At 65.5% G+C, this 112,288-nt stretch carries 104 protein-coding genes and 5 tRNA genes (2 of these 109 only partly in view); 59 read left to right on the top strand and 50 right to left on the bottom strand.

All coding sequences use genetic code 11. The features are described 5' to 3' along the window. The 3 genes from HNP98_RS10540 to HNP98_RS10530 all read left to right on the top strand — a co-directional run. A protein-coding gene (locus HNP98_RS10540) for an amino acid permease (RefSeq protein ID WP_173810032.1) crosses the window boundary here: on the top strand, positions 1-1,144 show its 3' portion. 590 nt of this gene lie to the left of the window's left edge; 1,144 of the gene's 1,734 nt are visible here — the last part of the coding sequence; the start codon falls outside the window, past its left edge; it ends in the stop codon at positions 1,142-1,144. A gap of 230 nt (positions 1,145-1,374) precedes the next feature. Then, positions 1,375-2,457, top strand: a complete 1,083-nt coding sequence (locus tag HNP98_RS10535; RefSeq protein ID WP_173810031.1) for a sensor histidine kinase — start codon at positions 1,375-1,377, stop codon at positions 2,455-2,457. A 70-nt stretch (positions 2,458-2,527) separates the two neighbouring features. Beyond that, positions 2,528-4,948, top strand: coding sequence for a glycoside hydrolase family 95 protein (locus HNP98_RS10530; protein ID WP_173810030.1), 2,421 nt, complete (start codon positions 2,528-2,530; stop codon positions 4,946-4,948). 22 nt (positions 4,949-4,970) lie between these two features. On the opposite strand, the gene HNP98_RS10525 is transcribed toward HNP98_RS10530, so the two are convergent. Further along, positions 4,971-5,369, bottom strand: a complete 399-nt coding sequence (locus HNP98_RS10525; RefSeq protein WP_173810029.1) for a response regulator — start codon at positions 5,367-5,369, stop codon at positions 4,971-4,973. 13 nt (positions 5,370-5,382) lie between these two features. Next, positions 5,383-6,807 (bottom strand): PAS domain-containing sensor histidine kinase, encoded by a 1,425-nt coding sequence (locus HNP98_RS10520; protein ID WP_173810028.1) that lies wholly within the window; start codon positions 6,805-6,807, stop codon positions 5,383-5,385. Between the two features lie 694 nt (positions 6,808-7,501). Between HNP98_RS10520 and HNP98_RS10515 the strand changes: the two genes are divergently transcribed. Both HNP98_RS10515 and HNP98_RS10510 read left to right on the top strand, forming a co-directional pair. Next, complete coding sequence (locus HNP98_RS10515; RefSeq protein ID WP_173810027.1) at positions 7,502-8,479, top strand: lipid A deacylase LpxR family protein; 978 nt, start codon at positions 7,502-7,504, stop codon at positions 8,477-8,479. A 326-nt stretch (positions 8,480-8,805) separates the two neighbouring features. Then, positions 8,806-9,183, top strand: a complete 378-nt coding sequence (locus HNP98_RS10510) for a hypothetical protein (RefSeq protein ID WP_173810026.1) — start codon at positions 8,806-8,808, stop codon at positions 9,181-9,183. Positions 9,184-9,201: 18 nt separating this feature from the next. Here the strand turns inward: HNP98_RS10510 and HNP98_RS10505 are convergent, their stop codons facing one another. Beyond that, complete coding sequence (locus HNP98_RS10505; protein WP_173810025.1) at positions 9,202-10,188, bottom strand: DMT family transporter; 987 nt, start codon at positions 10,186-10,188, stop codon at positions 9,202-9,204. Between the two features lie 155 nt (positions 10,189-10,343). Here HNP98_RS10505 and hemA point away from each other — a divergent pair, with 155 nt between their 5' ends. Next, on the top strand, positions 10,344-11,621 hold the full coding sequence (hemA, locus tag HNP98_RS10500; RefSeq protein ID WP_173810024.1) for a glutamyl-tRNA reductase: 1,278 nt from the start codon (positions 10,344-10,346) through the stop codon (positions 11,619-11,621). Between the two features lie 92 nt (positions 11,622-11,713). Here hemA and HNP98_RS10495 read toward each other — a convergent pair whose 3' ends face one another. Next, a complete protein-coding gene (locus HNP98_RS10495; protein ID WP_068237743.1) occupies positions 11,714-12,034 on the bottom strand; it encodes an ArsR/SmtB family transcription factor in 321 nt (106 codons plus the stop codon). Between the two features lie 223 nt (positions 12,035-12,257). On the opposite strand from HNP98_RS10495, the gene HNP98_RS10490 reads away from it, so the two are divergent. Beyond that, on the top strand, positions 12,258-13,370 hold the full coding sequence (locus HNP98_RS10490) for a mechanosensitive ion channel family protein (protein WP_173810023.1): 1,113 nt from the start codon (positions 12,258-12,260) through the stop codon (positions 13,368-13,370). 89 nt (positions 13,371-13,459) lie between these two features. On the opposite strand, the gene HNP98_RS10485 is transcribed toward HNP98_RS10490, so the two are convergent. Then, positions 13,460-14,329 (bottom strand): TerB family tellurite resistance protein, encoded by an 870-nt coding sequence (locus HNP98_RS10485; protein WP_173810022.1) that lies wholly within the window; start codon positions 14,327-14,329, stop codon positions 13,460-13,462. A gap of 240 nt (positions 14,330-14,569) precedes the next feature. On the opposite strand from HNP98_RS10485, the gene HNP98_RS10480 reads away from it, so the two are divergent. The 4 genes from HNP98_RS10480 to HNP98_RS10465 all read left to right on the top strand — a co-directional run bounded on the left by HNP98_RS10480 (position 14,570) and on the right by HNP98_RS10465 (position 16,977). Next, positions 14,570-14,644 (top strand) — tRNA-Val (locus HNP98_RS10480). Positions 14,645-14,724: 80 nt separating this feature from the next. Then, positions 14,725-14,799 (top strand) — tRNA-Val (locus HNP98_RS10475). Positions 14,800-14,932: 133 nt separating this feature from the next. Further along, on the top strand, positions 14,933-15,736 hold the full coding sequence (locus HNP98_RS10470; RefSeq protein ID WP_173810021.1) for a DUF4468 domain-containing protein: 804 nt from the start codon (positions 14,933-14,935) through the stop codon (positions 15,734-15,736). A 59-nt stretch (positions 15,737-15,795) separates the two neighbouring features. Beyond that, on the top strand, positions 15,796-16,977 hold the full coding sequence (locus tag HNP98_RS10465; RefSeq protein WP_173810020.1) for a hypothetical protein: 1,182 nt from the start codon (positions 15,796-15,798) through the stop codon (positions 16,975-16,977). A 54-nt stretch (positions 16,978-17,031) separates the two neighbouring features. Here HNP98_RS10465 and coaE read toward each other — a convergent pair whose 3' ends face one another. From coaE to nusB, 7 genes are all read right to left on the bottom strand, one after another. Further along, complete coding sequence (gene coaE, locus HNP98_RS10460; protein ID WP_173810019.1) at positions 17,032-17,649, bottom strand: dephospho-CoA kinase; 618 nt, start codon at positions 17,647-17,649, stop codon at positions 17,032-17,034. Between the two features lie 127 nt (positions 17,650-17,776). Next, a complete protein-coding gene (locus HNP98_RS10455) occupies positions 17,777-18,463 on the bottom strand; it encodes a hypothetical protein (protein ID WP_173810018.1) in 687 nt (228 codons plus the stop codon). Between the two features lie 3 nt (positions 18,464-18,466). Continuing rightward, complete coding sequence (gene yajC, locus HNP98_RS10450) at positions 18,467-18,784, bottom strand: preprotein translocase subunit YajC (RefSeq protein ID WP_173810017.1); 318 nt, start codon at positions 18,782-18,784, stop codon at positions 18,467-18,469. Positions 18,785-18,806: 22 nt separating this feature from the next. Further along, positions 18,807-19,316 carry a DUF1573 domain-containing protein gene (locus tag HNP98_RS10445; protein WP_173810016.1) on the bottom strand — a complete coding sequence of 170 codons (510 nt, stop codon included), beginning with the start codon at positions 19,314-19,316 and terminating at the stop codon, positions 18,807-18,809. A 96-nt stretch (positions 19,317-19,412) separates the two neighbouring features. Beyond that, positions 19,413-20,411 (bottom strand): isocitrate/isopropylmalate dehydrogenase family protein, encoded by a 999-nt coding sequence (locus HNP98_RS10440; RefSeq protein WP_173810015.1) that lies wholly within the window; start codon positions 20,409-20,411, stop codon positions 19,413-19,415. A gap of 120 nt (positions 20,412-20,531) precedes the next feature. Beyond that, positions 20,532-20,840: a YtxH domain-containing protein gene (locus tag HNP98_RS10435; protein WP_173810014.1), complete on the bottom strand. Its 309-nt coding sequence runs from the start codon at positions 20,838-20,840 to the stop codon at positions 20,532-20,534. A gap of 80 nt (positions 20,841-20,920) precedes the next feature. Then, entirely contained in the window at positions 20,921-22,234 is a 1,314-nt protein-coding gene (gene nusB / locus HNP98_RS21885; RefSeq protein ID WP_246275077.1) for a transcription antitermination factor NusB, read from the bottom strand. Positions 22,235-22,473: 239 nt separating this feature from the next. On the opposite strand from nusB, the gene HNP98_RS10425 reads away from it, so the two are divergent. Further along, a complete protein-coding gene (locus tag HNP98_RS10425; protein ID WP_173810013.1) occupies positions 22,474-24,258 on the top strand; it encodes an ABC transporter ATP-binding protein in 1,785 nt (594 codons plus the stop codon). 20 nt (positions 24,259-24,278) lie between these two features. Continuing rightward, positions 24,279-24,671 (top strand): VOC family protein, encoded by a 393-nt coding sequence (locus HNP98_RS10420; RefSeq protein ID WP_173810012.1) that lies wholly within the window; start codon positions 24,279-24,281, stop codon positions 24,669-24,671. Positions 24,672-24,692: 21 nt separating this feature from the next. Here HNP98_RS10420 and HNP98_RS10415 read toward each other — a convergent pair whose 3' ends face one another. After that, positions 24,693-25,181, bottom strand: a complete 489-nt coding sequence (locus HNP98_RS10415; RefSeq protein WP_173810011.1) for a T9SS type A sorting domain-containing protein — start codon at positions 25,179-25,181, stop codon at positions 24,693-24,695. 182 nt (positions 25,182-25,363) lie between these two features. Between HNP98_RS10415 and HNP98_RS10410 the strand changes: the two genes are divergently transcribed. The 3 genes from HNP98_RS10410 to HNP98_RS10400 all read left to right on the top strand — a co-directional run bounded on the left by HNP98_RS10410 (position 25,364) and on the right by HNP98_RS10400 (position 26,298). Further along, positions 25,364-25,437 (top strand) — tRNA-Pro (locus HNP98_RS10410). 109 nt (positions 25,438-25,546) lie between these two features. Beyond that, positions 25,547-25,620 (top strand) — tRNA-Pro (locus HNP98_RS10405). 114 nt (positions 25,621-25,734) lie between these two features. Continuing rightward, the gene (locus tag HNP98_RS10400) at positions 25,735-26,298 is read left to right on the top strand and encodes a hypothetical protein (RefSeq protein ID WP_173810010.1); all 564 of its coding nucleotides are present in this window, start codon (positions 25,735-25,737) and stop codon (positions 26,296-26,298) included. Positions 26,299-26,328: 30 nt separating this feature from the next. On the opposite strand, the gene HNP98_RS10395 is transcribed toward HNP98_RS10400, so the two are convergent. Next, the gene (locus tag HNP98_RS10395) at positions 26,329-26,859 is read right to left on the bottom strand and encodes a GyrI-like domain-containing protein (RefSeq protein WP_173810009.1); all 531 of its coding nucleotides are present in this window, start codon (positions 26,857-26,859) and stop codon (positions 26,329-26,331) included. Positions 26,860-26,892: 33 nt separating this feature from the next. Continuing rightward, the gene (locus HNP98_RS10390; RefSeq protein ID WP_173810008.1) at positions 26,893-27,075 is read right to left on the bottom strand and encodes a hypothetical protein; all 183 of its coding nucleotides are present in this window, start codon (positions 27,073-27,075) and stop codon (positions 26,893-26,895) included. Between the two features lie 210 nt (positions 27,076-27,285). Between HNP98_RS10390 and HNP98_RS10385 the strand changes: the two genes are divergently transcribed. The 7 genes from HNP98_RS10385 (at position 27,286) to HNP98_RS10355 (ending at position 35,309) form a co-directional block, all read left to right on the top strand. Further along, positions 27,286-28,692 carry an FAD-dependent oxidoreductase gene (locus tag HNP98_RS10385; RefSeq protein ID WP_173810007.1) on the top strand — a complete coding sequence of 469 codons (1,407 nt, stop codon included), beginning with the start codon at positions 27,286-27,288 and terminating at the stop codon, positions 28,690-28,692. Positions 28,693-28,818: 126 nt separating this feature from the next. Then, positions 28,819-29,535 carry a LytR/AlgR family response regulator transcription factor gene (locus tag HNP98_RS10380; protein WP_173810006.1) on the top strand — a complete coding sequence of 239 codons (717 nt, stop codon included), beginning with the start codon at positions 28,819-28,821 and terminating at the stop codon, positions 29,533-29,535. 142 nt (positions 29,536-29,677) lie between these two features. Then, positions 29,678-32,566, top strand: coding sequence for a DNA polymerase I (gene polA, locus HNP98_RS10375; RefSeq protein ID WP_173810005.1), 2,889 nt, complete (start codon positions 29,678-29,680; stop codon positions 32,564-32,566). Positions 32,567-32,598: 32 nt separating this feature from the next. After that, positions 32,599-33,027 carry a hypothetical protein gene (locus tag HNP98_RS10370; RefSeq protein ID WP_173810004.1) on the top strand — a complete coding sequence of 143 codons (429 nt, stop codon included), beginning with the start codon at positions 32,599-32,601 and terminating at the stop codon, positions 33,025-33,027. 134 nt (positions 33,028-33,161) lie between these two features. Then, a complete protein-coding gene (locus HNP98_RS10365; RefSeq protein WP_173810003.1) occupies positions 33,162-34,229 on the top strand; it encodes a serine hydrolase domain-containing protein in 1,068 nt (355 codons plus the stop codon). 91 nt (positions 34,230-34,320) lie between these two features. Next, a complete protein-coding gene (locus tag HNP98_RS10360; protein ID WP_173810002.1) occupies positions 34,321-34,743 on the top strand; it encodes a DoxX family protein in 423 nt (140 codons plus the stop codon). A 107-nt stretch (positions 34,744-34,850) separates the two neighbouring features. Beyond that, the gene (locus HNP98_RS10355; protein ID WP_246275076.1) at positions 34,851-35,309 is read left to right on the top strand and encodes a DinB family protein; all 459 of its coding nucleotides are present in this window, start codon (positions 34,851-34,853) and stop codon (positions 35,307-35,309) included. A gap of 88 nt (positions 35,310-35,397) precedes the next feature. Here HNP98_RS10355 and HNP98_RS22215 read toward each other — a convergent pair whose 3' ends face one another. Both HNP98_RS22215 and HNP98_RS10350 read right to left on the bottom strand, forming a co-directional pair. Further along, the gene (locus tag HNP98_RS22215) at positions 35,398-35,520 is read right to left on the bottom strand and encodes a hypothetical protein (RefSeq protein WP_262889106.1); all 123 of its coding nucleotides are present in this window, start codon (positions 35,518-35,520) and stop codon (positions 35,398-35,400) included. 71 nt (positions 35,521-35,591) lie between these two features. Next, entirely contained in the window at positions 35,592-36,869 is a 1,278-nt protein-coding gene (locus tag HNP98_RS10350) for a hypothetical protein (RefSeq protein WP_173810000.1), read from the bottom strand. A gap of 162 nt (positions 36,870-37,031) precedes the next feature. On the opposite strand from HNP98_RS10350, the gene HNP98_RS10345 reads away from it, so the two are divergent. From HNP98_RS10345 to HNP98_RS10335, 3 genes are all read left to right on the top strand, one after another. Next, positions 37,032-38,324 carry a serine hydroxymethyltransferase gene (locus HNP98_RS10345; protein WP_173809999.1) on the top strand — a complete coding sequence of 431 codons (1,293 nt, stop codon included), beginning with the start codon at positions 37,032-37,034 and terminating at the stop codon, positions 38,322-38,324. A gap of 136 nt (positions 38,325-38,460) precedes the next feature. Continuing rightward, positions 38,461-39,348, top strand: coding sequence for a twin-arginine translocase subunit TatC (gene tatC / locus HNP98_RS10340; protein WP_246275075.1), 888 nt, complete (start codon positions 38,461-38,463; stop codon positions 39,346-39,348). 72 nt (positions 39,349-39,420) lie between these two features. Then, positions 39,421-39,756, top strand: a complete 336-nt coding sequence (locus tag HNP98_RS10335) for a hypothetical protein (protein ID WP_173809998.1) — start codon at positions 39,421-39,423, stop codon at positions 39,754-39,756. A 41-nt stretch (positions 39,757-39,797) separates the two neighbouring features. Here the strand turns inward: HNP98_RS10335 and HNP98_RS10330 are convergent, their stop codons facing one another. After that, positions 39,798-40,175 (bottom strand): cupredoxin domain-containing protein, encoded by a 378-nt coding sequence (locus HNP98_RS10330; RefSeq protein ID WP_173809997.1) that lies wholly within the window; start codon positions 40,173-40,175, stop codon positions 39,798-39,800. A gap of 84 nt (positions 40,176-40,259) precedes the next feature. Next, positions 40,260-42,545 (bottom strand): heavy metal translocating P-type ATPase, encoded by a 2,286-nt coding sequence (locus HNP98_RS10325; protein WP_173809996.1) that lies wholly within the window; start codon positions 42,543-42,545, stop codon positions 40,260-40,262. 344 nt (positions 42,546-42,889) lie between these two features. Here HNP98_RS10325 and HNP98_RS10320 point away from each other — a divergent pair, with 344 nt between their 5' ends. Next, entirely contained in the window at positions 42,890-43,096 is a 207-nt protein-coding gene (locus HNP98_RS10320) for a heavy-metal-associated domain-containing protein (RefSeq protein WP_173809995.1), read from the top strand. Positions 43,097-43,280: 184 nt separating this feature from the next. On the opposite strand, the gene HNP98_RS10315 is transcribed toward HNP98_RS10320, so the two are convergent. Beyond that, a tRNA-Phe gene (locus tag HNP98_RS10315) sits at positions 43,281-43,353 on the bottom strand. Positions 43,354-43,519: 166 nt separating this feature from the next. On the opposite strand from HNP98_RS10315, the gene HNP98_RS10310 reads away from it, so the two are divergent. From HNP98_RS10310 to HNP98_RS10285, 6 genes are all read left to right on the top strand, one after another. After that, a complete protein-coding gene (locus HNP98_RS10310; protein ID WP_173809994.1) occupies positions 43,520-44,911 on the top strand; it encodes a (Fe-S)-binding protein in 1,392 nt (463 codons plus the stop codon). A gap of 58 nt (positions 44,912-44,969) precedes the next feature. Then, positions 44,970-45,194, top strand: coding sequence for a hypothetical protein (locus HNP98_RS10305; protein ID WP_173809993.1), 225 nt, complete (start codon positions 44,970-44,972; stop codon positions 45,192-45,194). Between the two features lie 93 nt (positions 45,195-45,287). Next, complete coding sequence (locus HNP98_RS10300; RefSeq protein ID WP_173810065.1) at positions 45,288-46,139, top strand: (Fe-S)-binding protein; 852 nt, start codon at positions 45,288-45,290, stop codon at positions 46,137-46,139. A 161-nt stretch (positions 46,140-46,300) separates the two neighbouring features. Further along, positions 46,301-46,825, top strand: a complete 525-nt coding sequence (locus HNP98_RS10295) for a hypothetical protein (protein WP_173809992.1) — start codon at positions 46,301-46,303, stop codon at positions 46,823-46,825. A gap of 81 nt (positions 46,826-46,906) precedes the next feature. Then, on the top strand, positions 46,907-48,826 hold the full coding sequence (locus tag HNP98_RS10290) for an OmpA family protein (RefSeq protein WP_173809991.1): 1,920 nt from the start codon (positions 46,907-46,909) through the stop codon (positions 48,824-48,826). Positions 48,827-48,980: 154 nt separating this feature from the next. Next, complete coding sequence (locus tag HNP98_RS10285) at positions 48,981-49,826, top strand: DUF4476 domain-containing protein (protein WP_173809990.1); 846 nt, start codon at positions 48,981-48,983, stop codon at positions 49,824-49,826. An 83-nt stretch (positions 49,827-49,909) separates the two neighbouring features. On the opposite strand, the gene HNP98_RS10280 is transcribed toward HNP98_RS10285, so the two are convergent. Next, entirely contained in the window at positions 49,910-50,386 is a 477-nt protein-coding gene (locus tag HNP98_RS10280) for a DUF4293 family protein (RefSeq protein WP_173809989.1), read from the bottom strand. Positions 50,387-50,480: 94 nt separating this feature from the next. Between HNP98_RS10280 and HNP98_RS10275 the strand changes: the two genes are divergently transcribed. Both HNP98_RS10275 and truA read left to right on the top strand, forming a co-directional pair. After that, positions 50,481-51,683 (top strand): thiolase family protein, encoded by a 1,203-nt coding sequence (locus tag HNP98_RS10275; RefSeq protein WP_173809988.1) that lies wholly within the window; start codon positions 50,481-50,483, stop codon positions 51,681-51,683. Between the two features lie 105 nt (positions 51,684-51,788). Beyond that, entirely contained in the window at positions 51,789-52,550 is a 762-nt protein-coding gene (gene truA / locus HNP98_RS10270) for a tRNA pseudouridine(38-40) synthase TruA (protein ID WP_173809987.1), read from the top strand. Between the two features lie 44 nt (positions 52,551-52,594). On the opposite strand, the gene HNP98_RS10265 is transcribed toward truA, so the two are convergent. Beyond that, positions 52,595-53,689, bottom strand: coding sequence for a DUF5700 domain-containing putative Zn-dependent protease (locus HNP98_RS10265; RefSeq protein WP_173809986.1), 1,095 nt, complete (start codon positions 53,687-53,689; stop codon positions 52,595-52,597). Positions 53,690-53,824: 135 nt separating this feature from the next. Between HNP98_RS10265 and HNP98_RS10260 the strand changes: the two genes are divergently transcribed. Continuing rightward, a complete protein-coding gene (locus HNP98_RS10260; RefSeq protein WP_173809985.1) occupies positions 53,825-55,609 on the top strand; it encodes an ABC transporter ATP-binding protein in 1,785 nt (594 codons plus the stop codon). Positions 55,610-55,665: 56 nt separating this feature from the next. Here HNP98_RS10260 and HNP98_RS10255 read toward each other — a convergent pair whose 3' ends face one another. Both HNP98_RS10255 and kynU read right to left on the bottom strand, forming a co-directional pair. After that, complete coding sequence (locus tag HNP98_RS10255) at positions 55,666-56,340, bottom strand: hypothetical protein (protein ID WP_173809984.1); 675 nt, start codon at positions 56,338-56,340, stop codon at positions 55,666-55,668. A gap of 67 nt (positions 56,341-56,407) precedes the next feature. Then, positions 56,408-57,691: a kynureninase gene (kynU, locus tag HNP98_RS10250; protein WP_173809983.1), complete on the bottom strand. Its 1,284-nt coding sequence runs from the start codon at positions 57,689-57,691 to the stop codon at positions 56,408-56,410. Positions 57,692-58,420: 729 nt separating this feature from the next. Here kynU and HNP98_RS10245 point away from each other — a divergent pair. From HNP98_RS10245 to HNP98_RS10225, 5 genes are all read left to right on the top strand, one after another. Further along, positions 58,421-59,761, top strand: coding sequence for an OmpA family protein (locus HNP98_RS10245; protein ID WP_173809982.1), 1,341 nt, complete (start codon positions 58,421-58,423; stop codon positions 59,759-59,761). A 152-nt stretch (positions 59,762-59,913) separates the two neighbouring features. Further along, positions 59,914-60,933 carry a beta-carotene 15,15'-dioxygenase, Brp/Blh family gene (locus tag HNP98_RS10240; RefSeq protein ID WP_173809981.1) on the top strand — a complete coding sequence of 340 codons (1,020 nt, stop codon included), beginning with the start codon at positions 59,914-59,916 and terminating at the stop codon, positions 60,931-60,933. 221 nt (positions 60,934-61,154) lie between these two features. Then, positions 61,155-61,928: a bacteriorhodopsin gene (locus tag HNP98_RS10235; protein ID WP_173809980.1), complete on the top strand. Its 774-nt coding sequence runs from the start codon at positions 61,155-61,157 to the stop codon at positions 61,926-61,928. Positions 61,929-62,029: 101 nt separating this feature from the next. Continuing rightward, complete coding sequence (locus tag HNP98_RS10230) at positions 62,030-62,629, top strand: hypothetical protein (protein ID WP_173809979.1); 600 nt, start codon at positions 62,030-62,032, stop codon at positions 62,627-62,629. Between the two features lie 23 nt (positions 62,630-62,652). Further along, positions 62,653-63,033 carry a hypothetical protein gene (locus tag HNP98_RS10225; protein WP_173809978.1) on the top strand — a complete coding sequence of 127 codons (381 nt, stop codon included), beginning with the start codon at positions 62,653-62,655 and terminating at the stop codon, positions 63,031-63,033. Between the two features lie 35 nt (positions 63,034-63,068). On the opposite strand, the gene HNP98_RS10220 is transcribed toward HNP98_RS10225, so the two are convergent. Then, positions 63,069-63,596 carry a 3-hydroxyanthranilate 3,4-dioxygenase gene (locus HNP98_RS10220; protein ID WP_173809977.1) on the bottom strand — a complete coding sequence of 176 codons (528 nt, stop codon included), beginning with the start codon at positions 63,594-63,596 and terminating at the stop codon, positions 63,069-63,071. A gap of 95 nt (positions 63,597-63,691) precedes the next feature. Between HNP98_RS10220 and HNP98_RS10215 the strand changes: the two genes are divergently transcribed. Continuing rightward, positions 63,692-65,476, top strand: a complete 1,785-nt coding sequence (locus HNP98_RS10215; RefSeq protein ID WP_173809976.1) for a hypothetical protein — start codon at positions 63,692-63,694, stop codon at positions 65,474-65,476. 123 nt (positions 65,477-65,599) lie between these two features. Here the strand turns inward: HNP98_RS10215 and HNP98_RS10210 are convergent, their stop codons facing one another. The 5 genes from HNP98_RS10210 to HNP98_RS10190 all read right to left on the bottom strand — a co-directional run bounded on the left by HNP98_RS10210 (position 65,600) and on the right by HNP98_RS10190 (position 72,267). Next, positions 65,600-67,537 (bottom strand): hypothetical protein, encoded by a 1,938-nt coding sequence (locus tag HNP98_RS10210; protein ID WP_173809975.1) that lies wholly within the window; start codon positions 67,535-67,537, stop codon positions 65,600-65,602. A gap of 133 nt (positions 67,538-67,670) precedes the next feature. Further along, positions 67,671-68,213 carry a hypothetical protein gene (locus HNP98_RS10205; RefSeq protein WP_173809974.1) on the bottom strand — a complete coding sequence of 181 codons (543 nt, stop codon included), beginning with the start codon at positions 68,211-68,213 and terminating at the stop codon, positions 67,671-67,673. 84 nt (positions 68,214-68,297) lie between these two features. Continuing rightward, positions 68,298-69,926: a glycosyltransferase family 39 protein gene (locus HNP98_RS10200; protein WP_173809973.1), complete on the bottom strand. Its 1,629-nt coding sequence runs from the start codon at positions 69,924-69,926 to the stop codon at positions 68,298-68,300. 96 nt (positions 69,927-70,022) lie between these two features. Next, positions 70,023-71,306: a family 16 glycosylhydrolase gene (locus HNP98_RS10195; RefSeq protein ID WP_317171093.1), complete on the bottom strand. Its 1,284-nt coding sequence runs from the start codon at positions 71,304-71,306 to the stop codon at positions 70,023-70,025. A gap of 28 nt (positions 71,307-71,334) precedes the next feature. Next, positions 71,335-72,267: a glycosyltransferase family 2 protein gene (locus HNP98_RS10190; RefSeq protein ID WP_173809971.1), complete on the bottom strand. Its 933-nt coding sequence runs from the start codon at positions 72,265-72,267 to the stop codon at positions 71,335-71,337. A gap of 210 nt (positions 72,268-72,477) precedes the next feature. Between HNP98_RS10190 and HNP98_RS10185 the strand changes: the two genes are divergently transcribed. The 3 genes from HNP98_RS10185 to HNP98_RS10175 are packed head-to-tail and all read left to right on the top strand — an operon-like array spanning position 72,478 to position 75,863. Then, positions 72,478-74,007 carry an ArnT family glycosyltransferase gene (locus HNP98_RS10185; RefSeq protein WP_173809970.1) on the top strand — a complete coding sequence of 510 codons (1,530 nt, stop codon included), beginning with the start codon at positions 72,478-72,480 and terminating at the stop codon, positions 74,005-74,007. A gap of 46 nt (positions 74,008-74,053) precedes the next feature. Then, on the top strand, positions 74,054-74,827 hold the full coding sequence (locus HNP98_RS10180; protein WP_173809969.1) for a class I SAM-dependent methyltransferase: 774 nt from the start codon (positions 74,054-74,056) through the stop codon (positions 74,825-74,827). 52 nt (positions 74,828-74,879) lie between these two features. Beyond that, the gene (locus HNP98_RS10175; protein WP_173809968.1) at positions 74,880-75,863 is read left to right on the top strand and encodes a glycosyltransferase family 2 protein; all 984 of its coding nucleotides are present in this window, start codon (positions 74,880-74,882) and stop codon (positions 75,861-75,863) included. A gap of 78 nt (positions 75,864-75,941) precedes the next feature. Here the strand turns inward: HNP98_RS10175 and HNP98_RS10170 are convergent, their stop codons facing one another. After that, entirely contained in the window at positions 75,942-77,594 is a 1,653-nt protein-coding gene (locus HNP98_RS10170) for a glycosyltransferase family 39 protein (RefSeq protein ID WP_173809967.1), read from the bottom strand. A gap of 43 nt (positions 77,595-77,637) precedes the next feature. Beyond that, positions 77,638-78,363: a glycosyltransferase family 2 protein gene (locus HNP98_RS10165; protein ID WP_173809966.1), complete on the bottom strand. Its 726-nt coding sequence runs from the start codon at positions 78,361-78,363 to the stop codon at positions 77,638-77,640. A gap of 326 nt (positions 78,364-78,689) precedes the next feature. On the opposite strand from HNP98_RS10165, the gene HNP98_RS10160 reads away from it, so the two are divergent. Both HNP98_RS10160 and HNP98_RS10155 read left to right on the top strand, forming a co-directional pair. Then, positions 78,690-79,418, top strand: a complete 729-nt coding sequence (locus HNP98_RS10160) for a class I SAM-dependent methyltransferase (RefSeq protein WP_173809965.1) — start codon at positions 78,690-78,692, stop codon at positions 79,416-79,418. Between the two features lie 159 nt (positions 79,419-79,577). Continuing rightward, positions 79,578-81,143 carry a DUF2079 domain-containing protein gene (locus tag HNP98_RS10155; protein WP_173809964.1) on the top strand — a complete coding sequence of 522 codons (1,566 nt, stop codon included), beginning with the start codon at positions 79,578-79,580 and terminating at the stop codon, positions 81,141-81,143. A gap of 17 nt (positions 81,144-81,160) precedes the next feature. On the opposite strand, the gene HNP98_RS10150 is transcribed toward HNP98_RS10155, so the two are convergent. After that, positions 81,161-81,760: a Uma2 family endonuclease gene (locus HNP98_RS10150; RefSeq protein ID WP_173809963.1), complete on the bottom strand. Its 600-nt coding sequence runs from the start codon at positions 81,758-81,760 to the stop codon at positions 81,161-81,163. Between the two features lie 105 nt (positions 81,761-81,865). On the opposite strand from HNP98_RS10150, the gene HNP98_RS10145 reads away from it, so the two are divergent. The 7 genes from HNP98_RS10145 (at position 81,866) to HNP98_RS10115 (ending at position 90,434) form a co-directional block, all read left to right on the top strand. Then, positions 81,866-82,495: an acyltransferase gene (locus HNP98_RS10145; protein WP_173809962.1), complete on the top strand. Its 630-nt coding sequence runs from the start codon at positions 81,866-81,868 to the stop codon at positions 82,493-82,495. 36 nt (positions 82,496-82,531) lie between these two features. Continuing rightward, positions 82,532-83,827, top strand: coding sequence for a nucleotide sugar dehydrogenase (locus tag HNP98_RS10140; RefSeq protein ID WP_173809961.1), 1,296 nt, complete (start codon positions 82,532-82,534; stop codon positions 83,825-83,827). Between the two features lie 100 nt (positions 83,828-83,927). Further along, the gene (galE, locus tag HNP98_RS10135; RefSeq protein ID WP_173809960.1) at positions 83,928-84,959 is read left to right on the top strand and encodes a UDP-glucose 4-epimerase GalE; all 1,032 of its coding nucleotides are present in this window, start codon (positions 83,928-83,930) and stop codon (positions 84,957-84,959) included. A 72-nt stretch (positions 84,960-85,031) separates the two neighbouring features. After that, a complete protein-coding gene (gene rfbB, locus HNP98_RS10130; RefSeq protein WP_173809959.1) occupies positions 85,032-86,084 on the top strand; it encodes a dTDP-glucose 4,6-dehydratase in 1,053 nt (350 codons plus the stop codon). Positions 86,085-86,193: 109 nt separating this feature from the next. Beyond that, positions 86,194-87,201 (top strand): SDR family oxidoreductase, encoded by a 1,008-nt coding sequence (locus HNP98_RS10125; protein WP_173809958.1) that lies wholly within the window; start codon positions 86,194-86,196, stop codon positions 87,199-87,201. 109 nt (positions 87,202-87,310) lie between these two features. Then, positions 87,311-88,192 (top strand): glucose-1-phosphate thymidylyltransferase RfbA, encoded by an 882-nt coding sequence (gene rfbA, locus HNP98_RS10120; protein WP_173809957.1) that lies wholly within the window; start codon positions 87,311-87,313, stop codon positions 88,190-88,192. Between the two features lie 169 nt (positions 88,193-88,361). Continuing rightward, positions 88,362-90,434: an OmpA family protein gene (locus tag HNP98_RS10115; RefSeq protein ID WP_173809956.1), complete on the top strand. Its 2,073-nt coding sequence runs from the start codon at positions 88,362-88,364 to the stop codon at positions 90,432-90,434. A 180-nt stretch (positions 90,435-90,614) separates the two neighbouring features. On the opposite strand, the gene HNP98_RS10110 is transcribed toward HNP98_RS10115, so the two are convergent. Together HNP98_RS10110 and HNP98_RS10105 are read right to left on the bottom strand one after the other, a co-directional pair. Continuing rightward, entirely contained in the window at positions 90,615-90,956 is a 342-nt protein-coding gene (locus tag HNP98_RS10110; protein ID WP_173809955.1) for a hypothetical protein, read from the bottom strand. Positions 90,957-91,074: 118 nt separating this feature from the next. Next, positions 91,075-91,257, bottom strand: coding sequence for a FeoB-associated Cys-rich membrane protein (locus HNP98_RS10105; RefSeq protein ID WP_173809954.1), 183 nt, complete (start codon positions 91,255-91,257; stop codon positions 91,075-91,077). Between the two features lie 241 nt (positions 91,258-91,498). On the opposite strand from HNP98_RS10105, the gene HNP98_RS10100 reads away from it, so the two are divergent. Continuing rightward, entirely contained in the window at positions 91,499-92,626 is a 1,128-nt protein-coding gene (locus tag HNP98_RS10100) for a TlpA family protein disulfide reductase (protein WP_173809953.1), read from the top strand. Between the two features lie 137 nt (positions 92,627-92,763). Here HNP98_RS10100 and HNP98_RS10095 read toward each other — a convergent pair whose 3' ends face one another. From HNP98_RS10095 to HNP98_RS10080, 4 genes are all read right to left on the bottom strand, one after another. After that, a complete protein-coding gene (locus HNP98_RS10095) occupies positions 92,764-93,564 on the bottom strand; it encodes an inositol monophosphatase family protein (RefSeq protein WP_173809952.1) in 801 nt (266 codons plus the stop codon). 89 nt (positions 93,565-93,653) lie between these two features. Then, positions 93,654-95,384 carry an apolipoprotein N-acyltransferase gene (lnt, locus tag HNP98_RS10090; RefSeq protein ID WP_246275074.1) on the bottom strand — a complete coding sequence of 577 codons (1,731 nt, stop codon included), beginning with the start codon at positions 95,382-95,384 and terminating at the stop codon, positions 93,654-93,656. Further along, positions 95,371-96,165, bottom strand: coding sequence for a 16S rRNA (cytidine(1402)-2'-O)-methyltransferase (gene rsmI / locus HNP98_RS10085; RefSeq protein ID WP_173809950.1), 795 nt, complete (start codon positions 96,163-96,165; stop codon positions 95,371-95,373). The genes lnt and rsmI overlap by 14 nt, the downstream gene beginning before the upstream one ends. 137 nt (positions 96,166-96,302) lie before the next feature. Then, a complete protein-coding gene (locus tag HNP98_RS10080) occupies positions 96,303-96,581 on the bottom strand; it encodes a 4a-hydroxytetrahydrobiopterin dehydratase (RefSeq protein ID WP_380266377.1) in 279 nt (92 codons plus the stop codon). 65 nt (positions 96,582-96,646) lie between these two features. On the opposite strand from HNP98_RS10080, the gene HNP98_RS10075 reads away from it, so the two are divergent. Continuing rightward, positions 96,647-97,165 (top strand): hypothetical protein, encoded by a 519-nt coding sequence (locus tag HNP98_RS10075; protein ID WP_173809948.1) that lies wholly within the window; start codon positions 96,647-96,649, stop codon positions 97,163-97,165. Positions 97,166-97,209: 44 nt separating this feature from the next. Beyond that, positions 97,210-97,416 (top strand): hypothetical protein, encoded by a 207-nt coding sequence (locus tag HNP98_RS10070; RefSeq protein ID WP_173809947.1) that lies wholly within the window; start codon positions 97,210-97,212, stop codon positions 97,414-97,416. Positions 97,417-97,511: 95 nt separating this feature from the next. Here HNP98_RS10070 and crtD read toward each other — a convergent pair whose 3' ends face one another. The 3 genes from crtD to HNP98_RS10055 form a co-directional block, all read right to left on the bottom strand. After that, positions 97,512-98,999, bottom strand: a complete 1,488-nt coding sequence (crtD, locus tag HNP98_RS10065) for a 1-hydroxycarotenoid 3,4-desaturase CrtD (protein WP_246275073.1) — start codon at positions 98,997-98,999, stop codon at positions 97,512-97,514. Between the two features lie 150 nt (positions 99,000-99,149). Beyond that, the gene (gene tnpA, locus HNP98_RS10060) at positions 99,150-99,623 is read right to left on the bottom strand and encodes an IS200/IS605 family transposase (RefSeq protein WP_173809945.1); all 474 of its coding nucleotides are present in this window, start codon (positions 99,621-99,623) and stop codon (positions 99,150-99,152) included. Between the two features lie 156 nt (positions 99,624-99,779). Next, complete coding sequence (locus tag HNP98_RS10055) at positions 99,780-100,979, bottom strand: class I SAM-dependent rRNA methyltransferase (protein ID WP_173809944.1); 1,200 nt, start codon at positions 100,977-100,979, stop codon at positions 99,780-99,782. 83 nt (positions 100,980-101,062) lie between these two features. Between HNP98_RS10055 and HNP98_RS10050 the strand changes: the two genes are divergently transcribed. Next, the gene (locus HNP98_RS10050) at positions 101,063-101,539 is read left to right on the top strand and encodes a GNAT family N-acetyltransferase (RefSeq protein ID WP_173809943.1); all 477 of its coding nucleotides are present in this window, start codon (positions 101,063-101,065) and stop codon (positions 101,537-101,539) included. A 1-nt stretch (position 101,540) separates the two neighbouring features. On the opposite strand, the gene HNP98_RS10045 is transcribed toward HNP98_RS10050, so the two are convergent. The 7 genes from HNP98_RS10045 to HNP98_RS10015 all read right to left on the bottom strand — a co-directional run bounded on the left by HNP98_RS10045 (position 101,541) and on the right by HNP98_RS10015 (position 110,513). Further along, complete coding sequence (locus tag HNP98_RS10045; protein WP_173809942.1) at positions 101,541-101,981, bottom strand: SRPBCC family protein; 441 nt, start codon at positions 101,979-101,981, stop codon at positions 101,541-101,543. A 112-nt stretch (positions 101,982-102,093) separates the two neighbouring features. Then, positions 102,094-103,218, bottom strand: a complete 1,125-nt coding sequence (locus HNP98_RS10040; RefSeq protein WP_173809941.1) for a putative sensor domain DACNV-containing protein — start codon at positions 103,216-103,218, stop codon at positions 102,094-102,096. Positions 103,219-103,293: 75 nt separating this feature from the next. Next, entirely contained in the window at positions 103,294-107,307 is a 4,014-nt protein-coding gene (locus HNP98_RS22450) for an SNF2-related protein (RefSeq protein ID WP_173809940.1), read from the bottom strand. Positions 107,308-107,426: 119 nt separating this feature from the next. After that, complete coding sequence (locus HNP98_RS10030; protein WP_173809939.1) at positions 107,427-108,656, bottom strand: ABC transporter permease; 1,230 nt, start codon at positions 108,654-108,656, stop codon at positions 107,427-107,429. 9 nt (positions 108,657-108,665) lie between these two features. Next, entirely contained in the window at positions 108,666-109,097 is a 432-nt protein-coding gene (locus tag HNP98_RS10025; protein ID WP_173809938.1) for a hypothetical protein, read from the bottom strand. Positions 109,098-109,176: 79 nt separating this feature from the next. Next, on the bottom strand, positions 109,177-109,986 hold the full coding sequence (locus tag HNP98_RS10020; protein WP_173809937.1) for a class I SAM-dependent methyltransferase: 810 nt from the start codon (positions 109,984-109,986) through the stop codon (positions 109,177-109,179). 101 nt (positions 109,987-110,087) lie between these two features. Further along, the gene (locus HNP98_RS10015; protein WP_173809936.1) at positions 110,088-110,513 is read right to left on the bottom strand and encodes a ribosome-binding factor A; all 426 of its coding nucleotides are present in this window, start codon (positions 110,511-110,513) and stop codon (positions 110,088-110,090) included. Positions 110,514-110,689: 176 nt separating this feature from the next. On the opposite strand from HNP98_RS10015, the gene HNP98_RS10010 reads away from it, so the two are divergent. Next, the gene (locus tag HNP98_RS10010) at positions 110,690-112,123 is read left to right on the top strand and encodes a hypothetical protein (RefSeq protein WP_173809935.1); all 1,434 of its coding nucleotides are present in this window, start codon (positions 110,690-110,692) and stop codon (positions 112,121-112,123) included. A gap of 104 nt (positions 112,124-112,227) precedes the next feature. Here the strand turns inward: HNP98_RS10010 and HNP98_RS10005 are convergent, their stop codons facing one another. Then, positions 112,228-112,288: the 3' portion of a YpdA family putative bacillithiol disulfide reductase gene (locus HNP98_RS10005; protein ID WP_173809934.1), read on the bottom strand. 908 nt of this gene lie beyond the right edge of the window; only the last 61 of its 969 coding nucleotides appear in the window; its start codon lies beyond the right edge, outside the window; it ends in the stop codon at positions 112,228-112,230.

The following is a 112,288-nucleotide window of genomic DNA, read 5'->3' as shown; positions in this document are numbered from 1 at the left end:
GCTCTTCGGCGACTGGCACTTCGTGGCCGACCTGCCGGCCTTCGGCATCACGGTGCTCATCACCTGCCTCGTGTACGTGGGCATCAAGGAGAGCAAAAATGCTTCTAACATCCTGGTGGCGCTGAAGCTGGTGGTGGTGGCCGTGGTCATTGCCGTGGGGGCCTTCTATATCCAGCCGGTCAACTGGCACCCGTTTGCGCCCCACGGGGTGGGCGGCGTGCTCAAGGGCGTGTCGGCGGTGTTCTTCGCCTACATCGGCTTCGACGCCATTTCGACGACGGCCGAGGAGTGCAACAACCCGCAGCGCGACCTGCCCAAGGCCATGATGTACGCCCTCATCATCTGCACGGTGCTGTACGTGGTCATCACGCTGGTGCTCACCGGCATGGTGTCGTACAAGGAGCTGGGCGTGGGCGACCCGCTCTCGTTCGTGTTTGCCCGGGTGGGGCTGCCGCGCCTTTCGGGCCTGGTGGCGGTGAGCGCCGTGTTCGCCATGGCCTCGGTGCTGCTGGTGTTCCAGCTGGGGCAGCCGCGCATCTGGCTCACGATGGCCCGCGACGGCCTGCTGCCCCAGGTGTTCACCCGCATCCACCCGCGCTTCCACACGCCCTCGTTCGCCACCATCGTCACGGGCATTTTCGTGGGCGTGCCGGCCCTGGTGCTCAACATGGATTTGGTGGTGGACCTCACCAGCATCGGCACCCTGTTTGCCTTCGCGCTGGTCTGCGGCGGCATCCTCATCATCGACCCCTACGGCCGCTCCGAGGCCCGCTTCACGGTGCCGTACATCAACGGCAAGTGGCTGGTGATAACCGTCTTGGTCATCGGCGGGGCCCTGCTCTGGCGCTACAACCAGGCCGAGGTGCGCGCCTTCGCCCACCTGGCCAGCTTCGGCGACGGCTACGAGGGCTTCCGCCACCAGATTCCCATGCTCGTGTTCCTGCTGTTTTGCGGGGGCCTGGCGGTGGTGTCGTTCCAGAAAAGCCTCTCGCTGCTGCCCACCCTGGGCCTGCTCATCAACCTGTACCTGATGACGCAGCTCGGCATCAGCAACTGGGCGCTGTTCTTCGTGTGGCTGCTGATTGGGCTGGTGGTGTACTTCGGCTACGGCTACAAGCACTCGCGGCTGGGGCGGGCGGCGTAGCCCGCCTTGGGCGCAGCTAGCGGAGCGGGAAGTGGCGCGCGGGCGCTATTCGCCGACATTTTGGCCTTTAATTTGGGCCGCTTGGCAGGCGTTGCCGTCCGCCTTGCCGTGGCCGGGGCCCCTGTGTTTTTGGGGAAGTGGGTGCGCTTGGCTAACTTCGACTGGCAATCTTTACCGATTGGGAACCGCCGCAATGGACTTTCACCGTGCTTCCGGCCCCCGCACGCACCATGATAGACCAGACCGAAATACTGCACCACCTGGCCGAAGGCAACCCGCTCCTGTTTTTTGCCTACAGCGTCAGCGAAGCTAAGGTGCTGTACGTTAACGAGACGTATGAGCAGCTGTTTGCCCCGGCCCGCCGCGCTACCATCGACGCCGATTTGCCCGGCCTGCTGCACCGCATCCCGGGGGACGACCGCGCGTACGCCCTGGCCTGCCTGAAGCAGCTGGCGACGGGCGCCATGCACGACGACTTGTTGCTGCGGATGCAGCCCAGCCCGGACGCCTCCTCGCAATGGTTGCGCGTGCTGGCCCGCCGCACGGTGGCCAGCGACGGCCAGGTGCTGCTCTGCGGCACGGTGCAAGACGTGACGGTGGAGCAGGAGTACACGCGCAACGCCGATAAATTCATGGCCAAGAAGAACACCACGCTGGAAATTCTTTCCCACGACCTGGCCGGGCCCTTCAACATGATGGAGCAAATGGCCGGGTACTTCCAGGAGAAGACGGAGGCCCTGCGCGACCCGCAGCTCGAAAAGCTGGTGCGGGTGATGCGCGACACCTGCCGCGACAGCGTGAACCTTATCCGCGACTTTGTGGACGTCGAGTTTGCCGAATCGGCCAGCGTGCAACTCAAGCGCCGCCGCGTGAACCTGACCACCAGCCTGCGCCAGGTGATGGACACCTACCAGCAGGCCGAGCACCTGGTGGCCAAGCACTTCAGCTTCAGCAGCCCGCCCGACGTGTACGTGGAGCTGGACAACAACAAGTTTTTGCAGGTCGTCAACAACCTGGTGTCGAACGCCATCAAGTTCACCCGCGAGGACGGCCACATTGCCGTGGCCCTGGAGCAGCACCCCCGGCACGTGCTGGTGACCGTGGCCGACGACGGCGTGGGCATTCCCGAAAAGCTCCAGCCCGCGCTGTTCGACCGCTTCACCGAAGCCCGCCGGCCGGGCCTGCGCGGCGAGAAAACCACCGGCCTGGGCATGTCGATTATCCGCGCCCTGGTGCAGCTCCACCAGGGCACCATCCGGTTCGAGAGCCAGGAAAACGTCGGCACCACCTTCTACATCCAGCTGCCGCTGTAAAGCCCGTGCCACGCGTCGTTACTTAGGGCCTCCAATGGGTTTTGGGCCGACCTCACGCACCGCTGTTCTTATGCGCCAAGCGCAACAATTGCTCTTGGCCACCAGCCTTTTACTGGGGCCCCGGCCGGCGGCCCGCGCCCAGCAGCCCCCGAAGCTGTGGTACGCCGCCCCCGCCGCCACCTGGACGGAGGCCCTGCCGGTGGGCAACGGCCGGCTCGGGGCGATGGTGTTCGGGCGGCCGGGCGAGGAGCTGCTCTCGCTGAACGAGAGTAGCTTGTGGTCGGGCGGGCCGGCCAACCTCGACCCCAACCCCGCGGCGGCCAGCTACCTGCCGCAGGTGCGGGCGGCGCTTGCCAAAGAGGACTACCTAAAGGCCGAGGCGCTGTGCCACCAGATGCAGGGCCTGTACACGGAGGCCTACATGCCGCTCGGCGACGTGGCAATCAAGCAGGCCTTCGCCGGGGCCCCCACCGACTACTACCGCGACCTGGACCTAACCGATGCCACGGCCACCACCCGGTTCACGGCCGGCGGGGTGCAGTACAGCCGCGAAATCCTGGCCTCGGCCCCCGACCAGGTGATTGTGGTGCAGTTTAAAAGCAGCCGCAAGGGCGGGCTCACCTTCGACGTTTCGGCCACCAGCCAGCTGCACTTCGCCGTGGCCCCCGGCGGGGCCGGCGAGCTGGTGCTGCGCGGCCAGGCCCCCGCGCACACCGACCCCAGCTACGTGAGCTACAACGCCCAGCCGGTGGTGTACGCGGCCCCCGGCGGGTGCCGGGGCATGCGCTTCGAGCTGCGCCTGAAGGCCAAAAACCGGGGCGGCACCGTGGCCGCCGACGCCGCCGGCCTGCACGTGCGCCGCGCCACCGAAGTGCTGCTCTACCTCTCGGCCGCCACCAGCTTCAACGGGTACGACAAGTGCCCCGACCGCGACGGTAAAGACGAGGACCGGCTGGCGGCCAGTTACCTGACCCCGGCGTTTGCCCGGTCGTTCAGAGCCCTGCGCCAGCGCCATGTGCAGGACTACCAGCACTACTTCAACCGCGTGGGCCTGGACCTGGGCCCCGACCCGGCGGGGGCCCCGCTGCCCACCCTAGAGCGCCTGAAGCACTACGCCGACGGGGCCCCCGACCCGGCCCTGGAGGCCATGTACTACCAGTACGGGCGCTATTTATTGATTTCCTGCTCGCGGCCGGGCGGGCAGGCGGCCAACCTCCAGGGCATCTGGAACAACAGCGTGCGGCCCCCGTGGAGCAGCAACTACACCACCAACATCAACGCGGAGATGAACTACTGGCCGGCCGAAACCGCCAACCTCTCCGAACTGCACGAGCCGCTGCTGGCCCTCATCCAGGCGCTGGCCGTGACCGGCCGCGCCACGGCCCACAACTTCTACGGGGCCCGGGGCTGGGCCGTGCACCACAACTCCGACCTCTGGGCCACGAGCAACCCGGTGGGCGACCTCGGCAAAGGAGCCCCCACCTGGGCCAACTGGAACATGGGGGCCCCCTGGCTGAGCCAGCACTTGTGGGAGCACTACCGCTTCACGAACGACGCCAACTACCTGCGCACCACGGCCTACCCGCTGATGAAGGACGCCGCCGTGTTCTGCCTCGATTACCTGGTGCCCGACAAAGACGGCCTGCTGGTGACCATGCCCTCGTCGTCGCCCGAAAACGTGTTCATCACCGAAAAGGGCGAAAAAGGCAGCATCTCGGTGGCCTCCACGATGGACATGTCCATCATCCGCGACTTGTTCACGAACACCATCGAGGCGTCTGAGGTGCTGGGCGTGGACGCCGATTTCCGGCAGCTGCTGGTGGCCAAGCAGGCCCAGCTGTTCCCGTTCCACATCGGCAAAAAAGGCAACCTCCAGGAGTGGTACAAGGACTGGGACGACGCCGAGCCCCACCACCGGCACGTATCGCACCTGTTCGGGCTCTACCCGGGCCGGCAGATTTCGCCGCTCGGCACGCCCGCGCTGGCCGCCGCCGCCCGCCGCACCCTCGAGCTGCGCGGCGACGACGGCACCGGCTGGAGCCTGGCCTGGAAAATCAGCTTCTGGGCCCGCCTGCGCGACGGCGACCACGCCCACCAGCTGCTGCGCAACCTGCTGCACCTCACCGGCCTGCAAGCCACGCAGTACAACACCGGCGGCGGCACCTACCCCAACCTGTTCTGCGCCCACCCGCCGTTCCAGATCGACGGCAACTTCGGCGGCACCGCCGGCATCGGCGAGCTGCTGCTCCAAAGCCAGGACGGGGCCCTCGACCTGCTGCCCGCCCTGCCCGCCGCCTGGCCCACCGGCCGCGTGGCCGGCCTGCGGGCCCGCGGGGGCTTCGAGGTGGACCTGGCCTGGCAGAACGGCAAGCTGCTGGCCGCCACCATCCGCAGCACCACCGGCACCGCCGCCAAGGTGCGCTACGGCGGCAAAACCATTGCCGTGCGGCTCCGGCCCGGCCAGGCCCGGCAGCTGGGCCCCGGCCTGTAGCCCGCCGGGGCCCCGCGGCCCGTCATGAGCCGCTGGTGGCCATCACCTGGGCCCGTATGGCCTGGATTTGCCCGCTGTCCAACGGCTTGTGGATGAGGCCCTCGACCAGGGGAAACTCTTGGGTGCGGTCCGAATCGGTGTGGGCCAGCGAAGAGGTGAGGATGTAGATGTGGCAGCGCCCGGCCAACTGGTCCTGCTGTGGTTGCAGGGCTTCCAAAAAGTCCCAGCCGCTCATCACGGGCATGTTCAGGTCGAGGAAGATGACCCGGGGCAGCTCCTCGGGCCGCGCCCGTTGCAGGAAGGCGAGGGCCTCGGTGGCCGAGTGGTAAGAAATAATGTTTTCAGCAAAGCCTTCGCGTTTCAGCAGGCGCTCGGTGAGAAACACGCCGATGGAGTCGTCGTCGATGAGCAAGGTATCCATAGCCATTGCGAGGTTAGGGGAAGTACAGAACGAATTGGGTGCCCTCGTTGAGGGCGCTTTGCACCTCGACGCGGCCGCCCATGGCCTCCACGTGGGCCTTCACCAGGTACAGGCCCATGCCGCGGCCGGCCGGGCCGCTGTGGAACCGCTTGTAGAGCCGGAACACGTCGGCCCCGGCCTTTTCCAGGTCGAAGCCCGAGCCGTTGTCGGCGAAGGCCACCCGCACCCCCCCGTCGGGCCGGGCGGTGGCCGCGATGCCCACGCGCAGGGCCCGTGCGGGGGCGCGGTACTTCACGGCGTTCGAGAGCAGGTTGAAGAAGATGCTGTGCAGGTAGGCCCGGTGGCCCAGCACGTGCAGGCCGGCCGGCACGTCGAGCACCACGTCGCCGCCGCACTGCGCCAGGGGCTCGGCCAGGCTCAGGCAGGCCTGCTCCACCGCGGCGGCCAGCAGCACGGGCTCGGCCGCGGCCACGCCCTGCTTGTCGCGGATGGAAAGGATCGTGTTCATGTCGCGCAGCACGGCGTCGAGCTGCTGGGTGCTGGCCTGCAAGTGTTTCAGGGTCAATTCATAATCTGCCGAATGCTTGTCGAGCGAGCCGAGCAGGTCGGCCAGGCCCAGGGCGTTGGCGAGCGGGGCCCGCAGGTTGTGCGACACGATGTAGGTGAACTGCTGCAAGTCGCTGTGCTGCCGGTACAACTCCTGCTGCGACTGCACCTTCTCCGTGACGTCGGCGAAATACACCGACAGCCCTTCCTGCGAGGGAAACGCCTTCACGTCCAGCCACCGCTGCCCTTTGGCAAAAAAGGCCTCGAAATGCACGGCCTGGTCCGTTTCAAACGCGTGTTGGTACTGCCTGTGGAACGCCCCGTGCTTTTCTTCGGGAAAAACCTCCCACATGTCCCGCCCGATGACGTGCTCCCGCTGCACGTTCAGCAGGCGCTCCATTTCGCTGTTGACGTAGGTGAAGCGCCACTCCCGGTCCATGAGGAAAAAGGCGTCCGTGATGCTCTCGAAAATGGTGTTGAGCTTGTGGGCTTGGTCGCGAATGGTTTGGTGCGAGGCAAACTGTTCCGTCACGTCGCTGGCCACCACGTGCACGCCGGCCACGGTGCCCTGCACCATCAGCGGTATCTTGGTAACGCTCAGCATCGTGGGGGCCTCGCCGGCAAACGGCACGGCCACGTCGAACTGCACCATGTGGCCCCGGCACGCCTCGCGCAGCTTCTCGTTGAATAGGGCGTGCAGCGCCGGGGGCAGGAAGTCGGTGAGGGGGCGGCCCAGCACGTCGGCCCGGTCCTCGCCCATGAAAGCGAGAAACGCCGGGTTGGCGTCCAGAATGAGCCCGGCCGCGTCCTGGAACAGCACCAGGTCGGGGTTATGGTCGAACAGCGAACGAAACCGTTGCTCGCTTTCTACTACGGGTAGCACGTTGTTCATGGGGCAGAGTACCGGCGCGGTGGAGCCCCGCGTTTCATGGTAACGGAATATTACCAGTCATTACGTAAACAACCAAAAATAAGGTGGTCCGTATTTCGCAAAAATAAATTATTTATCAGGCATCAAGCATTTTATTTCTTGTGCAAATAGCTGTATGTCAATTAGTATTGCTACGTACAGAAAATGATAATTCGTGGTATTCGGAATGGCCAAGCGACGAGGCTATAACGAGGGCTCCAGGCCGAACAATTACCATACTTGGCATAGATAAATACAATTTATTCTTATGATTTTACCAGCCGACAAATCCTTTTTAACGCCTTTCGTTGGCGTGGCCCCGTTCCGGCCCCCGCGGCCCACGTTTTTCGGCCGCGGGGGCCGGGACGGGGCCACGCGGACCGGCCCCAATCCTGGAGCCGGAAGAAACCGGCTCCAGGGTGCGTGGCTTTGCCGGTTGGCCCGGCCACAGGGCCCCGGTGCGGCACCTGCGCGCGGCCCCCTGTTTGCCGCCCGAAGCCGAACCCGGGCACGCCGGGCAGGCCAGCGGCCGGGTTGCCCCGGCCGCTGGCCTGCCTGACCGGCAACGCTCGCGCCGCTTACCGGCCCGGTTTCAAGTGTGGCCCCACGCGCCCGAATAGCGCCGGGCCTGGGCGGCCATCCGGGGGCCGGCCGGCTTCGTAAGGCTCTGCTACCCATGCGCCCACCCTACCTCCTGCTCCCGGTGTTGCTGAGTTTCGGTAGCCGCGCCGCGCCGGTGCCGGCCGATACCCTGCGCCCCGTTAGCCCCGACCGGCTGCTGAGCTACACCTACGCCAACGACCTGTTTTTCCGCACCGACTACTACTTCACGCAGGGCATGACCTTGGCGCTGGTGCACCCGGCGCTGGCCCGCCTGCCCACCCGGCACCTGCTGCCCGGGGGCCCCCGGGGCAGCACCCAGTACCACGGCCTCGGGCTGCGCTACGACGGCTTCACGCCCCTGAGCATCGCGGACCCGGCCGTGCGCGTCGGGGACCGGCCGTACGCGGCGTACCTCTACGCTTCCTTCTTTCGCGTCGGCAACCGGTCCGCCCGCTACCAGCGGCTCACCACGGCCCTGGACGTCGGCTTCATCGGCCCGGCCGCCGGGGGCAAGCAGGTGCAAACCGCCCTTCACCGCCTCACCGGCGGCGAGGAGCCGCGCGGCTGGGACCACCAAATCCGCAACGCGCCCGTGCTGGGCTACTGCGCAGCGTACGAAAAGCAGCTGCTGGCCGTCCCCGGCCGCGCCGAGCTGCTGGGCACGGCCGAAGCCTCGGTGGGCACGCTCTACACCTACGCCGGCACTGGCGTCCGGCTCCGCGTCGGCCAGCTCAACCCGTATTTTGCCAACCTGGGCGGAGCCGCGCCCGGCCCGCACGCGGGCTTGCACCGCTGGCAATGCTACGGCCAGGCCGCGCTGAACGGCCGACTCGTGGGCTACGACGCCACGCTGCAAGGCGGTCTTTTCAACCGCAGCCCCTACACGCTGGCGGCCGCCGACGTGCGCCGGGCGGTGTTGCGCGGCACCTGGGGCCTGGCGCTGGCGCACGACGGCTTCAGCTTCGCCGCCGCCGCCACCTGGGTATCGCCGGAGTTTGCGGGCGGCCGCACCCACCGCTGGGGCCAGCTGGGGCTCACCCAGTCTTTTTAATGTTTGCGGGCCCCGGCCGCTGGCCCCGTGCGGGCCTCCAAAGCGTGCACGGAGCCAGCGGAAGCGACGGATCAAGCAATGCCGGTTTTCTGCGCAGCCAGCATGTCACGGCGTATATCTTTGCTTTTAAACCCATGAATACTATCGTATCAACGGTCAATTTTTTACGTTTTATTTCCTTTCAAATGTTAACACAACTACGCATTTGGCTCATTATTATAATTTTAGGGACGTATTCGTTGGCGGGACGAGGGCAAACAGTGCCTACTGGTTCTTCGCCTTCACCGGTAGCCGCCGGTCCCGTTGCCCCCGATCCTGCCGCGTTGTTGCCTCCGGCGCAAGTACCGGGCAACTACAAAACGTACCTGTACCAGCGCTACGCTGCCAGCAAGGAAGCCACCGCCACCATTCACTTGTTTGCCCGCAAGCAGACCGGCGGGGCTTTGTGGCTGGCCACGGGTGCCGCGGCCATTGCGTTTGTCGCCAGCCAAACGGGCACCACCACCAACGGCTCGGGCACGACCACGGTGAACGTTTCCCTCCTGGGGTACGGCATTTTGTTGGGGCTGTTCGGCGGGGTTGGGGTCGGTAAGCTGGCCCGTTTCACCAATGGAAAGCTGTACCAGGCCTTGCTAATGTACGACCAGCAAAAGGTGCTCCCGAACTACATCACGTCCCGGTTAAAATACCGCGACGTCCACTAGGTCCTTTTCACCGCGCTGTCACCGCGCCCGGTGAATGATGAGCACGCCGGCCAGGATAACGACCATGCCCAGCAGGTGCCACAGGTTAAAGGCTTCGCCGTCGAGGGCCCCCCAGGCCAGGGCCACGATGGGAATGAGGTAGGTGCTGGACGAGGCAAACAGCGCCGTAGACTGCTGGATAAGCTTGTTGAACAGTACCATGGCCACGGCCGTGCTCAGGGTGGCCAGCAGCGCGACGTAGCCAAACGCTGCCCACGCCCCCGGCACCGCCGCCAGCTTGTGCAGGAAGGCCGTGCCCAGCAGCAGGTAGGCCAGCGCCGGGCCCCCAATCAGCAGCAGCAGCACCGCCGTCACGGCCATCGGCTTCATGCCGCCTAGTTTATATTTTATCACGTTTACGCTCAAGCCGTAGCCCAGCGTGGCGGCCACGATGTAGCCGCCGTACCAAGCGTTGCCGGCAGCGACGAGCGCGGCGTCGCCGCTGCCGCCGAGCCGCAGCATCACCACCGTGCCCGCCAGGCCCAGCCCGATGCCCAGCACCCGCGGGCCCGTGAGGCGCTGCCCGAACAGTAGGGCCCCCAACAGCAGCGTGAACATCACCGTGAGGGCGTTGAGCACCCCGGCCAGCCCCGAGGCCAGCCGGGTTTCGGCGTAGGCAAACAAGAAGGCCGGAATCAGGGTGCCCACTACTCCGCTCAGCGCCAGCCACTTGAAGCGGCTGCGCTCGACCCCGCCCACGTGGCGCAGGGCAAACGGTAGCAGCAGCAGCGCCGCCACGCTCACGCGGCAGGCCCCCAGCTCCAGCGCCGAAAACACCACTAGCCCCTTCTTCATCAGGATGAACGACGTGCCCCAGATACCGGCCAGCACCAGCAGCAGGGCCCAGGCGGCGGCTAGCGGGGGGGCTGGGGCGGGCGGGGCGGGGGCCGCTGCGGGGGCAGCGGACCCCGCAGCGGAGGCAAGCAGGTCCGGGTTGGCCGGCAGGGGCAGGGTGGGCGAGGGCATGCCGCAAAAGTACAACTTCCGTTCAACCAGAATTTAGCGCGGTTCGTCCCGTAAATATTCTCATTGCCGGGTCCGAACCCCTTACGCGGTTTGGCTGTTTCAATCTTTGACAATCCAGCCCTAATTTTGTGAACCGGTTCAACCCCGGCTTCTTTATGTCTCACCCGTTCAAGGCCGTCAGTCTCTCCTTCAAAAAAGCACCCCTCGCCATCCGCGAGCTGCTGGCCTTGGACGAGGCCGCGTGCCGCCGCTTTCTGAACACGCTGCGCCACGAGTTGGGCTTGGCCGACCTGCTCGTGCTCAGCACCTGCAACCGCACCGAGGTGTATTACGCGGCCGACGACGACCGCAGCCGCGACATCATCCTCGCCCTGGGGGCCCTCAAGGGCCGCCCCGACGTGGGCAGCTTCCTGCCGTACTTCGATCTGCTGACTTCGGCCGACGACGCCGTGCAGCACTTGTTTGAAGTAGCCATGGGCCTCGACGCCCAGGTAGTGGGCGACCTGCAAATCAGCAACCAAGTGAAAATGGCTTACCAGTGGGCCGCCGACGCCGACGCTGCGGGGCCTTTCCTGCACCGGCTGCTGCACACCATCTTCTTCACCAACAAGCGCGTTCAAACCGAAACCAGCTTCCGCGATGGCGCCGCTTCGATGAGTTACGCCACCGTGGAGCTGGCCGAAGAGCTGACAGCCGACGTGGCCAGCCCCCGCGTGCTGGTGGTGGGCCTGGGCGAGATTGGGGCCGATGTGTGCCGCCACTTAGCCAACAGCAAAGCCTTCGCCAGCGTTACGCTCTGCAACCGTACCCGCTCCAAGGCCGATGCCCTGGCCAGCGAGTGCCCCGGGCTGCACGTCGTGGATTTTGAGGCCATCGTGCCCGCCCTGCGCGAGGCCGACGTCATCATCTCGTCCATCAACTGCGCCGAGCCCTTCTTCACCCCCGAGCTGGTGCGCCACCTCGACGTGTTGAGCTACAAGTTTTTCCTCGACCTGAGCGTGCCCCGCAGCATTGCCCCCGACGTGGAGCTGGTGCCCGGCGTGCTGGTGTACAACGTCGACGCCATCCAGAGCAAGGCCTCGGCGGCCCTGGAGATGCGCCTAGCGGCCGTGCCCAAGGTGCGGGCCATCATCGCCGAGAGCCTCGTCGGCCTGCACGACTGGGCCAAGGAAATGATGGTGTCGCCCATTATTCAGAAAGTGAAAGCCACCCTCGAGCAGCTGCGCCTCGAAGAGCTGGACCGCTTCCAGAAAAAAGCTACCCCCGCCGAAACCAAGCTGCTTGACGAGGTGACCCGCTCGCTGATGCAGCGAGTGCTCAAGCAGCAGGTGCTGCACCTCAAGGCCGCTTGCAAACGCGACGAAACCGAGGCCGGCCAGCTCGTGGACTTGCTCAGCGACCTGTTTGATTTGGAGCGCCAGCCGACGGCGTAAAACCGGTATACAAAAAAGTAGTTGTAAAATATAAAAACGCAAAAAGGCCGCCCAACCGGGCGGCCTTTTTGCGTGGGAAAGGATCGAACCTTCTAAACTTTGCCGGAGTAATCCTCCAGGGTGTCGATGACTTTGAGCAGCTGCGGCACAGCCAGCGAATAATAAATCTTAGTGCCAACCTTGGTCGACTTCAACACGCCCCGATCCTTGAGGGTGATGAGGTGTTGCGAGGCAATGGCCTGCGGTAAATCAAGGGCTTGATATATGTCAGTGACAGACAACTGGTTGTCTTTGCCTTTGCCCTTGCCGAGCAGGTCGACAATGGCGAGACGTTTCGGATGAGAGAGAACTTTGAGCATTGCAGCCGCACGGTCCAACTGTTGCGCCTCAACGCGCGAAAGGAGTGGTTTCATGAAGAATTAATAAAGAGGAATTTCCCTGAATGATTTCCCAAAATCTAGAATACAGCTTATACAATATCTTTCCCCAATTGGTTCGAGTAAGGGAGGGTATAAAATTCGGGCCTGGTAATATTCCAACGTAAAATTGGAGCCATACTGGACTGAAAATTGAAGACGACGGGCCCATCGCGCCGGCATCAACACTGCTTGCTTGGTGGGCTCGCCAACAAATAATATGAATGAACCTCCCTTTCTGCACCGCGAACTGCTGGGCAACGAACTGCTCGACTACGTATGGGCCCTGCTGGTGTTAGCCGTCGGCGCGGGCCTTAACCGCGTGCTTTCGCGCTTGGTTAGCAGCGGATTTTTTCGGCTTACCAAGCGCTACACGGCCGGCGTGAGCGAAAAGGAGCTGCACGACTTGCTCATCCGACCCCTGGGCGCGCTGCTGCTGCTCATCACGGTGTTCGTGGCCTTCAACCTGCTGCGTTACCCGCTGCCGCTGGTGCCCAAGCCGGGCACCGAGCCCTGGCCCAAGACGGCGCTGCTAGACCTTTTTCATTTGGGCGTGATTGGTGCCGTGGTGTGGGTCATTCTGCGCCTCATCGATTTCGCGCTGCTGGTGGTGCAGCGCCGCGCGGCCCTCAACGCCGCGGCCGCGGCCGACCGCCTCGACAGCCAGTTTCTGCCCTTCGCCAAAGATTTGCTGAAGGTGTTCGTGGTCGTCATTGGCCTGCTGGTGGTGATGGGCAAAGTATTCGGGGTGGACGTGACGGCCCTTATCGGGGGCCTGGGCATCGGGGGGCTGGCCATCGCCTTCGCCGCTAAGGAAAGCCTCGAAAACCTGCTGGCCTCGTTCACGATTTTCCTCGACCAGCCCTTCGGTGTGGGCGACCTCGTGACGGCCGGGGCCGTAAGCGGCACGGTGGAAAAAATTGGGTTCCGCAGCACCCGCCTGCGCACGGCCGAGAAAAGCTACCTCACCGTGCCCAACAAAAGCATGATCGATAAGCCCCTCGATAACCTAAGCCTGCGCACGGCCCGGCGCGTGGGTTTCACGCTCACCTTCGACCAGCGCACCACCAGCGCCCAGCTCCACGCCATCATCGCCGGGGCGGTGGCCGCCATGCAAGCGCACCCACTCGTGACGCAGGACGTGCAGATGAAATTCAACGCCCTCACCACCAACGGCAGAGAAGTAACGGTGCAGTACTTCGTTGAAACCAGCAGCTACGACGAGTACCTTGACACCAAGGAGGCCCTGAATTACAGCATCGTGGAAGTGGTGGAGAAAGAAGGCGGCCTGCTGGCCAACAATACCCCCGCTGCGGCCGTGGCCAGCGCCTAAGGCCCTCGGGCCTGCCCCGGTCAGCACCCAAAAAAAGCGGCTCCAGATGGAGCCGCTTTTTTTGGGTGCTGTAGTTTCGTTGCTGGCCGCTAGCGGTTGCCACCGAAGATGCCGCCCAGCAGGCTGCCCATGCCGCCGCTGAGCAGGCCGCCCAGGCCGCTGCCGCCCGCGCTGGCCGGCTGCGAGTTGGGCTGGCCGCCCAGTCCCCCCAGCACGGACATAATCGAGCCCAGGCCCCCGCTGCCGATGGCCGAGCCTTGGCTGTTGCCCTGGCCGCCGCCCATCACGCTGCCCAGCAGGCCCCCGAGCATGCCGCCCATACCGCCTTGGGTGGCACCGCCGAGCAGGCCGCCCATGCTACCGCCCAACAGCCCGCCCAAGCCGCCGCTCGAACTATTCGATTGGTTGTTACCGCCGCCGCTTATGCGCGAGAGCACCATGGGGGCCACCACGCCTAATAAGCCGCCCATCAGGGCTCCTTTGGGGATGCCCGCGCCGGAGAGCGTGTCGCCGATGCGGTCGAAGAAGCCTTCTTTGGCCGGGTCCTGGGGGTCGTGGGGCACGTTGGCGGCTTGGTCCACCACCTTTTCCAAGGTTTGTTTCTGGTCGGTGTTGATGCCCAGGTAGGCGGCCATTTTGCCCACCATCGCCTCTTCGTCGTTGGAGTAGGCCCCGTCGGCGCGGGAGAAGCTGATGAGGTCGGTGATGAGGGAAAAGCGCAGGTCGCTGTTCTTCAACACGTCCAGGTTTTGCTGGATGGTTTGGTTATTAGAGTCTTGGGCGGCGGCCAGCACCTGTTGCGTGCTGTCGTCCGACAGCCCCGCTTGCTGGGCCAGGCCCTGCAAAAACTGGGTTTCGTTGCCCGACGCCTGTCGGTCAGCGGTGGCCAAGCTAGCGACGGCGCTGAGGTAAGCCGTTTTTTCGGCTTCTGAATAGTTCTTTAAGAGTTGCGCGTCCATGGTGGGGAAGAAGGGTGAGAAAGGGCACAGTTGCCGGGTGTTTAACGGAAGTCAGGCCATTACGTTCCAGCCGTTCCGCGGAGCGTTTAATCTGAAAAAACAAAAATTTATTCGACTGAAAATAAATGGCTTGCCTCGTGATTGGGGAAAGATTCAACCGAAAAACGTCTTTCGCCGCTCCTTCCAGTTGGCCCAACCGAAAAAAATCCTCCATCTTTGCAATCCCAAACGAAAATCCCCGGGAGATTAGCTCAGCTGGTTCAGAGCATCTGCCTTACAAGCAGAGGGTCACTGGTTCGAACCCAGTATCTCCCACATTGATAACTAGTCAGTTAGCACATAAATAAAGCAGTAGTTTTGATTTTGGGTTGAACGTTGGTTTGACTCGATACCCCGGGAGGTTAGCTCAGTTGGTTTAGAGCGCTTGCTTCACACGCCAGAGGTCGAAGGTTCGAATCCTTTACTTCCCACATTGATTGATAGCCACTTAGAATTTATTCTGAGTGGCTGTTTTTTTTCTCCGTCCGCTGATTGGTTACGGTCGGTTAGGTCCGTTAAGCGCGTGCTATTTTGCGGCGTATTCGCGCTTGGTGCTTGGGATTAATGAAAGCTTTTTCGCTATTTCTTTCGCTGCTGTTGCCCGTGGCCGCTACTGCCCAAAAGCTGGTGGCCACCACGCCGCCCATTGCCTGCCACGTGGGGCTGGTGAAAGCGCCGCTGTACCGCAGCGCCGCCGACACGGCGGGCCGGCCCGCCGTGCTAGTGCCCAGCCAGGAAGAGGTGGTGGTGGTGGGTAAATTCTCGCCCCGGTGGGTAGTGGCTAAGCGGGAGGGGTTTCTGTACCTGGTCCCGGTACGGGCGCTGAGCGACTACGACCCCGACGACGCTGCGCCGCTGCCCCTCGACCCCCAAACCCAGCGCATCGCTTACGAAGGGGTGGTGCCCGTGCCAGGCGTGAGCCAAGCCGATCTGTACGCCCGCGCCCGCGCCTGGGTCGCGCGGGCGTACCCCCTGAAAGACGACGTAGTGCAACTGCAAGACCAAGCGCAAATAACCGTGAAAAGCGCCCGCATCGCTCGGGTGCGCACCCCCTACGCGGGCGTGTTGCGCAGTAGCTACGCCGGCGTGGTGCGGCACACCCTCACCATCTACGTGAAAGACGGCCGCTACAAATACGTCCTCACTGACTTGGCCCACGATGCCGCTGGGGTACCCAACATGCGGTCGGGTGGCCCACTGGAGCAGGATAAAGCCAGTCTGTACGGCTACGTAGGCATCGGGAGTACCAAGCCCTGGCGCGACCTTAAAGTAGAAGCCACGCGCGAGGCCCGGCACTTGGTAGCGGACCTGCAAGAAGCCATGACGTTGATGCCCGCCAAGGCCAGCAAGGTCCCCAGCGATTTTTAGCCGCCCGCTTTTGGGGCCGGGAAGTGCCGCGGGGCCCGTGCCCTTGTACTTTTGCGCCGATGAGCTACACCCTGCACGAAGTTGACTCGCTGGCCTGGCACGGGCTGTTCCTGGCCGTGCCGCAGCGACTGCATGGCCACCGCCCGCAGTACATCGGCCCGCTCGACAACGAAATCGAGGCCGTGTTCGACCCCCTGAAAAACCCCAACCTGGCCACCGGCGAAGCCGTGCGCTGGGTGCTGCTCGACGCCGAGGGCATCGCCGTGGGCCGGGTGGCCGCCTTCCTCAACCGCGAGGCGGTGGACGTGAAAAACCCCGACCTGCCCACCGGCGGCCTCGGCTTCTTCGAGGCCCCCAACGACCCGGTGGCGGCCGGCCTGCTCTTCGACGCGGGCCGCGCCTGGCTGGCGGCGCGGGGCATGCAGGCCATGGACGGCCCCATCAACTTCGGCGAGCGGGACCGGTTCTGGGGCGTGCTGATTGACGGTTTTGAATGGGAGCCTAACTACGGCATGTTCTGGCACCCGCCGTACTACCAAGCCTTGTTCGAGGGCTACGGGTTTGAAGTGTATTTCAAGCAGTTCACCTGCGCCCGGCCGGTCCTTACGGAGCTGCATCCCAGCTTTGCCAAGCGCCTGGCCGGGTTTGAAGCCGACCCGCGCTACCGCTTCGCCCACGGCCGCAAGGCCGCGCCTGAAAAGCTGGCCCAGGATTTCCACCACGTGTACAACCTGGCCTGGGGCCGCCACGCGGGCGTGAAGCCCATGAGCCTCGACCAGGCCCGCGACCTGGTGCGCGAAATGACGCCCGTGCTCGACGAGCGCCTGCTGGCCTTTGCCTACCACGACGACGAGCCGGTGGCCTTTTTCCTGAGCCTGCCCGAGCTGAACCAGATTTTCAAGCACGTGGGCCGCCGCCTCGACCTGCTGGGCAAGCTGCGCTTCGTGTGGCAGCAGTGGCGCTACGGCCGCCGCCGCGACAAGAAAATGCTCGGCATCATCTACGGGGTGGTACCGGCCCACCAGGGCACGGGCCTCGATTCGGCCCTGATTCTGGACGCCCAAAAACGGTTCATCTCGGGCGGCTACACCGACATTGAAATGAACTGGATTGGCGACTTCAACCCGCGGATGCTGGTCACCACGCGCTCCATTGGGGCCAAAATCCGTAAAACCCACGCCACCTACCGCTTCCTGTTCGACCGCACCCGGCCCTTCGAGCGCTCCCCGATTATTCGGTAAAGGGTAATAATTGGAAGCGGCGAGCGGAGGCGGGAAAGCAGTTTTTTCGCTGGTTCAGCCTTCGCTTTCTATTAGCGACAACCGCCTGATTTTCGCGTCCAGCGCCAGCACCTGGGGCAGCACCAGCTGCACGTCATCGTTGTGCACCACGTAATTGGCCCGCTGCTGGCGCTCTTCTTCGCCCAGCTGCTTGCCGATGATGGCCTGCACATCCGCTGCGGTGCGGTGGGGGTCGCGGCGCAGCACGCGGGCCTCGCGCACGGCCAGCGGCGCGGCCACGGTGACGACGTAATCGAGGGTTTGGTACGCACCCGACTCAAAAAGCAGGGCCGCCTCTTTGAGGATATAGGGGGCCCCGGCGGCTTGCCGGGCGGCTGCCCAGCGGGCAAAATCCTTGCCCACCCGCGGGTGCACCAGCGCGTTGAGCTGCGCCAGCCGCGCCGGGTCGCCAAACACGGTGCGGGCCAGCCCGGGCCGGTTGAGCTGGCCGGCCGGCGTGTAGGCTTCGGGCCCGAAGGCGGCCAGCAGCTGCCCGCGCAGCAGCGCGTCGTGCTCCATCACCCAGCGGGCCCGCTGGTCGGAGTCGTACACGGGGATGCCCAGCAGGCCAAACACGCGGCTCACCACGCTTTTGCCCGACCCGATGCCGCCGGTGATGCCGATGCGTAACATGCTGATGATCTGGGAGAAGTGGAAATAATTAAGCAGGCATAAGTAAACGCATATTACGCATACTGTAAGCCATCGAAAATCAGGACGAAAGCTATCAGCTAATAGCTATCAGCTAACAGCTCATTGCTTAACGGGCCCGCAGCTCGGCCTGCACCTGGGCCGCGGCGGGCCGCACCAGCGCCGGGGCCCGCACGGCCAGCCGCGCCGCGCCGGGGCCCGTGCCGGCGGGCAGCGCCACCGGGTAGGGGCTGGGCAGGCGGGCCACCACGCTGGCGGGCCCCCGGAACGAAAGAGCGGCCGGCTCGAAGTGCGCCGTGAAGGCCGGGGCCCGGCCCGAGTCGGGCGCGGCCAGGGCCAGCGGCAGCCGGCGCGTGGCGTAGCGGTCAAAGGTCAGGCGCAGGGTATCGCTGGCCCACTCGTCCACTTGCAGGCCTTCGAGGGCCGTTTGCAGGCTGCGCTGCCAGGTGCTGGCGGCCAGGTAGCGGGTGCCGGGGCGGGGCACCGGCCGCAGCTCGGCCGGGTGCAGGCCCATGCCCAGGTTGGCCCGCAGCAAGCGCCAGCCCTGGCCAGTAACGACCACCGGCACGGCCGCCGGCAGCGGCCGCAGCGACACGTAGTGCGCCGTGTCGTAGCGCCAGACGAGCGGGCAGCTGAGGCGGGTGCTGTACGTTTTGTTCAGCGCGTTCATTTGCCAGAACACGACCGCCGCCAGCAGGCACACGGCCGCCGCCTGGTAAAAGCCGGGCTCCTGGCCGGTGAACGGCTCCACGAGCCAGCGGCCCAGCCGGCCGGCCCGCGCCCACGGGGTTGGCATGGGCTAGGCGATGGTTTCGGCCGGGGCCTTGGTGCCCACCTCACGGGCAATGGCCGAGCGGTCGAAGCGCAGCTTCACGCCGCGGTCCACCTCCACTACTACCGTCTCCTCGGTCAGCTCAATCACCAGCCCGTGCAGGCCGCCGATGGTGACCACGCGCGCGCCCTTGGCGAGGGCCTGCCGGAACTTCTTGGTGTCGGCGGAGCGCTTTTGCTGGGGCCGAATCATGAAAAAGTATACCACCGCCGCGATGGCGACCGGAAACAGAAACTGGGTGTAGTCGGCCGCCGGGGCTTGCAGCAACAAGGTGAGGTTCAGCATGGAATCAAACGTAATGGCGGGTTTAGTTGGCGGCAGTAGTGCCGGTTAGCACGTTGCCTTTGATGGTGATGGTGGTGATGCTGGGCTGGGTATTGGCCCGCACGTTCACCTGCTTGCTGATGAGGCCCTGCTTGCCGTGGCTGTCGAACTGCACTTCCAGCGTGCCCTTGGCCCCGGGGGCAATGGGGTCTTTGGTCCAGTTGGGGGTGGTGCAGCCGCACGAAGCGGTGGCGTCGGCGATGAGCAGCGGCGACTTGCCGGTGTTGGTGAAGTTGAAGGTGTGGTGCACCTTGCTGTCGGCCGCAATGTCCTTAAAATCAAACTCCTGCTCAGCGAAGCTCATCACCGGGGCGTCGGGGTTCGGCGTTTCGTTTTCCTTCACCACGTTGGGGTTGTCCACGGCGGGGTTGGCGGTGGCATCGGCGGCCTGGTTGGCGGCGGCGTTCATGCCTTGGGTGCCCACGTCGGCGGTTTTGTCGCGGTTGCAGGCGGCCAGCAGCAGGGCCGCGGCCAGAAGGGAGGTTACTTTCATGTTAATTGGTTTTTAGCTGTCAGTCGGTGGTTGTCAGTTGTCCGGCCTGGTAACCTAACAACTGACAACCACCAACCGACAACCAACAGTGTGACCCTACAGCTTGTCGATGATGTGCTGGGTGAATTCGCTGGTGGTGGCGCGGCCGCCCAGGTCGCCGGTGCACTGCTCCTGGTGCAGCAGCGTGTCGTCCAGGGCCTTGTCGAGGCGGTCGGCGACGACGTGCTCGCCCAGGTGGTGCAGCATCATGATGGCCGAGCGCAGCAGGGCCGTGGGGTTGGCCTTGCCCTGCCCGGCAATGTCGGGGGCCGAGCCGTGCACGGCCTCAAAAATGGCCATGTTGTCGCCGATGTTGGCCCCGGCCACCACGCCCAGGCCGCCCACCAGGCCGGCGCACAGGTCGGAGAGCAGGTCGCCGAACAGGTTGGTGGTCACAATCACGTCGAACTGCTCGGGCTTGCTCACCAGCTGCATGCACATGTTGTCGATGATTTTGTCTTCGAACACGATGTGCGGAAACTCCAGCGACGCCTCTTTGCAGGCGTTGATCATAATGGTGCCGGCCATCTTAATGATGTTGGCCTTGTGGGCCAGCGTCACTTTTTTGCGGCCGTGGCGGTTGGCGTAGGCAAAGGCGGCGCGGCAAATTTTGCGGCTGCCCTCCACCGTCACCCGGGCAATGGAATCGGCGATGCCCAGGCGCTCGTCGAACACCTCCAGGCCCGAGTACAGGCCCTCGGTGTTCTCGCGAAACAGCACCAGGTCGATGCCTTCGTAGCGGGTGTGGATGCCGGGCGTGGTTTTGCTGGGCCGCACGTTCTGGTAGAGGTCGTACTTCTGGCGCAGCGTCACGTTGATGCTGCGGAAGCCCTTGCCCACCGGCGTGGTAATGGGCCCCTTGAGGGCTACCTTATTCTTCTCCAGCGACTTGAGCAGCGCCACCGGAATCAGCTCGCCCGACTGGTCGAACGTGGTTTGGCCGGCGTTCTGCTCTTCCCATTGCACGGGCACCTGCGCGGCGGCGAAAATATCAGTAACAGCTTTGGTGATTTCCGGCCCGATGCCGTCGCCGGGAATGAGGGTTACTAGGTGCATTTTTTCAATGAGTGAATGGGTGAATGGGTGAATGAGTGAATGAGTGGCTGGGGCCCAGGGGATTTCTCTGCACCGGGTTCCGTCCACTCATTCACTCATTCACCCATTCACCCATTGAAATTAAGCGCCCTTGCGGGAGTTGATTTGGTTGATGAGCTGGTCCACGTCGCCGAGCAGCTGCTCGGCTTTGTCGCGGGCGTCGGAGATGACGCGCTGGCCCTCGGTTTTGGCCGACGACGCGCCCGCCTCGCGGCTCGTGACGAGGCCTTCGGCGAGGTCGGCGAGCATGGCGCGGGACTTTTCGAGCTGGTAGCTCAGCCAGGAGCGGGTTTCGCGGCCCGTTTCGGGCGCGTAGAGCAGGCCAAAGAGGGCCCCGGTGAGGGCCCCGCCCGTGAAACACAGAATGCCGGTGGTGGTTTTGCCAGCCATGATGCGGGAGAGGAAGGGTGGAAAATGCGCGGTTTTACGAAATATACGGCCTTCAAGATGCCCGGGGCCCGACGGCGCAACTACTGGTTGTCGAGCAGGCCGCGGCCCGATTTGCGAATCTCGCCGCTGGCGGCCAGGTCCTGGGCCAGCTTGTCGAGCACGCCGTTCACGAACTGCTTGCTTTTGGGGGTGCTGTACACCTTGCTGATTTCGATGTACTCGTTGATGGTCACCTTCACCGGAATGCCGCGGAAAAGCTGCATTTCGCACAGGGCCATCTTGAGGATGATTTTGTCGAGCAGGGCCACGCGCTCCACGTCCCAGTTCTGCACCGACCCGGCGATAAGGGCCTCCGCCTTGGCGTCGTCAGCCAGCGTCTGCTGGTACAGGGTTTCGGCAAATTCGCGGTCGTCGGCCCAGTTGGCGCTCAGGTTCATCAGCTCCTGCTGGTCGGTGGCCGCGTAGGGCAGCATCTTCAGGGTTTTGAGCACCAGGTTGCGCACGATGGGCCGGTTTTCTTCCCAATTCAAGTCGTCGCTCTCCAGCTGGCGGGGCAACTCCACACCCCTGAACACAAACTCCTTGTACAGAAAGCGCAGAAATTCCAGGTCGGCCTCGTACTCGGCTTCTTCGCCGCTGGCGGCGAGGGTAGAAGCCGGGGCCTCGTCGGTGGCAGCCTCATCGCCGCCGTCCGCGTCGGTTTCGGCGGGGCTATCGGTTTCTGCGTCGGCGGTGGCCAGGGTGGCGGCGGCCAGGGGCTGGCCCTTCAGGTAGGCCAGCACCGTGGGGTGGCCGCTCATCTCGTCGCGCCAGGCCCGGCGCAGGGCCTCCAGCTCTTCGGTGCCCAGCCATTGCAGCTTGCGCCGGATGGTGAGGCTCTGCAGCTGCTCGTTGGCCATGAGCTTGGCGATGGCGGTGCTGCCCGCCAGGCGGCTGGTGTCCAGGGCGTTTTCGCGGGGGCCCAGGCGGCGGCGGGCCTCGCGGTCGTTGTCTTCTTCCAGCACTTGCAGCAGCGAGGCGGGCAGGTTCAGCAGGTGCAGGTACTGGTCGTGGATGCTTTCGGCCCCGGCCAGCAGCTGCCCGCCGAAGAACTTGGCGTCTTTCTTCACCTGGTCCTGGTAGTAGCGGATGGCGTCGTTCAGGGCCTCGTCCACGGCCTTATCGTCGGTTTTCTCGGGGGCCTCGTGGGTGCGGTGCCACTCGCGGAAGCGGGCCTCGCCCAGCTTGCGCTGGCCTTCGAGCTGGCGGCGGTCGGGGGCCACTTCGGCGTTCAGGTCGGGCTCGAAGGCTTCGGCGATGCGGTCCTGGGCCAGCCCCAAATCGGCCCCGGCCGCCTGGTGGTAGGCGTACAGGGATTGCATGACTTTGATGCGAAGGAGGCGGCGGTTCAGCATTGGATAAAAAGGAATCGGAATTGGCGGTTTGGCGGGCGGCAACGCCGGGGCGGGGCCCGGCGTTGCCGCCCGGGCGTAACTTTGCGGCGGGGCACGGGTTCTGGCTGGGGCCCCCGGATCCGGCGGAACCATGTGCCCGCCGGCCCGTTTCCAGAGGGCATCAACGGCGGGCATCGTTCCGCGTTGCGGCCACAAAAGTACCCCGTTTTTTCCGATCCCGCCCTTTTTTTCGCTTGCCCGTGCGTGCCCTCACCGCCGTCAACCCCTTCATTTACCGTTACAAATGGCACTTCCTGGGGGGGCTGCTGTTCGTGGCCCTGAGCACGCTGCTCACCATCTGGCCGGCCCAGCTCGTGCGCTACGCCTTCGATTTGGTCAGCGAGGGCATCGACTTGTACCGCCTCTTTGCCGGCACCCAGTCCCAGCAGGCGGTGTACTCGCTGTTCGGGCGCAACGTGCTGTTCTACGGGGTGCTCATCATCGTGCTGGCGCTGCTGCGGGGAATCTTTTTGTTCTTCATGCGCCAGACGCTCATCGTGATGTCGCGCCTCGTCGAAAACGACCAGAAGAACCAGATTTACCTGCACTACCAGTCGCTGCCGCTCAGCTTCTACCGCCGCCACAGCACCGGCGACCTCATGTCGCGCATCAGCGAAGACGTGGGCCGCGTGCGCATGTACCTGGGCCCCGGCATCATGTACTTTTTGCAGCTCGTGCTGCTGTTCGTGCTCATCGTGCCGCTCATGCTGCTCGTCAACGTCAAGCTCACGCTCTACACGCTGGCCCCGCTGCCGCTGCTCTCGGTCAGCATCTTTTACGTCAACAACTTAATCGAGCGCAAGTCCGACCAGATTCAACGCTCGCTGGCCGCCATGACCACCTTCACCCAGGAAGCCTTTTCGGGCATTCGGGTGCTGAAATCGTTTTCCCGGCAGGCCGATTCGCACGCCCAGTTCACCAAGGCCAGCAACGAGTACAAGGAGAAGTCGCTGGATTTGAACTTCGTCAACTCGCTGTTTTTCCCGCTGATTCTGTTCCTGATTGGCCTGAGCACGCTCATCACCGTGTGGGTGGGGGGGCAGGAGGTCATCCGCGGCACCATCACCACGGGCACCATCGCCGAGTTCCTGATTTACGTGAACCTGCTCACCTGGCCGGTCACGGCCCTGGGCTGGACGTCGTCGCTGGTGCAGCGGGCCGAGGCTTCGCAGGCCCGCATCAACGAGTTCCTGGACCAGAAAACCGACATTGTGTCGCGCCAAAACCTGGAGCACGAAATGCAGGGCGACATCGTGTTCGACAATGTGTCGTTTACCTACCCCGACACCGGCATCCGGGCCCTGCACGGCGTCAGCTTCCGCATCCGCCCGGGCCAGACGCTGGCCGTCATCGGCAACACCGGCTCGGGCAAGAGCACCATCGCCGCGCTGCTCTGCCGGCTGTACGATGCCACGGCTGGCCACATCGAGATTGACGGCCTCGACGTGCGCGACTACGCCCTGGACAACCTGCGCGAGCAAATCGGCTACGTGCCGCAGGACGTGTTCCTGTTCTCGGACAGCATCCGCCACAACATCAACTTCGGCCTCGACCACCCGTCGGAGGAAAAGATGCTGCAAGCCGCCCGCGACGCGGCTGTGTACGACAACATCATGGGCTTCCCCGAGGGCTTCGACACGAAAGTGGGCGAGCGGGGCATCACCCTGAGCGGCGGCCAGAAGCAGCGCGTGAGCATGGCCCGGGCCCTGGTGAAGGAGCCCAAAATCCTGATCCTGGACGACTCGCTCTCCGCCGTCGATACCAAGACGGAGAACACCATCCTGGGGGCCCTCCAGCGCATCATGGCCGACCGCACCAGCCTCATCATCTCGCACCGCGTGAGCTCGGTGAAGCTGGCCGACGACATCCTGGTGCTCGACGACGGCGTGATTGTGCAGCACGGCACCCACGAGGCCCTCATGGCCGAGCCCGAGGGCCTGTACCGGGCCCTGTACGAGCGGCAGCTACAAGCCGAAGAAGCTTAAATAATTATAGCCACCCGTTTATGAACCAGCGCCTGGCGCACGTCACGGTGCTCGTCCGCGACTACGACGAAGCCATTGCCTTCTACACCGAAGTGCTGGGCTTCACGCTCGCGGCCGACCAGGCCCTGGGCGAAGGCAAGCGCTGGGTGGTGGTGGCCCCGCCGGGCCCGGCGGGGTGCGGCCTGCTGCTGGCCGAAGCCCATACTGACGACGAAAAGCGGGCCGTGGGCCGGCAGGGCGCCGGCCGCGTCTGGCTGTTCCTGCACACCGACGATTTCTGGCGCGACCACGCCGCGCTGCAAGCCCGGGGCCTGCGCTTCCTCGAAACGCCGCGCACGGAGCCCTACGGCCACGTGGCCGTGTTCGAGGACCTGTACGGCAACCGCTGGGACCTGCTGGAGCCGCGCGGCTAGGGGCCGCCCGGCCCGCCGGCGCTAGTCGAGGTGGACGCGGCGCATGCCCGAGCGCAGGCCGGCCGTGCAGTGCACCACGTAGTAGCCGGCGGGCAGCTGGCTCACGTTCAGGTCAATGGCCTTGTTGCTGGCCATGACGTTGCGCGTGAGCACCGGGCGGCCCGTGGCGTCGTTCACTTCGATGGTGGTGGGGCCCGGCACGTCGGTGCGCACCGCGAGCTGCTTGGTGGTGGGGTTGATTTCCGCCTTGATTTTGAGGGCCGTGGGGTCGGCGGCCGGCGTGGCGGGGGCCAGCGCCACGTGGGCGGGGGCCTCGTCGTCGGCCGCAGCGTTGGCGGGGGCCGCCGCGGCTTTGGGCACGGCCGCGCCCGGGGCGGCGGGTTTGGGGGCGGCGGTTTTTAGGGGGGCTTTGGCCGCGGGCTTGGCCGCCGGGGCCTTGCTTTGGGCCCGAGTAGTGGCCGGCGCGAGCGCCAGCAGGCCACCGCAGAGGATAAAAAATAGAATTTTCATAACGTTCAAAAGAATAAAAAGTACCGCTAACGACGGCAGAGATAAAAGTACATAACCCCCCGCCAATCACGCGAATGCGGGGCGCGGCGGCCCCTGTGGCGGCGGGTCCCGGCAAAAAATAATTGGCCGCTGTTTGCACCGGGCGCAGCAAAAGCGTTACCTTTGTCGCTCCAATTACCCATCGGGGTGTAGCGTAGCCTGGTATCGCGCCAGCATGGGGTGCTGGAGGTCGTAGGTTCGAATCCTGCCACTCCGACTGCAAGGGCAGCCGCTCTTGAAAGCCTCCGAACTTCGCGTTCGGAGGCTTTTTTCGGCCGCGGGAATTGGAAATAGCAACGGGTGCCCGCCCCATCGGGCCCCGGTTTCGGGGTGTAGCGCAGCCCGGTAGCGCGCGTCGTTCGGGACGACGAGGCCGTAGGTTCGAATCCTGCCACCCCGACCCGCAAAAAGGCCCTTCCAATTGTTTGGAAGGGCCTTTTTTTGTGTTTGTCAATGACAATTTACGGGGAGAGGATGCGTTCGCCAGAATATTCCATATTTCCTTTTCACGTTTATGAAAAAAGTACTTTTGCTGGCGCTGCTGGCGCTGCTGGCCCTGGCGGCCGGCGCGGCCCACGCCCAAACCCCGCTCACCAAAGGCCGGGGCCTGCTGACGGGCACCATCGGCTACCACCACGAAAGCCACGGCAGCCAGGGGTCAGGTAACTTGTTTGAGCTCTCGCCCACGGTGGGCAAGTTCGTGGCCGACAACCTGGTGGTAGGCGTTAGCGCCAGCCTCCGCCTCGACGGCGGCAACTCGGATTATTTCGGCGGCAATTCGTTCGCCGTGGGGCCATTTGCCCGCTACTACCGCTTTGTGGGCGGCGACAAATTCGCCTTATTCGGCCAGGGCAGCGTGGGCTACGCCCGCACAAATCCGGGGGTCTTCGACGGCGTTAACCAAGGCTACCTGAGCGTGACGCCGGGGCTGGCCTTCTTTCCCGTCCCGCGCTTCGGGGTGGAAGCCTCCCTGCGGGGCCTCTCGTACGCCACCGATTTTAACAACGTTTCCACCTTCGACCTGGGCTTCAGCCTGAGCAATTTCCAGCTGGGCGCGGCCTATTACTTCGGCAAGTAGTGCGCTGGGGCCCCGGGCCGGAAACCGGTACTACTTCACGCCCACCCACACTTCGGCGGTTTCGCCGGGGCCGAAGCGTTCGAGGTAGAAGTCGCGCGGGGCCAGCTTTTGGTCTTTCACCACGGCCTGGGCGGCGGGGTAGAGCTTGTTGGGCGAGAGCAGGAAGCTGACGCCGGCGGTGCGGGCGGCCACCACGCGCTGGCCGGCGGGCACCAGGCGGTAGCGCAGGCCGGCGGGCAGCGGCCGCAGCGTGTCGGCCACCGCCAGGCCGATGAAGGCCCGCACCGTGTCGTGGTCGGTTTCGGGGTTGTTGTAGTAGAGGTTGGCCAGGGCAGTCCCGGGCAGGCGGCCTTCGTCGAGCACCTGCTTGGCCCGGCGGAACAGGGGCCCGAAGCCGTCGCCCTGCGCGGAGCCGGCGTAGGCCTGCCCGGCCAGAAACACCGGCGCGCCGGTGGTTTCGAGGGCGGCGGTGGCCGGCCGGAACCCGCCCAGCCAGGCGTAGGCCCCCACGGCCAGGGCACTCAGCAGCACGGCGGCCAGAAAAATGTAGCGGGTCGTCATAAGGCGCAAAGGTAACGGCGGGCCCGGGGAGGGCTAGTACACCAGGTCGGGGTGGCCGCCGAGCCGCGGGTCGGGCTCTTCGCCAATCTGGAAGCCGCAGAACACGAGCGTGCGCGGGGCCGGCCGGGGTGGGGCCCAGCCGGGGGCGCCGGCGGCCGAAGGGAGGTGCGGGGCGGGGGCGTTGAAGTAAGCTAGGGCTTCGGGGAATTCTCTCATGGCGCGGAAGGGAGGACGGCTTTGCTGATAATATTCTGCCTAAATATTCGAGCGCGGGCCCGCCGCGGATTTTCAGCCCGCCCTGGTTTCGGTGAACGGCGCGTTTCGCGTGCCAAACGGCCCCAAAGGGCAGGGCCGGCAAACCGGGCTGGCCGGAGGCTGTTGCTGGGTGGGCGTAGCTTCGCGGCCCCTTTACTTCCTCCTTTGCTTATGTCGCTGCCCACTTCTTCTGCCGCCGGCACGGCCCCGGCGGGCCCCACCGGGGCCGTGCCACCGCTCACCGTGGCGGGGGCGGGGCTGGTGGGCTCGCTGCTGGCGCTGTACCTGGCCCGGCGCGGCCACCCGGTGCAACTGCTCGACCGCCGCCCCGACCTGCGCCGCAGCGGCCGCAGCGAAGGCCGCTCCATCAACCTGGCCCTGTCGGACCGCGGCTGGCGGGCCCTGGAGGGCGTGGGCATCGCCGACGACGTGCGGCGGGTCAGCATCCCGCTCTACCGGCGGGTGATGCACGACCGCCAGGGCCAGCTCACGGGCCAGCCCTACGGGGCCGCCGGGCAGGCCATCTACTCCGTCAACCGCGACCAGCTCAACCGCACCCTGCTCGACTTGCTGGAGGCCCGGCCCGGCGTGCAGCTGCGCTTCGGCCAGCAGCTCCAGCGCCTCGACTTGGCCGGCCGCGCCCTGCACCTGCGCGACGTGGCCACCGGCCGCGAGTACACCGAGCCGTACAGCCAGCTGTTTGGGGCCGACGGGGCATTTTCGGCCGTGCGCGGGGCCCTGCAACGCACCGACCGCTACAACTACTCGCAAACCTACCTGGAGTACGGCTACAAGGAGCTGACCTTGGAAGCGGGCCCCGGCGGCACCTGGGCCCTGGAGAAAAACGCCCTTCACATCTGGCCCCGCGGCCAGTACCTGATGATTGCGCTGCCCAACCTCGACGGCTCGTTCAACGCCACCCTGTTTTTTCCCTACGAGGGCCCCGCGAGTTTCGCCGCCCTGCCCGACGCGGCGGCCGTAACGGCCTTTTTCGCCGACGTATTCGCCGACGCCGTCCCGCTAATGCCGCGCCTGGCCGAGGAGTTTTTCACCAACCCCACCAGCTCGCTCGTCACGGTGCGTTGCTACCCGTGGCACGCGGCCGACGTGCTGCTGCTCGGCGACGCGGCCCACGCCATCGTGCCCTTTTACGGGCAGGGCATGAACGTGGGCTTCGAGGACTGCACCGTGCTCGACGGCCTGCTGAACGCGCACGGCGACGCCGCCTGGCCCGCCGTGATGGCCGAATTTGAGCAGCAGCGCAAGCCCAACGCCGACGCCATGGCCGACTTAGCGCTGTACAACTTCGTTGAGATGCGCGACCGGGTGGGCGACCCGCGCTTTTTGCTGCAAAAGCGCATCGAGAACAAGATTGCGGCGCTCTACCCCGACCGATGGGTGCCGCTCTACACGCGGGTCACGTTTTCGCACCTGCCCTACGCCGAGGCCTGGGCCGCCGGCCAGCGCCAGGACGCCGTGATGGCCCGCCTCATGCCCTACATCCAAGCCGAAGCCGATTTCGACGGCCCCGCCGTGCAGGCGCAGCTGCTCCAAGAACTGGCCGCCACCGGTGTGTAGCACAGAAAAAAAAGCTGCGCAAGAACATCGGGGCCAATGGTGGGTTTTGCGCTGTGAACGGCTACCTTAGCCCTGCCAACGGCGCCTCGGGTGCCGTAGTTTTCCCGCAGTGCCACGCCTCCATTTATGCTGACTTGCGCCATCATCGACGACGACGAAATTAACCGGCTCACGCTGGAACATTACGTGGGCCTCACGCCCGACTTGGAACTGAAAGCTTCGCTGGCCGACGGCATCGCCGGCCTGGCCTACTTGCGCGAGGGGCACGCCGTCGATTTGCTGTTTCTCGACATTGAGATGCCCCACCTCAACGGCTTGGAGCTGCTGCGGCTGCTGCAAAACCCGCCGGACGTCATCATTACCACCGCCCGCCAAGACTTTGCCGTCGATGCCTTCGAGTTGCGGGTGACCGACTACCTGGTGAAGCCCTTCGAGTACGGCCGTTTCAGCCAGGCCGTGGAGCGGGTGCGCCAGCGCCCCCGGCCCCACGCTGCCGGGGCCCCCGACGTGCCCGCCGCCCCCGCCAACGCCGACGTGTTCGTGAAGGTGAACAGCCGCATGGTGCGCATCAACTTCGACGAGGTGCTTTACGTCGAAGCCCTGTCCGATTACGTCAACATCGTCACGGCCCAGCAGAAATACATCGTGTACACCACCCTGAAAGCCCTGGAAGCCAGGCTGGCCGTGTTTCCCAACTTCGTGCGCGTGCACCGCAGCTATTTACTCAACACCCAGCACATCGAATCCATCGAGGACAACACCGCCAACCTGAAGGGCGGCTACTACGTGCCCATCGGCAAGTCGTACCAGGAAAGCTTTTTCAAGGGGCTGTCGAAGATGTAGTTAACAAGCGTTACGGTTGGAGGCCCCGAAAGCAGCAGGTTTTGCCGCTTCCGGGGCCATTGCTTTTCAGCCGGTACCCCTGTTCTCCGCCGGGCCGGGGCCGCTCAACGGACGGCCCGGCCCGGCCGTACTTTCGCCTGCCATGACCGATACCACCACTGCCGCCCCTGGGAAGCTTTTCCTGCTCGACGCCTTTGCTCTGATTTACCGCTCGCACTTCGCGTTCAGCAAAAACCCGCGCATTAACTCCAAGGGCATGAACACGGGGGCCGTGCTGGGCTTCACCAACACGCTGGTGGAAGTGCTGCAAAAAGAGCGGCCCACCCACATCGGCGTGTGCTTCGACGGGCCCAAGAAAACCTTCCGCCACGAGGCCTTTCCGGCCTACAAGGCGCAGCGCCAGGCCATGCCCGAAGACATCGGCATCGCCATCCCGTACATCAAGCAAATCATCGAGGCCTTCCACATCCCCATCCTGCTGATGGAGGGCTACGAGGCCGACGACGTGATTGGCACCCTGGCCCAACGCGCCGAGGCCCAGGGCTTTGAGGTGTTCATGATGACGCCCGACAAGGACTACTGCCAGCTCGTGACGGAGCGCATCAAAATCTACAAGCCGGCCTTCATGGGCAACGCGGCCGAAATCCTGGACGTGGCCCACGTGCTGGCCCGCTTCGAGATTGAGCGCGTGGAGCAGGTCATCGACATCCTGGGCTTGCAGGGCGACGCCTCCGACAACATCCCCGGCATCCCCGGCATCGGCGAGAAGACGGCCAAAACGCTCATTCAGAAGTACGGCTCGGTCGAAAACCTGCTGGCCCACGTGGACGAGCTGAAGGGCAAGCAGCAGGAAAACGTGCGCAACTTCGCTGAGCAGGGCCTGCTGAGCAAGGAGCTGGCCACCATTCACGTGAACGTGCCGCTGGAGTTTGAGCCCGACAAGCTGGTGCTCGATGCCCCCGACGAGGCCCGCCTGCGCGAGCTGTTCGACGAGCTGGAATTCCGGCAGCTGGCCGCCCGCGTGCTGGGCGAGGGGCCCCCGCGCACCCCGGCCAGCGTGGCCAAGCCCGGCACCACCGGGGCCCGGCGGCCCAAGCCGGCGGCCGGCGGCCAGGCCTCGCTCTTCGGCAACCCCGGCGACGAGGCCGTGGCCATCGGGGCCGAGGAGGGCGAAACGGGCCACGATGGGGCCCCGGCCGGGGCCCGCCGCCGCCTCGAAGACGTGCCCTACCAGTACCACCTGATGGACACGCCCGCGCGCCGCCAGTCGCTGCTGCACTTCCTGCTGCGCCAAACGGAAGTCAGTTTCGATACCGAAACCACGGGCCTCGACACGATGACGGCGCGGCTGGTGGGCCTGAGCTTCTGCTACCGGCCGGGCGAGGCCTACTACGTGCCCGTGCCGGCCGACGACCTGCCCGCCGCCCAGGCCATCGTGGACGAGTTCGGCCCGTTTTTCAGCAGCCCCGACATCCTCAAAATCGGCCAGAACATCAAGTACGACCTCAGCATTCTGCGGCACTACCGCGTGGAAGTAGCGGGGCCCCTGTTCGATACCATGCTGGCGCACTACCTCATCGAGCCCGACATGCGCCACAACATGGACGTGCTGGCCGAAACCTACCTGCACTACGCCCCGGTGCCCATCACCGACCTCATCGGGCCCAAGGGCAAGAAGCAAATCACGATGGCCGACATCGCCCCGGCCCAGGTGAAAGACTACGCCTGCGAAGACGCCGACGTGACCCTGCAGCTCAAGCACGTGTTCGAGCCGATGCTCAAAGAGCTGGGCCTGTTGGAGTTGCTGAACACCGTGGAGAACCCGCTGGTGCCGGTGCTGAGCAGCATCGAGTACGAGGGCGTGCGCATCGACTCGGTGGCGATGGGCGAGTACTCGGCCGAGCTGCAAGGCTACGTGCAGGAGCTGGAAGCGCAGATTTTCACGGAAGCCGGCCAGGAATTCAACATCGGCTCGCCCAAGCAGCTCGGCGAGGTGCTGTTTGATAAAATGGACATCGGCCGGGGCAAAATCAAGAAAACCAAGACCGGCCAGTACGCCACCGGCGAGGAAATCCTGAGCCAGCTCGCGGCCGACAACCCCATCGCCGCCCTCATCCTGGAGTACCGCCAGCTCAGCAAGCTGCGCAGCACCTACGTGGAGGCCCTGCCCCAGCTGGTGAGCGTGGTGGACGGCCGCGTGCACACCAACTTCAACCAGGCCGTGACGGCCACCGGCCGCCTGAGCAGCACCAACCCCAACCTGCAAAACATCCCCATTCGCACCGAAAAGGGCCGCGAAATCCGCAAAGCCTTCGTGCCGCGCGACGACCAGCACGTGCTGCTGGCGGCCGACTACTCGCAGGTGGAGCTGCGCATCATGGCCGACTTCTCGGGCGACGCCACGATGATCGAGGCCTTCCGCCAGGGCATCGACGTGCACAGCAGCACGGCCAGCAAGGTGTTCCGCGTCCCGCTGAGCGAAGTAGACGGCGAGATGCGCCGCAAGGCCAAAACCGTCAACTTCGGCATTATTTACGGCATTTCCGCTTTTGGCCTCGCCCAGCGCATCGGCATCAGCCGCAAGGAAGCCACCGACATCATCGACACCTACTTCCAGGAGTTCCCGTCGGTGAAGCAGTTCATGGACGAGAGCATCAACCGGGCCCGCGAGCTGGAATACGCCGAAACCCTGCTCAAACGCCGCCGCTACCTGCGCGACATCAACTCGCGTAACGCCACGCTGCGCGGCTACACCGAGCGCAACGCCATCAACGCCCCCATCCAGGGCACGGCGGCCGACATCATCAAGCTGGCCATGATCAACATCTACCACTGGCTGCGCGAAGAGAAACTAAAAACGCGCATGATCCTACAGGTGCACGACGAACTCGTGTTCGACGCCGTGCAGGAAGAAGTGGCCTACATCACCCCCAAAATCAAAGAGCTGATGACCCAGGCCCTGCTGCTGCCCCGCGGCGTACCCTTGGAAGTGGAGGTGGGCTCGGGGCGGAACTGGCTGCAGGCGCATTAGGGAAATTTACTTTTGCGTAGTGCTAGCTCTCTATGAAAAACGGTTGTGTAAAATTTGAGGGTACAAGCGAATATGATGGTAGCTGCTCGTTTACAGTAACGATTGTCACGCACGACACAAGCGCTTCAGCTGATTTTTGGGACTATACGGATGCGTTCCAAGACTTCGGGCGGGCATTGGTGGACTTTCCCATCAACTCGGAACAGAAGGTAATTTTTCAATCAGGCAAAGACGACGGGACTTCTTATCCATTTTTCCTGCTGGAAGCCTATTGCATAAGCCCTTTAGGGGATTCTGCTTTACGCGTAGTTGTTGACAACAAGGAGCCGTTGCCCCGTAAGAGGAGAGTCGAATTCTCGATTTTGGCCGAAGCCGCTTCACTTAATGAGTTAGGTAGAAAATTGGTTAGCTGGCAGATAGCTGAAGAAAATACTATTGACTGGGAAGCCCAAACTAGTTAATTAAACCCGCCCTCCACGCTGCTTACTTGCTCTATATGCACCCCGGCTTCAACTGGCTGCAAGCGCACTAGGCTGGTCTGCGATTTCCACCGAGATCTGAACCGCTTCTTGATTAACCAGGGAGCGGCCTTTGCATGATGAAGAACATAATATTGCTGCTGTTTTACACCTTGCTGGGCCAAGGGGCCCTGGCGCAACACGCAGCCGAGCTAACGGCCCTGCTTCAGCGCCACGGCGTGCCCGGGATGCAGCTGGTGTACACCAAGGGCAAAACTGTGGAGGCTTACAACCTGGGGGTGCGCGAGGCGGGTGCCAACCAGCCCGTTACGGCCGCTACCACATTCGAAGCGGCGTCGTTGGGCAAGGAGATGCTGGCTTATGTGGCCCTGCGCCTGCACGACCGCAACCTGCTCGACCTTGACAAGCCGCTGTTGCAATACCACGACTACCCCCGGCTCCACGGCCAGCCCCGCGCGGCCCGCATCACCGCTCGCATGGTGCTGTCGCACACGGCCGGCCTGCCCAACTGGGCCGAGAATCCGACGGGGCCCGGCTGGAAAACATCGGCTCTGGTACTGGAATATGCCCCCGACAGCTGCTGGAACTACTCGGGGGAGGGCTACGCATTTCTGCAAAAAACGCTGGAATATCTTACTGGTAAGTCGTTTGAAACGCTGGCCACAGAGGAGATATTTAAGCCTTTGGGTCTGAAAAGCAGCAGCTTTGTGTGGCACGAATCCTTTGCCGCCACGGCCAGCGCCGGCCACGACGGCACGGGCAAACCCGCCCCCATTGACCACTTCCCGGATGCCAACGCCGGGTTTAGCCTGTACGCCACGGCGGCCGACTACAACCGCTTTTTGCAGGCGTTCCGTACGGGCAAGGGCTTGCGGCCGGCCACGGCCCGGCTGCTGCGCACACCGGCCACGGCCGCCAACCGCTGCGGCCAGCCCGCCGTGGCGGCCGACCCTTACATTGCCTGGGCTTGCGGGGTGGGGCTGGCCACTACCAGCCAGGGCCCCGCCCAGTGGCAATGGGGCGACAACGGCAACTTCAAAGGCTTCTTTATGACGCTGCCGGACAAGAAGGAAAGCGTATTGATTTTTACCAACAGCGCCAATGGGGCCCAATTGGTAGAAGAGGTAATGCAGCTATTCTTTGGCCCCGGCCAGTACTGGGCCACGCAGTGGCTGGCTGACTAAACCATTGGTTAGCAATGGTATGATTTGCCTACTAAGCCAAAGATTGCCGTGCGCCGTATAGCCGGGCTTTCAACGAATCCGCTCAAAAGCCATGCCCCAGCAACCCCACACGACCACCCTCCAAAACGTAGCCCGCGGGCTCATGGGCACCTTTATGGTGGTGGCTGGCACGGGGCATCTCACCTTCGTCCGGCAGGACTTCCAGGCGCAGGTGCCCGATTTTGTGCCGCTGGACAAGGATACCGTGGTGCTGCAATCGGGGGTGGTGGAAATTGGGCTGGGGCTGGCGCTGCTGCTGCTGAAGGGAAAAAACCGGGTGCGCATGGGCCTGGGGCTGGCCGCGTTCTACGCGGCGGTGTTTCCCGGCAACGTGCACCAGTACACCCAGCACCTTTCCGCCTTCGGCCTCGACACCGATGCCAAGCGGCTGGGGCGGCTGTTTTTCCAGCCCGTGCTGATGGGCGTGGCCTTGTGGTCCACCGGGGCCCTGAAGGTGCTGCTAAAGAAAAAATAGGGCACGATTCATTCAACACGCCCAACGTAAACAACCGCCTGATCGGAGTCGGCAAACGCATGATACCAAGCAGTATACCCCCAATGGACCGGCCTAACCAAAAAGGCTTGTTGGCCGAATTAACCAGTCTGCTTACGAAAGGCAACGCCCACGTAACCTTCGAGGAAGCGTGCGCTGGCCTGAAGCCGGCACAGTGGAACCAACGCGTGCCGGAGGTGCCCTACACCATCTGGCAGCTGGTCGAGCACGTGCGCGTCGCGCAGTGGGACATCGTGGAGTTCTGCCTCGAACCCAAACATGAATCGCCCCAATGGCCGGACGGCTACTGGCCTGCCCAAGAGGCCACCGCCGACGAAGACCAGTGGCAGGAAACGCTGGACCGTATTCGGCAGGACCGGCAGCGGTTTCTTCACTTGCTGCACGCCCCCGGCACCAATTTGCTGGCCCCCTTGCCGCACGGCACCGGCCAAACCATTTTGCGCGAGGCGTTCCTCGTTGCCGACCACGCGGCTTACCATACCGGCGAAATCATTTTGGTGCGCCGCCTGCTGCACGCCTGGAAATAAACGGTAGCGCTAATCACGCCCGGCTTGCTGAAAGCCAAAGAGCCCGGAACGTCAGACGCTCCGGGCTCTTTGGCTTTTATAAGGAACCCTACTTCTTCTGGGTTTTCACTTTTTTGCCCGAAGGCTTGTCTTCGATGACTTCTTCGTTCGCCTTTTCCTTGTTTTTGGTGGCGGGGTCGGTGTGCTTCGGGGTGCTGGTGGTGGTGGCCATGGGGGGTTGAAAAATGACGGGGTGGAAGATGGCCTTGTGTACGGGCCCCGGGCGCCGGCGTTGGCCCAGTGCTACGGCGGCGGCAGCAACGCGCCCGAGGCCAGGGCCCGCCGGGCACTGATTTGGTAGGGGTTGAGCGAGTCGGTGGCCACCTGGCGCAACGCCTCGAAGGCCGGGCCGGGCTGCTGGGCCTGCCAGTAGGCCATGCCGAGGTGGTACAGGGCCCGCCGGGCCAGCGGGTTGGCGGGCAGCTGGGCCAGGCGGCGCAGGGGCTCCTGGGCGGCCTGGCCGTTGCCCGAGCGCAGCAAAATCACGCCCCGGTAGAAGTTCAGCGTGTCGAGGCCCACCTCGGCGGGCGAGAGGCGGCCCAGCGTGTGCAGCGCCGCCGGGTAGTGGCCGTCGCGGTACTGGGCAATGGCCTCGGCCAGCAGCGGGCGGGCCCGGAGGGCCGGCACGGGCAGCAGCCTCGGGACGGGCTGGTAGTAGGCTTTCCAGCTGGTGGGGGAGGGGGCCGCCGGCCGGCCGGCCCACCACCCGAGGCCCAGGGCCAGGGCCAGGGCCAGCACCACCCCGCCCGACCAGCGCCGCAGCCGCCGCCGCTCGCGGAAGCTGCGGCGCTTGGCCAGCACCAGGGCCGACGTGCGCTGGTCGAGGCGGCGGTCGAGCACGCGCAGGCGCAGGCGCAGGGCGTCGTGGCCGGCGGCCCAGCGCAGGTCGGCGGCAAACTGCTCGTAGGCGGCGTGGGCGGCGGCCAGGGGCTCGTCGGTGGTCAGGCGCTGCTCAAAAGCCGCCTGGGCGGGCTCGTCCAGCTCGCCGTCGGCGAAGCGTTCCAGCTCGTCGAGGTGGGCGCGGAAGTCGTGGGGCGGCTCGGTCAGCTCCACCAGCTTGCGCAGGCAGCCCCCTTTTTGGCGGCGGGCCACGGCGGGGTTGGCAAAGCCCAGCTTGCCGCTCATCCGCCCGAAGTTGTAGCCGTGGAAGTAGAAGTACGCCAGCAGCCGCTGGCAGTCGGCCCCCAGTTGGTGGAAGTCGGCCAGCCGCAGCTGGCGGCGGCTGGCCTCAGCGGCGGGCAGCGGGGCGGTGGCGGCCGGGGCCGCCAGGCGCTGCTCGGCCAGGCGGTTCACGTAGGCCGGCACGTCGGGGGGCAGGCGGGTGAGGCGGCCGTCGGCTACTTGGTCGTAGAAATCGAGGAGGGCGTTTTGCAGCAGCGCGTGCGCCGCCGGGGCCGCCAGCTGGTGCTGGCCCAGGGCCCAGCGCCCAAACACGTCGCGGCGCTGCTTATAAAAATCAACGAGAAATTTCTGGTTGCCAACGCGCAGGTGCGTCAGCGTTTCGGCAAGGGGCGTCGGCATCGGAAATAGCACTCAAATGAGATAAATAACGATTAATTTTATATTTAGCGAGATAAACTAGTACTATTCGTCCAAGATAGAGGTAATTGGCCAATGGCCGGGCCGGGCCTCGCCCCGCCGGGGCCCGTGGGCGGGGCGGGGTGCCCATCGTACCTTTGCGCCATGCAAACCACCGCCCCCGCTCGCCTCTACGACGCCGCCGTGTTCGGCCTCATCGACCAGGAAAAAGCCCGCCAGACCCACGGCCTGGAGCTGATTGCCTCCGAAAATTACGCGTCGGACCAGGTGATGGCCGCCCAGGGCTCGGTGCTCACCAACAAGTACGCCGAGGGCCTGCCCGGCAAGCGCTACTACGGGGGCTGCGAAATCGTTGACCAAGTGGAACAGCTGGCCATCGACCGCGTGAAGGAGCTGTTCGGCGTGGCCTGGGCCAACGTGCAGCCCCACTCCGGGGCCCAGGCCAACGCCGCCGTGATGCTGGCCTGCCTGCAACCGGGCGACAAAATCCTGGGCTTCGACCTGGCCCACGGCGGCCACCTCACCCACGGCTCGCCCGTCAACTTTTCGGGCAAGCTCTACCAGCCCAGTTTCTACGGCGTGGAACAGGAAACCGGGCGCATCGACTGGCCGAAGGTGAAGGAAATTGCCCGCCGCGAGCGGCCCAAAATGATTATCTGCGGGGCCTCGGCCTACTCGCGCGACTGGGACTACCAAGCCCTGCGCGAAGCCGCCGACGAGGTGGGGGCCCTGCTGCTGGCCGACATCTCGCACCCCGCCGGCCTCATCGCCAAAGGCTTGCTGAACAGCCCGTTCCAGCACTGCCACATCGTGACGACCACGACCCACAAAACGCTGCGGGGCCCCCGCGGCGGCCTCATCCTGCTGGGCCAGGACTTCGACAACCCCTTCGGCCTGAAAACGCCCAAGGGCGACATCCGGCCCATGTCGGCCCTGCTCGACTCGGGCGTGTTTCCCGGCACGCAGGGCGGGCCCCTCGAGCACGTGATTGCCGCCAAGGCCGTGGCCTTCGGCGAAGCCCTGAGCGACGATTTTACCGATTATGCGAAGCAGGTGGCGGCCAATGCCCAGGCGCTGGCGGCCGGCTTCACGGGGCTGGGCTACGACATTATTTCGGGCGGCACCGACAACCACTTGATGCTGATTGACCTGCGCTCGAAGGGCCTCACCGGCAAGCTGGCCGAGAACACCCTCGTCAAGGCCGACATTACCATCAACAAAAACATGGTGCCGTTCGACGACAAGTCGCCGTTCGTGACCAGCGGCATGCGCGTCGGCTCGGCCGCCATCACCACCCGGGGCCTGGGCACGGCCGACATGGGCCGCGTGGTGGAGCTGATTGACGAGGCCCTGACCCACCACGCCGACGACACCCGCCTGGGCCAGGTGCGCCGGCAGGTGAATGCCTGGCTCCAGGACTACCCGCTTTTTGCTTAGCCGGGGCCCGGGCGAATAAGGCGTTGCGTGCGTGGCGAAAGGGGGTGGGTTAAAAAAACCGGCCCGTCCCAACCGCGCCGTTTCACCGTATCTACCGCCCGTTGTTCCCCCATTCGCTCATTCACTCACTTCTTCCTTGAATCCACGACCCACGCTGGGCGACCAGCACGAAATGTCCTTCCTCGACCACCTGGAGGCGCTGCGCTGGCACGTCATCCGGGCGGCGATTTCGGTGGTGGTCTTCGCCACCATTGCGTTTTTCTGCAAGCGCTTCCTGTTCCACACCCTGATTCTGGGTCCCTCGCGGGCCGACTTCTGGACGTACCAGATGTTTTGCCGGGTGGGCAAGCTCTTCGGCAGCACCGAGCCCTGCGCCGACCACGTGAACTTCATCATCCAGAACCGGGAGATGAGCGGGCAGCTCTCGATGCACATCAGCACGTCGGTGATCGTGGGTTGCATCCTGGCCTTCCCGTACCTGTTCTGGGAGCTGTGGCGCTTCATCAAGCCCGGCCTGTACCCGCACGAGCGCAGCAACTCGCGCGGGGCGGTGTTTTTCGTGTCGGTGCTGTTCGTGCTGGGCGTGCTGTTCGGCTACTACTTCGCCGCGCCCATGAGCATCAACTTCCTGGCCGGCTACGTGGTGGACGCCAGCATCGAAAACCAAATCGACTTGCAGAGCTACCTGAGCACGCTCACCACCATGACGCTTTCGTGCGGGCTGGTGTTTGAGTTGCCGATGATTGTGTTCTTCCTGGCCAAGGCCGGGGTCGTGACGCCCGAAATCATGCAGGTGTACCGCAAGCACGCCATCGTGGTCATCCTCATCATCGCGGCCATCATCACCCCGCCCGACCTCACGGCCCAAATCATCGTTTCCATCCCCATCTTGCTGCTTTACGAGCTGAGCATCCACATCGCCCGCGTGGTGCGCCGCGGCGACGCTGCCCGCCTCAACGAGAAGCTGGCCCGCGAACGGGCCGCGGAAGCCGCCCAAACGGCCATCGGTCCGCCTGTCAACTAAGTAGCTACTAATCAATCCGGTGCGGGCCCCGGCTCCCTGGGAGCCGGGGCCCGTTCGCTTTTCGGCAGTGCCATGAAAAATGTGCTCGTTGCTTTCCTAGGAGCCGCCGCGCTGGCGGGCTGCCAGCACCGGCCTGCGGCCACCGTTTCGACGCCACCGGGGCCGCCCGTGGCCCCGGCTGCCGGTGCGGCCGCGACCGAAGCCGGGGCCCGGGCGGCCATCGGCCGCTACCTGCAAGGCCAGCCCAACGCGGCCTTGTACGTCCTCGACTCGGCCCGCACCGCCGACCTCGGGGCCTATTGGCAAGTGCTGGTGCCCCGCACCGACTGGGCCCGGCGGATGCCCAACCGCGCCGCCTTCGAAGTGGACAAGCAAACGGGGGCCGTAAAGAATTTATTGGTCAAATAAGCTGAACAACAGGGCCCGCGGGTGCAAACGCATCGGTGCCGTTATTTGACTACCAGCGCCCCGCGCAGCATTCCCATGCCGCAGGTGAACTCGAACCGGCCGGCTACCTGGGGCAGTAGTTCCACCGGCGTGGTCTGGAACGCGGGCAGGTCGCGGCGGATGCTGAAATCGGGCATCAGCAGCTCTTCGGAGCAGCTGTTTTCCTCGTCGCGGTAGAAGTTGAGCGTCACCGGTTTGCCGCGCTCCACCTCAATTACGCTGGGCGAATAGCCGCCCTTCACGTTGATGCTGACTTCCTGCACCCCGCCCGACGAGGAAACGGCGCTGGCCGTTTGGCGGGCCGAAAAGAAGAAGTACCACAGCACAAACGCCGCCAGGCCCAGCCCGGCAACGGTGACGATGACGGCGGCAGTGTCCATTTTTTGACTTGGAAATGATGAATTAAAACGGGCCAGTGACGGCATAGCGTCGGCGCTGGCCCCCGCATTCCTGGTTCATCGCCGTTAACCTTTAACGGAAAAACCCCGCAGCCGCAGCGAATTGGTGAGCACCGAGACCGAGCTGAGGGCCATGGCGGCCGCCGCCAGCATGGGTGAAAGCAGCCAGCCGAAGAACGGGTACAGCAGCCCGGCCGCGATGGGAATGCCCGACGCGTTGTAGACGAAGGCGAAAAACAAGTTCTGCTTGATGGTGCGCATTGTCTGGCGCGACAGCTCAATGGCCGTCACCACGCCGCTCAAGTCGGAGTGCATGAGCGTGATGCCGGCCGCTTCCATCGCTACGTCGGTGCCCGCGCCGATGGCCAGGCCGAGGTCGGCCTGGGCCAGCGCGGGTGCGTCGTTGATGCCGTCGCCCACCATCGCCACAACTTTGCCCTCGGCCTGCAACTCCTTCACTTTAGCGGCTTTGCCGCCGGGCAGTACCTCGGCGAAGTAGCGCGTGATGCCTACTTGCCCGGCCACCTGGGCGGCCGTTTGGGGGTTGTCGCCGGTCATCATCACCACCTCGATGCCCTGGGCCTGCAGGCGCTGGATGGCCGCGGCGGAGGTGTCGCGCACGGTGTCGGCCACGCCGATGAGGCCCACGGCTTGGCCCGCCACGGCCACGTAGAGCACGGTTTTGGCCTGGGCCAGCAGCTGCGCGGCCCGGGCCGCCAGCGCCGGCGCGGGGGCCACGCCCTCGTCCGCCAGCAGGCGGGTGTTGCCCACGAGCACGGCCTGCCCGGCCACGGTGGCCGCCGCGCCCTTGCCTGCAATGGCCCGGAAGCCAGTGGCGGCCAGCGGCGCGGCGCGGTCGGGCCGCTGGGCGTCGGCGTAGCGCACCACGGCCGCCGCCAATGGGTGCTCGCTCTGCCGCTCCACGGCGGCCACCAGCTGCCACAATTGGCCGGCGTCTTGGCCGGGCGCTACGAAATCGGTAACGGCCGGCTCGCCGCGGGTAATGGTGCCGGTTTTGTCCAGCAGCACGGTGGTCACCTGGTACGCTTTTTCCAGGGCCTCGGCGTTGCGAATCAGCACCCCGTTTTCGGCCCCCTTGCCGGTGCTGACCATGATGGCCGTGGGCGTGGCCAGCCCCAGCGCGCACGGGCAGGCAATGATGAGCACGGCCACGAAGCTGACCAGCGCCAGCGGCAGGCGGGTGGCCACCGGGGCCAGGTCGAACCACAGCACGAAGGTCAAAATGGCGATGACTACCACCGTGGGCACGAACACGGCGCTCACCTTGTCGGCCAGCCGCTGGATGGGGGCGCGGCTGCCCTGGGCGTCTTCCACCAACTGCACGATCTGCGCGAGCAGGGTGTCGGCCCCCACCTTCGTCACTTTGAAGCGGAAGGCGCCCGTGGTGTTGAGCGTGGCCCCGAATACCGGGTCGCCCGCTTGCTTTTCCACGGGCAGGCTCTCGCCGGTGAGCATGGATTCGTTCAGGGCCGACTGCCCGTCGGTGATGACGCCGTCGGTGGCCACTTTCTCGCCGGGGCGCACCACTACAAGGTCGTGCAGCTGCACTTGCTCCAGCGGTACGTCCACTTCCTGGCCGCCGGGGCGCACCACGCGGGCCGTTTTGGCTTGCAGGCCCAGCAATGATTTCATGGCCGCCGAGGTCTGGGTTTTGGCCCGCAGCTCCAGCACTTTGCCCAGCAGAATCAGGGCGATGATGGTGGCCGTAGTGTCGTAGTAAACGTCGGGTCGAATGCCGCGACTCGTGAAGAAGCCCGGCACCAGCGTGGCGGCCAAGCTGTAAAGAAAGGCTGCCCCGGTGCCCACCGCCACGAGCGTGTCCATGTTGGCTGCCCGGTGCTGAAAGCCGTTCCAGGCGGACACGTAGAACTCGCGCCCGCTGTACAGCAGCACGGGCAGCGTGAGCAGCAGCAGCCCGTAGTTCAGCCACTGCGTGTTGACCCGCTGCATCAGCGCGGGCCAGAGCATGAGCATACTCAGCGCCATGACGATGACGGCCAGCCCCACGGCTACCCCGAAGCGCCGCTTGAGTTTCTGGTACGCGAGGGCCTTTTGCTGGTCGAGGGCCGCGCCGCGCTCCGCCGCGCTGATGCTCGGGGCGTGCTCGGCCACGCCGTAGCCGGCGTTTTCCACGGCCGCTTTCAGGGTGGCCGGGCTGGCCTGGCCGGCCCGGTACTGCACCGTGGCCTTCTCGGTGGCAAAGTTGACCAACGCGCTGGCCACGCCGGGGGCGCGGCTGAGCGACTTTTCGACGGCCGACGCGCACGCGGCGCAGCTCATACCTTCGATGTCGAGGGTGGCAGTTTCGGTGGCTTCGGTGGCGGGAGACATAGGAAAAAGGGCCTGGAAAGCCTGTAAAGGCACTTTGTGCTTTAGGGCAAAGCAGCTAACAAAGAAACGGCCGCCCGGGCCCCGGGTTGGTACGTAATCCCGCCGCAGACATGCATAATTTCGCCGGTGTCCCAACGGCCCACGCCGCGCTTATTACCCGGGTTATTGCTGGGGCTGAAGAGCCGGCCCGGAGTGGGCACGCTGGCTCTGCCATGCCGTATGGAAAGCTAAAATCATGCAAGCCCCCGGCCTAATTCTGTACCCCCGCGCGGGCACCTGCCGCTAGCTTTGTCTGTTGTACCCTTGCCGCCCGACGTGCGCGGCTTCTCCATTTTCATCTCGCCATGCAAACCCTGAAATTCAAAACCAACATCAACTGCGGCGGCTGCCTCAAGGCCGTTACGCCCGCCCTCAACGGCGCAGCTGCCATCCAAACCTGGCAGGTCGATACGGCCAACCCCGACAAGATTCTAACTGTAAACACCGACCTCAGTCCTGCGCAGGTACAGGCCCTGGTAGAGGGCGCGGGTTTCCAAGCCCAGGCGGCGTAGCCGGTGGTACGGAGACGACCCGGAGCGCCGCGAGGAAGACGGCAATAGCCGTGAAAAGCAGTGGTTTTTACTGCGGGGCTACGGGCTTCTTTCCGTTATTCGCAGCAGCCATGTGGACCAGTCCGATATCCTGTCCAACGTAAAAGCAAAAACCCCGTTTCCAAGCTGGAAACGGGGTTTTTCGTGGCAACAGTTGGAATCGAACCAACGACACCAGCATTTTCAGTGCTGTGCTCTACCAACTGAGCTATGTTGCCGTTTCCCCGCCACAGCCTGCTTTGGGGACCGCAAAGGTAAGAAAGCAAAACCAGGGCGCAAGATTTTCAATAAAAAAATTGTCTACTGGCTACGGATACGTTGCTTTTTAGTCGGCATGCCGACTAAATTGCGGCCCCAACCGGCTCCCGGGTTTATCTTTACGCTATGCTGCAATCCATCCTTTTCGCGCTGCTGCTAATCGCCGCGTTCGGCCTTTTTGCCTGGCAGGTCCGGAAAATTCGCGCCAACGTGCTCGTCGGACGGGCCCGGGACATGGGCGGCCACCCGGCCGAGCGCCTGCGCAAAACCCTGCTCGTGGCCTTCGGGCAGCAGAAAATGTTCAAGCGCCTCACGCCGGCCCTGCTGCACCTAGTGGTGTACGTGGGCTTCCTGGTCATCAACGTCGAGGTGCTGGAGATTGTGGTGGACGGCCTGTTCGGTACCCACCGCTTCCTGAGCTTCCTGGGCCCCGTGTACAGCGCCCTGATGGCCACCAATGAGGTACTGGCCGCGCTGGTCATCGTGGCGGTGGCGGCGTTCTGGTGGCGGCGCAATAGCCACCCGCCGCTCAAGCGCTTCACCGGGCCCGAGCTGCGGCTGTGGCCCAAGCTCGACGCCAACATCATCCTCTACGTCGAGGTGGTGCTGATGGCGGCGCTGTTCTTCATGAACTCGGCCGACATTCGCCTGCACCAGGTGGAAGGCAAAACCCTGCCCGGGGCCTTTCCCGTCAGCCAGTTCCTGAGCGGCCTGCTGCCCGCCAGCGCGGGCACGCTGGCCGTGCTGGAGCGGGCCGGCTGGTGGATTCACATCACCGGCATTTTCTTGTTTCTCAACTACCTACCCAGCTCGAAGCACTTCCACATCATCATGGCGTTCCCGAACGTGTGGTACTCGCGCCTGGTGCCGCAGGGACAGTTCTCGAACGTGGAGAGCATCACCCACGAGGTGAAGGCCATGATGGACCCGGGCTACGCGGTGCCCGCCGCGCCGGTGGGCCCCGACGGCGCGGCCCTGGCCCCCACGCCCTTCGGGGCCCGGGACGTGGACGACCTGCCCTGGACCAGCCTGATGAGCGCCTACTCCTGCACCGAGTGCGGCCGCTGCACTTCGGTGTGCCCAGCCAACCTGACGGGCAAGCTGCTCTCGCCCCGCAAAATCATCATGGACACCCGCGACCGGGTGGAGGAGAAGTATAACTCGCCGCTGATTTTCCGGCCCAACGTGTACGGGGCCGAGGCTAGGCACGAACCCGTGACGGACCTGGCCACCGCCACGCTGCTGCGCGGCAAGGTGACGCCCGAGGAGCTGTGGGCCTGCACCACCTGCAACGCCTGCGTAGAAAGCTGCCCCGTGAACATCAACCCGCTGGAGAGCATCATCGAGATGCGCCGTTTTTTGGTGCTCGAGGAGTCGGCCGCTCCCAACTCGCTCAACGTCATGTTTTCCAACATCGAGAACAACGGGGCCCCGTGGGCTTTCTCGCCCTCCGACCGGTTCAACTGGGCCGACGATTTGTACGTAAAAGGACCCCTGCCGGAAACCGCCGCGGTGTAGCCGCCGCCCGCGGCCCGTCCGGCAGCAAAAAAATCCCACCCTTTTTCTGTCCTGCGCCATGTCAAAGTCCCCCAAGTCTTCGCAAACGGTTGCTTCGGCCGATACGAACGCCGGCTTTTCCCATTCGACGGCCACGCGCACCAGTCCGCCGGTGGCCACGCTCCGGCAGTACCTCGACGGGCCCGCCGAAGCCTTTGAGTTGGCCCGCCGCCAGGCCCGGGCCGCCCGCCCCGCCCCCGGCGGGGCCCCCGATGCCGGAGCCCGGCAGCTGTTTGCCCACTGATTTTTTCCTGACCCGGGCCCCGGCCCGTCCGCCTTTCCTGCCTCTATGCTGCCCGAAACTGCCCCGGCCCCGCGCCAGATTACCGTTCCCGTCATGGCCGATTTGGCGGCCCGCAACGAGTCGCCCGAAATCCTGTTTTGGGTGGGCTGCGCCGGGGCTTTCGACGACCGCTACAAGCGCGTGACGCGGGCCTTCGTGCGCATTCTCGACCACGTGGGCACCAGTTACGCGGTGCTGGGCCTGGAAGAATCGTGCACCGGCGACCCCGCCAAGCGGGCCGGCAACGAGTTCCTGTTCCAGATGCAGGCCGTGCAGAACATCACGACGCTGAACGGCTACGGCATCAAGAAAATCGTGACTGCCTGCCCGCACTGCTTCAACACCATCAAGAACGAATACCCCGCGCTGGGCGGCGACTACGAGGTGATTCACCACAGCACCTACTTGCAGCAGCTCATCAACGAGGGCAAGGTGGGCGTAACAGGCGGTGAAAGCTTCAAAGGCCGCCGCATCACCTTCCACGACTCGTGCTACCTGGGCCGGGCCAACAACATTTACGAGGCCCCGCGCGACGTGCTGGCCGCCCTCGACGCCGACCTGGTGGAGATGAAGCGCAGCCGCGCCAACGGCCTGTGCTGCGGGGCCGGCGGGGCCCAGATGTGGAAGGAAGCCGAGCCCGGCAAAAAGGAAATCAACATCGAACGCGCCGAGGAGGCCCTGGCCACGCTGAGCGGCGCGGCGGCCGCGCTGGCCAACCTGGGCGGCGTCGAAACCGAAACCGCCGCCCCGGGGCCCCACGACTTGCAGGGCAGCATCATCGCCGTGTCGTGCCCGTTTTGCATGACCATGATGAGCGACGGCGTGAAGAACAAGGAGCAGGAAGGCAAGGTGCAGGTGTTCGACCTGGCCGAATTGGTGGCCTCCGCTGAAGGCATCAACGCCTAGAATCGCAGCTTTTGCAGATTTTTAGGAATTGCGCGGATTTTTTCAGACGATTTTTGTTTTCTCCTTCGCCAGATGGCAATGTTTGAGGAAACAAAGCTGTTAGGTTGAGACAGGCTAAAAATCTGTAAAATCTTCCTGAAAATCTGCAAAATCTGCGATTTATGAACGTCACTTTCGACGCCTTGCCGCCTACTGCGCGGGTTTGGATATACCAGGCCAGCCGGGCCCTGACCGACGCCGAGCTGGTGGCCGTGGGGCCCCACCTGGCCCGCTTCGCGGCCGGGTGGACCAGCCACGGCGCCGCCCTGCGGGCGGCGGCCGAGTTTCGGCACCAGCAGTTTTTAGTGGTGGGGCTGGACGAGGCCGTGGCCGGGGCCAGCGGCTGCTCGATCGATGCGTCGGTGCGCTTCGTGGGGGAGTTGGAAAAAGCGTTGGGGCTGAGTCTGCTCGACAAGTCGCGCCTGGCGTTTGCCAGGCCCGGCGGCCTGCTGCTGCTGGAGCGCCGCGACCTGAAGCCGGCCGTGGCCGCGGGCACGCTGGGGCCCGCCACGCCGTACTTCGACAACACCGTGGCCACCAAAGCCGAGCTAGCCGCCCGGTGGCCCGCCCCGGCCGGCCGCACCTGGCTGGCCCGCTACTTCGCCCCGGTGGCCGAAGGGCTCGCCCCGGGCCCCGCGCTGGCGTAAACCCTGCGGAAACGTAGTATTATTGCTGGCCCGAAACGACGCCCAGACGCGCCGCTGCGGGCCGCCTCCTCCTTCCTTGCCATGAGAAATTTCTTGTTCGTTTGCGCGGCGGCCGGCTCGGCCGCGCTGTTGGGTGGCTGCGCGATAACCGGCGGCGGCAGTGCCGACAAACGCTTCGCCCGCGGCGAGTACGAAACGGCCATTCCGCTCTACAAAGCCCAGGTGGCCAAGGGAAAAGAGGCCCCCGCGGCCAACTACCGCATCGGCGAGTCGTACCGCCTCTCCGACCGCGCGGAGCAGGCCGAGCCGTTTTACAAGGCGGCCCTCGACGGCAAGGTGCGGGCCCCCGACGCGGGCTTCCACTACGCGGAGGCCCTGCGGGCCAACGGCAAGTTCGACGAGGCCGCCGCGCAGTTCAGCGCCTACGCCACCAGCGGCACCAACCGCCCGCTGGCGGCCCGCGCCGAAACCGATGCCAAAAACGCGCTGGCCAGCAAAGCCTTGGTGGGCCTGGCCAGCGGCTACGACGTGCGCCCGCTCGATTCGTTGAACTCGGCCGCGTCGGACTTTGGGGCCACGGTGAAGCCCGACACCAAGGAATTCGTGTTTGCTTCGGGGCGCGGCGGAAAAAAATACCTCGGCAACGGCGAAAATTTCACCGATTTGTACGCCGTTAAGTTCAGCGATGCGGCGGCGATGACCGGCGGCACGGTGGCCCCGCTGGCGGGCCCCTTCAACTCGCCCAACCGCTTGGAGGCCAGCGCCACCTACACGCCCGACGGCCGCACCGTGGTGTTTGCCCGCTCGAACGACGGCAGCAAAAAAGGCTACCTGAGCGTGGATCTGTGGATTTCGTACTACAAAACCGGGGAGTGGAGCGAGCCCGTGCTGGCCAACATCAACGACCGCACGGCCGACGACTTCGCGCCGGTGTTTGCCCCGGATGGGGTGACGCTGTACTTCGCCTCGGGCCGCCGCAGCGGGCTGGGCGGCAATGACCTGTTCAAGGCCACGCTGGGGCCTAACGGGCGCTTCTCGCCGGCCGAAAACCTGGGCGATGCCATCAACACGGCCGGCAACGACAACTTTCCCGGCGTGGCCCCCGACGGCACGCTGTACTTCTCGTCGGACGGCCGGCCGGGCTACGGCAAGCTCGACATCTTCATGGTCAAGGGCGGCCAGGCCGTGAACCTGGGCCCCGACGTGAACGGCCCCGCCGACGACTTCGCCCCCTTTCCGATGAGCGCCGAAACGGGCGTGTTCAGTTCGAACCGCGCCGGCGGCAAGGGCTCCGACGACCTGTACGCCTACAAGAAGAAGGCCCTGAAAACGGTTAATTTCTTTGTGGACGGCACCGTGCTGGAACGCGACGCCAAGCTAAACACCCTCACGCCGGTAGCCAGCGGCACGGTGACCATGACGGGCCCCGACGGCCGCAAAACTGCCCTGGTCACGGGCCCCGACGGCAAGTTCACGGCCCCGCTCGACTCGGCGTCGCGCTACGATTTCTTTGCCGACCGGCCCGGGGACTTCTCGACCCGTGCCACGCTGAGCACCGTGGGCCGCAAACCCGCTCAAAGCCAGCTCACGCAGCCGCAAAACGACATTCGCCTGCCGGTGACCCTCACGCTGAACAAAATCGTCGTGAACAAGGCCATCGAGGTGAAAGACATCTTCTACGACTACGACAAGTTCAACATCCGGCCCGATGCCGCCGTGCGCCTCGACACGCTGGTGCAGACGCTGGCCGACAACCCCAAAATCAATATCGAGCTGAGCTCGCACACCGACCAGCGCGGCAAAGACGCCTACAACCTCAAGCTCTCGCAGCGGCGGGCCGAGGCTGCCGTGGACTACATCGTGAGCAAGGGCATCGACCGGGCCCGCATCACGGCCCGCGGCTACGGCGAAACCCGCCCAATTATCGTCAACCCCAAGTCGGAAGCCGACTACCAGCGCAACCGCCGCACCGAGTTCAAGGTGACGCGGATTGACAAGTAGGTCAGCCGCTTTACCGGGTTTAAGCAGCGCCCCGGCCCGCAAGGCCGGGGCTTTTTGTGCGGGGGCCGGCCGGTGCCCGCGGCCTTGGCACGGCGTTTGGATTTGGGTGAAGCACGGCCCGGAAGTTTTCCCCGTCCGCATTTCTTTTCCTGCTATGAAGCCGCTACCTGCCTTTGTTGCCGCCGCTGGCCTGCTGGCCGCGGCCGCCCTGCCCGGCCGGGCCCAGCCCGTGGGCCCGCCCACGGCCGTCAATTTTGCCTCCGAGCGCGGGGTGCCGTTTGGCCTGGTGCTGGACGGGCAGCTGCTGGCGGCCCCGGTGGTGCGCCAAATGCACCTCGACTACCTCGCGCCGGGCCAGCACCAGGCCGAGTTCAGCTTGCCCACGCCGGCCGGCCTCCAGCGTTTCCAGGCGAGCGTGTGGCTGGAGCCCGGCCTGGAAACCAGCTTCCTGCTGGTGCAGCGCCCCGGGCGGCCCTTCCAGCTGCGGCAGGTGAGCCGCGGCCCGGTGCTGCCCCACGACTACGCCGCCTGGGTGCCGGGGCCCGAAGACTACGACCAGGGCCAGGAGCCGGGCCAGGGCAGCTACGGCGGCAATTACCCGCCCGCAGGCCCCGCGTACCCGGCCCCGGTTCCGGCCCCCACGTACCCGGCCCCCGGCAACGGCTACCCGACCCCGGCCTACCCGGGGCCTGCGGGTACCTACTTGCAGCCGATGAGCCCGCGCGACGTGGCCGAGCTGGCCCAGACCCTGAGCCGGTGCCAGTTCGACGACCAGCGGCTCGACATTGCCCACCAGGCGCTGGAGCACAGCAGCTTGCGGGCGGTGGAGCTGGCGGCCCTGGTGCGCACCCTGTCGTTCGATAAATCGCAGAAAGAGTTGGCCAAGTTTGGCTACGCCCACGTGGCCGACCCGCAAAACTTCTATCGGGTGTACGACGCCTTCACTTTCCCGCTGAGCGCCCGGGAAGTGCAGCGGGAGCTGGGGCTGCCGGCCCGTTAGGGCCAGCAGGACCTATGGAAAAGGCCGGACAATTTCTCGTCAGAGAAATTGTCCGGCCTTCTTCGTGCCGCAGAAATAATGCTTTAGCGCAGGCGGTCCTGGCTGCGCACGAGCCGTTCGTCGCTGCGGATGTAGCGGCTGGCCAGTAGGTTGAGCATCAGGGCCAGCGTGGGCAGATAGAAACCCGTGAGGAAGTGGCCTTCCATTTTCACGTTCAGCAGCTGGTCGGCGCGGCTCGAATAGAGAAATGCGGCCCCGATGGTGGCCACCACGAGCAGTAGGTTGAGCGAGCACAGCAGCAGCTGCACCGAGCGGCGGCGGAACTGGAAGATGGCGTAGAGCGCCGTGGCCGCCGCCGTGAGCGCCAGCGTGCCGATGGGCCAGGCCGACGCCACCGTGGTGCCGGCCGCGGGCCCCGCGCCGTGAAACAAGCGGAAGGCGGTGAGGGTGAGGTTGGCCTGCGACACGGGGTCGGTTTTGGCCCAGAGGGGCAGCACCGCCACGGCCAGCATGGCCAGGGCCAGCAGCAGCAAAAACACGCTTTGGATTCTTTGTATCATCTTTGTCGTTGAGATTATAGACCCGGCCCGTGCGGGGCGGGGCCACAAATTTAGCCAGCACGGGGCGCTTGGCGCCCTCCTATCCTTCTTTCTGATGCCAACTGCTTATATCGTGGACGCGGTGCGGACCCCGATTGGAAAATTTGGCGGCGCGCTGAGCAGCGTCCGCCCCGACGACCTGGCCGCGCTCGTGCTGAGCGCCCTGCTGCGCCGCAACCCCTCGCTCGACAAGAGCGCCGTGGAAGACGTCATCATGGGGGCCGCCAACCAGGCCGGCGAAGACAACCGCAACGTGGCCCGCATGGCGGCCCTGCTGGCGGGCTTGCCTGCCTCGGTGCCCGGTATTACCGTGAACCGTTTGTGCGCCAGTGGCTTGCAGAGCATCATGGATGCTTCGCGGGCCATCAAGGCCGGCGAGGGCGACGTGTACCTGGCCGGCGGCTCGGAGAGCATGACCCGGGCCCCGTTCGTGATGGCGAAGTCGGAAACGGCCTACGCCCGCGATTTCACGGCCCACGACACCACGCTGGGCTCGCGCTTCACCAACCCGAAGCTGAACAAGATGCACTACCCCTACAACATGGGGCAGACGGCCGAGAACATCGCCAAGCGCTTCAATATCAGCCGCGAAGACCAGGACGCGTTTGCGTTTGAGAGCCAGCGCAAGTACCACCGGGCGGCCGAAAAAGGGCGGTTTCGCCGGGAAATCATCCCCGTGTTTTTGCCGCAGCCCACCGGCGACACCGCTCTCTTCGACACCGACGAGCAGCCGCGCGTGTCCACCCTCGACCGGTTGGCGGCCCTCAAGCCCGTCTTCCAGCCCGACGGCGGCACCGTGACGGCCGGCAACTCGACCGGCATCAACGACGGCGCCGCGGCCGTGCTGATGGTGAACGAAGACGCGCTAAAGCGCTACAACCTCAAGCCGATGGCGCGGGTGGTGGCCTCGGCCGCAGCCGGCGTCGACCCCGCGGTGATGGGCCTGGGGCCCATTCCGGCCACCCAGAAAGTGCTGGCCCGCGCCGGCCTCACCCTGGCCGACATGGACCTGATTGAGCTGAGCGAAGCCTTCGCCGTGCAGAGCCTGGCCTGCATCCGCGAGCTGGGCCTCGACACCGAGAAGATGAACGTGAACGGCGGCACCATTGCCCTGGGCCACCCGCTGGGCTCGTCGGGCACGCGCATGTCCGTCACGCTGCTGCACGAAATGCAGCGCCGCGAAGGCGTGCGCTACGGCCTGGCCGCCATGTGCATCGGCGTGGGCCAAGGCGCGGCCGTGATTTACGAAAAGATCTGAGTCATTTAACAATTAACAATTATCAGTTAACACGCCTAGCTTGCTGATGACTGGCATGGGGCCCCAAGTGTGTTAAATGGTAATTGATAAATGCTAAATGAAGACATGAAATATTTCCTCCACCTGGCCTACGACGGTACGGCCTACTCGGGCTGGCAGGTGCAGCCCAACGCGCCCACCGTGCAGGCGGCCCTCAACGACGCGCTGAGCAAGGTGCTGCGCCAGCGCATCAGCACGCTGGGCAGCGGGCGCACCGATGCGGGGGTGCACGCCAGCCACCAGGTGGCGCATTTCGAGGCCGAGCTGCCGGCCGGCATGGACGAGGCCCTGCTGCTGTACCGCCTGCGCCGCACCCTGCCGGCCGACATCGCGCCGCTGCGCCTGCACCCGGTGCCACCCGCCGCCAACGCCCGCTTCGACGCCGAGGCCCGCACCTACGAGTATTTTATTATCACTCAGCCCAATCCGTTCCGGCGCGACCAGGCCGTGTTCCTCGACCGGGCCCCCGACGTGGCGGCCATGAACGCCGCCGCCGCCCATTTGGTGGGGCAGTTCGACTTCACCACGTTCTCCAAGGTGAAGGGGGCCGAGACGCACTACGTCTGCCGCTGCACCGAGGCGGGCTGGCACCCGGCCCCGGGCGGCTGGGTGTTCCGCATCCGGGCCAACCGCTTCGTGCGCGGCATGGTGCGGCTGGTGGTGGGCACGCTGCTGGAAGTGGGCCGGGGCAAGCACACGCCGGCCCAGTTTCAGCAGCTGCTGTGGGCCCAGCAGCGGCTGGCGGCGGGCACCTCGGCCCCGCCCCAGGGGCTGTTTCTGAGCCGGGTGGAGTACGGGCCGGGGCTGATACCGGAGGAAACAAAGTAGGGCCCCAGCACAGTTAGATAGCTCTTCACAAGCTCCTTAATTTCTTAAGGATTCGATAAAGCAGCCACCGGAGCGGGCCGAGGCTTGGCGTATTTGCGCGCCAGTTGCTTGAAGTAACTCACTGAAGCACTGGAAAAGCGCTGCGCCTGCGCTTTATTCTTTTTGGCAGCTTTCTGGTAGAGCAGGACGAAGGCCAGCGGGTCGCCGGCATGGTCAATCATCTGTTTTGCGTAGCCGTTTTTTACGATGACCGATGACATGTAAAAGCCGGGGAGGTGGCCGTTGGTACCATTGGTCAGGCGGCGGTATTGCTTTGGGCTGCTCGGGGCCCCACCCCGCGTTTGGATTTGAATGAGGGAGTCCATTTTTTGAATAACGGCGGGGGCCGGAGCCAGCAGCCAGTCGCGGGTATCGAGCGAATCGCTGGTCATCATCTCGCACCGCTTATCAACCTGGTCTGCAAGCCCTTCTTCTTCAATATTTTGCAGCATTCTCACCACACCCTCATCGGCAGGATCTAACGTGCCAAAATCCTTGAAAGGGTGCAACTGGTGGTGCATTTCGTGTCCTTCCAAAATACCGGGCTTGATTTTGGTGTATTTGGTTGACGCGTGCAGACTGTAGAAAAGACCCTCCCGTTGCGAAGTGGCATCGTTGCCCAGCGCGACGTAGTATAAATGCAAATCGGCTACTTTGGTATGGTTGCGGGCGGGCAGCCAAGCGTAGGCACTGGCGTACATCAAGTCCAGGTAAGCGGCGCTTTTGGCAGTTTGGGCGATGTAAGCCCGGTATTCCTGTTCGCGCTGTTTGTAGTCGTTGGCCAAGATGTAGTACCACGCCCCGGCCTTGATTTGGGCTTGCAGCAGCGAGTCGTAGCGGGGCGTGTAGGCCACCTCCACGGCTTTGCGGTAGCGGGCCAGGTTCTCGGCATCGTACACCGAGCGCACATACACTTTGTTGCCCGGCAGCTCCAGGAAATCGTGCCACACCTGGTCGGTTAGCGGCTCGTTGCGGCGCAGCGCGTCCGTGATTTCCCAGTAGCGGGTCACGGCCTCGACGTTGACGGTTTGGGCCCGGGCGGGCGCCGCGGCCAGGAGTAGGGCGGCGAACAGGCACCAGCGGGGTAAAAGTGGCGTCATCGGAACGGAAGGAAAGGTTGGGCCCTTAAAGATGGCGTGGCCGCCCGGCTTTTAAAAGCATTTTCCCAACCACTCCGGGCCCCGGCCGGTTACCCACGGCCCCGCTCCGGGCGTTCCTGCCGACCTTTGTAGCCTATGCAACCCCAACCCGCTGCTTCCCCCACCACCGGCCAGGTGTTCGACTGGCAGGTGCTGCGCCGCCTGCTCAGCTACGTGCGGCCCTACCGCGGCGTGTTCATCGGCCTGATTGTGCTCACCGTGGCCACGGCCGCGCTGGGCACGCTGCGGCCCTTCCTCATCCAGCGGATGGTGGACGTGAGCATCGAACAGGGCGACCGCACCGGCCTAAACCACATGTTTTTGTGGCTGCTGGGCCTGCTGGTGGCCCACGCCGGCGTCAGCTACTTGCAGACCTATTACGGCGGCTGGCTGGGCCAGTACATCGTGCGCGACATCCGCACCGACCTCTACCGCCACCTGCTGGGCCTGAAGCTGAGCTTCTTTGACCGCACGCCCATCGGCGTGCTCGTGACGCGCAACATCTCGGACGTGGAAACCCTGTCCGACGTGTTCAGCGAAGGGCTGGCGGCGATGGTGGGCGACATCCTGCAAATCCTGTTCATCATGGCCTTCATGTTCTACATCGACTGGCGCCTGACCTTGGTGAGCTTGTCGGTGATTCCGCCGCTGCTCTTTTCCACCTACGTGTTTAAAGAGAAGGTGAAAGTGTCGTTTCAGGACGTGCGCAACGCCGTGGCCAAGCTCAACTCGTTCGTGCAGGAGCACCTGACGGGCATGAGTGTGGTGCAGATTTTCGGCAACGAGCAGCGCGAATTCAAGAAGTTTGAAAAGATAAACCGCGAGCACACCGACGCCAACATCCGCTCGGTGCTGTACTACTCGGTGTACTACCCGGTGGCCGAGGTGCTGGGGGCCATCGGCGTGGGCCTGCTGGTCTGGTACGCGGCCCAGGGCCAGATTGAAGGCACGATTTCCAAGGGAGCCCTCATTGCGTTCATCATGTACAACGCGCTGTTCTTCCGGCCCATCCGCCAGATTGCCGACCGCTTCAACACCCTCCAGCTGGGCCTGGTGAGCACCGAGCGCCTGCTGAAGCTGCTCGACAGCGACGACCTAATTGCCACCACCGGTACCTACGTGCCCGATGCCCCGCTGGTGGGCGACGTGCGCTTCGACCACGTGAAATTTGCCTACAACCCGCCCGAGTGGGTGCTGAAAGACATCAGCTTCCACGCCCGGCCGGGGCAGACCATTGCCTTCGTGGGGGCCACCGGGGCGGGCAAAACCAGCATCATCAACCTGCTGAGCCGGTTCTACGACATCCAGGAAGGCCGCATTCTGGTGGACGGGCGCGACCTGCGCGACTACGACCTGAGCGTGCTGCGCCGCCAGATTGGCGTGGTGCTGCAAGACGTGTTCCTGTTCGCGGGCAGCATCCGCGACAACATCACGCTGGGCAACGGCGAGATAGGCGACGCGCAGATTTGGGAGGCGGCCGACCTCGTGGGGGCCCGCCGCTTCATCGAGCGCCTGCCCGGGGCCCTCGACTACCCGGTGATGGAGCGCGGCGCGACCCTATCGGTGGGGCAGCGGCAGCTCATCAGCTTTGTGCGGGCCCTGGTGTACCAGCCCCAGGTGATTGTGCTGGACGAGGCCACCTCGTCGGTCGACTCCGAAACGGAGGAGATGATTCAGCACGCCATCGAGAAGCTGATGCAGGGGCGCACCTCGCTCGTCATCGCCCACCGCCTGAGCACCATCCAGAAAGCCGACCAAATCATCGTGCTCGACAAGGGCGAAATCAAAGAAGTGGGCACCCACGAAGAGCTGCTGCGCCTCGAAAACGGCTACTACGCCCAGCTCTACCGCATGCAGTACGTGGTGGGCGAGGCCAGCTAGCAGCGGGCAGTCAGGCAGAAGGCGCTCCTGCCGGAATGCCCACGGCTGGCCCTTGGTTACTTTTTGGCGGGCGCGGTGGGGGGCACCAAGCCACTTTTGACGAGCATGGGCGCGATGAGGGGGCGCAGCGCGAACGACAAGGCCAGGCACAGCACCAGCGGCAGCAGCCAGCTGCGGCTGCGGTATTCCTGAGTGCCCACGTAGCGCGGCCAAAACCAGGCGAGGTACACCACGGTGCCCGCCACGTCGAACAAGAATGGCAGAAAGGCCAGCACCAGCAGGTTGTTGCTGAACTGCGTCAGGGCCCAGGCCAGGGCCAGCCCGCGGGCCACGGACAGGGCCAGCACGAAGGCCACCAAGCGGGCCAGGGCCCCCGTGCGGCGCAGGCGGTGCAGGTTGAGGCCCAGCAAAATGCCGCCCGCCAGCATCGAAAACAGCATCGAAAACAGCACAATCGTGCCCTGCGAATACAGTTCGAGGCCGTCGGCCGCGGCGGGGTCGCCGGGCCGGGGGGCGGCCGCGGCCGCCTTGGCTTCGGCGGCCTGCTGCTGGGCCACGGCCACTTCCAGGGCCGGGCGCAGGGCGGCTTCTTCGGGGGCGGGCAGGCCGCGGCGGCTCAGCTCGGCCAGGGCGGCCAGCACGGCATCGTCGCGGTACTCGGCGTAGCGGCCCACGTATTGGCGCAGTTCGGCCGCGCTTTTGGCCTGCATTTTAGCCGCGTAGTCTTCCATCGGGAGGTTAATGATGACTGAAGTACGGGGAACGCGGCTAAAAAGTGCCGGCTGGGCCCCGGGGCCTTCAAGTGGCGGCGAAAAACTCGTGCAGCGCCGCTCCGGCGCGGCGCACGTCCTCGAATGAATTATAAAGCGGCACGGGCGCGAGGCGAATCACGTTGGGCTCGCGCCAGTCGGCCACCACGCCGCGGGCCGCCAGGTGCTCGAACAACGCGCGCCCGCGCCGGTGCACCAGCAGCGAAAGCTGACAGCCGCGCTGGGCCGGGTCGGCGGGGGTGATGATTTCGAGCTGGTCGGGCGGCAGGGCCAGGCCCCGGATGAGGCTTTCGAGGTAGGCGGTGAGGGGTTCGCTCTTGCGGCGCAGGGCGGCCATGCCCCCCGCGCGGGCCACCAGGTCGAGGCTGGCCCGCAGCGGGGCCAGCAGCAGCACCGGCGAATTCGACAGCAGCCAGCCCTCGGCCCCGGGCGCGGGACGGAAGCCTTTTTTCATTTGAAACCGCTCGCTGGACTCCTGCCCCCACCAGCCGGCCAGGCGCGGCAGGTCGGGGCGCTGGGCAAACCGCTCGTGCACGTAGGCCCCCGCGATGCCGCCGGGCCCCGAGTTGAGGTACTTGTAGGTGCACCAGCAGGCGAAGTCCACGTCCCAGTCGTGCAGGTGCAGGGGCACGTTGCCGGCGGCGTGGGCCAGGTCGAAGCCCACGGTGGCCCCCGCCGCGTGCCCGGCCGCCGTGATGGCGGCCATGTCGAACACCTGCCCGGTGTAGTAGTTGAGCCCGCCGAGCAGCACGGTGGCCAGCGAGTCGCCCAGTTCCGCAATTTTAGCTGTGATGTCCGCCGTGCGCAGGGTGTGCTCGCCGGGGCGGGGCGCCAGCTCCACGATGGCATCGGCGGGGTCGAGGCCGTGCAGGCGGGCCTGGGTTTCGAGGGCGTACTGGTCCGACGGGAACGCGCCGCCTTCCATCAGCACCTTGTAACGGGTGGCGGTGGGCCGGTAGAAGGAAACCAGCAGCAAGTGCAGGTTCACGCTCAGGCCGTTCATCACCACCACTTCGTGCGGCCGGGCCCCCACCACGGCCGCACTGGCTTCGGCCAGGGGGCCGTGGGCGTGCATCCAGGGCGCGGTGCCGTGGAAGTGGCCCTCCACGGCCATTTCGGCCCAGTTGGTCAGCTCGGCGTCGAGGGCGGCGCGAGTGGCCTTGGGCTGGAGGCCCAGCGAGTTGCCGCAGAAGTAGGCCACCGGCCGGCCATCGGAACCATTGGGAAACAGAAATTCCTGACGAAAAGCCGCCAGCGGGTCGGCGTCGTCGAGGGCGGCGGCGTGGGTGGGGTCGAGCAGGGCAGAAAGCATTCCCCAAAGGTACGGCCGGTGCCGCGGCCCGCGGCGGTGGCTGGCCCCTTAACCAATCCAAGCGCGGCAGCGCAAAAAGGCCTGAGAGAGCCAAGTAAGCCGCGGCCAAAATATGGCCGCGGCTTACTTATGGAAATCCGCGCTTTCCGCTCGCTACATCCTGTGCCAATGGCGTGGCCAACACCGCGGGGCAGGTAAACCCATGAGCATCGGCAGCTGCCTAAGCCGTTTGCATACGGATAGTACAATAAAAATATTTTTCAGCAAACGCATTGATATTGTATTAATCTAATAAAAATAATGATATCTTTTAATTTTTTAAAAACGAATAGCTACGCAGCAAATAGGGCAGCGGTTTGCGGGGTAATAAAAATATTGGCAAATATTTTTTTTTAACTTCTAGATGACTATTTTTGACAGCTTTAATGAGGGTTTGAACGGGTGGCATGACGTTTCGCAGAATGCGCTACTGTTTATTGTTCGTCCACGGTTCAGTCTTATAATTCCCTTTAATAATTTGTGTTTTTATAATCTATCGGTTTGCCATGGGGTCTGTTTGTCCTCAGTGATTGGCTCTGATTAGTACAATTCATCGAGTATTCTCACCGAAACAGCTCTTCAGCTGGTCAAGTTGTGGCCTGTGGCATCGGAGCGCTGCCAGACGCCGCGCAGCCGGTAACGAAGATCCTTTAATAAATCCGCTTTTACTTCCCATTCCCGGTACCCACTATGGCCTCCACTTCTACGTTAGCTTTTCATGTGGCGGGGTTGCAGGCGCAACTGGCCGCTTCGGTTGGCCTGCCCGAAGCAACAGCGGCGGCGTTGTCGCAGCAAGCCCTGCCGCTGTTGGTGCACAGCCTGGGCACCGCTGAAGGCTTGGGTAGCCCGGAAAACTTGCGGGCCATGTGCCAGCAGCTTTACCAAACGCAGGCGCACACCGACTTGGCCGAGCTGACCCGCCCCGACGGCGGCTGGCCCGAACACCGCCGCCACCTGGCGCAAACGCTGCTCGGGGCCGGTCGTTTCCATGCCCTGGCCGGGTCGCACGCCCCCGCCACCCCCGGCCAGGCCAGCGACTGGATGGGCTGCCTCGCCCTGGTGGCCCTGGCCACCGCCGGGCAGCAGGCCGCCGAACACCACCTGGACGCCAACGGGCTGCAAAACTGGTTGCGGGCCCAGGCGGCCCCGGGCCCAGTGGCCGCGCCGGTGGTAGCGGCCGCGCCAGCGGCGGTGGCCGGACCGGCGGCCGCCCGGTCCGAGACCGGCACGGCTCCGTGGTGGCCGCTGGCGGTGCTGGCCGTGGTGGGCATCGGGGCCAGCAGCTACTTCTGGCAGAAGCAAACGATGGAAGCCGCCCGGCCCCTGATAGCGGCCGTGCAGAAAGCCGTGGCCTCGGTCGCCGCGCCCGCCGCGGAGGCCCCCGCCCCGGAAAAACCCGCGCCGGCCGCCAAACCGGCGGCCGAAGTCCGCACGGCGAAGCCGGCCGCTTTGCGCGGTTCGGACAACAAACTCGCCGCCGTGCTGGCGCTGCGCCGGAAGGAGGGGGCGCTGGTGGCCATCCCGCACCGCAGCGCCGTGCTGCCCGTGGCAAGCGGCGGGCAGCCGGCCCCGAGCTTAAGCGTGACGATGCCCCGGGGCGAGGGCGCGCGCGACGTCCAACCGGCCGCCCCGGCCCAATCAAACGCCAATTCCGCCGAAGCCGTGCTTTCGCAGCGCCTCGCCAACCCGGAAGGAGCCAGCCGCAAACCCATCGACCTCGACCGCCTCAGCTTCGCCCCCGGGCAGGCCACCATGGGCCCCGAGGGGGCCCAGCAGCTGGGCAACATCGCCAGCTTGCTGAAAACGCACCCCCGCTACCGGCTCATCGTGTTCGGCAACGCCGAAACGTCCGAGCCCCATTCCATCGCGCTGGCCCTCGACCGGGCCAACCTCGTGATTGCCGAGTTGGTGAAGCAGGGCGTGCCCAGCACTGCCCTCCAGGCGCAAGGCCACCTGCGCCCGGCCGCCGACAAGGCGGACGACCCGGCCGCCACGCGCCGCCCGGCCCTGTACATCAGCTCGATGGAATAGGGCCCCGCAGCTGGGTGCGTTGCGCAATAATTATCGGAGATGTGTTGCCTATCATGACGCAGGGCTTCTAGTTTTATACTGATTATCAGTACTTTATTATTTAATTATTGTACGTGCCTGCCGGGTTGTTAGCCGTCGGCTTCATTGCTGCTATGCGTCCTGTTTATCTACTGGTTTTGGTGTGCACCGCAGTGGGCGGGTTGTTTCCAGCTTCGGCGGCGCTGCTGCTGGGGCCGCCGCTGGCCGTGGGGCTGGTGGGGCTGGGCATCGCCCACGGGGCCTGCGACCACCTGCTGCTGCCCGCGGCCCCGCCCGCCCGGGCGGCGGCCTGGGGCCCGTGGTGGCAGCGCGGGCTGCTGCTGGGCTACGTGGCCCTGGCCGGCGCGGTGCTGGCGGCCTGGTACTGGCTGCCCACGGCCGCCCTCCTGGGCTTTTTTGCCCTTTCGGCCTGGCACTGGGGCTCGGCCGATGCCGCAACGCTGCGGCCCGCGCCGGCGCGCGCCGGGCGCTGGTGGCTGCTGCACGGCGCGGCGCGCGGCCTGGTGCTGTTTGCCGTGCCGGCCTTGGCCTGGCCCGTCGAAACCCGCGCCCTCTGCAACGATTTGCTGGCCCTGACCCGCGGGCAGGCCGTGCCGGCCCCCCTGTTCGGGCAAGTGGCGGCGGGGCTGGGCGGGCTGGCGGGGCTGGCGCTGGCCGCGCTCTGGGCCGGCTACGGGGCCCTGGGCCAGTGGCGGGCCCTGCGCACCGACGTGGGCGAAACGGCGCTGCTGGCGCTGCTGCTGCTGGTGCTGCGCCCGGCCTTGGCCAGCGGCGTGTACTTCGTGGGCTGGCACAGCCTGCGCCACGTGCTGCGCCTGGTGCCGCTGCTGCCGGGTCCCCCGCCGGGCGGCCGCCTGCTGGCCCGCCTGCGCGGCTTCTGGAAGCTGGCGCTGCCCCTGTTGTCGGTAAGCGTGGCCGGCCTGCTGGGCGTGGCCTGGTGGCTGGGCCCCGCCCTGCTGGCGCACTCGGGCACGCTGGTGGCCCTGCTGCTGCTGGCGGCCTCCGTGGTGACGCTGCCCCACACGGTGCTCGTGACGGGCGTGCTCGACCGCTGCCGCTGGGCCCCCCGGCCAGCCCCTGAAGCGCGGGTATTAACGGCCTTGCCTGGATTTAAAATGTTGTCTAACAGGTAGCTGATAGACTTGCTCCTAAATAAAAAGCTGTGCAAAAAAGACCGTCATGCAGAGCGCAGCGAAGCCTCTTTTTAGCGCCAGTAAGCAGGGTTAGTGACGCCAAAAAGAGGCTTCGCTGCGCTCTACATGACGGTCTAGGTCTTTTCTAATTCAGGAACAAGTCTAATTCATATTTCTCCTTTTTCATTAACCGCCAGCTCACCCCCTAATTGCCCTATTTTATGTTTGCTACCCTACTGCTGCAAGTGGCCGCCAAGGCCGATTTCACCATCCCTAAAAACGACGTGGTCGGCTTCACGTTCTTCGTGAGTACGTTCGCCCTGCTGGCGGCGGGGGCCTTCTTTTTGCTGGAGCGCAACAGCTTGCCGCCGCAATGGCGCACCTCGCTCACGGTGGCCGGCATCATTTGCATCATCGCCGGCGTGAACTACTACTTCATGCGCGGCCTGTACATCCAGACGCACGAGTCGCCCACCCAATTCCGCTACATCGACTGGGTGCTGACCGTGCCCATGCTCTGCGCCCAGTTTTATTTGCTGCTGAGCCCGGCCGGGGCCAAAACCGGCTCGCTGTGGGTGCTGGCCACCGGGGCCGTGTGGATGATTGCCTTCGGTTACCTGGGCGAAATTTCGGGCCCCGCGCACAGCATCATCTGGGGCAGCATTTCCACGCTGGGCTACCTGGCCGTGGTGTACGAGGTGTGGTTCGGCCGCCTGGGCAAGCTCGTGGACCAATCGGAGAGCATCGACGTGGTGAACGCCTTTAACTACCTGGGCTACTTCATCATCATCGGCTGGGCCATTTACCCGCTGGGCTACATGATGGCCCCGGGCAACCTGCTCAGCGGCCTGCACATCGACATGAACCTGGTGTACAACGTCGGCGACGTTATCAACAAGATTGGCTTCGGCTTCATCGTGTACACCATGGCCCGCTCGGCCGGGGCCCGCAGCAAGGCCACCGCGGCCGAGCCGGCCCGGGTGGCGGCCTACTAAGGCCCCGGCCTTTTTCAACCGTTGCACCGCCCCGGCGGGCGGCGGGTGCCGCACCAGCTGGGGCGGTCTTTTGCCTTTCAACGCTAGCCTCATCCTTTACTATGTTCAATCCTTTCCGGCCCAAGACCGTGCGGCCGGCCTCGAGCCCGGCCCCGGCCCCGGAGGGATGGGCCCCGGGGGAGCCGCCGCCGGCCGCCGTGCCTCATCTGCCGCCCCCGGCCGCTTTGCCCCCGCCCCCGGCCGCGCCGCCCCTGCCGCCGCCGGTGCCCCCCGCGCTGCCCGTGGCGGCCCCGGCCCCGCCGGCGGCCTCCCCGGGCGGTGCCTTGTTGTTGGTCGCGTCGGCCACCACGGCCCTCGAGCAGCTCGTGGCCGAACTGCCGGGCCTGTTTTTCGCGGGCCTAACGCAGGTGGAGACCGGCACTGCCATCCAAGGGCGCACCCCCGGCGACGTGCTGCCCGCCGCCCCCGTGGCCCGCTACCACGCCGACGTGGTCCGGCTGGAGCGCCAGGCCCTGAAAGCCGCCCAGGGGGCCCCGCCCGAGGTGTTGCGCGAAGTGCTGATTACGATGTCGGACCAACTGCACCTGCTGCGCCTCGTGCGCAACGGCGAGCTGCTGCTTTCCATCGTGTTGAACCCGAGCCTGGCCAGCTTGTCCCTGGCCCGCATCGCGCTGCAAGCCGCCGCCAATACCATCGATTAACTATCTGCTCAACAGCTATTATTATGGCCTATTCCGATTCGACGCCGCCCGGCCGGGTTGTGCAGGGCATCCTCGCCGACCTGCCCGGCCTCATCGCCGTGGCGGTGGTGGACGCCGGCACGGGCTTGAACCTGGCCAGCCATTCCAATTCCGAGCAGTTCAACCCCGACCTGGCGGCGGCCTACAACACCCAGGTGGTGAAGCAGAACCTAGAAGCCATGCGCACCCTGCGCCTCAGCAGCGGCACGCTGGACGACATCCTCATCACGGTTTCGGACCAGTACCACCTCATCAAGCTGCTCAACGGCGGCGAGATGTTCGTTTACCTGGCCGTCAACTCCCTGGATACCAACCTGGCCATTGCCCGCGAAGTGGTGCGGCAGCACGCGGCCAGCCTCAATTAAGGGTCCGGCCCAAAATAAGTGACGCGAAGGCCGCCCTACTGCACCGGGGCGGGCGCGGCCAGGTAGGTGCCGCACACCGAGCAGGTGCGCAGGGCGTCGTTGGCCCAGAAGCGGTTCATGAGGGGCGGCAGCTGGGCCACGATGTCGGTGATTTCGGCGTACTCCTCATAGAGCAGGTGGCCGCAGTTCTCGCAGTACCACTGGAAGCCGTCGAGCTCGCCGGCCTGGCGGTAGCGCTCCAGCACCAGGCCCACGGTGCCGGCCGGGCGGCGCGGCGAGTGCGGCACGCCGGGCGGCAGCAGGAACATTTCGCCGGGCCCGATTTCGATGTCCACGGGGCGGCCGTCTTCGATGATTTTCACGGTCATGGTGCCCTCCTGCTGGAAGAACAGCTCCTCGCCGGCGTCCACGTGGTAGTCTTTGCGGACGTTGGGGCCGCCCACCACCATCACGATGAAGTCCTGGTTGTCCTTAAAGATCTGCTGGTTGCCCACGGGCGGCTTGAGCAGGTGGCGGTGGTCGGCAATCCACTGCTGAAAGTTGAACGGGCGAGCGACGGGCATGGGGCGGGGGCGAAGGGGTGGCAGGGCAAAGCTACCTACCGCCGCCGGCCTACTTTTGTTGGGGCCCCGCGGGCCCCGGCCTTTCCCCGCCCCCCATGCCCACCGCTTCTCCTGCGCCCGCCAATGCCCTGGGCGGCCGCGGCCTGCTGCTGGCCGGGCTGGCCTACGCGGCGCTGTTTGCCTGGTACTCGTGGCCGCTGGGCCGGGCCTGGGGCAGCGCCTTCGTGGGCACCCCGCACGGCGACGCCAACCAGTACCTGTGGAACGCCTGGAACTTCCAACGGCAGGCGGCGGCCGGGCACAACCCGTTTTTCACGCCCCTGCTGCTCTACCCCGCCGGCACCGGCCTCTGGCTGCACACCTACACGCCGGTGCTGGGCGTGCTCAACGTGCTGCTGCGCCAGGAGTACCGGGCCGTGAACGGCGGGCTGCTGCTGAGCTTCGTGCTGAGCGGGGCGGGGGCGGCGCGGCTGGCGGGGCGCTGGGTGCGGCAGCCGCTGCTGTGCGGGCTCGTGGGCTTCGCGTTTGCGTTTTCGCCCTACAAGCTGGCGCACTGGCCCGAGCACTACCACCTGCTGCTCACGGCCACCGTGCCGTTCTACCTCCTGGCGTACCTCGATGGGCTGGCGTTTGCGCCGGGGCGGTGGCGGCCGCGGGTGCGCAGCGGGCGGCAAGTGGCGTGGGCCCTGTTTTTGCTGCTAATTACTTTGTTCAGTGATTATTACGCGCTGGCGGGGCTGGTGTATTTCTCGGTGGGCTACGCGGCCTGGTGGGCGCTGCGGCTGGGCGAAGTGCGCTGGCGGCGCTGGCAGCCGTGGGCGGTGGTGGTGGCCATTTTGGTGGTCGGGCACTTCGTTTCGCGGGGCCTGGCCCTGGCCGGGCTCGACGACAACGCCGGCCTGTGGTGGGGCGGCGACCTGGCCGGCTACCTCGTGCCGCCGCTGGGCAACCGCTGGCTGGCCACGCCCGCCAGCGCGGCGCTCTGGCGCAGCCCCCGCTTCCACAGCCCCGGCTCGGTCGAGAACGTGACCTTTCTGGGCTACCTGCTGCCGCTGCTGGCCCTGGCGCTGGCCCTGGCGGCGGGCCGGGCGCGGCGGGCCGGGGCCCCCGTGCCCGCCGCGCCCGCCGAAACCCGCCCCTTCTGGGCCCTGGCGCTGCTGTTTGCGCTGCTCACCATGCCCGAGCTGCGCTGGCTGGGCCACGACTGGCTGCGCCTGCCCACCAGCCTGGTGCACTTCGTGCCCTTCCTCAACAACATCCGCTGCCCCACGCGGCACGTGCTGCTGCTCTCGCTGCTGCTGCCGCTGGCCACGGCCATCGGCCTCGACGGCTGGCTGCGCGGCGCGGCGGCCGGCCGGGGCTGGGCCGTGGCGGCCGCGCTGGCCGCCGGGGTCTTCTTCGAATTCCAGCCCACGGCCTACCCGCTCATCCGCCAATCCGACGTGCCGGCGGCCTACGCCGTGGCCGCGGCCCAGCCGGGGCCGGTGGTGTTCCCCATTCCCGTGGGCCTGCTCGACGGCTACCACCAGGTGGGCCGCTTCGACCCGGCCGAGCTGCTCTACCAAACCCGGCACGGCAAGGCGCTGCCGGGGGGCTATATCTCGCGGGTGCCGGCCGCCACCTTCGCCGCCTTTGCCCACGCGCCCGTGCTGGCCCGGCTGCTGCTGGCCCAGCGCCGCCCCGATTCGCTGGCCTTGTTGCCGCCGCCCACCCCGGCCCAGGTGCGGGCCTTCTGGCGGCAGTACCCGGCGGCGGTGTTCGTGGTGCCCCCCGCGTATCGCGGGCGGCCGGTGCACGAGGTGGTGCGCAGCCTGCTGCCCCCGGGTGCCTACCGCGAAGACGTAGTGCGGGGCTACGCCGTGCTGCGGCCCAAGCAGTAGGGCCGTGGAGGCCTTGCGGCAACCCGTTCCGTCTTTATTCCCGCTTTTCTACCCCGTACCATGCCCCGGTGGACGGCAGCATGCACGGCACGGGCCGGGCCGCAGCCCGGGCCGCCGGGGCGGTTAACGTGCGTCGCGCAAAAGCGTAACGCTCAGGTTATCAATGTAAAGCGGCTGGCTGGACGCGCCGTTCATAACGTAGGCCTTCACCTCGTCTTCGGGCCGGGCCTCGTGGGGAACGTGGCTGGCAAAGCCCACCTCGTCCCACACGCCGGCGCTGCCGCCCCAGATGGTAGAAACGTCGCCCACTTTGTTGGTGATGCGCACGCTTTGCCAGCGGTAGGGGGCTTCGTTGGGGTGGTGGTATTCGATAACAATCAGCGGCATGGCGTTGATGTTGTATTCTTTGCGCGGAAAAAATGCCTGCACGCGCACCTGCGTCCAGTCGCCGGGGCGCAGGTTGGCCGGGCCCAGCTGCCCTTGGTAGCCGGGGCTGTAGGGGTGCGCCTTGTCAACCAGGCACGCGGGCGGCAGCTGGGCGTAGTCGGCGGTGAGGGGGGCCCCGGCGTTGGCGGCCGGCTCAAAGGTGTTGAAGTACACCTGCTCGGGCTGGTAGCGGCGCGGGTCGGGGCTGGCCTCGTTCGCGTCGAACTTGGCCAGGTCGTCCTTGGTGAGCCGCGTTTTGCCGAAAATCGCGCCGTAGTAGCGCCACGTCATGTACTCCGTCACGAAAATGCCCTGCCGCATCTGCCAGGCCTGGAAAACGTTGAGCACCAGGCACGCGGCCACGGCCAGCCCCGTGGCCGCCCGCACCCGCGGGCCGCGCCGCCACAGGGCGTGCAGCGCCACGCCCAGGGGCAGCAGCAGCAGCGGGTAAGCCTGCACCAGGGCCCGCGAGCCGAAGCTGTCTTCGTACCACCAGCACCACCAGCTGTACGCCACCAGCAGGTGCAGGGGCAAGTAGGTGGCCAGCAGCCAGAACCAGCCGCGCTGCCGCCGCCACAGCAGCCCGATGCCCGCCACGGCCAGCGCCATCACGGGCGTGTACGTCAGCCAGCCGTTGTTGAAGCTGAACAGGCCGCCGAGCAGGTGCGGGTGCCGAAAGTCGAACTTCTCGCCGGGGTACGAGTCGTACAGCCAGTGCCCCGACATCCGGTGCCAGTACAGCAGCTGCGGGGCGTTGACGGCCACCGCCACAGCCCCGGCCAGCGCCACTTGGGCCCCGTGCCGCCCCGCCAGCCGCAGGCGGGCCCGCAAGTCGGCCGCGGTGGCCACGCCCAGCAGCAAGGGCGCCAGCAGAATGATAGCCTCGGATGGCCGGATGAGCACCGCCAGTCCCACCGTCAGCCCCAGGCCCAGGGCCAGGTACCAGCGCGGCCGCCCCAGCCACCGCGTGAGCAGCAGCAGCGTGGCCGTGTGCAGCACAAACAACGCGTTGTGGGCATAGAGCCCCCTAAAAACGCTATACACCAAGTAGTTGGTGGCAAAGTACACCACCACGAGCAGCACCGCGCTCAGGCGGTCGCTGAAGTAGTGCAGGAGCAGCCGCCGCAGCAGCCCCAGGCCCAGCAGGGCGTAGGCCAGCCCCGCCAGGTAGAGCGCCAGCTGGTAGGGCGGCGAGTAGCCATCGGCCGGATAGGTGCTGAAGTGCCGGGTGTAGAAGTGCGCCGCCTGGAAAAATGGCCACCACAGCACCGCCTGCCCCATGGTGTACTTGATGACGTAGCGGTCGGGCCCGGTGCGGGCCCGCGACGCCTCATAGATGCCGAGGGGGTGGGCCGGGTTGCCGCGGTTCGTCAGACCGGTGCGGTCGAGCAGGGGCGGCACGAACTTCAGCTCCCCCAGGTCGTGGTACACGGTGGTAGCCGGCAGGTAGAGGTAGTACCCGAACACGTCCCACCGGGTGATTTGCAGATTGGGCCAGGTGGCGGTGGCGGCGGCCATGCCCAGTAGCACGGCCGCCACCAGGGCCAGCGCTGCCCCCGACCACGGGGCCCGGCGGGGCCGGGCCCCGTGGTCGGGCAGCAGGGGGTAGAACGGAGCAACTGCGGGGGCTGGCATAGCTAAGGCATGGGGTGGCCCGGCCAGGCGCGTGTGGTTCTGCCCGGCCAATCAGGCGGTGAGAAAGGCGCTCGGTACGGCTGCCCAACTCGAGGGGGCCGCTTTTGATAACAGGGCCAGCGCCCGGCCTGGCCTAATCGGCCTGCAAAATCTGGAGGTCGTCCAGGTACACGGGCTGCGTGCTGCCGCCCCGCCACAAATACACCAGCATCTTGCTGGTGTACGCCGCCGTTTCGGGAATCTCGACGGTGTGCTCCACCTCCGCCCATTGGTTGAGCGCCGACTTGGCCTTAACTTCCTTGAGCAGGTCGAAGCCGTCCCATAGGACGCTTTTAGCCACGCCCGGGGTTTGCACGTCCGTCACCAGCACCGCAGAGGCTTTCTCGTTGGGCAGAAACACCCAGCAGTGCAACTTGATTTTGCGCAGGCGGCTGGCGCTCATCTTGCCCAGCAGGTTGTTGTAGCCCAGGCTGTATTCCACGGCCGGGTCGATTTTGACCGAAAAAACCCCGGAGTGGGCCTTTTCCTTCGTGAGCGACGGGTTGGTGGCCCCGCTCATCCAGCCGTCCATCGACTCAAAATCGTTGGTGGCCAGCTGGCCGGCAGTAGTGCTGGCCGTTTGGCCGCCACACGCGCCCAAAGCCAGGGCCAGCCAGGGGTAAAACAATTTTTTCATGAGTGAAGCAAAGAGGCGTAAAACAGGAAATAATGGGGTAAAGCCGGACCAGTTGCCCGTGCAAAGTTGGCTTGTTTCGGCGGGTCACCACCGCACCCGGAAAATGGAAAGTACCCGCTGGCCCCCGGCCCGCAGGGCGGCAACCTCTTGCGGGTACTCGGTGTAAGGGTAGGGGTGCCAGCGGTAGGTGGTCAGGTAATAGTCAGCCTGCTGGCCGTCCGTCACCACTTCCAGGCGGTCCTGGTCGTAGTCGGACAGCATCCGGCGGTTGCTTTCCAGCACGGTGGGCATTTGCGCCGCTACTTTGACGTGGGCGCGGTCGTCGTGCCGGGCAATCCATTCCAGCCCCTGGCGGTAGCTGAGCACCCAGTAGTCTAACTCGTAGCGCTCTTCGAGGTGGCGGCCGGGCAGCAAGTTGAAATACGTGTTTTGCAGGGGGTGCATAGTCACCATCTGGACGGCCGTGGTCAGCAGCGACGCCCCCAGCACCCCATAGCACAGCGGCTGCCACGCGCGCTGCCAGCGGGGCGCGGCCGGCCGCCACCGAGCCACCGCCACCAGACCGCGCAGTGCCACGAGCAGCAGCGACGGGTACACGAAGTAGAGCTGCCGCCAGCCGTCGTAAATAACGGAGTGCAGCAGCACGACGGCCGCCACGGGTGCCACGGTGAGCCCCAGAAACAACAGATCCTGCCACTCGTCGCCAGCGTATAACTGCCACCGCCGGTACCCAAGTCGACGCAATATGGCGGCGGCCCCCACCGCCCAGCCCACCAAATACAGCACCGGCGTGGTGATGGCAATCCAGACAGGCGCGTAGTGCCAGGGCAGCGCAACGGCTGGTATCAAGCGGCCCGCGTACAAGACATCGGAGTTCCACCGGAACTTGGCCATGTTAGCAAAGGCCTGTGCGAAATTCACCCAAGGGGCGGCCCATAGGTAGGGCCACAGGGCCACCACTAACCCCGCCAGCAGCGGCAGGTAGGCCGCCGCCGGGGCGGCCACGCGCTGGCCCCGATAGGCCCCGCGGCCGGCTTGCAGTCCTAGTAGGGCCAGCGTGGCCAGGGGCAGCACCACCCCCATGATGCGCACGTCGATGGTGAGGGCGCAGGCCAAGGCATGCCACCCCATGCGCCGCCACGTGGGCCGCGCCACAAAGGCTACGGCCGTGTTGGTGGCCACGGCAAACAGGCCCATGAACACAGCGTCTTTGTCGTTGTAGAACGAATCGGCAAACAGGCGGGGGCTCAGCACCAGCAGCAGGGCGGCCAGCAAGCCCAGGCGCCAGTCGCTGAAACGCCGCCGGGCCAGGCGGTACACCGCGCCCACACCGGCCAGGCACACCAGAAAAGTGCAAAGGTGCCGGAGCTGAAAGATGTCGCGCCAGCTGGTGAGGCCCAACGCTTGTTCCAGCCACGTCACGGGCAGCTCGAACACGACGCCGTAGTCGCGGTCGTAATACTGCGGCAGCGGCAACCCGGCGTAGGCAGCAAACTCGCCGTGGGTTCGGATGAACTCTGGAAAATAGCGGTCCCCTAGGTACTTCAGCGACACCATGCCGTTCATGCGGCTCTGGCCTTCGTCAACCGAGACGCCGTAGTCGCGCACCAGCCACAGCCCGAGCAGCAGCAGCCCGGTAAAAAATGCTCCAACCACCAGCCGTTGCGTCTTAGTAGCGGGCGCGAAACTAGCGCGGATGCGGTCGGTCGTCACGGTAAAAAAAGCGTTAAAGGAGGGCCAATTGCGTTCGACCCGGCGGCCAGTTCGGCGCACAAGTACGGCAAAAACCGGGAGTCCCGGCGGCCGGAGCTAAGGTGCGGCCCCGGCGGGCGGCTCCAGCCAGGCCGCCGCAGGCCGCGAATCGGCCGGTTGGTCCAGCACGTACGCGGCCTGGTACCGCACCGCGGCCCCGAGCCCGAGGCGCACCCAATAGGCTCCCGGGGCCAGCCCCGCCAGGGGCGGGCGCCAGGGCCCGGGGGTGGCCGGGCCCGTGCGCAGGGCCCGGCCCTGAAGCGTAAGCACGGCCCAGTGCAGCGCGGCCGTGTCGGCGATGCTCACGGCGATGGGCGTGGCCCCGGGGCCAGCCAGCCAGGGGCCCTGCCACGCCGCCCCCGTGGGCAGCGGCAACGTGCTGGCGCAGGCGGGGTTGAAGTTGTCGCGCAGCGCCAGGTGCACCTGGCCACCGGGGGCCCGCCACAGCGCCCAGGCCTGCACGCCGGGCGGGTTGCTCCGCTCGGGGGCCACGGCGCGGGGAAACGCGAACAGGCCGGCCGTGGGCCCCGCCGCAAAGCCGAACGGGGCCGCCGGCAGCTGGCGGGGGCGGTAGATGCGGATGTAGTCGATGGCCAGCGTGTCGGCCGGGGCCCGCATCCAGGCCCACACGGCCAGGTTGGCGATGACGGCCATGCCGCAGCCCAGGGGCCGGAACCGGGTTTCGCGCCGGACGGGCACCCCATCGAAGTAAAACGTGAGCTGGCCCGGCAGCCACTCCAGCGCGTAGCGGTGGTACTGGCCCGCAAAACGGGTGGCGCGGGGCCAGTAGTAGAAGCACTGGCACTCGGGCTCCTCCACCGGGCCCGGCCGCCAGTAGTCGTGGGCGTGCAGGTGCACGTTGTTGCTGACGCCGCCGGGGTCGCCCTCGAATATGTCCACTTCGTCGGGGGTGCCGAACAGCCAGAAGGCCGGAAAAGCGCCCGCGGCGGCGGGTAGCCGGCACCGCATCTCGAACAGCCCGTAGCTGAGGCCCTCGCCGGGCGGGCACGGGGCGGGCCGCAGCGCGTCGGGGAGCGGGTGGCGGCCGTAGAGCATGCCCGACGCGTAGCGCAGTTGCTGCCCGCGGCCGTAGGGGCGCGGGGCAGCCAGCCGGTGCGCGGTCAGCAGTAGGAAGCCCCCGCGCACGTTCACTTCCTGGCCCTCGTAGTATTCGGTTTCGTAGCCGCCCAGGTTGCGCCCCCACGGGTAAGCCAAGCGCCACCGCGCCGCCACCGCCGCGCTGTCGCCGGCGGTGTTAAACTCGTCGGCCTGTTCCAGCCGCCAATTGGCGTAGCGCAACGAATCCTGCGCCTGAGCTGGCAGCAGCCGCAGGCCTAGCACTAACGCCAAGTATCTCGCAATTAAGCGGTTAGTCATTAAAATACTCCTGAATAAAGTACAGGGGTCGGTTTTGGTTTTCGCGGTAGCCGCGGAACACGTACTCGCCTAGAATACCCAGAAATAGCAGCTGGATGGAGCCCATGAAGTAAATGCTCAGCTCGAGCGACGACCACCCGGGCGGGGCTACCCCCAGGCCCTTGCTGGCCAGCACGTACACACCCGCTGCTAGGAACAGCACCATGCCGGACATGCCGGCGTAGAGGCAGATTTTGATGGGCAGGTTGGAAAAAGAGAACAGGGCGTCGAGGGCCAGGGCTAGCAGGCGGCCGTAGCCCATCTTGGGCACCGTGCCATCGGGGCGGGCCTGGCGGGCGTAGGGCACGGCCGCTTGCCGGAACCCGATGAACGAGCGCAGCCCCGGCAAATACCGATTTTTTTCGTGCAACGACAGGAATGCCGTCAGGGCCCGGCGGTTGAGCATCGAAAAATTGCCCACGTTGTCGGCTTCTTGCAACCGCGAAAAGTTACGAAAAATGCGGTGGAAGCCTCGGATGAGCACCTGCCGGCCCCAACCCTCGGCGCGGTCGGTACGGTGGCCGTAGGCCACGTCGTGGGCGTCGTAGCACAGCAACTCCCACATGCGGGGCAGCAGCTCGGGCGGGTCTTGCAGGTCGCCGTCCATCATGGCCACGTACCGGCCCCGGGCGGCGTGCAGGCCGGCGGTGTAGGCGGCCTGGTGGCCGAAGTTGCGCGAGAGGGCCAGCACCTTCAGGCGCGGCTCGGCGGCGCGGGCGGCCAGCAGCCGGGGTAGGGTGCCGTCGCGGCTGCCGTCGTCCACGCAAATTATTTCAAAGTCGGGGCCGATGGCGGCCAGCGCTGCCACACAACGCCCCACGAGCTGGTCAATCAATGCCTCTTCGTTGTACACCGGAATAACGAGCGAAAGGAGCGGGTCTGCCATGCGGCGAAGATAAGCCGTGTCCCCCACCGCGCGGGGGGTGCGCCACAGGCCAGGGGCGTATGCCCAGGCGGGGCAGAGCACTTACTTTTGGTCGGGTATCCGGTCCGCCGCCTTGCTTCGGTCCCGCTCAGCAAAGAGTCTTTCTCACGTCATCAGCGCGGGGCCGCGGTGGGCCGTATTGCGTCATTGTTTCTTTCCATGCTTTATTCCATGCCTTTATCCTCTACGCTGCGTGGCCCGCTGGCTGGCGGGCGGCAGTGGCTGCGGATGCCCGCCAACCAGCTCTTGCTGCTGCTACTGGGGCTGGCGGCTTTTCCGCTGCTCTTCGAGTTGGGCCGCTCGCCGGTGCAGCTCTGGGACGAGTCCCGCCTGGCCATGAACGCCATGGAGATGTCGCGCGGGGGCAACTGGTTGGTTACTACGTTCCAGGGCCAGCCCGACCATTGGAACACCAAGCCGCCGCTCCTGATTTGGCTCCAGGTCATTGCTTTTAAAACGCTGGGCTACAGCAACTGGGCGCTGCGGCTGCCCTCGGCCCTGGCGGCCCTGGGCACGGTGCTGCTGCTGTACCGCTTCGCGGCCGGCACGCTCCGCCGGCCGCTGGCGGGCTTTTTCGGCGGCCTGGTGCTGGTGACGGCGGCGGGCTACGTGCGCCTGCACGGGGCCCGCACCGGCGACTACGACGCCCTGCTGGCATTCTGGGAGGTAGTGGCTTGGCTGGCGTTTTTTCAGTACCTCGAAACCGCCCGGCTGCGCCACCTCTACTGGTTGGGGGCGGCCTTTACGGCCGCGGTGCTCACCAAGGGTGTGGCCGGGCTATTGGGCGGGCCGGCCCTGCTGGTGTACGCCGCGGCCCGGGGCAAGCTGCCCTGGCTGCTGCGCCAGCCGCGCCTGTACGTGGTGGCGGCTGTCGGCCTGGCCATCGTGGCTGCCTACTACCTGGCCCACGAGGCCCTGGACCCCGGCTACCTGGCCGCTGTGCGGGCAAACGAGCTGGGCGGCCGCTACAACCAAGTGCTGGACGGCCACACGGGGCCGTGGACGTATTATTTCGACCGGCTGTACACGATTGACTTTGCGGGCTGGATCTGGTGGCTGGTGCCCGCCGGGCTGGTATGGCTTCAGCCCGATCGCCTGGTACGCAGGGCTGGCAGCTTGCTGCTGCTGTTCGCGCTGGGCTGGATGCTGCTGTGCAGCGCGTCAGCCACCAAGCTGGAATGGTACGCCCTGCCAGCGTACCCGGCGCTGGCGCTGCTTATCGGGTTAGGGCTCGATTTTTTGTACCACGACGTGCTGGCGGCCAATCTGCCCCGTGTGCCCCGCGCATGGGCGTGGCCGCTGCGGGTAGGACTAGTAGCGGGGCTGTTCTTTTTTCCGTTCCGCGCCATCATGCGGCAGCTGGTGGACGAACGCTACAGCGACTACGGCACGGGCTCCGACGCCCACCTGGCCCGCTACGCCCAGCAAGTAGCCCAAGAGCAGCCGCTGCTCGATGGGTTCACGCTCCTCAACCAGGGGGGCTACAACCCGGTGCTGCTCTACTACCAGGCCGTGCTGCAACTGGCCGCTCACAAAACCGTTGCCATCCGCTACCAGGGCGAAGCCCGGGCGCTCCAGCCCGGCACCGTGGTGCTGGTGTGCGACCCCGCCTACCGTGCCCGCCTCGACTCGTCGTTTCAATTGGTGCTCGTGCACCAGGCCGCCCCCTGCGAAGCCGTGCTGTTGACCGCCCGCAAGTAGCGCCACCGGCTCCGCCGCCGGGGCCCGCGCCCTTACTTTTACCCCCATGGACCTCACTTACGAAGCCAAGTACCACCAAGTAGAAGAGCAGCACTGGTGGTTTGCCGGCCGCCGCGACGCCGTGTACGACCTCGTGCAGGGCCTGGGCCTGGGCCCGGAAGCGGCCATCCTGGAGGTGGGCTGCTCGGGCGGACCTCTGTTGCAACGGCTGCGGGCGGCCGGCTACGCTGATGTAAGCGGCATCGACGTGAGCGGCCCGGCCATCGCGCTGGCCCAGGCCCGGGGCGTGCCCAACGTGGCCGTGATGGACGGGGCTGCCTTGGCGTTTGCCGACGAGCGCTTCGACTTAGTGGTTGCCTCCGACGTGCTCGAGCACATCGCCGATGAGGCCCGGGCGCTGCGCGAATGGACGCGGGTGCTGCGCCCCGGCGGGCGGCTGCTGGTATTCGTGCCCGCCCACGCCTACCTGTGGAGCGCCCACGACGTGGTGAACCACCACTTCCGGCGCTACTCCCGCTCTGGGCTGGTGGGAGCTTTGGAGCGGGCCGGCCTGCGGGTGCGGCGCAGCTCGTTCTGGAACGCCGCGCTGTACTTCCCCACGGCGGCCCTGCGCCTGGCCAAGCGACTGATGCACAATCCGTTGGATGCTGCCTACCAGCCCGGGGCCACCGGCGACCTCCACCACTTCCCCGGCCCCGCCAACCGCCTGCTGCTGGCTTGGCTGCAAGGCGAAAACCGCCTGCTGCGCCACTTCGACCTGCCGCTGGGCGTGAGCGTGTTCGCCCTGGCCGAAAAGCCCGGCCCGGCCCCCGGGCGGTAGCACTGGTGCCGCCGCCCCGACTTTACTTGCCCATTCCTACTTTTTTGCCCGCGTGGAGCTGTCCGTCGTCATTCCCATCTACAACGAGGAAGCCAACATCGGCGAGCTGTACCAGCGCCTAATGGGCGTACTGGAAGCCATGCCCCTGCCGGGCGGCTTCGAGCTGATTTTTGTGAACGACGGCTCGCGCGACCAGTCGCTACCGCTGCTGCTGAACCTGGCCGGGCGCGATGAGCGGGTGCGCTACATCGACTTCAGCCGCAATTTTGGCCACCAGATTGCTGTTTCGGCGGGCCTCGACCGAGCCCGGGGCGCGGCCGTGGTCATCATCGACGCCGACTTGCAGGACCCGCCCGAACTCATTCCATCGCTCTGCCAGAAGCTGCGCGAGGGCTACGAGGTGGTGTACGCCAAGCGCCGCTCGCGGCAGGGCGAGAGCTTCGGTAAGCGCCTCACGGCCCGCCTGTTCTACCGCATCCTGGCCAACATCACGCACATTTCCATTCCGGTCGATACCGGCGACTTTCGCATCATTTCGCGCAAGGTGGTAGAGGGCCTGCGCCTGATGCCGGAGCAAAATAAGTTTTTGCGGGGCCAGATTTCGTGGATTGGCTACCGCCAAACCTTTGTGGAGTACGACCGGGCCGAGCGGGCCGGCGGGGCCACCGGCTACACCTACCGCAAGATGGTGCGCCTGGCCCTGGACGGCATCACGGCCTTCTCCGACGCGCCGCTGAAGGCGGCCACGCTCAGCGGCTTCGTGGTGTCGGGGGTGGCGTTTCTGGTGGTGCTCTACACGCTGTACGCCCGCTTCGTGACCCGCGACTACCAGCCGGGTTGGGCCTCGCTCATGGTCAGCATCCTGTTTCTGGGCGGCGTGCAACTGATTGCGGTGGGCATCATCGGCGAGTACATTGCCCGGCTTTCGGCCAACGTGCGTCAGCGCCCGCTTTACCTCATTTCGGCCACCAACACCGCCCCGCCCGCCCCCGGCCGCCCGGAACCGCCTGGGGTGCAGGGCTCCGCCCCTTGGTAACCTTGCAATGGTAAATGGGCCGCCAGTCGTTACTCAGTCAATGAGTTATAAGCTGATTAATGCCTGATAACGAATAACTTAATGCCGGCCGTCGGTGATGACCTGGGGGCCATAGCAGCTCCAGCAGATTTCGGCCGCGGACCGGGGCGGGGAGGGCGGCAGCGGGAAGGTGGCCGCCGCGAAGCGGGCCGCCCGCCGGGCGTCGGTCAGGTCGTAGCACTGGGCGTAGGCCAGGGGGTAGCCCACGGCTTCGTCGGGCATGTGCCAGGGCACCGCGATGCGGGGGCCCCGGTGCCCGATGCTGTCGAGGTAAGTGGTCAGGTCGTGGGCCTCGGCCGGGTCGAAGTGCACCAGCACCACCCACACCCGGCGGCCGCGGAAGGCGTCCACTTCTTGCAGGTAGCGGCGCTCGGCCCCGGGCAGGTGGCGGTAGCAGTGGCCCAGGCGGTAGGGGGCCAGGCCGTAGCGCGGCCCGTACCAGCGCAGGTACTGGCCGGCCCCGTAGTAGGCGTACACGGCGTCGGCGGGGCGGCGGGCCCGCGCCAGTTTCGCCAGCAGCGGCTTGGCGTCTTCCATGCAGTAGGGCGGCAGGTTGTGCCGCGTGGTGCTGTAGGCCACGGGCGCGGCCCCCAGGGCCAGCACCGCCGCGCCCAGCGGCCGGCTCCGGGCCCGGGCCCAGCGCACGGCCTCCTGCAACGCCGCGAACACCAGCAGCACCAGGACGGGCACCAGGAAATCCATCAGGCGCGCGCGCAGCGGGAACTGCTGGAGCGCCGAAGCCGCCGCGGCTACCGCCCAGGGGGCCAGCAGCAGCAGGGCCGCCTCGCGCCGCCGCCGCCACAGCAGCCCCGCCCCCAGCACGCCGGCGGCCACCCACGCGCTGGCGGGGTGCGGCCAGCCCAGGCCGTTGGCCCAGCGCTCCGCCAGCTCGCCCCACAGCACCGCTGGCAGGCGGGCGCTGAGCGGCAGCAGGCCCTCGCGCCAGAAGTAGTGCATGAAGGCCCGCGTGACGGGCCGCAGCAGGAACTGGGCCAGCGCCAGGCTGGCCCCGCTGCCCGCGGCCCAGGCCCCCACCACCGCCAGCGTGGCCCACAGGCGGGGCCGGCCGGGGTCGCGCAGGGCCAGCAGCGCCAGCGCCGCGCCGCAGCCGGCCAGCACCAGCACCGACGCCTGCGAATAGAACGGCAGCACCAGCCCGGCCAGCGCCGCCCCCACCCACCAGCGCCCCGGGGGCCGCGCCGCGCCGCGCAGGCCCAGGGCCAGCCGCAGCACCAGCAGCGCCCCGGCCACGTCGCCGGCGTACTGCTTGGCCTGGCCGCTGTAGTACACGAAGGTGAAGCCCACGGCCACCGTGAGCACGGCCAGCGGCACCAGCCGCTCGTCGAGCACGCGCCGGGCCACGGCCCACAGCAGCCCCAGCGCCGCCAGCGAGGCCAGCAGCGAGGGCAGGCGCAGCGACTGCTCGGAGGGCCCCAGCGCCACCAGGCAGGCTTTTTCTGCCAGTAGAAACAGCGGCGGGGCCACCTGGGCCTCGGCCAGCGGCGTGCCCAGCAGCGGGCCCAGCGGGCGCGTGGCCACGTTGTGCAGCACGGCCAGCTCGTCCATAAAAAACGTGGTGCCCAGCGCCCACTGCCACAGCCGCAGCCCCGCGCCCACCAGTACCGCGCCCAGCGCCAGCCACCACCACACTGTGCGGCGGGCGGGGGCTTCTCCCGTGCCGAAATTTTCCATAAGAGCTGCCGCTGTGCTGCCGTGTGCCTGCCGGAGCCGGTGGCTACGCCCCAAGCAGCCCGTATTTGAGGATGCAGTAGATGGCGCGGAAGCCGTCGCGCCAACCGATTTTTTTGCCCTCGGCGTAGGTGCGGCCGTAGTAGCTGATGCCCACTTCGTACACGCGGATGTCGCGCAGGCGGCCCACCTTGGCCGTCACCTCGGGCTCGAAACCGAAACGTTTTTCCTCCAGCTTCATGCCCTGGATGATGTCGCGCCGGAAGAGTTTGTAGCACGTCTCCATGTCGGTCAGGTTCAAGTCCGTCGTGGCGTTGGAAAGGAAAGTGAGCAGCTTGTTGCCGATGCTGTGCCAGAAAAACAGGATGCGGTGCGGGTTGCCGCCCAAAAAGCGTGAGCCGAACACCACGTCGGCAAAGCCCTTCAGGATGGGCTTCATCAGCAGGTTGTATTCCTCCGGGTCGTACTCCAGGTCGGCGTCCTGGATGATGACGTAGTCGCCGGTGGCCTCGCGGATGCCCGTGTGCAGGGCCGCGCCCTTGCCCTGGTTCACGGCGTGCTCCAGCAGGCGCAGGCCCAGGGCGGGGTACTGGGCGGCGTAGGCCCGGATGGTGGCCGCCGAGGCGTCGGTCGAGCAGTCGTTGACGAGGATGATTTCCTTGGCAATGCCGTTGGTCAGCTCCAGCTCGCGCAGCAGGTCCAGAATCTGGTGAATCGTCCGGGCCTCGTTGTACACCGGGATGACGATGGAGAGTGTGTCGAATTTAACCAAGAGGAGGGAGCGGTTAAGACGTGGTGAACGAAAGAGAACAGACCTGCCTTGCGGCTGCTACTCAAGGTATTGGGGTTTCCCAAGGCCCCGGCTTTTCGGCGGGGCGCAGCGGCCGGCTGGGGCGGTGTTGGAACGCCAATATTACGTAAGTAATGGATTTATAAGGCCCTATCACATTTCTTTACGCCAAGAACGTGCCGCCGGTTTGTTTTTTTGGTGCCACCGGCCGGGCGGCCGCACCGGCCCAGGCCCAGCTTTATTTTGCGGCCGGTAGGGCCCCGGTTGCCTGCCGCCGGGCGTCCTTTGCGTCGTTTACGCTCCGCTTTATGCCTCCACCTTCCCCCGCCGACGCGGCCCACTACCTCGGCGACGAGCTGGTACTGGCCGAGCACGCCACCCACTGGAAGGCCTACTACGGGGCCCTGCTGCGGCCCTACCTGCGCGGGCGGGTGCTGGAAGTGGGGGCCGGCATCGGGGGCACCACCCGGGCCCTGTGCGACGGCCGCCCCGCCGACTGGCTGTGCCTGGAGCCCGACGCCGCCCTGGCCGCGCAGCTCCGCGCCCGGCGGGCCGCGGGGGGCCTGCCGCCCGCCGTGCGCCTGCGCGTGGGCACGCTCGCCGCCCTGCCCGCCGCCGAGGGCCTGTTCGACGCCGTGCTCTACGTCAACGTCGTCGAGCACATCGAAGACGATGCCGCCGAGCTGGCCCGCGCCTACGCCCGCCTGGCCCCGGGCGGGCACTTGCTCGTGCTGGTGCCGGCCCACCAGTGGCTGTTCAGCCGGTTCGACGCCGCCATTGGCCACTTCCGGCGCTACTCGCGGGCCCGGCTGCGGCGGGCGCTGCCCACCGGCGGGCGCGTGCGCCGGCTCGTGTACCTCGACAGCCTGGGCCTGCTGGCGGCGGCCGCCAGCAAGCTGCTGCGCCAAACCTACCCCACGCTGGCCCAGGTCCGGCTCTGGGACCGGGGCCTGGTGCCCGTATCGCGCCGGCTCGACCGGCTCCTCGGCTACGGCGTGGGCAAGTCGGTGCTGGCCGTGGTGGAAAACCCGGGGTAGGGAGTGTTAGCTTTTTTTATCATAATTTACTGTTAATCAGTTTATTAATAAAAATTTGACGGATGGCTATAATTAACGAGCTAGGACGTTTGAGGCATAGTGTACAAAAAAGGCCGTCATTCCGTGACGAGCAACTTATAGGTAAATAACCAGCTTTTGATGGCCCCCGCCCACGAAAATTCTGCCTACGAAAGTTCTTATAGCCGACCGCTGGGCAACGCGCCGGCCGGCCGGCGGCGGGGGCCGGCACTGCCGCTGGCCCTGGCTGGAGTGGTGTACGCACTGGTTTCGCTCGTCAACCAGTACAACTTTCGCACGGCGGCCCTCGACCTGGGCCTGGCCGCGCAGGTGGTGGGCGACTGGGCGCACGGGCGCGTGGCCTATGCCGCCCTGCTGCTTGATTCGCCACCGACCAATTTTTTGTCCGTTCACTTCAGCCTAACGCCCGTCCTGGCCGTGCCGCTCTACTGGCTAGTGGGCGGCGCGTGGGCCCTGCTGCTAATGCAGTTGGGGGCTGTGCTGCTGGGGGCCCTGGGCGTGTGGCGCTACGCCCGGGCCCGGGGGGCCACCGGCGGCGAGGCCCGCTGGGCCCTGGCTTTCTTCTGCTGCCAGTGGGGCATTTTTTCGGCCCTGGGCTTCGACTACCACGACAACGTGGTGGGGGCCATGGCCGTGCCGTGGCTGGCGCTGTGGGCGGGGCAGGGGCGCTGGGGATGGGCGGCCGCGGCGGCCCTGTTCTTGTTGGTAAGCAAGGAAAACATGGCCCTCTGGCTGGTATTCGTGCTGCTGGGCCTGGCCTGGCAGCACCGGCACCGGCGGGGCGCGGTGGCGGGCCTGGGGCTGGCCGCCGCGGGTGCCCTAGGCTACTTCCTGCTGGTAACGCACTGGGTGATGCCGGCGCTGGACGTGGCCCAGCGGCCGTTTTCGCAGGTGGTGCGCTACCGGCAGTGGGGCGCGTCGGTGCCCGGCATGGCCTGGAACCTGCTCTGCCACCCGCAGCTGCTGGCGCAGGCACTGTTCTGCAACACCGACCCCTCGGGGGCCTACGACTACGTGAAGCTGGAGCTGTGGGGGGCGCTGCTCTGCTCGGGGGCCCTGGCGCTGCGGCGGCAGCCGTGGTACGCGCTGATGCTGGTGCCCATCGTGGGCCAAAAGCTGTTGGCCAACGACCCGGCCCTGTGGGGCATCAACCAGCAGTATTCCATCGAGTTTGCGCCCGTACTGGCGCTGGCGCTGGTGGATGCGGTGCGGCGGCGGCCGGCCGGGTCGGCGCGGCGGCGCGGCTGGCGGTGGGCCCTGGCCGGGGCGGCGGGGTTCACGCTCGTCACGCTGTACGCGCGGCAGAGCAAGTGGTACGACCGCGCCACCACCAACTTCCTCACTGGCCGCCACTACCGCTGCCCCTACGACCGGGCCGCCCTGCGGGCGGCCCTGGCCCGGCTGCCGGCCCGGGGCCCGCTGAGCGTGCAATCCAACCTGGTGCCGCAGCTGCCCGCCCCCCGGCGGCTCTATCTGTTCCCGGTGCTGCGCGACGCCGCGGGGGTGGTGCTACTGCGCCACCCCGACGAAGCCGCCGGCTGGCCCCTGCGCCCCGAAGAAAGCCAAAAAGCCCTGGCCCAACTGCGGGCCCGCCCCGATTTCCGGGTGGCCTACGAAGACGCCCAGCTCGTGGTGTTTGCCCGCCGGGGCCCCGTGCCCGACCCGGCGGAGGTGTTGCATTTTTAATTTTTTTGCCCGGGGCCTTAGCCGGCCGCGGCCAGCGCCACATCGGCGTAGGCGTCGGCCAGGGCCAGCCGGCAGCCAATGGGCCCCAGGTCGAGCACGGCGGCGAGGTCGCGGGTTTCGGTCAGCACCCAGCGGCCCAGCTCGTCGAGGGTGTACAGCTCGGCGTGTACCCGTTCCGAATCCAGCAGCAGGTACTGGCGCAGGCTGGGGATTTGGCGGTAATACATAAATTTTTCGCCCCGGTCGTTGTTGGCCGTCGACGGCGAAAGCACCTCCACCAGCAGCGTGGGGTTGAGGAGGGTGTCGGGCTTTTTGTCCTCGTTGAACACTGGCGGGCCGCACACCACCGTCAGGTCGGGGTACACGTAGGCGCTGCCGCTCAAGATTTGCAGGCGCTGGTCGCTGCCCACCGGCGTACATGAAGAGTTGCGCAACTGGGTTCCAATCGCAATGGTCAGATTGGCGCAAATGCGGTTGTGGGCGAAGCTGGCCCCCGCCATCGCCCGGATTTCTCCCTCGAAATACTCGTGCTTAAGCTCAGCCTGCCGCTCCAGGCGCAGGTAATCGGCGGGCGAAACGTATTCGGCGGCAGCGGCGGAGAAAGCGGGGAAGCCCATGAGAAGCAACGGGTGCGATTGGTCCAAAAATACGACCTGGGGCCCCACCGCCAACCAACCCCGCCCGCGCCCTTACCTTTGCGCCCTGCAAACCCACCGGCCCGGATGCCCCACGCTGCCCCTGCTTTCTACGCCCACCCCACGGCCGTGCTCGACGAGGGCTGCCAGATTGGGCGCGGCAGCCGCGTGTGGCATTTCTGCCACGTAAGCGCCGGGGCCGACGTCGGCGAAGACTGCAACCTGGGCCAGAACGTGTTCGTGGCCGACGGCGTGCGGCTGGGCCGCAACGTGAAAGTGCAGAACAACGTGAGCCTCTACGGCGGCGTGGTGTGCGAAGACGACGTGTTTCTGGGGCCCTCGGTGGTGTTCACGAACGTGAAGAACCCGCGGGCCGCCGTGCCCCGCCAGGGCCCCGGCCACTACCAAACCACGCACCTGGAGCAGGGCGTGACCGTGGGGGCCAACGCCACCATCGTGTGCGGCGTGCGCCTGGGCCGCTACGCCTTCGTGGGGGCGGGCAGCGTCGTCACGCGCGACGTGCCGGCCCACGCCTTGGTGTACGGCACCCCCGCCCGCCCCCAGGGCTGGATGAGCACCGCCGGCCACCGCCTGCGCTTCGACAAAAAGCGCCGCGCCACCTGCCCCGAAACCGGCGAAGCTTACGAGCTGAGCCCCGACGAAAAAACGGTGCACCCCGTGCCGGCCACGGCCGAAAAACCGCCTGCTTCGCGCTAGTTATCCCCTTTATTTTAGCCACTTACCATTCCCGACGTGTACGACCAACTATTGCGCAAAGAGGCCACGCTGGCCGTCATCGGCCTCGGCTACGTGGGGCTGCCCATCGCCCTCGAATTTGCCAAGCAGCTCAAGGTCATTGGCTTCGACATCAACGCCGGGCGCATCGCGCAGATGCAGCAGGGCATCGACCCCAGCGGCGAGCTGGACAAGGCGGCCTTCGACGGCTGCGACATCGCCTTCACCGACTCGCTGGACGTGCTGCGGCAGGCGCGGTTCTTCATCGTGGCCGTGCCCACGCCCATCGACGAGCACGCCCAGCCCGACCTGAAGCCGCTGCTCGGGGCCTCCACCTCGATGGGCAAGGTGCTAAAGCGCGGCGACTACGTGGTGTTCGAGAGCACCGTGTACCCGGGCTGCACCGAGGAAGACTGCATCCCGGTGATGGAGAAGCTCTCGGGCCTGAAATTCCCGCACGACTTCAAAGTGGGGTACTCGCCCGAGCGCATCAACCCCGGCGACAAGGAGCACACCCTCACCAGCATCGTGAAGGTGGTGGCGGGCTGCGACGCGGAAAGCCTCGGCGTGGTGGCGCAGGTGTACGAGCTGGTGGTGAAGGCCGGCGTGTACCGGGCCAGCAGCATCCGGGTGGCCGAGGCCGCCAAAATCATCGAAAACACCCAGCGCGACGTCAACATCGCGCTGATGAACGAGCTGTCGATGATTTTCGACCGCATGAGCATCAACACCTACGAGGTGCTGGAGGCGGCCGCCACGAAGTGGAACTTCCTCAAGTTCAGCCCCGGCCTGGTGGGCGGCCACTGCATCGGCGTCGACCCGTACTACCTCACCTACAAGGCCAAAGAGCTGGGCTACGACGCCAAAGTGATTTTGAGCGGCCGCACCACCAACGACAACATGGGGGCCTACATCGCCCGCAAAACGGTGCAGATGATGATCAAGAAAGGCAAGGACGTGGCCAAGAGCCGGGTGCTGGTGATGGGCGCGACTTTCAAGGAAAACGTGGAGGACATCCGCAACTCCAAGGTGGCCGACGTGATTCAGGAGCTGAAAAATTTCTCGGTGAACGTGGACATCGTGGACCCCCACGCCGACTCCGACGAGCTGCTGCACGAGTACGGCTTCCGCCTGACGGCCACCGACGACCTGCGCACCGATTACGACGCCGTGATTGTGGCCGTGGGCCACAAGGCCTACGCCGCCAAAGACGAGGCTTACTTCAAGTCCATCACGGCCGACAACGCCGTACTAGTAGACATCAAGGGCCTGTACCGCAACCAGATGCAGGAGTTGCACTACTGGAGCTTGTAAGTTTTGAGCTGTTAGCCGTTAGCCGTTAGCTATTATAGTATAGTAGCTGACCGCCTGACAGAAAGCTAACGGCTAGTCGCTAATAGCTAACAGCTTAAAAATGAAGAAGATTCTCGTTACCGGCGGTGCCGGCTACATCGGCTCCCACACGGTGGTAGAACTGGCCCAGGCGGGCTACGAGCCGGTCATCATCGACAATTTTAGCAACTCGAAGGAGTCGGTGCTGGCGGGCCTGCACGCCATTTTGGGGCGCGACGTGCCGTGCTACGCCATCGACTGCGGCGACGCCGAGGCGCTGCGCGAAGTGTTCCGGGCGGAGGGCAATGTTGCGGGCGTTATTCACTTCGCGGCCTTTAAGGCGGTGGGCGAGTCGGTGCAGAAGCCGCTGGCCTACTTCCACAACAACGTGGGCTCGCTGCTGACGCTGCTGCAAGTGATGCCCGAGTTCGGGGTGGAGAACCTGGTGTTCTCGTCGTCGTGCACCGTGTACGGCAACCCCGACGCGCTGCCCGTGACGGAGGCCACGCCCACCAAGCCGGCCACCTCGCCCTACGGCCGCACCAAGCAGATGTGCGAAGACGTGGTGCACGACGTGGCGGGGGCCACGAGCAATAAGCTGCGCACCATTCTGCTGCGCTACTTCAACCCGATTGGGGCCCACGCTTCGGCCAAAATCGGCGAGCTGCCCTTGGGCACGCCCAACAACCTGGTGCCGTTCATCACGCAAACGGCGGCGGGCATCCGCGAGCAGCTGACGATTTTCGGCAACGACTACGCCACGCCCGACGGCACCAACGTGCGCGACTACATCCACGTGGTGGACCTGGCCAAGGCCCACATCGTGGCCGTGCAGCGCCTGCTCGACCGCAAAGCCGCCGACGCCGTGGAAACCTTTAACATCGGCACCGGCCACGGCAACACGGTGCTGGAAGTAGTGAAGACGTTTGAGCAAGCCAGCGGCCAAAAGCTGAACTATAGCATCGGCCCGCGCCGCCCCGGCGACGTGCCCGCCATCTACGCCGACGCTACCAAGGCTGCCACCGTGCTCGGTTTTAAAACCGAAACCTCGCTCTTCGACTCGCTGGCCAGCGCCTGGAAATGGCAGGTTGCTTTGCAAGCCGTTAGCCATTAGCTGTTAGCTTTTTGCCGAATTAGTCGAACATAAAGCTAATAGCTAGCAGCTATTAGCGAAAAGCTTAAACCTATGAAACTCATCATCACCGGCGGGGCCGGTTTCATCGGGTCGCACGTGGTGCGGCTGTTCGTTACGAAGTACCCCGATTATCAGATTATTAACCTGGATGCGCTGACCTACGCGGGCAACCTGGAAAACCTGCGCGACATTGAGAATGCGCCCAACTACCGCTTCGTGAAGGGCGACATTTCCGACCAGGCGTTCATCGACGAGCTGTTTGCCAAGGAAGAGCCCGACGCCGTGATTCACCTCGCCGCCGAGAGCCACGTCGACCGCAGCATCACCGACCCCATGGCGTTTGTGAAAACCAACGTCATCGGCACCGTGAATTTGCTGAACGCGGCGCGCCACCTGTGGCAGCCGGGCGGCTACGCCGGCCACACCTTCTACCACGTGAGCACCGACGAAGTATACGGCTCGCTGGACTTCGGCCCGGAGATGTTCACGGAGGAGACTTCCTACGACCCCCGCTCGCCGTATTCGGCCTCGAAGGCCAGCTCCGACCACTTCGTGCGCGCCTGGCACCACACCTATGGCCTGCCCGTCAAGCTCAGCAACTGCTCGAACAACTACGGCCCCAACCACTTCCCCGAGAAGCTGATTCCGCTGGCCATCCACCGCCTGCGCACCGGCCAGCCGGTGCCCGTGTACGGCAAGGGCGAAAACGTGCGCGACTGGCTCTTCGTGAAGGACCACGCCACGGCCATCGACGCCGTGTTTCACAGGGGCAAGCTGGGCGATACCTACAACATCGGCGGCGTGAACGAGTGGCAGAACCTGAAGCTCATCGAGCTGCTCTGCGACGTGGTGGACCAGAAAACCGGCCAGGGCCCCGGCACCTCGCGCCAGCTCATCAAGTTTGTCACGGACCGCGCGGGCCACGACATGCGCTATGCCATCGACTCCAGCAAGATTATGAACGAGCTGGGCTGGAAGCCGTCCGTCACCTTCGAGCAGGGCCTGGCCCAAACCGTGGACTGGTACCTCGCTAACGAGGAATGGCTGAACAGCGTGACCAGCGGCGCTTACCAAGACTACAACGTCCGCCAATACGGTGCTTAATTATGAATTATAAATTATGAGTTATGAATTGGCAAAATCAGACCTAATGTCTTGTGAAAAGCCAGTTCTAATTCATAATTCATAATTCAAAACTCATAATTCAAACCAAGTGTACGATACCCCCTTCCACGACCGGCCGCTGTCGGGCACCACGTTTCTGGTTACCGGCGGCGCGGGCTTCATCGGCTCCAATTTGGTAGAATACCTGCTGAAGTACGGGGCCAAAAAGGTGCGGACCCTGGACAACTACTCCAACGGCTTCCGCAAAAACCTGGCGCTGTTTGCGGGCAACGGGGCCCTGGAAATCGTGGACGGCGACATCCGCAACGCCGAGACGTGCGCGGCGGCCTGCGCGGGCATCGACGTGGTGCTGCACCAGGCGGCCCTGGGCTCGGTACCGCGCTCCATCAAAGACCCGGTGCTGACCAACGACGTGAACGTGGGCGGCTTCGTGCAAATGCTGACCGCCGCCAAGGACGCGGGCGTGCAGCGCTTCGTGTACGCGGCCTCCAGCAGCACCTACGGCGACCACCCCGGCCTGCCCAAGGTGGAAGACCGCATCGGCAAGCCGCTCTCGCCCTACGCCGTCACGAAGTACGCCAACGAGCTGTACGCCGACGTGTTTGCCCGCACCTACGGGCTGGAAATCATCGGCTTGCGGTACTTCAACATCTTCGGGCCCCGGCAAGACCCGGGCGGGGCTTACGCGGCCGTCATTCCGCTGTTCATCGACGCCATTCTGGAAAACCAGGCCCCTACGCTGAACGGCGACGGCGGTCAAACCCGCGACTTCACCTTCGTGGAGAACTGCGTGCAGGCCAACATTCGCGCCGCCCTCACCACCAACCCCGGGGCCCTGAACCAAGTGTACAACATCGCCGTGGGCGACCGTACCTCGCTGGTGCAGCTATACGACATCCTCCGCGAGGAAGCCGGCTCGGACCTGGCCCCGCAGTTCGGCCCCGACCGCGCCGGCGACATCCGCGACTCGCTGGCCGACATCGGCAAGGCCGGCAACCTGCTCGGCTACGCGCCCCAGATTCGCATCCGCGAGGGCTTGCAGCAGACGCTGGACTGGTTCAAGGCCAACCAGGCATTTATTCAGAAAAGAAATTAATGGCTAAGTATTGAGTTGTTATTTGTTGATTATCAAACTGTTAATTTCATTGACAATAAACAATGCTCCGATAATCAACAATTTAACAATCAACAATTAAACAATTCAAATGAAAGGCATTATCCTCGCCGGCGGCTCCGGCACCCGGTTGCACCCCCTCACCCTGGCCGTTAGCAAGCAGCTGATGCCGGTGTACGACAAGCCCATGATTTACTACCCGCTGAGCATCCTGCTGATGGCCGGCATCCGGGAAGTGCTGATTATCACCACGCCCCACGACCAGGCGCAGTTCCAGAAACTGCTCGGCGACGGCAAAAGCCTGGGCTGCGATTTCCAATACGTGGTGCAGGCGGTGCCCAACGGGCTGGCGCAGGCCTTCGTGCTGGGCGCGGATTTCATCGGCCAGGACAGTGTGGCGCTGGTGCTGGGCGACAACATTTTCTACGGCGCGGGCCTGGAGGAGCTGCTGAAATCGAACAGCCACCCCGACGGCGGCGTGGTGTACGCCTACCACGTGCACGACCCCGAGCGCTACGGCGTGGTGGAGTTCGACGCCGACAAAAAGGCCCTCAGCATCGAGGAGAAGCCGGCCCAGCCCAAGAGTAACTACGCCGTGCCGGGCCTGTACTTCTACGACAACAGCGTGGTGGAAATCGCCAAGAACCTGGAAATGAGCCCCCGCGGCGAGTACGAGATTACCGACGTGAACAAGGAATACCTGCGCCGCGGCAAGCTGAAGGTCGGCATCCTGAGCCGGGGCACGGCCTGGCTCGACACGGGCACCTTCGAGAGCCTGATGCAGGCCGGCGAGTACGTGCGCGTGATTGAGCAGCGCCAGGGCCTGAAGGTGGGCGCCATCGAGGAAGTGGCGTACCGCCAGGGCTTCATCACGGCCGACGAGCTGCGGGCCCTGGCCCTGCCGCTGCGCAAGAGCGGCTACGGCGACTACCTGATGAACCTGCCCGAGCAGCTGGTGCTGGGCGCGCAGTAAGCTTGCCCGGGTTGGCGGGGCCCCGCCAACCCAAGCGGAAGGGGCCCCGTACCTGTACCGCAGGACGCGGCTTTTGGCTAAATTAGCACGGCTAAAATGGCCCTTACTCGTTCAGCACGCGGCATTTGCGTGTTTCTATCTCCGCAGCGGCATTATCCGCTGACCAGCTATGAAGATTCCTTTTTTACTCTTTGCTCTGACGGCGGCGGCGGCGGCGGCCCCGGCAGCGCAGGCCCAGCACGCGGTGTGGGCCAGCAAGCTGGTGGCCGTGTCGTCGCAAAAATCGGAGGGCAAGGCAGCCTATTCGCCCGACCAGGTGCTGGGGGCCCCCAACGCGCTGCCGCTGGGCCAAATCAACGACAAGGCCTGGATTCCGAAGCGCGAGGGCCGCGACGAGTTCATTGAAGTGCGCTTCGCCCGCTCGGTGCTGGCCCAGCAGGTTACGGTGGTGGAAAACTTCAACCCCGGGGCCGTGACGCGCATCGAGCTGGTGGACACCAAAGGTGAGCACCACGACGTGTACACCAACGACAACCCCGGGCCCCTGCCCGACTCGTACCGCACGCTGGAAGTGAAGGTGGCCCCGGCCAAGCCCGCCTACCGCACCGTGGGGGCCGTGGTGCACCTGAACACGGCCAAGGTGGAGGGCGTGAACCAGGTCGACGCCATCGGCGTGGCCGACGTGACGCAGAGCATGGTGAAGAAGGACTTCAAGGCCCCCGACGCGGGCGCGGCCGGCGTGGCCCGCTTCGACTCGTCGCTCGTGAACCTGGGACCCACCGTGAACAGCCAGTACGTGGACACCCACCCCGTGATTTCGCCCGACGGCCGCACCCTGTACTTCGCCCGTCAGAACCACCCCGGCAACGTGGGGGGCCGCAACGACCCGCAGGATGTGTGGTACTCGACCTTGCAAAGCGCCAGTGCCAAAACCTGGGGCGCGGCCAAAAACCTGGGGGGCCCCGTGAACACCGCCAACGACCCCAACGGCTTGGCCTCGGTATCGGCCAATGGCCAGCGCCTGCTGCTGCTGGGCCACTACACCCCCGAGGGCCTGGTGCCCAAGGGCCCCAGCGTGTCGAGCCACGGCGCCGGTGGCTGGTCGGCCCCGGTCGACGTGGTCATCGAGGACTTTTACAACAACGACGACGAGCACGCCGACTACTTCCTCGCCACTTCGGGCAAGGCCCTGCTGCTGGCCGTGGAGCGCACCGACGGCCTGGGCGAGCAGGATTTGTACGTGAGCTTTCCGAAGCCCAGCCCCCCCGGCCAACCCGTGACGTGGACGCGCCCGCGCAACCTGGGGCCCAACGTGAACACCAAAAAGGCCGATTTCGCCCCCTTCCTGGCCCCGGATGAGAAGACGCTGTATTTTGCCAGCGAAGGCCGCGGCGGCTACGGCAAGTCGGACATATTTTACTCCAAGCGCCTCGACGACAGCTGGACGAACTGGAGCCCGCCCCGCAACCTGGGCAGCGCCGTGAACTCGCCCGACTTCGACGCCTACTACACCGTATCGGCAGCCGGCGACGACGCCTACCTGGTCTCGACCCGCAACGGCATCAAGGACTCGAAGGACATCTTCCGCATTGCCCTGGCCCCCGCCTTCAAGCCCGAAGCCGTGACGCTGGTGCGCGGCCAGGTGCTGGACGCCGCCACCAAAAAGCCCATCAAGGCCATCATCCACTACGAAAATCTGCTGACGGGCGAGGAAATCGGCACCGCCGAAACCGACCCCACCGACGGCTCCTACACCATTGTGCTGCCCGGCGGTGTACAGTACGGCTACCGCGCCGAGGCCGCCAACTACATCGCCGAAAACGCCAACCTCGACGTGACGGCCCGCGACAAGTACTCGGAGCAAACCCAGGACCTGTTCATGGTGCCCTTCGTGGTGGGCCAGACGGTGAAGCTCAACAACATCTTCTTCCAGCAGAGCAAGTACTACCTGCGCACCAGCTCCTATCCCGAGCTGTCGCGCCTCATCCGCATCATGCGCGACTACCCGACGGTGGAAATCAAGCTCGGGGGCCACACCGACAACCAGGGCGACCCGGCCCTGAACCTCAAGCTGAGCCTCGACCGCGTGAACGAAGTGCGCAAATACCTCATCAGCAAAGGCATCACGCCAGCCCGCATCACCACCGAGGGCTACGGCGGCACCAAGCCCGTGGCCAGCAACGACCAAGAAGACACCCGCGCCCTCAACCGCCGCGTGGAGTTCACGATTACTAAGAAGTAAGCGGGGTTTTTGGTCTAAACCCTACCAAAACGGTCATGCTCATTTGGCGTCCGCGCAGCCGAAGCATCTCTCCCGCTGAGTGACCCAATCAATTAGATTACCCAGCGGGGGAGATGCTTCGGCTGCGCGGACGCCAGATGGGCATGACCGTTTTTTAATGGTCGCACACGCAAAATAGCGCTACTTATCCTTCTTGGTCAGGTTTTTACCTAAATCTTCCACTTGCTTGAGGAAGTCATCGGTGTCGGTGTCGGCGTACACGCCGTAGGCCGAGGCGATGGTGCCCTTCACGCCGTCGTTGGCTTCGATGGCGTAGAGGATGGACGTGTCGTCGGGGTTGCTTTCGCCCTCGAAGCGGTAGAAATCCACGATGGTCACTTCTCCGGGCGTGTAGCTTTTGCTAGTGCTCGTGTCCATGGTGTGCAGGCGGCCATCGGTCACGGTGAAGTCCTGGGTGAAGCCGTCCTTGTTCAGCTTGTTCTCGACGTTGACGAGCGAGCGTTCTTCTTCTTTGTCTTGCATGGCGAGGGGCGGTAATTGGTGGGAAAATAAAGCCCCGCCGCGGGGCAGTAGCTCGGCAGCTATACGGGCCGCTGGCAGCCGCAGGTTACCACGTTGCTAAAATTACCTCAGGTCGGCCTCAGCGCCCGGTGCGGGCCGCGATGGTGCGCTCCAAGCGGTCCACGTCGATGCCACCGCAGGCCCCGCAGCCCTTGGCGCAGCCCACTTGCTCTTTCGAGAAGAAGGCCCGCCACGCCCGGCGGCCCAGAAAAAATAGGACCCCCAACACGATGGCAGCCACAAGGATATATTGAACTAGCATAGCTGTTTAGAAACGCCGGGGGCCTAGCAAAAGTTTGCGCTGGGGCCCCGGGTTACGTTTGGGGCGGGTGCTGTAAGTGGAGGTGCTGGTTAGAAGCCGAATAAATTTACATATTGCGAACGACCGTTTACAACACGTAAAAAGCTCTTTGTAACTCATCTTAAGACTAGTTAACCCACACAACAAGCTCTAAACTACCCCACTTTAGCGCGTATACTTACCGCTAATCAGGTTCCTTCACATGAAATATAATTTACTCTTCGCTCTTTTGGTACTAGGCGCTGGGCAGCACATTTTCGCGCAAACAGGAGCTGATAGGCTCCACACCTATCGTACAACTATTGCTGCACTCAACGCCGCTGACTACGAGGTACAACGAATTGATACCATCGGTACGAGCACTGTTTGGACCCGTACTGGCCAAGTAGTGCTCCAACGAAACCCAAAAAGTAAGTTGCTGGGTGTGAGCTTTATCGGGCATCGTCCAGATTTGGGTGCCTCCTATTACTACAATGGTAATGTGGGATTCGACCTAGACGACAAGGCCAAAACCTTCCGCGTCATTAAAGACCCTTATGACCAAACAATCTTAGGGAGTCCGACGGGGCAATTGCTAGTCGAGGAACTCTTAGCCATTGACTCTACCTACCAAAGCGTTACCTACAGCCCGAGCCCGCAGGGTGGGGTGCTGCACTTACGCTATCCCGACCAACCAGCTGTTGATGTCTTGAACCGTTCTACCGACTTGTTCTTGGATGGCACAACCGGTCTGGTCCGCGCCGTGCGAACGTCAATGGTGCGCGGAGGCCGCCCTTGGATTACGCGCAAGTTGCTCTCAAAAGTTCAGCTTAACGCGGCCGCTCGAACGCAAGAGCTACAAACCCCTGCTTTCCTAGCCGAATACAGTCCAGTCGTGCCGGCTCCCGCGCCCGTGGCAGCCCCTTCGCTACTCGGGCGGCCGGCTCCACCCTTTCAGCTACTGAGTTCTACCAAGACCCCGATTAAGTTGCAGACCTACCGAGGCAAAGTAGTGGTACTGGACTTTTGGGAAACGTCCTGTGCCCCCTGCATCGCGTCCATGCCCAAATTGCAGCAGCTACAGAATACCTATCCGGGCCAGGTGGTAGTCATTGGCGTCTTGTTAGACCAGTCCAAGGGGGCCACTGCCCGGGCAGAAGGCATTTTGCATCGCCAGCAGGCAACGTATCTCCATGTGGTGGGGACCCCCGCGGAGGAGACAGCGTACCACGTCACCAGTTTTCCCCACTATGTAGTGGTTGGCAAGGATGGGAAAGTGATACTGGATAAAGAGGGAGGTAGTCAGATGGAAGCGATAGCCGCAGCAGTTAAAAGCGCGGTAGCCAACTAGCTATTTCTAAATAGTTCTAATATTTATGCTTAGAATTAGTTATGTATAACCTGCACTTATTACAAGAGTGGGGACATAACTCGGATTATGTTAAAGGACTAAAACCAGAACCAACCAAGACACTCCCGGGCCCCAATCTACCCCCAAAACTCCCGAATCACTTCCTGCATCTCCTCGTGCAGCAGGCCGTTGCTGGCCACCACTTCGCGGCCGAACAGCGGGTCGCCGTCCTCCAGGAACTGGGTGACGCGGCCGCCGGCTTCGGTGACCAGCAGCAGGCCCGCGGCCACGTCGTAGGAGTTGATGTTGAACTCGAAGTAGCCGTCGAAGCGGCCGGCGGCCACGTAGGCCAGGTCGGCGGCGGCCGAGCCCAGGCGGCGCAGGCCGTGGGTGCGCTGCATGAAGCTGCCCAGCACCTTCAGGTAGGCGTCGAGCTGGGCAAATTTGGAGTAAGGGAAGCCGGTGGCGATGAGCGAGTTGGCCAGCTTGGGGGCCCCGGTTACGCGGATGGGCTGCTCGTTACAGCAGGCCCCGTGGCCCTTGGCGGCGCGGAAGCTCTCGTCGCGGTTGGCCTCGTGCACCACGCCCGCCACCAGGTCGGGGCCGTGCAGCAGGGCCACGCTCACCGAAAATACCGGCAGCCCGTGGATGAAGTTGGTGGTGCCGTCGAGCGGGTCGATAATCCAGGTGAACTCCTGGCGCTCCGCGGCGGGCCCGGCGGTGCCTTCCTCGGTGATGAAGCCGGCGGCGGGCAGGATTTCGCGCAGGCCGGCCACCAGGCGGCGCTCCGCTTCCTGGTCCACATAGCTCACCATGTCGTGCAGGCCTTTGTTTTCAATCTTGCTGGGGTCGAAGGTTTTGGCTTCGTGCAGAATAAACTGGGCAGTCTTGCGGCACAGGGCCGCTACTTGGTGCGAGAGGGCGAGGTAATCGGTCATTCTTGCTAGTTAGAAAGTTGAGGCGTCGAAAGTGGTTCTAAAACGCCATGCTGAGCCCGTCGAAGCAGCTCCCCCGCGCAAGTAATTGATTACTGCTGCGGGAGAGATGCTTCGACAGGCTCAGCATGACGGGCTACTTGGTTTGCTACCCGGGGCCCCGCGAAGGCGCGGGCAATTACCCAGCCGAGTAGCAGCAGGGCCAGGGCCTGGCAGCCGCGGCCGATGTACTCGCCCACGCGGGTATAAAAGGTCAGCTTGTCGTTCAGGTGCACCGTGGCGCGGCTGGCGGTGGGCACCCAGGTGGGGGCCAGCTGCGTAAGGGTGCCCTTTTGGTTGACGAAGCCGGTGAAGCCCGTATTGGCGGCGCGGGCCAGGTCGCGGCGGGTTTCGATGGCGCGCAGGGCCCCCAGGCGCAGCAGCTGCCGGTAGCCGGGCGAGTCGTGCCACCAGGCGTCGTTCGTGACCAAGCTCAGCAGGTTGGCCCCGCCGCGCACGTATTGGGCCGTGAAGTCGCCGTAGATGGACTCGTAGCACACGAGGGGCCGCACCACCAGCGCGGGGGCCCCGGGCACGCGGAACAGCGTGGTTTCGGGCACCGTGCCGTAGCTGCCCACGTAGCCGCCCAGGTCGATGTGGCTGATGAGGGACGTGAGAAAGGTGGGGATTTTTTCGACGCCCGGCACCAGCCGCTCCTTGTGGTAGAACTGCACCGGCGCGGCCGGGCCGGCGAAGTACGCGGCCGTGTTGCACACGTCGTAGTAGCCCAGCTCGTCGCGGAAGAGGGCCGTTTCGGTGGCGGCTTCCTTGCTGGGGTAGGTCACGATGCTGGTCATGCCCGTGACGAGGGCCACGCCCGGGTGCTGCCCCAGCCAGGCCCGGATGCGCTGGATGCGGGGGTAATTGTTGATAACCCGTTCCTGGTAATGGTCGGCCAGGCTGGTTTCGGGCCAGAGCACGAGCCGGGTTTGGGGCGTGAGTTGCCGGGTGCTGAGTGCCAGCAGCCGCGTCAGCTGCTCGTCGTAGGAAACGAAGTCAGGAGTCCCAGCAAACTTCTCGGTGTAGGGGTTCACGTTGGGCTGCACCACCACCACCTCGGCCCCGGGGCCCTGCTCCTGGTAGGTAGCACCAATGGCGAAGGAGAGGATAAGCGGCAGTATTATCGCCAAAAAAGGCGCTATGAATCTCGTCCCAAAGGGCCGCATACCTACCAAATCAGCCGGCCCGGCCACCACTGCCGTGGCCGTTTCGTTGGCAAGTACCAACGTCTTTTTGTCAACCAACGCAAAGAAAACCAGCAAATTCACCGCCCACACCCACACCGAGCCGCCCAGGAAGCCGGTGTATTCGTACCACTGAACCCACTGCGGCACGGCGGCAAAGCCGTTGCCCAGCGTGAGCCAGGGCCAGGTGAGGTCCCAGCGCAGGTGCAGCTGCTCGAAGGCAATCCAGTAGATGGGCAGCGCGAGGTAGCCGATGCGGGGCCCCAGGCGCTTCTTGGTTTGGCGGAAGGCCATGAGCGGCAGGCACATGAGCAGCGCGTTCAGGACCACGGCAGCGATGCCGGCGGCCAGGTCGGCGTAGCTCACCCACCACACGGTGAAGGCGTTCCAGAGCACCAGCAATAAGTAGGTGCCGGCAAACACGCGGCCCTTGCGGGCCCCCTGCTGCGTGAAGCGGTGCTCCAGGAGCAGGTAGGGCACCCAGCCCACGAACAGGCCCAGGGGCCAGAGCTTACCGCTGGTGGACCAGCCGGTCCAGAGCAGGGCGGCCCCCAGCAGGGCCAGCGCGGCGGGGTGCCGCCAAGGGCTAATCTTCGCCAAACTCGTCGTCGGCATCGCGGTGGTTGGTTGGCGCATCGTCTTCGTCTTCAGCTTCTTCGTGGTCGTAGCGACCGGCGCGGCCTTCGCGGGCGGGCGGGGCGGGGTTGCCGGCCACCACCAGCACAATTTCGCCCTTGATGGCGGCCCGGGCCCCGAACTCGGTGGCCAGGCTGGCCAGCGTGCCGGTCACGGTTTCTTCAAATAGCTTGGTCAGCTCCCGGCTCACGGAGGCCGGGCGCTGGGGCCCGAACACCTCGGCCAGCTGGCCGAGAGTTTTCACCAGCCGGTGCGGCGACTCATAAAAAATCATCGTCCGGGGCTCGGGGGCCAGCTCGCGCAGGCGGGTCTGGCGGCCTTTTTTGACGGGCAAAAACCCTTCAAACGTGAACCGCTCGGCCCCGAAGCCCGATTTGAGCAGGGCCGGCACCAGGGCCGTGGGGCCCGGCAGGCACTCCACGGCCAAGCCCCGCGCCAGGCACTCGCGCACCAGCAGGAAGCCGGGGTCGGAGATGCCGGGCGTGCCGGCGTCGCTCACCAGGGCCATTTTTTCGCCTTTCTCCAGCCGTTCCAGCAGGCGGGGTACTTGCTGGTGCTCGTTGTGGAGGTGGTAGCTGAGCAGCGGTTTTTTCAGGCCCAGGTGCTGGAGCAGGCGGCCGCTCACGCGGGTGTCTTCGGCCAGCACCAGGTCGGCCTCGCCCAGCACCCGGATGGCCCGCAGGGTGATGTCCTCCAGGTTGCCGATGGGCGTGGGCACGAGGGTGAGGGCGGGGGGAGCGGGCATGGGGCAAAGGTAGCCGGGGCAGGGGTCAGTTAGCCGTGAATAGCTGGTGGAGATTACCTGTTGAATGCCGCGCTAATGGTTTTTGGCCAATTCCTACACGGCTTCAATAGCAATTGCTACTCCCTGCCAACTGCTCACTAAAAATACCGGGCGGCCACGGCGTCGATGGCGGCGGCCAGCCGGTGGTCGCGGGCCGTCACGGTGTTGCCCCGGTCGTGGGTGCGCAGGCGGAATTCGACCGCGCCGTACTCGTTGCTGAACCAGGGGTGGTGGTCGAGCCGCTCGGCTTCGGCGGCTACTTCGGTGAGGAAGGCAAAGGCGGTTTTGAAATCGGCGAAGCGGAAGCCGCGCCGCAGGCTGTTGTCGGTTTCGGTCCACATGGGGCAGGGGGAAAGGCCGGGGCGGTAGCGGTGCACAACCTAAAGGGCCAAACCAAAGTACACCTTTCCTTAGCCTTTCAATCACTTCACCCGCCGCTCCGATGCCCGTCGATCCCAATAACCGCCCCATCCGCGTCATCAACGACGACACCACCGACGAAGAGATGCGCGCTGGCCACTACATCCCCAACGCCGACCCGCCCAAGAACGACGACGCCCGCGGCGGCTTCGGCAACCGCGAGGGCAAGCAGGGCTACGGCTCCGACACGGCCGGCGGCGAAACCGCCCTGGGCGTGAACGAAAACGCCGACGCCATGAGCCCGCCCGCCGACAACATGCGCTCGGACGACGAGGGCCGCGACGCCCGCGCCAACCAGGATTTGCCGGCCCTCGAAACCTACGACGACGACCCCGACTTGGTGGCCGTGCACAACCCCGGCGGCCCCGTGGACGAGCTGGACGCCGACGACCGCCGCAAGGGCCCCGACGAGATGGAAAACCCCGCCTCGCGCGTGGGCATGGGCGAAATGGAGCCCAAGCCCATCAAGCCCATCACCGGCACCGATACCAACGCCGAGTTGACCGACTTCAACGCCTCCGATACGGCCATTGACCAGTAGGGCCTTGGCCCATCAATTCTTTCCCCACCTAACTTACTTCTGCCATGCCTACCCACCACAACAACCAGAAGGACAGCGAGAACTCCGACCAGCGCAACCTAGAAGGCCACCCCAAAGCCGACGCCCTACCGGTGGACGATTTTAGCGAAGCCAAGGAAGAGCAGCTGGAACAAGATGCGTTGGATGCTGGCATCACCCACCCCAACCGGGGCCACGACAAGGCCAGCATCGACAAGCCAGCCTACGATTAACGTTGCTGCTCAAAAGCAGAAAGGGGGTCCCCGCTACGTAGCGGAGGGCCCCTTTTTTTAGGTCAGGATGTAGGGACGCATCCTCTCAAAAAGCTTTACCCAATCAGCTCCGCCACAATTTTGGCCGACAACAGGCACAGCGGGATGCCGCCGCCGGGGTGCACCGAGCCGCCGCAGAAGTACAGGCCGTCGAGCCGGCCCGAGAAGTTGGGGTGGCGCAGGAAGGCCGCCAGCGGGTTGTTGCTGGAGCTGCCGTAGAGGGCCCCACCGGACGACGACGTATCGGCGGCGATGCCGGGCGGCGTCCAGATTTTTTCGGCTCGGATGAGCGGCTCGATGGGCGTACCTAGGGCCCCGGACAACCGGGCCAGCACGAGGCGGCGCGTTTTCTGGGTGAGGGCGTCCCAGTCCTGGCCTTCGTCGTGGGGCACGTTCACCATCACGAACCAGTTTTCGTGGCCGGCCGGGGCGTCGGCGGGCGTTTTCTTGGATGTGACGTTGACGTACACCGTCACGTCGTCGGCCACGGTTTTACCCTCGAAAATGGCCTTGAACTCCTGCTGGTAGTCACTGGAGAAGAAGATGTTGTGCAAATCCAGCTCGGGGAATTCGCGGGCGATGCCCCAGTAGAAGATTAGGGCCGACGAGGAGCGGGGCTGGGCCAGGGTGCGCTCGGGGGCGGGCTGGGTGGGCAGCAGGCGGCGGTAGGTGGGCACCACGTCCATGTTGCTCACCACCCGGCCGAAATCGTACACGTCTTGGGCCGTGCGCAAGCCCGTGACGTGCTTATCGGCCACCAAAATTTCCTCCACCGGCTCGTTGAACCGGAATTTCACCCCGAATTCCGTGGCCAGCCGGTGCAGGCTTTCGGCAATGGCGTAGATACCGCCTACGGGGTAAAACGCGCCGATGCCGTGCTCCAGGTGCGGAATCATGCTCAGCGTGGCGGGGGCTTGGTACGGGTCGGAGCCGTTGTAAGTGGCGTAGCGGTCGAAGAGCTGCACCAGGCGCGGGTCGGCGAAGGCCTTGGCGTGGCGCTGGTGCATGGTGCCGAGCAGGCCCAGCGCCGGCAGGGCCCCCACGGCCTTCAGGGTTTCGGGGCTGAAGTAGGTGCCCGCCTTGTGCAGCGACTTGTGCAAAAACGTGCCCGCCGTGGCGTCGTAGGCCCGGCCGCTGCGCGCCAGAAACTGCGTGACGGTGGCCGCCGGGGCCCCCAGCTTTTCCTCCACTTCGGCAGCAAATTTATCGGCCTCGGCCCAGGCCGCGAGGCGCGTGCCGTCGGCGAAGAAGTAGTTGGTAATCGGGTCCAGCCGTTTGTAGCGGAAGTAGTCGGCCGGCGGGCGGCGGGCGAGCCGAAAAACATCATCCACTAGCTGCGGCAGGGTGAAGAGCGAGGGCCCCGCGTCGAAGCGGTAGCCGCCGGGCAACTCAAACTGGTGCATTTTGCCGCCAAACGAGGGCCCCGCCTCGAACACCGTGACGGCGTGGCCCGCCACAGCCAGCCGCGCGGCCGCGGCCAGCCCCGCCACCCCCGCCCCGATGACGGCCACGGGCGGCTTGATGCGAATTTTAGGCTTACTCAAACCCATAGCTTACCAAGAACTTACTGATAATAGATGCGCTAAAGTCAACAGCAACAGCTGCGGCCGAAACAGCCCCAGCGGGGCGGCCCATCGGTAGAAAATCCGGTTCCTATCCAGCCAAAGCCCCAGCGGGGCGACCCAACCGGCTGGCTAATCCAACCTTTCTTCCAACTCCTGGAACAGGTATTTGTCTTCAAACGGCACCGTAAATTTTTTTAGGAACGATCGGTATTCGTCCAAAAAACCACGTTTAGCGTGGTGCTCCTTCTGCCGCTCGATATACGTGATTACAGTAGGCAACTGAGAAGCGGAGTAGGAAAAAGCGCCGAATCCCTCTTGCCAGGCAAACTTTCCGGGCAGCCAGTTTTGCTCGTTGATGAATTTTGCCGACGATGCTTTCACGTCCCGCATCAAGTCCGATAGCGCCATGTCGGGGCGCAGGCCGATAAGCAAGTGGAGGTGGTCGGGCATCCCATTAATGGCCAGCAATTTTTGGCCGTGCGCAGTGACGATTCCCGTCGTATAGCGGTAGAGCCGGGCCGCATGGGCCGCCGGAATGCAGCTGGCCCGATATTTTACCGCAAACACCACGTGCAGGTGAATTTGGGTGTAGGTGTTGGCCATGTCGCAAGCGGCTTGGGTCGCCCCGCTGGGGCTTTGGCTGGATAGGAACCGGATTTTCTACCGATGGGCCGCCCCGCTGGGGCTGGCAAAACTGCTATTTTGGGGCCCCAGCTTAGTTGCAATCATATGAATAGCACACCAAAGCAAACCGGGGCCCTACTCAACGGCCAGCACCAGCCCTTTCAGGTACGCGCCTTCGGGGTGGAATAGGCTGACGGGGTGGTCGGCGGGCTGGGTGAGGCGGTGCAGGATGCGGGCAGGGCGGCCGGCTTCGATGGCGGCGGCCAGCACGGCCCCTTCAAACAACTCGGGGCTAACCACCTGCGAGCAGCTGAACGTGAAGAGCAGCCCGCCCGGCGCCAGGTGCGCGATGCCCGCGGCGTTGAGGCGCTTGTAGCCCATGAGGGCGGCGTGCCGGGCCCCCATGTGCTTGGCGAAGGCCGGCGGGTCGAGCACGAGCAGGTCGTATTCGGCGGGGTGGTTTTTGAGGAAGCCGAGCACGTCGTCGGCGTAGGCGGCGTGGCGGTCGGCGTGGGGGGCCAGGGCGGCGTTGCGCTCGGTGAGGGCAATGGCCTTCTTGCTGGAGTCGACGGAGTGCACCACCTCGGCCCCGGCAGCCAGCGCGTACACCGAGAAGCCGCCCGTGTAGCAGAACGTGTTGAGTACGCGGCGGCCGGTGGCGTAGCGGGCCAGCAGGGCCCGGTTGTCGCGCTGGTCGATGAAGAAGCCGGTTTTCTGGCCCGTCTCCCAGTCGATGGCAAACTGGTGGCCGTTCTCGGTCACGAGGTGCTCGGTGCCGGTGCTTTCGCCGAACAGGTAGCCGTTTTTCGCCTCCGGCACGGCGTTGCCGGGCACGGTTTCGGCGCTTTTGTCGAAGATGGCGCGCAGCTTGTCGCCAAACACGGTTTGCAGGGCCCCCGCGATGTCGGGGCGGGCGCGGTACATGCCCACGCTGTGGGCCTGCACCACGGCCACGTCGCCGTACACGTCGATGATGAGGCCGGGCAGGCCGTCGCCTTCGGCGTGCACCAGCCGAAACACATTGGTGCCGGCCGCGCCGGTGAGGGCCAGGCGCTGGCGCAGCTGGTAGGCATTGCCCAGCTTACGCACCCAAAAATCGGGCGTGGGCAGCGCGGCTTCGGGCCCAAAATCGAGCATGCGCACGGCAATGGAGCCGCCGCCCGAGAAGTGGCCCACGCCCAGCAGCTCGCCGTCGGCGGCTTCTACGCGCACGGCGTCGCCCTCGCCCGCCTCACCCCGGAAGCGGCCGATGGCCCCCGAAAATACCCACGGGTGGCGGCGGCGCAAACTGTGGTCTTTTCCGTTTTTGAGGACAATAGTGGCAGGAGTTAGCATAGGCCCGTAAAGTTACGGCCTGGCCTGTGCCAACTTCGCGGCGGCGCTTTCCGCCCCTGGTTTCACCGTTTTTGCCCTTCGCCATGCCCGCCAGCGTTGCCCTCATCGACTTCGAGCCCGCCCACCAGCCCGCGTTCCGGGCCCTGAACCACGCCTGGATTTCGCGCTACTTCACCCTGGAAGCGCCCGACCACCAGGTGCTCGACGACCCGCAGCGCTACGTGCTGGACCCGGGCGGCCACATCCTGATGGCCGCGTACGAGGGCGAAATCGTGGGCACCTGCGCGCTCATCAAGGAGCACGAGGGCGTGTACGAGCTGGCGAAAATGGCCGTGGCGCCCGCCGCCCAGGGCCTGGGCATCGGCTGGGCCCTGGGGCAGGGCATGCTGCAAAAAGCCCGGCAACTGGGCGCGCACCGCGTCGAGCTGGTGTCCAATTCGACGCTGGTGCCGGCCCTGGCGCTCTACGAAAAGCTTGGTTTCCAGCACGCCCCGCTGCTGCCCTCGCCCTACCAGCGCGGCGACGTGCGGATGGTGCTGGACCTGCCGGCCGCCGGCTGAGCTACCGGAACCAGCGCCGGTAGATGGGCTTGCGCCAGGCAAACTGCGCCCACATGGCCGGGTAAATCAGCACATCCAGGGCCCTGAAAGCGGTGCGGTACTCCAGGTTATCCACGATGACGCTGCCGCCCCGGGGGCCCGGCTCGATGAGGTGGCGGTGCTGCCAGTAGCGCAGCGGCGGGGGCAGCCGCTGGCCCTCGTCCACGAAGTAGTGGGTGCCGTCGGGCAGCACGCCGTCGTCGGTGATGAGGGAGGTCCAGGGCAGCTTTTTGATGCCCGTGTTCAACTCAATTTCCACCACGTCGCCGGTGCGGCTGCCGTCGTAGCGCACCAGCCGCAGCTTCGGGAAGGGCGGGGCCAGCGCCAAAAATAACTCGCGGGTGAAGCCCGCCATTACCTGGGCGGGGCCCTGGCCCACGGCAGTACGAAGAATAACGCGCATACCCCGGCTTACGCCGGGGCCCCGGTTTAGTTGGCGGCACGGCAGCGGCTACGTGCCCAGGCGGCGGTTGGAAGCGGCGCTGGGGCATTGGCCCCCGCCGCAGCGCGGCTTTTCAGAGCAGCAGTACGTCGATGCGGTGGGCGTGGACCAGGTTCAAGCCTTCCGACCAGGTGAAGACGGTGAAATTGCCGTCCTGCGAGGCCACCAGGGCCAGGGCGTCGCGCTGGTCGTGCACGAACTGGGCAGCGGCCAGGTGGCGGGTGCCGCCGTTTTGGGCGGGGTGGGTGCGCACGGCGGTGCTGCCCAGCACGGGCTCGGTCACGATGAGCTGCTCGACGGGCGTGCTGTGCGCCGCCCGCGTCACCTTGGCCCCGAAGGCCAGCAGCTCGTAGTGCTGGGTGATGACGGTGGCCCCGTCCACGGCCGTGAAGCCGCCCACGATTTCGATGGCCCGCAGCACCGCTTCGGGGCCTTCGGGCGCGGGCAGGCCCAGCGCGTCCGCCACCCCGAGGTAGGCCGGGCCCACGGCGTAGCTCATCGGCTGCACGATGGAGGCCGGCCAGCGGTCGGAGCCGGGCGGCACCACCAGCACCAGCCCGCCGCGCCCGTGGGCCCGCATGGCGGCGGCCAGCTCCACGAGCACGTCCACGGCCAGGCCCGCGCCGGCCGGGGCGGGAATGCCGGGCAGCGAGGCGCGCAGCGCCGGGTAGTCGGCCAGCCCGGCGTTTTCCTCGTCCACGATGCGCACCTGGTCGCCCCGCAGCACGGCCACGTTCACGAACTTGCCGATGCCGTCGGCCCGGCGGTGCTTGGCCACGAGCAAGCCGGGCTCCACTACTTCCAGCACGAAGCACACCGGCGGAATGCGCGTGGCGGCCCCCCACAGGTACAGGCCGTCGGCGTCGTGCCACACGCCCAGGTGCACGCCGGGGTGCTCCACGGCCGGGGCCAGCTTAATGAGGGCCTGCGGCGTGAGGCGCGGCCGGTGCCCGAACACCAGGGGCCCCGCGGCCTCGGTGGGCGGCAGCAGCGCCAGTGAGATGCGCGGCGGCCGCCCCTCCTCGCGGCGCAGGCTGGCCCAGAACGCCACGTCAATCACGGCTTCCATGAGGGCGGCCGGCGGCACCGGGGCCAGCGCGGCCCCCAACCGCCGGGCCAGGGCCAGGTGCTGGGCAAAATGGGTTTCGAGGGCGGGGGCCACCATGCGGGCGGCCAGGTATGTGGGTTCGGAAAGCATACGGGCAGTGGGCCCGGCGGGCCCCCAAGAGGCATAGCAACCGCCGGTGGGGCCCAGGGTTCACCGAGGAATACGCTACCCCAGCAGCTCCTCGATATCGGCCCGGGTCAGGGTCTTGATAACGGCCTCGTCGGTGGCAATCAACTCGCTGACCAGGTTGAGCTTGCGCTGTTGCAGGGCCAGGATTTTCTCCTCCACCGTGTGCTGGGTGATGAACTTGTACACGAACACCGGCCGCTGCTGGCCGATGCGGTGGGCGCGGTCCACGGCCTGCGCTTCCACGGCCGGGTTCCACCACGGGTCGAGCAGGAACACGTAGTCGGCGGCGGTGAGGTTGAGGCCCACGCCGCCGGCCTTGAGGCTGATGAGGAAGATTTGCAGCGCGTCGGTTTCCTGGAAGCGGGCCACCTCGCCGGCCCGGTCGCGGGTGTTGCCGTCGAGGTAGGCGTAGGGCAGCTGGCGCTCGTCCAGGGCGGCGCGCACCAGGGCCAGGTGCTGCACAAACTGGCTAAACACCAATACCTTGTGGCCTTCGGCCACTACGTTGCGCACCATGCGCAGTACCTCGCGCAGCTTGCCCGACTCGTGGGCGTAGGTGGCGTCGGCCAGGTGGGGGTGGTTGGCCATCTGGCGCAGGCGCGTGAGGCCCTGGAGCAGCAGAAACTGCGTGCTGGCCGCCCCGTGCTCGTCGAGGTTTTTCAGAATTTTATTGCGGTAGAAACTCTTCGCTTCCTCGTAGGCCTGGGCCTGCTCGGGCGTCATCTCGCAGTAGCTGAGCTGCTCGGTTTTGGCCGGCAATTCCTTGGCTACTTGTTCTTTGTGGCGGCGCAGGATGAACGGCTTGATGAGGGCGTGCAGGCGGCGGGTGCGGCCCTCGTCGCGGTTTTGCTCGATGGGCTTGAGGAATTCCTTGCGGAAAAACGCCTGCGTGCCCAGCAGCCCGGGGTTGATGAACGACATCTGCGACCACAAATCCATCGTGCTGTTCTCGACCGGTGTGCCCGTGAGGATGAGGCGGTGCCGGGAGCGCAGCTGCCGCACGGCCTGCGAAGTGGTGCTCGACGGGTTTTTAATGGCCTGCGACTCGTCCAGAATCACGTAGTCGAAGCGGTAGCTGGCCAGCAATTCGGCATCGAGCCGCACGATGCCGTAGCTGGTCAGCACCACGTCGTAGTCGGCGAACTGGCCCACGTCCTTGGTGCGGTAGGTGCCCGTGTACACCAGCAGCCGCAGCCCGGGCGTAAACTTCTTGGCCTCGTTCAACCAATTGTACACCAGCGAGGTAGGCAGGGCCAGCAGCGACGCTGCGCCCTGCGCCGCCCCGCTTTCGGCCCGCTGCTGGAGCATGGCCAGCGCCTGGATGGTGTTGTGCGTGAGAATAAAGTTATCCGTCACGTACAAGTGGTCGGGGGCATCCACGGCGATGCACTGCGCGGGCATCGTGCCCACCCGCTCAATGGCCTTGATGCCGCGGTAGGGCCGGTATTTAGTTTTGGGCCGGTACAGCGCCGCTTTGCGGGCCAGCCGGAACGGCTGCACCTGCGGCGGCAGGCTCAGCGTGAGCGTGTAGGCGAGCTGCCCGGTGCGCCGCTCGCCCCGGTGCGTGGGCGTGGGCGTTTTGCTCGACTGCCGCGCGGTGCCGCCCAGCGACTGCGTTAGGAAGGTGACCCCCGCCACCAGCGCGGGCGAAATGGACGTGAACTGGCACACGTCGCCAGTGGCCGACACGTAGCCGTCGGAGTCCATCAGCCCTTGCAGCACGGCCAAGCGCGTGGCCGCGTCGTTGCACAGATATACCTCGGGAACAAACTTGTCTTTCGAGCCCTTGCCCTTCAATCCCAGCGCTTTAATGTTCCGCATCAGCCCGTTGGCCACGCCCGCGGCGCTTCCAACGAATGTGTAGTCGCAGGTTTCGCCCTGCCGGCGCATGGCGAGGCTGGGCGGCAGCTCCTGGGCCACGTAGTTCACAATTTCCGCGTCGCCCGTTGAGAGCCGGATGCTGTGCTGGCGAAAATAACCATCGCCGAGCAGCAGGCCCAGGAAGTAGGCGTCCACGGGCACGGGCTGCGCGGCCAGTGCCACAGGCTGCACCAGCGGGATGAACCATTTTGTGTTGCCGTGCCGGTCGTGCAGGTCGCCCATCAGCTCGTGCAGCGGCTTCGCCGCGTAGGCCTGGCCGCGGTACTTCTGCACGGCGCTTTGCACCGCCCACAAGTGGTCGGCGCAGCATTCGGCGGTAGAATCATCGGTGAACGTGACCCGAAAAATTTCTTTTGCACCCTGCGGAAATATCCCCGTGACGGTAGAGGCCCGGCCCTGGGAATTAACGACGGCATCGCCTATGCGCAGGGCTCCCATTTGCTGCCAGCCGTTGGGCGTCAGTACGTTGGCGTGCAGCGGCTGGGCCTTGCCGAGCCCCATGTCGTCGGCCAGGCAGCCGCCGAAGTGGTAGTCCTGCACGAAGCGCAGCCAGTTGTAGCCGGCCTTCTGGTAGGGGCGCAGCTCGCCGCGGAAGCCGGCGGGCAGCGGGTGGTCTTCCACGGTGGCAAAGTCGCGCAGCTTCTCCAGCTTGCGGCCCATGGTCACGGTGGCCAGCTCGTTGCTTTGCAGGTCGGCCACCAGCGCGAGGTGGTGGCGGCGCAGGGCCAGGGTGTCGTCTTTTTCCTCGGCGAAGGCGAACAGCTCCAGGTAGTCGGTGAACCACGCTTCGGGGATGATGGCCACCTGGCCGTTGGGCAGCCGGAATTCGCGGCGGCGCTGCAAAATGTGCCCCCGCAGCCGGATGAACGGCACCGCCGTGTCGCCGAAGTACACCGTGCCGCGCACGTCGAACCAGTCGCCGGCTTCCTGGATGCCCAGCTCGACGCGCACCGGCCCCAGGAAATAGGGCTGGCTGGCCCCGGCGGCGGGCTCCACGGCGAAGCCCTCGGCGGCCAGCGCCTCGGCGTGGTCGTGCAGCCACTGGAAGGCCGCCACCCGGTCGAGGGCGGTGCGGCCCTCGGGCAGGGCCAGGCCCCGGGCGGCCAGCGCGGCCACGGCGGCCCGCTCGTCGTCGGTGCTGCGCAGCAGGCGGTGGAAGGTGTAGCTGTCGGCGTCCTGCTCCAGGCGCACGCTCACGCGCTTGCCGGGGTCGAAGGGCACCAGGGCCTCGCCGTAGCGGAAGCCCAGGTCGAAGTACAGGCGGTCGGGGCTGGGCGCGGCGGCGGGCTTGGGCTGCGGCACGCGGCCCCGGCGCGGGGGGCCCACCGGCCGCTCGGGGCCCTCGGCGGCGGCCGGCGCGGGCGGCACGTCGCTGAACGTGAGCCGGGGCCGCGCCCGGTAGCGGTCCGTGACGACGGCGAAGCCCACGCCGCGGGCGTGCACATCGAACGCCTCCATGAGCGGGGCCACGAACTTCTGGAAGTAGCTGGCCTCCACCTGCCGGGGCACCACGATGAATTTCTTGTTGAGAAACGGTTGCAGCTTGCGGCCGTCCACCTCGTTGCGGAACGAGTACAGCACGCCGTCGAGCAGCAGCCAGGCCGGCTGCTGGCACACCAGCAGGGCCCCTTTGTACTGGAAGTCCAGCTTTTGGTTCTGGTACTGGATGGTGGGGAAGTAGTGGGTGCCGTCGTCGTTGCGCCGGAAGTGGAACAGCACCGAGGCCGGCACCGGGGCCAGCGCAATCTCGCGCCAGGTGGGCTCGCCGTCGCGCCCCATGATGAACACGCGCTTGCCGTGCAGGCGGGCCAGCACGGCGGCCATGCGCGTTTGCACGTAGCGGCCAATGGCGTCCTGCAAGGGCTTGTCGCCCTTGTCGGGGCTGTACGTTTTCAGGAAAAAGTCGGCCGCCGCAATCTTCCGGGGCCAGAACTCCTTGATGACCGCCTCCTGCTGGAGCTGGTCGCAGAGGTCAATCAACTCGAAGTCAACGGCATCGAGGCCCCCGGCAAATTCGGGCGCGTTGCGGGCCGAGGCCGTTTGGTGCAGCAGCGTGAGCTGGCCCTTGGGCCCGCGCTGCACCAGGTAGGCCGCGAACAGGTGGCCCAGGAACTCGTGCTCGAAGAGCGAGTAAACGATTTGAAAGGGTTCGGTAGAAGATACTTTCATGGGCGGCCACGCGAAGCCGCAAGTTAGGGCCCCACGCGGATTTCCGCCGCACATTCCGGGCATTTTATCACCCAAAAATGTTATTTTTATATTAATGCGGAGCTTCGGAACGGCCCTGCCTAAAGGTTGTCGCGCAGCACGAGGCGGCTGGCGTTCAGGGCCGGCCGAATGCTCACAGCCAGGGTGATGAGCACGATGGCCGCGCAGGTGAGCAGGATGTCGGAGAGCTTCATCTTCACGGGGTAGGCGTCGACGATGCTCGTGGCCATGCCCATGCTCACGAGCCCGAAGCGCTGCTGGGCCCAGCAGATGCCCACGCCCAGCACCAGGCCCACCACCGCGCCCACCAGCGCCACGATGGCCCCCACGCCCAGAAAAGTTTTGCGCACGGCTTCCTCGGTGGCCCCCATTGCCATGAGCACGGCGATGTCTTTTTTCTTGTCGATGACCAGCATCGAGAGCGAGAAGAAGATGTTGAGCGAGGCGATGAGCAGGATGAAGGCGAAGGTGATGAACACGAACAGCTTCTCGATTTTGATGGCCTTGAGCAGGCTCACGTGCTGCTCGTCGGAGTCGAGCACCGTGAAGCGGGGGCCCAGTTCGGTGCGCAGGGCCTGCTTCACCCGTTCCACCGGGAAGCTGTCGCCCACCTTCACGTAGAGGCCCGTGCGGCGGTTGCCGTAGCCCAGCAGGCGTTGGGCAAAGCGCAAGGGCACAAACACGTAGCTGTCGTCCATGTGCTGTTCGATGAGGAACACGCCCCCGGCCTGCAAGGTCTCTTCGTTGAAGGCCTTGCTGGGGTCCATGCTCAGGGTTTTGCCGCCGGTGTTGCGCGGGTACAGCATGTGCAGGGGCGAGAGGCCGTTTTTGAGCGTGATGCTCAGCTCGTGCTGCACGCCGGCCCCAATCAGGGCAAAATTGATGCTGTCGTAGGACAGGCGGTGGTCGCCCTCGCGGATGCTGGCGTCGATGCCGCTCTGGCCGAAGTAGTTCTCCGTCAGGCCGCGCATCTTCACCACCATCCGGCGGTCGTGGTATTGCAGCAGGGCGTTGTCCTCAATCACTTCCGTGAGCAGGGCCACGCCGGGCACGGCCTGGATGCGCTGCAAAAACGGGGGCGTGACGGCAAACGACTTGCCCCGCGTGGCCGTGATGACCAGGTTGGGGTCGGACTTGCCGTAGAGGGTGCGCACCAGGTCTTCGAGCCCGTTGAAGACCGAAAGCACGATGATGAGCGACATGGTGCCCACCGCCACCCCAATCATCGAAATGTTGGAGATGATGGAGATGATGTTGCGCTTTTTCTTCGAGAGGAAGTAGCGCCGGGCAATGAGGAAGGGGACGTTCACGGGGCGGGGTTAGCCGGCTTTGCGCAGGAAGCCGTCCATGAAGTCTTCCAGGCGCTTGAGGCGCTCGTCGTGCTGCTTGATGGTCACGTCCAGCAGCGTGCGCACCTCCTGCTTCAGGCCGCGCACGTCGGCTTTGATATCCCGGATTTCATCCAGAAAAATGATGTTGAACTGGTCCTGGCGCTCGTTGAACTTCTCCTGACGCTCGTTGAACTTCTCCTGGCGCTCGTTGAACTTCTCCTGGCGCTCGTTGAACTTCTCCTGGCGCTCGTTGAATCCTTCCTGCTTGCGCTGGAAGTTTTGTTGCAGCGCGAACATAGACTCCTGCTGCGTCAACATCCGCGACAGCAGGTCGTTGGTTACTTCTTGCTGCTTCTCCTGCCGGTCCATGCGGGTAGTCAGTACCTGAATCAACTGCTGAAATTCGTTTGGATCGGCCATAAGGGGGGTGCGGGAGGAAGCGAAAAACGGTTCAACAAGGTACGAATTTGCCAGAACACGGCCGGGCAGCACCGGGCCCCTACTTCCAGGCCTTCACAATGAGCCCGGTGCCCGAGTCGTGGGGGGTGCGGGCGTCGAGCCAGTTCAGCACCAGGCAGAACGGAAATACCACGGCGTAATAGAAGGGCAGCAGCACGAAAAACAGCCGCGACTGGCCCAGCATCAAAATGGGGTACTTCATGCTCAGCCGCCACGACACCTGGCCGGGCTCGCCGTAGCTGTAGCGGGCCTCGATGCGCTCGAAGCCGGCGGTGCGCAGCTTCTGCTGGATTTCGTGGATGTTGTAGCCGTCGCGCACGTGCTCCTCGATGAAGCTGGTTTCGGCGTCGTCGTGCACGTCGGAGCCGCCCTGGTCGCTGGGCGTGGAGATGAGCAGCATTCCGCCGTCCTTCAGCGAGGCGTGGACGTTGCGGAATACTTCCACGTCTTCCACGATGTGCTCCATCACGTCCACCGCCAGGGCCAGGTCGAAGCTGTTGGGCTCCTGGTACAGCACCAGGTCCTGCACGGCAAACTGCACGTTGGGCCGCCCAATCTGGTGAAAAAAGCGGTTCGAGTCGGCCACCTGCTCTTCCTTCACGTCCACGGCCAGGATGTGCCATTTGGCGCTCAGGCCGCTCAGCCAGTAGCTGTACTGGCCGTAGCCGGCCCCCGCGTCGAGGATGCCCAGGGGTTCCGGGGTGCGGCCCCGGGCCCACTGGCGCAGCTCACGGTGCACGTGCCAGGTGCGGAGCAGCAACAAATCGAGCAAGTGGTAAAACAACCGGCGCAGCCCCGGGGTGCGGTTGAACACCTCGCCGAGCGTCTTCTTAATCGGGTCGTAGTACAAGGACGGGGAATGGGTGGTTCAATGGGTGAATGATTGAATGGGTGAATGAATGGGTGAATAGGTGAATGAGCGTGGGGTGCGGAATTCATTCACCCATTCATTCATTCACCCTTGAAAAGCCGGGGCCGGGCGGGCGCGTCGTCCGCGTCGGGGCCCTCGGTGGCCGGCGGGGCGGGCGGGATGTGCAGCTGGCCGAGGATGCCGTCCATGTGGGCGGCGTAGGCGGCGCTGTCGTCGTGGAAAAATACCAGCTCGGGCACCACGCGGGCCGTTTTGCGGATGCGCTTGGCCAGGGCCTGGCGGATTTCCTTGCCGCTGTCGCGCACCAGGGCCAGGCGGGCGTCGGCGTCGTTGCCCAGCAGCAGGCTCAGGTACACGCGGGCCTGGCCCAGATCGGGCGTCACCTTCACCAGGCTGATGCTCGGGGCCAGGGCACCGCCGAACAGGTGCGGCAGGTCGCGCTGCAACACGGCGGCCAGCTCCTGCTGAAGCAGGCTGGCCATTTTTTGCTGTCGTTTGCTTTCCATATAGTCCGCAAAGGTACGCCGGGCGGGAATGGGAGAAACGCGCCGCTGAAACAAGGTGCAAAAGCAGCCCCGGGCGGCGGCACCGGGCCCGGGCTTGCGCCGGCGGCCGGCGGCCGGCGGGGTGCGAATACCTTTGTCCGCCACCGTGTCCGGCTCCTTTTACCCGCTTTCCTTCCGTGCTGCACTTTTTTAGAAGCTCGCTGCCCGCCCAACTGCTGCTGCTGCTGCTGCTGCTGCTGGCCCTGCGCCTGCCGCTGCTGGCGCTGCTGGGCCTGCCCGTGACGGCGGGCGAGCTGGGGGCCCTGCTGGTGGGCGAGCGGGTGCACGGCGGGGCGCTGCCCTACCGCGACCTGTACGACGGCACCGCCCCGCTGGCCGTGTACTTCTTTGCGGGGCTGGACGCGGTGGGCGCGCGGCCCGTGTTTCTGTACCGGGCGCTGGCCCTGGGGCTGGTGCTGGCCCAGGCCCTGCGGCTGAACTTCGTGCTGGCCCGGGCCGACGTGTTTCCCGACCGGGGCTACCTGGTGGCGCTGGGCTACCTGCTGTTCAGCAGCGTGAGCACCGACCTCGACGCGCTGTCGCCGCTGCTGCTGGGGCACACGTTTATCGTGTTCGGCAGCAGCGCGTTGCTGCCCACCTCGCGCGAGGGCTACGACAACCGCCGCCTGTTCCGGGCCGGGTTTCTGATTGGGCTGGCGGGGCTGTGCTACCTGCCGCTGGTGCTGTTCGCGGGGGTAGGGCTGCTGGCGGTTATCATCTTCGCGGCCAACGCGTTCCGTAGCTTTTTGCTGCTGCTGTGCGGGCTGCTGTTTCCCTACGCCGTGGCGGCCACCTGCTTCCTCTACCTGGGGGCCCTGCCGGGCTTCGTGCAGTTCCACCTGGCTCCGGGCTGGCAGGGCTTCGGGGCCGGGGCCGCCGACGGCCTGCCCCTGGCCGTGCAGCTGCGGCTGCTGGCCCTGCCGGCGGCGGTGCTGCTACTGGCCGTGGTGCGCGGGCTGGGCACGCCGCTGGGCCCCGTGTTCCAGGCCAAGTTCCGGCAGCTGATGGTGGGCTGGCTGCTGGTGGCGCTGGCCGTGCTGGCGGCGGGCCGGGGCACGGCCCCGGGCGCGCTGGTGCTGCTGCTGCCGCCGCTGGCGTACTTCGGGCTGTTTCTTTGGCAGGCCAGCCGGCCCGCCTGGGCCCCGGAGGTGCTGTTTCTGGTGCTGGTGGGGGCCGTGGTGGCCCTGCGCTACCGCCCGCTGGTGCCCGGCCTGGCGGCCGCCCTGCGCCTGCCCGCCGAAAGCACCTTCGCCCCCCGCCCCGATCCCGCCCTGGCCGGCCTGCGCGGCCAGCGCCTGCTCGTGCTGGGGCCCGACCGCCGCGCCTACCTCACCAACTATTCGGCCACGCCGTACCTCGACTGGCCCCTGGCCCTGGCCGACTTCGACTACCTCGACCAGTACGCCGCCGTGGTGCGCATCGGCCGGCAGGTGGGGGCCGATGCGCCGGCCTACGTGCTCGACCAGAGCCACTTGCTGCCGCAGCTGCAACACCTGCTGCCCGGCGTGTTCGGGCTGTACCGGCCGGCGGGGCCCGCCGGGCTGTACCGGCGCGGGGCCCCCGGCAAGTAGCCGTCCCTCTGCGGCGCGGCTCGTTGGAACCGCCCGGCGGCAGGCGGAGCCGGCAATCAAACGAACAACTGCTCCAAGAGGCAGCCCTGCGGAAAGTAGCTTGGCTACGCCGGCACGCCCGCCGCGAGGTAGGCGGCGATGAGCTGGGCGTGGTGGCGGCCGTTT

The sequence above is a fragment of the Hymenobacter caeli genome (assembly GCF_013294115.1).
Lineage (GTDB): Bacteria > Bacteroidota > Bacteroidia > Cytophagales > Hymenobacteraceae > Hymenobacter > Hymenobacter caeli.
This window is presented reverse-complemented; position numbering and strand designations above follow the sequence as displayed.

Excerpts from the sequence above, each read along its gene's own strand:
- polA (WP_173810005.1), top strand. The coding sequence starts at position 29,678 with ATGACCGATACCACCACTGCCGCCCCTGGGAAGCTTTTCCTGCTCGAC.
- HNP98_RS10435 (WP_173810014.1), bottom strand. The coding sequence starts at position 20,840 with ATGGCTGGCAAAACCACCACCGGCATTCTGTGTTTCACGGGCGGGGCC.
- HNP98_RS10420 (WP_173810012.1), top strand. The coding sequence starts at position 24,279 with ATGAACCAGCGCCTGGCGCACGTCACGGTGCTCGTCCGCGACTACGAC.
- HNP98_RS10150 (WP_173809963.1), bottom strand. The coding sequence starts at position 81,760 with ATGGGCTTCCCCGCTTTCTCCGCCGCTGCCGCCGAATACGTTTCGCCC.
- HNP98_RS10260 (WP_173809985.1), top strand. The coding sequence starts at position 53,825 with ATGCAACCCCAACCCGCTGCTTCCCCCACCACCGGCCAGGTGTTCGAC.
- HNP98_RS10380 (WP_173810006.1), top strand. The coding sequence starts at position 28,819 with ATGCTGACTTGCGCCATCATCGACGACGACGAAATTAACCGGCTCACG.
- HNP98_RS10295 (WP_173809992.1), top strand. The coding sequence starts at position 46,301 with ATGAACGTCACTTTCGACGCCTTGCCGCCTACTGCGCGGGTTTGGATA.
- HNP98_RS10025 (WP_173809938.1), bottom strand. The coding sequence starts at position 109,097 with ATGGCCGATCCAAACGAATTTCAGCAGTTGATTCAGGTACTGACTACC.
- HNP98_RS22450 (WP_173809940.1), bottom strand. The coding sequence starts at position 107,307 with ATGAAAGTATCTTCTACCGAACCCTTTCAAATCGTTTACTCGCTCTTC.
- HNP98_RS10440 (WP_173810015.1), bottom strand. The coding sequence starts at position 20,411 with ATGCACCTAGTAACCCTCATTCCCGGCGACGGCATCGGGCCGGAAATC.
- HNP98_RS10155 (WP_173809964.1), top strand. The coding sequence starts at position 79,578 with ATGGCCCCCGCCCACGAAAATTCTGCCTACGAAAGTTCTTATAGCCGA.
- hemA (WP_173810024.1), top strand. The coding sequence starts at position 10,344 with ATGTCTCACCCGTTCAAGGCCGTCAGTCTCTCCTTCAAAAAAGCACCC.
- HNP98_RS10145 (WP_173809962.1), top strand. The coding sequence starts at position 81,866 with ATGCCCCACGCTGCCCCTGCTTTCTACGCCCACCCCACGGCCGTGCTC.
- HNP98_RS10070 (WP_173809947.1), top strand. The coding sequence starts at position 97,210 with ATGCCTACCCACCACAACAACCAGAAGGACAGCGAGAACTCCGACCAG.
- HNP98_RS10335 (WP_173809998.1), top strand. The coding sequence starts at position 39,421 with ATGAAAAATGTGCTCGTTGCTTTCCTAGGAGCCGCCGCGCTGGCGGGC.
- HNP98_RS10170 (WP_173809967.1), bottom strand. The coding sequence starts at position 77,594 with ATGGAAAATTTCGGCACGGGAGAAGCCCCCGCCCGCCGCACAGTGTGG.
- HNP98_RS10040 (WP_173809941.1), bottom strand. The coding sequence starts at position 103,218 with ATGCTTTCCGAACCCACATACCTGGCCGCCCGCATGGTGGCCCCCGCC.
- HNP98_RS10415 (WP_173810011.1), bottom strand. The coding sequence starts at position 25,181 with ATGAAAATTCTATTTTTTATCCTCTGCGGTGGCCTGCTGGCGCTCGCG.
- HNP98_RS10225 (WP_173809978.1), top strand. The coding sequence starts at position 62,653 with ATGGCCTATTCCGATTCGACGCCGCCCGGCCGGGTTGTGCAGGGCATC.
- rfbB (WP_173809959.1), top strand. The coding sequence starts at position 85,032 with ATGAAACTCATCATCACCGGCGGGGCCGGTTTCATCGGGTCGCACGTG.
- HNP98_RS10515 (WP_173810027.1), top strand. The coding sequence starts at position 7,502 with ATGCGCCCACCCTACCTCCTGCTCCCGGTGTTGCTGAGTTTCGGTAGC.
- HNP98_RS10095 (WP_173809952.1), bottom strand. The coding sequence starts at position 93,564 with ATGACCGATTACCTCGCCCTCTCGCACCAAGTAGCGGCCCTGTGCCGC.
- HNP98_RS10100 (WP_173809953.1), top strand. The coding sequence starts at position 91,499 with ATGAAATATAATTTACTCTTCGCTCTTTTGGTACTAGGCGCTGGGCAG.
- nusB (WP_246275077.1), bottom strand. The coding sequence starts at position 22,234 with ATGCTGAACCGCCGCCTCCTTCGCATCAAAGTCATGCAATCCCTGTAC.
- HNP98_RS10185 (WP_173809970.1), top strand. The coding sequence starts at position 72,478 with ATGCCTTTATCCTCTACGCTGCGTGGCCCGCTGGCTGGCGGGCGGCAG.
- HNP98_RS10245 (WP_173809982.1), top strand. The coding sequence starts at position 58,421 with ATGGCCTCCACTTCTACGTTAGCTTTTCATGTGGCGGGGTTGCAGGCG.
- HNP98_RS10210 (WP_173809975.1), bottom strand. The coding sequence starts at position 67,537 with ATGCCAGCCCCCGCAGTTGCTCCGTTCTACCCCCTGCTGCCCGACCAC.
- rsmI (WP_173809950.1), bottom strand. The coding sequence starts at position 96,165 with ATGCCCGCTCCCCCCGCCCTCACCCTCGTGCCCACGCCCATCGGCAAC.
- HNP98_RS10075 (WP_173809948.1), top strand. The coding sequence starts at position 96,647 with ATGCCCGTCGATCCCAATAACCGCCCCATCCGCGTCATCAACGACGAC.
- HNP98_RS10215 (WP_173809976.1), top strand. The coding sequence starts at position 63,692 with ATGCCCACCGCTTCTCCTGCGCCCGCCAATGCCCTGGGCGGCCGCGGC.
- HNP98_RS10305 (WP_173809993.1), top strand. The coding sequence starts at position 44,970 with ATGTCAAAGTCCCCCAAGTCTTCGCAAACGGTTGCTTCGGCCGATACG.
- HNP98_RS10265 (WP_173809986.1), bottom strand. The coding sequence starts at position 53,689 with ATGACGCCACTTTTACCCCGCTGGTGCCTGTTCGCCGCCCTACTCCTG.
- HNP98_RS10360 (WP_173810002.1), top strand. The coding sequence starts at position 34,321 with ATGCCCCAGCAACCCCACACGACCACCCTCCAAAACGTAGCCCGCGGG.
- HNP98_RS10045 (WP_173809942.1), bottom strand. The coding sequence starts at position 101,981 with ATGCGCGTTATTCTTCGTACTGCCGTGGGCCAGGGCCCCGCCCAGGTA.
- HNP98_RS10325 (WP_173809996.1), bottom strand. The coding sequence starts at position 42,545 with ATGTCTCCCGCCACCGAAGCCACCGAAACTGCCACCCTCGACATCGAA.
- HNP98_RS10330 (WP_173809997.1), bottom strand. The coding sequence starts at position 40,175 with ATGGACACTGCCGCCGTCATCGTCACCGTTGCCGGGCTGGGCCTGGCG.
- HNP98_RS10530 (WP_173810030.1), top strand. The coding sequence starts at position 2,528 with ATGCGCCAAGCGCAACAATTGCTCTTGGCCACCAGCCTTTTACTGGGG.
- HNP98_RS10160 (WP_173809965.1), top strand. The coding sequence starts at position 78,690 with ATGCCTCCACCTTCCCCCGCCGACGCGGCCCACTACCTCGGCGACGAG.
- HNP98_RS10240 (WP_173809981.1), top strand. The coding sequence starts at position 59,914 with ATGCGTCCTGTTTATCTACTGGTTTTGGTGTGCACCGCAGTGGGCGGG.
- HNP98_RS10180 (WP_173809969.1), top strand. The coding sequence starts at position 74,054 with ATGGACCTCACTTACGAAGCCAAGTACCACCAAGTAGAAGAGCAGCAC.
- HNP98_RS10015 (WP_173809936.1), bottom strand. The coding sequence starts at position 110,513 with ATGGAAAGCAAACGACAGCAAAAAATGGCCAGCCTGCTTCAGCAGGAG.
- HNP98_RS10050 (WP_173809943.1), top strand. The coding sequence starts at position 101,063 with ATGCCCGCCAGCGTTGCCCTCATCGACTTCGAGCCCGCCCACCAGCCC.
- HNP98_RS10455 (WP_173810018.1), bottom strand. The coding sequence starts at position 18,463 with ATGCCAACCCCGTGGGCGCGGGCCGGCCGGCTGGGCCGCTGGCTCGTG.
- HNP98_RS10275 (WP_173809988.1), top strand. The coding sequence starts at position 50,481 with ATGCCAACTGCTTATATCGTGGACGCGGTGCGGACCCCGATTGGAAAA.
- HNP98_RS10290 (WP_173809991.1), top strand. The coding sequence starts at position 46,907 with ATGAGAAATTTCTTGTTCGTTTGCGCGGCGGCCGGCTCGGCCGCGCTG.
- coaE (WP_173810019.1), bottom strand. The coding sequence starts at position 17,649 with ATGTTACGCATCGGCATCACCGGCGGCATCGGGTCGGGCAAAAGCGTG.
- HNP98_RS10255 (WP_173809984.1), bottom strand. The coding sequence starts at position 56,340 with ATGGAAGACTACGCGGCTAAAATGCAGGCCAAAAGCGCGGCCGAACTG.
- HNP98_RS10520 (WP_173810028.1), bottom strand. The coding sequence starts at position 6,807 with ATGAACAACGTGCTACCCGTAGTAGAAAGCGAGCAACGGTTTCGTTCG.
- HNP98_RS10395 (WP_173810009.1), bottom strand. The coding sequence starts at position 26,859 with ATGACGACCCGCTACATTTTTCTGGCCGCCGTGCTGCTGAGTGCCCTG.
- yajC (WP_173810017.1), bottom strand. The coding sequence starts at position 18,784 with ATGCTGAACCTCACCTTGTTGCTGCAAGCCCCGGCGGCCGACTACACC.
- HNP98_RS10465 (WP_173810020.1), top strand. The coding sequence starts at position 15,796 with ATGAGCTACACCCTGCACGAAGTTGACTCGCTGGCCTGGCACGGGCTG.
- HNP98_RS10470 (WP_173810021.1), top strand. The coding sequence starts at position 14,933 with ATGAAAGCTTTTTCGCTATTTCTTTCGCTGCTGTTGCCCGTGGCCGCT.
- HNP98_RS10505 (WP_173810025.1), bottom strand. The coding sequence starts at position 10,188 with ATGCCCTCGCCCACCCTGCCCCTGCCGGCCAACCCGGACCTGCTTGCC.
- HNP98_RS10310 (WP_173809994.1), top strand. The coding sequence starts at position 43,520 with ATGCTGCAATCCATCCTTTTCGCGCTGCTGCTAATCGCCGCGTTCGGC.
- HNP98_RS10105 (WP_173809954.1), bottom strand. The coding sequence starts at position 91,257 with ATGCTAGTTCAATATATCCTTGTGGCTGCCATCGTGTTGGGGGTCCTA.
- HNP98_RS10110 (WP_173809955.1), bottom strand. The coding sequence starts at position 90,956 with ATGCAAGACAAAGAAGAAGAACGCTCGCTCGTCAACGTCGAGAACAAG.
- HNP98_RS10205 (WP_173809974.1), bottom strand. The coding sequence starts at position 68,213 with ATGAAAAAATTGTTTTACCCCTGGCTGGCCCTGGCTTTGGGCGCGTGT.
- galE (WP_173809960.1), top strand. The coding sequence starts at position 83,928 with ATGAAGAAGATTCTCGTTACCGGCGGTGCCGGCTACATCGGCTCCCAC.
- HNP98_RS10445 (WP_173810016.1), bottom strand. The coding sequence starts at position 19,316 with ATGAAAGTAACCTCCCTTCTGGCCGCGGCCCTGCTGCTGGCCGCCTGC.
- rfbA (WP_173809957.1), top strand. The coding sequence starts at position 87,311 with ATGAAAGGCATTATCCTCGCCGGCGGCTCCGGCACCCGGTTGCACCCC.
- HNP98_RS10485 (WP_173810022.1), bottom strand. The coding sequence starts at position 14,329 with ATGGACGCGCAACTCTTAAAGAACTATTCAGAAGCCGAAAAAACGGCT.
- HNP98_RS10235 (WP_173809980.1), top strand. The coding sequence starts at position 61,155 with ATGTTTGCTACCCTACTGCTGCAAGTGGCCGCCAAGGCCGATTTCACC.
- tnpA (WP_173809945.1), bottom strand. The coding sequence starts at position 99,623 with ATGGCCAACACCTACACCCAAATTCACCTGCACGTGGTGTTTGCGGTA.
- HNP98_RS10400 (WP_173810010.1), top strand. The coding sequence starts at position 25,735 with ATGAAAAAAGTACTTTTGCTGGCGCTGCTGGCGCTGCTGGCCCTGGCG.
- HNP98_RS10230 (WP_173809979.1), top strand. The coding sequence starts at position 62,030 with ATGTTCAATCCTTTCCGGCCCAAGACCGTGCGGCCGGCCTCGAGCCCG.
- truA (WP_173809987.1), top strand. The coding sequence starts at position 51,789 with ATGAAATATTTCCTCCACCTGGCCTACGACGGTACGGCCTACTCGGGC.
- HNP98_RS10495 (WP_068237743.1), bottom strand. The coding sequence starts at position 12,034 with ATGAAACCACTCCTTTCGCGCGTTGAGGCGCAACAGTTGGACCGTGCG.
- HNP98_RS22215 (WP_262889106.1), bottom strand. The coding sequence starts at position 35,520 with ATGGCCACCACCACCAGCACCCCGAAGCACACCGACCCCGCCACCAAA.
- HNP98_RS10390 (WP_173810008.1), bottom strand. The coding sequence starts at position 27,075 with ATGAGAGAATTCCCCGAAGCCCTAGCTTACTTCAACGCCCCCGCCCCG.
- HNP98_RS10115 (WP_173809956.1), top strand. The coding sequence starts at position 88,362 with ATGAAGATTCCTTTTTTACTCTTTGCTCTGACGGCGGCGGCGGCGGCG.
- HNP98_RS10190 (WP_173809971.1), bottom strand. The coding sequence starts at position 72,267 with ATGGCAGACCCGCTCCTTTCGCTCGTTATTCCGGTGTACAACGAAGAG.
- HNP98_RS10220 (WP_173809977.1), bottom strand. The coding sequence starts at position 63,596 with ATGCCCGTCGCTCGCCCGTTCAACTTTCAGCAGTGGATTGCCGACCAC.
- HNP98_RS10525 (WP_173810029.1), bottom strand. The coding sequence starts at position 5,369 with ATGGATACCTTGCTCATCGACGACGACTCCATCGGCGTGTTTCTCACC.
- HNP98_RS10490 (WP_173810023.1), top strand. The coding sequence starts at position 12,258 with ATGAATGAACCTCCCTTTCTGCACCGCGAACTGCTGGGCAACGAACTG.
- HNP98_RS10300 (WP_173810065.1), top strand. The coding sequence starts at position 45,288 with ATGGCCGATTTGGCGGCCCGCAACGAGTCGCCCGAAATCCTGTTTTGG.
- HNP98_RS10385 (WP_173810007.1), top strand. The coding sequence starts at position 27,286 with ATGTCGCTGCCCACTTCTTCTGCCGCCGGCACGGCCCCGGCGGGCCCC.
- HNP98_RS10280 (WP_173809989.1), bottom strand. The coding sequence starts at position 50,386 with ATGATACAAAGAATCCAAAGCGTGTTTTTGCTGCTGCTGGCCCTGGCC.
- HNP98_RS10370 (WP_173810004.1), top strand. The coding sequence starts at position 32,599 with ATGAAAAACGGTTGTGTAAAATTTGAGGGTACAAGCGAATATGATGGT.
- HNP98_RS10535 (WP_173810031.1), top strand. The coding sequence starts at position 1,375 with ATGATAGACCAGACCGAAATACTGCACCACCTGGCCGAAGGCAACCCG.
- HNP98_RS10345 (WP_173809999.1), top strand. The coding sequence starts at position 37,032 with ATGCAAACCACCGCCCCCGCTCGCCTCTACGACGCCGCCGTGTTCGGC.
- HNP98_RS10350 (WP_173810000.1), bottom strand. The coding sequence starts at position 36,869 with ATGCCGACGCCCCTTGCCGAAACGCTGACGCACCTGCGCGTTGGCAAC.
- HNP98_RS10365 (WP_173810003.1), top strand. The coding sequence starts at position 33,162 with ATGATGAAGAACATAATATTGCTGCTGTTTTACACCTTGCTGGGCCAA.
- HNP98_RS10055 (WP_173809944.1), bottom strand. The coding sequence starts at position 100,979 with ATGCTAACTCCTGCCACTATTGTCCTCAAAAACGGAAAAGACCACAGT.
- HNP98_RS10320 (WP_173809995.1), top strand. The coding sequence starts at position 42,890 with ATGCAAACCCTGAAATTCAAAACCAACATCAACTGCGGCGGCTGCCTC.
- HNP98_RS10285 (WP_173809990.1), top strand. The coding sequence starts at position 48,981 with ATGAAGCCGCTACCTGCCTTTGTTGCCGCCGCTGGCCTGCTGGCCGCG.
- kynU (WP_173809983.1), bottom strand. The coding sequence starts at position 57,691 with ATGCTTTCTGCCCTGCTCGACCCCACCCACGCCGCCGCCCTCGACGAC.